The sequence below is a fragment of the Negadavirga shengliensis genome (assembly GCF_042652345.1).
Classification (GTDB): Bacteria; Bacteroidota; Bacteroidia; order Cytophagales; family Cyclobacteriaceae; genus Negadavirga; species Negadavirga shengliensis.
The window spans coordinates 1-115,343 of record NZ_JBHSJJ010000005.1 but is presented as its reverse complement, the minus strand read 5'-3'; the positions used below and the strand labels follow the sequence as shown (position 1 = coordinate 115,343).

Genomic DNA, 115,343 nt, shown 5'->3' with positions numbered 1-115,343 from the left:
TTACTCCTATTCCATATAGCTATCGTCTTGTAGGAGAGGAAATCCTTGTGCGTCATGAACCGGGAAAGCTTATACAGCAGAAGAACAACAACCAAGTTCCAAACCCTTTACCAGAGGTTGATTTAACCGTAAGTGGTACCGTAACCGATACAACCGGGCTGCCCCTTCCCGGAGTGACGGTTCAGGTTAAGGGGACAAATAAAGGGACGGTTACTGATGATGAAGGGATGTTTACCCTGAATGGACTTGAAAATGATGCGACCTTGCAGTTCCGGATGCTTGGATTTTACTCCCAAGAAATTCATGTGGGAAATCGGGAAGTTATAAATGTGATGATGAAGGAGAGATTATCTGAGCTTGATGAGGCGGTAGTGATTGGGTATGGTACAACGACAAAAAGATTCAACACAGGAGCAGTATCAACTGTCACTTCAGAGGAACTTTCAAAACAACCAACTAACAATATATTAGGGGCATTATCCGGCAGGATACCTGGGTTATTAGTAACACAAAGTAGCGGAGCACCGGGTTCTTCCTTTGATATTCAAATTCGGGGGCAAAATTCAATAGCACAAGGCTCTGAACCACTAATTTTAATTGATGGTATTCCTTTCTCTCCGGGAAATGAAAACATCAACACAATGGTATCTTCAATAGGAGCAAGTATTTCAGGTGGCGGACTTAGTCCTTTCAATAGCATCAACCCAAATGACATAGAACGTATTGAAGTGCTTAAAGATGCTGATGCCACAGCGATCTATGGGTCAAGAGGTGCAAACGGGGTCATATTAATTACTACCAAAAAAGGGCATATAGGAAAAACACAAATTACGGTTAACGTAAATCAAGGGATAACACAAGCCCAGAAAGGGGTGCCTCTTTTGAACACAGCCCAATATCTGGAAATGCGCCAAGAGGCATTTCTTAATAGCAATATAGAACCTAATATCAATAATGCACCTGATCTTGTGGCATGGGATCAGAACCGCTATACTGACCTGCAGAATGAGCTTGTTGGCAATATGGGCCATGTGACCAATGCTCAATTGTCTGTTTCCGGAGGTAATGAAGGCACTCAGTTTTTATTAGGTGGAGGATATTACAGAGAGACCAACGTATTTCCTGACAAATTGGACAATAATCGTGGATCAGTAAATGCAAATATCAATCATAATTCTTCGGATAAACGCTTTCAACTAACTTTCTCAGGAAGTTACACAGCAACTACTAATAATTCCCCAGGTCAAGACTTGACCTTCTATACTTTTCTTCCACCTAATGTCCCATCATTTTTTGATGAGTGGGGGAGTCTTAAATGGGAAGAGCATGGTACGAATTACGATAATCCATACCGTTACTTATTTAACAAATACAAGGCCAACACAGGGAATTTAATGAGTAGCCTTAATCTAAATTATAGCATTCTATCTTCATTGAATTTCAAAGTATTGATGGGATACAATGAGTTAAATGCCAATGACATGAAACTTTTTCCAAAATCTTTCAGACCTCCTACAGATGAGCAACCCAGTACTGCACAATTTGGGAATACACAATACAAGGGTTGGAATATTGAGCCACAATTGGAATATATAGCAGGTATTTGGAAAGGAGAGTTAAATGTATTGGCGGGAGGGACCTTTCAAGAGAAATTGCAAACGGGAAGCTTCCTTAATTTGAGTGGGTTTCCCAGTGATGCCCTGTTGGAATCAGCTCAAGCTGCCAGTAATGTAGTATCTCAGTCTAGTACAAACATATTGTATCGTTACCAAGCGGTTTTCGGAAGGATCAACTATAATGTTCAGAATAAATATCTCGTAAATATCACAGGTAGACGGGATGGTTCCAGTCGCTTTGGACCAGGACAGCAATATGCCAACTTTGGAGCGATTGGTGCAGCTTGGATTTTTACGGGGGAGAACTGGCTAAAAAATTCGCCATCCTTACTGAGTTACGGTAAGCTAAGGGGGAGCTATGGTATCACGGGCAACGATCAAATCGGTGACTACCAATATCTTGATGCTTGGGGTTCTTTTTCTTCTAATAGTTATCAAAACACATCTACCTTACAGCCCCTTAATTTATTCAACCCCACTTATGGCTGGGAAGAGAATAGAAAACTTGAATTTGCCATTGAATTGGGATTTTGGAACGACAGGTTATTGCTCTCTGCCGATTTCTTCCGCAACACCAGTAGTAACCAGTTGGTAATGTACAGATTGCCTTATATGACCGGCTTTGGTTCAATTACCAATAATTTTCCTGCATCAGTGGAAAACAAAGGCTGGGAAATCCAGTTGAATGGAGAAATATTTAAAAACCAGAATTTTCAATGGAACGGCAGTTTCAATATAACTGTACCAAGAAATACCTTATTGGATTTTCCCGATATAGAGTCAAGCACCTATGCTTCATTGTATGAAGTAGGTAATTCTTTGAACAGCATCTACAACTACAGATCTTTAGGTGTTAATCCAGAAACAGGTTTGTTCTCTCTGCTTGATGTCAACGAAGACGGTTTTTTATTTCCCCTTCACGACAATATCATCAATGGTAATTTGGACCCAAAATACTTTGGCGGCTTCCGCAATACACTTCGGTACAAAGGACTTGAATTGGATATGTTCTTTGACTACAGAAAACAAATGGGAAGGAATGCTCTTTATTGGATGTATGAAAATAACCGGACACCAGGGACTTTTATCAATCAACCTCTTTTTGTATTGGGGCGTTGGATAAGTGAAGGAGACCACGCAGAGATAGAAAAATTCCTTGCATCAACAAACTTTAACAATGCTAATATTGCAAGATCCAGTGCTGTTTTCTCAGACCAGTCGTTTATCCGGTTACGGAGCATTCATTTTTCATATAGTTTGCCACAGTTGCTTTTATCGGCTATAAAAGCAAAAAATGTCAACATATATTTTCAGGGACAGAACCTATATACCTGGAACAATGACAAAGGATATGACCCCGAGAATCAAAGCCTATATAATCTAGGCCCTTTAAAAAGCTATATCATAGGTGTTCAATTTACATATTAGAAGAAATCATGAAATCACTATATAACAAGAAAATAAAATTTGTGGGGTTGCTCTTTATGATTTACAGTCTACATGCTTGTAATTTCATAGATATAAAGACTCCCACAGACAGAATTGTTACGGCTACGCTATTTGAAGACGATGCCACCGCAACAGCAGCCGTTTTAGGACTTTATGGCAGGCTGGTTGATACTACTCCCCCCTTTTCTAATGGCGCCGTTACTATTTTTACAGGATTGGCTTCAGATGAGCTGGAGTATACAGGTACTTCTGCTGCCCAAGTTCAATTCTTTGAAAACAACATTGCCGTAAACAATAGCATTGTATATACAAATTTTTGGCGAAATGCCTACGAAATCATCTATCAGGCTAATGCATGTTTGGATGGGTTGGAAAATTCAACTTCAATTACTGAAAATACTAAAAATCAGTTATTGGGAGAAGCTTATTTTATCCGTGCATTTTGCTATTGGTACCTTGTAAATCTATTTGCAGATGTGCCGTTGATTTCCGGTACAGATTATGAAACCAATGCGCAACTGCCACGTACCAATGTCGCTTTGGTAAAAGAAAATATCCTTTCCGATTTATTTTTAGCAAGTGACCTACTAACTCCCGATTACCCCTCAGCCGGAAAATTCAGGGTAAATTACTATACCGTTCTTGCCCTACTTTCAAGATACTACCTGTATGAGGAAAACTGGATAGAGGCAGAAAGGCTTACGACCGAAATCTTGCAATCGCCCCTTTATCAATATGAATCCGATATTATTAGCATATTCCTCACTGAAAGCACAGAAAGTATATGGCAATTGGTAACTGCAGACCAATCATTATTCAATACGGTGGAAGGGAACAGATTTATTCCTACTACCTCAGCAACAACAAGGCCCAATTATACGGTTTCTCAACATCTATTGGAATCTTTTGAAGAAGGAGATGTGCGTAAAGTTAATTGGATAGAAACTAAAACCGTTCAAGGGGTTGACTACTATTACCCATTCAAATATAAGATAAGATTGAATGCAATAAAGACTGAAACTTATGTCATCTTTAGATTGGGAGAAATTTATCTTAACCGTGCAGAATCTCGTGTCCATTTGGGGGATATTTCAGGGGCATTGGATGACTTGAATATTATACGTGGCAGAGCAAATTTACCGGAACATACAGTCGGGAACACTGCAGACATCCTTTCAGCTATCTATCGGGAAAGACGAATTGAACTTTTTGCTGAATGGGGCAATCGCTGGTTTGATTTAAAACGCACAAGCAGAATAGGTGAAATACTGACTGCGGTAAAACCCAATTGGCAACCTACTGCCGAATGGTTACCCATTCCGGCCAATGAAATATTGGTCAATTCTAATCTGACTCAAAATCCAGGATATAACTAATAAGAAGTATGAAATCGTCAAAAAGATTATATATCACCATACTCATCCTCGTGTGCTCTTGCACAATTGGGCAGAAGTTAAAGGGGCAGGAACTGACTACAGTACGAATTGGTGACAGAATACCTAATGTGTTATTGCCCGAGTTGCTGAACCACCCAAAAGGCTCTGCCCAACTCCATGATTTTTTGGGCAAACCCCTCATCATTGATTTTTGGTTTCTGGGTTGTTCCAGTTGTGTAAAGCTCATGCCTCATTTGGATTCACTCCAAAAAGAGTATCACGGGAAATTGCAAATCCTTTTATCAACTCATGATGAAAGGGAAAAAGTAGAGAATTTTTTTAACCGGAGTAGATACGTTCAAGGTATTAAATTCACACAGGTAATAAATGATGCTGTTCTGAAAAAACTATTTCCTGCAATGATAATGCCCCACCAAGTATGGATCGACAAGAATGGTATTGTCAAAGCCATAACTGACGGAAATAGTGCTACCCGCGAAAACATTGAAAAATTTATCGAAGGAAAGGATTTTGACTTTGTGCCAAAAATAGATGAAGAACTGGATCCTTTTGTTGCAAATGCAGTACAACCAGCAATGTTGTATAACTATATTGGTAATAAAGAAAAAATACTAAAATATTCTTATCTCAGTGAATTCCGCCCTGAATTTTCAGGGACATCGACTCGGTCCATTGAGGACCCAGTCAATCATATTCTTAGGTTCAAATCCATGAATAGTCATTTTCTAATGCTGTATAATTTTGCCTATGGAGGAGGGTTAGGAATCTTGGAGGACACCCATTTAAAAACGAGATTTATAATAGAGACTAATTCTACCCTGCCACGTGTACCAGAACTTAACAATTACAATCAATACTACTGCTATGATCTGATATGCAGATATGATGGGGCTGAAGATGGTATATCCAAGGCCATTTCCAAATATATGATTGATGACCTTGATAAAGCATTCAATGTAAAAAGTCATGAGGAAAAAAAACTGGTAAAATGCTGGGTATTGAAAGAGTACGGGGATTCAAAAGTTTATCAAGAACCCGTAGGTGAAGGAATGGGTTTTAAAGCGAATGCAGAGGAACTCGAACCGGGCAAACAGCTTATTATAGAAAATTTTTTTGTGAGGAATTTAACCCAGTTGTTAAACTACAATTCTGAGATACCATTTGTGAATAAGGTGGGAAATAAAGGGAAAATCAGCTTTATAGTAACATGGAAACCCAATAATGTAAAAGCCATGTCAGCAGAACTCCGAAAATATGGTTTGGAAATAGCGCTTGAAGACATGGAAAGGGATGTTATTGTTTTAAGAGACAGGTAGAAACTAAAATCCAAAATGAAGAAATTGCTTTAGAAGTTAAAGCGCTTCCGAAGTTTTACGAGAATAGGCTAAATAGGAAAAGGCTGCCCAAAAAATTTGGGCAGCCTTCATTTCCTCAGAAACTTAAATTGTTCCTTTTGAATCGCATATTGCTACTGTTTGGTGGTAGTAGCTACCACAGACCCAACTGGCTCTTGATTGGAATCAATTGATTCATATCCTCTTGCACATAACTCAATGGCAGGTGTGCCACATTGAGACTGTTGTTGAGCCTGTGTTTTTTCGCCCAGATAATTTTCATCAAGATCAAACCAATGGAGCATTTCGCTCGCATCTGTTTTAGATTCGGATGAGTTTGAAGATTGAGTTGCAAAAGCTAATCCAACTCCAAATACAAGTGCCATTACTGGCAACAGTTTTCTAAACTTTTTCATAGCTAAAAAATTTAAAGTTTAACATAGTTACACCAGAACCCACTTTGGGTCTAGTAAGAAATTGCCCTGTTTCATTTCTGTCAAAAGCCGGGCTTACTTCTGGCAGATGTTCTTGGAGCCTGATCTTTTTCTGAAAGGTACTTTTGACCAATCCGGTCGTAGTTAAAAAGCAAAGGCTTTAGAGCATACTTTCATAGTGAAGTAAATGTACCTCGTCTTTACCTGCCCATTGATTGACCTGAAACAAAAAATGAAATTGCCTTGGGACAATAAAAAATTGTTCCATAGCGAGAAAATAGTGTTCTAGAGGAACTTTAAAATTGCAGGGGTTTTCCTATTCCCTAAAAAAGTCAGTTAATTGTTGCCCTTTCTTAATTTTCTTCTCGCCCGGCTATATGTCGATGGGGTAATCTGAAGAAAACTGGCGATGTACTTAGCGGGTATTTTTTGGAGTAAATCGGGATATTTGTTTTCAAAATAGAAAACTCTTTCTTCTGCATCTGCTTTCCTTTGTAAATACTCCTTTTCCTTTGAGTTTTCTGCGTAGTAAGCTTCGGTGGCCAGCACCATTAGCTGGTTGGTTTCTGGAAACTCATTTAACATTTCCATCAGCTGCTCATAAGTGCTCGTCAGGGCAGTGGTTTCTTCAAGGATCCTGATGGCAGTATGAGCAGGTTCTCTTCTCATAAAGCCACTTGGCATTACAGTATCACCTGCTCTGAAAAATCTCATCGGAACAAGGTTATCGAAATCATCATAAGTGTACTCCATTGCTGTTCCTTGCAATAAAAACCAGCAATGGCCGGGCACTTCATCCAGACATACAATCGTCCTTGAAGTGCCATACCTTCGAATATCAATGGTGTTCAAGATATATGTTTTGAGCTCATTGTTTACTGTGATAAACCGGGACAGATAGTCAAAAAGCAGTGTGAGGTCTGTTTCCATAGCAGTATGAGTTTTAGTAGTGAGGATAAAAATACGATAAATTGTACATCTGTAAATCACTGAATTTCAGATGTAATTAAGAATAAAGTACGCTCAAAAGTCGAGAATTTAAGAGAGTGAAATATATTTCCTTGGGGAAATATTAGGATGGGATGTCACTTTCGGGAATAATAACCTTCAAAAAGTTTGGTGGAATCCTATTTCTAAACATTGGTAAATTCTTGTGGGCTACGAAAAGCAGCAAGCCGGACTGAATTTCAGTCCGGCTTGTGCGGTTAGGAAAGGTGTTTAATCTTACTACTCATGAAGTTCCTTTCCCTATACGCTCCGCTTTATTGTATAGCTGAAAAAGGAATCAGATTAAGGCGTATCAAAATCAATTGACAATCACCTTTTTCTGATACGTCTTCCCGCCTCCGGTTACTTCCAGTATATACGATCCAGAAGGCAGGTTACGTACATCCACCCTTTGCATGTAGGAGGCTTCGATTTCTTCACTGTACACTTTTACACCGAGCAGATTGAACATCTCCTTGCGGATGATCTCTTCGGGTTCGGCGAGGTGCTCGGTACGGAAATAGAGAAAATCACCTGTGGGATTGGGGTAAATATTCAGAATGAAAGCCTTTTTTCGTTCCTGAGATTCATAATCCGTTTCGGGAATATCTGGTGATATACTTGGTGCAAATTGAGTGTTGCAATACGACATGGTCTGATCAAACTGCTCCTGCTCTATGGCCTCTGTGAGATAATCGTTTTCTACACTACATATACAATCCCAATACGACCACTTCTCATATACCCTGGCAGAAACATTTGTTGGAAATTCAGTTAAAATGGCCATTGCTTCGGGATAAAACCCACCCTGACGGTAAGCATGAGCTCGTTCAAGGTTGAACAATGCTCTCCTCTCAAATCCTGCAGTATCAGTTGGGGTTCCATAAGCGTTGATCAGGCTTTGGATATATCCGTTGAGTTGTTCAACCTCATCGTGAGGGTCGTTCCCTGCTGCATGATCGAATGCTAATATTTCCTGTGCATACATTTGAGCAAGTGCTTTCTGTTTCATCTTTATATAAATATGTAATAGTCCCTTTTCTTCATTTGTCAATTGACTGAACATAGGAAGCAACTCTCCTGTAACATTATTGGCCTGCTCAAATGCGAGTTCATCATCCGTACCTTCCAAATTGTTCGGAGTGGTAATTTTTTCAGCAATATCCAGTGAGGCGTCAATAAGGTTGATCAGGTTTTCTCCAAGATCGGGGTCAACGTTGATTTCACTCGATAGCATTCCGATCATGGTGTGTTCTGCAATAAAATGCGGATTTGACATGCCCTGTGAACACCCGACAAACGACTGAGCATGATCGGGGTTATAGGTGTATGCACCACCTCCATTGGTAAAGTTTATCTCATTTTTAAATCCACCGTTATGCCAAGGTAGTGTAAACGTATAACAAGGGGAGCAATACTCCATGGTATTACCTTGCATATCAACCCTGGTTTGATCGTACATATCAACATAGGTGCTAAGCCCTAAGTAGTGGATGTCTTTGTCATTGTAAAAATTGTTCTGTCCGTTTACAACACTAAATCCTGCAACGTACATAAGTATTACGCCCACCGTATTTCCCGTAAAATCATTGTGTGCATCATCCTTCATGTCTACAAATACAGTAGGGTTTTGATAATCGTCGGTGGCATAAACACCATAATGTAAGCCGTTGAAAGTATTGCACCTTAGCGTTAAGTTATGATCTTCCAGCCAGATGCCGTACGTGGGGAGTCCAATATGGGTTGTGATGAGAAAATCTGAACCTTCCACGGTAACTTCCGTTCCAGATTGGCCATATAGGAATAAACCGTGCTGATTGTTTTTAAATGTTGAGTTTTTAACAAAACTGGCACTATGAATACCTGATGTATACACTCCTTCAATATTATTCTCAAAATCACATCCCATAATCTCGTATGATTTTCCACTGATCTTAATCCCTGTACCACAATTTTCAAATGTAGAGTTATCAATTTTCAAAGGATGTGTAGCGGAAACCTGAGAGGCATTAATACCATATATTCCATGATAGAACCTGTTGTTGTAAATCATGGTATTATCGTTGTGGTTACCCCACAAACGGAGACCTCCATGTCTGTTTAAATCACTGCTTTCCATTCCGGGCGGGACTGTTACTTCCATATTCCTGAATGTAAGGGGAGAAGTAATGCTCATGTGCACACCCGGATGCAAAAGAGCCTTCCCTGTTTTGATGGTGATCTCTGCAAAAGTGTGGTGGTTTTGCATTTTGGGGCTGAAGTTCCCCTTGCATTCCAAAAGTACCTGATCAAAGGGGGTGGAACCTTCCAAATGCATCTTCGCATTTTGCCCTATGTCCCAAAAATTATCGGCCACACTGCCCCATATAAACTGATCGATAATCATACGGCCGCCACCAGAAAATGTAAATGTAGCATCATCTCCTACAGTAACTTTACCTTTAATCTCGAGGATGGAATTGGAGCCTTCGAGTATAATCTCAGCTCCGTCAAGAAAGGCAAAATTTCCGCCGTCTTCTATAATTACTTTTGACCCGTTTTTAACAATCATTTTACCGCCGCTTTCCAGTATTAGCGCACTGCTTTCTTGTATATACAGTTCTGCCTTATTCCCCACGCTGCTTTCTCCTACCACCAGTTCGCCGTTGTTGCCAATGTTGAGGTCTTTTCCAAAACAAGATCCATGTCCCAAAAAGTAGTTGTGGGTATTGCCGGTAGGGGGTGTAGGGCCACCGCCATCACCATCTGCCTGGTTTCCGTAGAGCAGCATTTTCCCACCGTTTTCTACCCGCTCATGGGTGATGTGGGTTTTTGTACTGCTTCCGTAGTTATATGTTGAAGTAATCACGTTACCTACATTAGGGAGGGAGCCGCCTTCTTTAATATGCCGTAATGCAAATTCTATATTATCACCTTTTCCGGTTTGGTTGCCATCTGTGATCTCAACGTGCTCAGTATTGTCAGATGGAGCATAAATGGCATCAAATGGTGTGAGATTGGGATCAGGATAATCATCTTCCATTCCCGACGCATCGTAATACCAATTGGAGGTATTGAGATCGAGTGCGGAAACAAGCGGAACAAAGCAATGCCTGTCATGGTCAACATGGGTTTGTATCCATTCTTTTGCACCAATTTGCTCACCCAATTGCTCGGCTGTTGTTCTATATCCCCCCGCTAATCTGTCAAAACTGGTTTGGTCAGGCTTATTAAAAACGACGGTTCTGGGGTCTTTTGGGCCTGCAAAAATGGGAAAAAGCACTCCTATACGCACCCCCGCAGCAATAACACCCTCATATACTACATTTCCCGATTTGCCGGGAAGGGCATAATATTCCATTTCCATCATTTGCCTCCACAGGAAAGGGATGTTCCATGACCCTGCTGCAAAAAACAGGCGGTCGCCACTATTAAATCCAAACGTATTTCCCTGCTTACTTCCCGATGCGATGGCTACATTTTTGGTTTTTTGAGGATAGCCAAGCGCTTGTAGTTCACCGTAAAAAGAATCAAACTCCTGGTCTGACTGAAAAATTATATTATGCCGCAACATTTGCATTACCGCCTTGTCTTTTAGCTTATTCAAGAAATCACGAGCATCAGCATCGCCCTTCACAGTATTCACAGCTAAATGACTGATCATATGCAATGCGCCTACAGAAATATACGCCCCTCTATGGGGTGCGTCTATAGAAAGGTACAATCTTGTACAGTGATCCATATTATTGTTTTCCATCCATCGCAATGCATAACGGGAAATAAGCCCCCCCATACTGGCACCTATAACCACATTGGGTTCGGCATCAGTCGTTTTATACTCATTTATTTTTTCGATAAGTTTAACTAATACATATGCATTTTCACGAATATCTCGCCTATTGTATTTAAAGTCGAGCATTATAATATCATATCCGTTATCGTGCAAATCATATAGCAAGTCAGGCATGTTTTCCAAAGGATAGTCCCCATTGCCCCAAAGACCACACCAGCCAAATGTACCCATTTGATAATTTCCGGCATCTTGTTCATCATAAATACCTAATTCAAGTCCTTCAACTATTATCACAGGTTTCTTATACAGGTTTTCTTCCCCCTGAGCAGGATTAGGTCTGAACCACGTATAGGCATTACCTATGGCAGCCCCTCCAGGGTTTTGGGTATAGTCTGCAATAACGTTTCCATGAAAAAATTGACTTGGAAGAGGATTCCAAGGAGCTAAGGCAGGTTCTGGAATATATGCCCCATATCCGCAATGCAACGTATTTGAAGCACTCATCATAGATTTTCTCACTACATTTCCGGGGAAAAGTGCTTTTATGTAAAAAATTGAGTTCAAACTTTGTGCATTGGTAAGCGTATCCCCCCAATCAAATGGTTCCCATGTATTCCCTTCGTTAAAGCTTATCTCAAAGGAGGTGGGTTTTTCGGAAGTGTTGGTGTAATAGTGGCTGGAATCAATCACATAACGAAGTCCATTGCCGTAAAAAGAATCGGGGATTGAAACAATAAAAAGTTCGTTGGTAGCAAAAGGGCTTTCTCCTTGGGGGTCGAGTATAAAAAGCTGTTTTAACTCTTCATCGTACTCCATAAGGAGTGAATCTTCGCGCAATTCATCATATTCGAGATGGAGAAATACAAAGGGTACCTCTCGCTGCTCCTGTATCTTTTTTTGAAATGCAGGCATAATTGAGTCAATCATTTGATATTGACCACCCAGATTCGACATTTCCAAATCGACTAAAATCTGTCTGAACTCGTGCGTTTCCAGCGGGTACATTTCTGAGCTTTCACCATCAAAAACGCCAATTGGTGTTTCTGACTGATGTAAATAGGGTAAAATTCCTGTATGACTGTATTGGATTACAGGTGCAAAAAGTGAATCATATCCCGAAATTTCAACGGTGTCTACCTGTCCAAGCAAATTGACATGACAGGTAACAAAAACGAAAAAAGAAAGTAAACATTTTTTCATGATTAGGAGGTATTAGGGTTAAAAAATTAGTATTCAACGGTGTATTCTGTTACATCATGGGCTTTGCAAAAAACAGGTATGGTTACATGATCTCCTTCACCGGGCCCATCTCCGGGTCGATATCTGAAAGTACTAAGAATGTTTTCAACATCTCCATACACTGTAAACTCGTGCGTTTCATCAACATTCATTCCTGATAGTTGAAGTCCTGAAGCCAATGGACTTCCCGGAGGGGTGTTTAAATTAAACCGGTCATAAATCTTATCAACATTAATGATACGAATTCGAAGGGTTCCCTGAGGTGGTAGGCGTATTACTTCGTGAATTTGGGCTTTTTTCTGTAAAGTCAAATTGGTTCTTTTTGAGGGACTTTCACCGTTATAGGTTATTGACCAAGTTCCAATGGAACGATTCCCGTAATGGTGAGGAGCATCGGCATACAAAACATACATTAGACCTTCCTCTATTGTATATTCAAAATGGAATTTCCCATTAGCATCCGTTTGCATGTCCATAAATTTTGTGTGTGCAGAACCCGTACCGGCAAGACCTGCAGTTCCTGTGTTAATCTCTACCGTACCGCCTTCAATGGGTTTCAGGCTGGAGGCATCCAACAACACACCTTCCACTACCACATCTGTAATTTTATCGGGCTTACATGAAATGATGGCGAAAAGAAAAATACATGAATAAAAAAGAAAATTTTTCATGACAGTATATATCAATATTCAATAGTATATTCCGTAACGTCATGGGCTTTGCAAATTACAGGAACCTGCACGTGGTCTCCATCTTCAGGGCCATCTCCAGGGCGATATCGAAATGTATTGAGAATTATTTCAGCACCTCCATATACTGTGAAAGTGTGCGTCTCATCCACGGCCATACCCGTTAAATGATGTAGTCCTGTTCCGTAGGGACTACCCGGAGGAGCATTTAAGCCAAATCGGTCATAAATCTTATCAACATTAATAATGCGGAGCTGCAAGGTGGCCTGAGGCGGTAGGCGAATTATTTCATGAATTTGGGCTTTTCTCTGTAAAGTCAAATTCGTGCTATTTGAGGGCGTTTCTCCGTTATAAGTTATTGACGACCAATCAATGGAACGATTTCCGTAATGGTTAGGAGCATCGGCATATAAAACATACTTTAGACCTTCCTCTATTGTATATTCAAAATGGAATTTACCGTCAGATCCTGTTGTCATTTCCAGAAATTTTGTGTGTGCAGAACCCGTACCGGCAAGACCTGCAGTTCCTGTGTTAATCTCTACCGTACCCCCTTCAATGGGTTTCAGGCTGGAGGCATCCAACAACACACCTTCCACCACCACCTCTGTAATTTTATCGGGCTTACAGGAAGCAAAAGCAGTGAAAATAACGACCAAAAAAACAAGCAGATTTTTCATGATGTATTCGTGTTTAAAAAATTTTTCTTAGCGAAGATAATTAAAAAATCACAACTAATTGTATTTTTTTATACCAAAAATGTCAAAAAATAACTATTTAATGATTAATTTGTAGTCCATGATTCGTGAATTTTTCACAATTCCGATAAGGAAACATGAATTTTACTTAAACGACAAAAATACATCTTCAACAACAAGAATATCTCCACCTTCTATTACTGAATAATCTACATAAGAGGATTGTAATGCTGTAAAAGCCATACGAACACATAAAACTCTTTTTTCAAAATCGATTTCTTCAACTTCAAATTTGAAGTCCTGACTACAGTCGACAAAGTGTAGCTTGTGGTTTGTATTGATCTGTTTTCTAGTAATTTCAACAGATATACTTTTAAAGAAATCGCATGAAAATGAACCAAGAAACAAGGTGTCATAAAGGGCCGTTATTTTGTAATCATGATTTTCTTTTCTGCCACTTAAACTAAAACTATGTTCAAACGCTCCAATTTTAATAGGCTCGAATGAATTAAAAACGATATCACCATTAAACTTTGCACTGAAAATATTGGCTTCATGGCTGCAATCCATAAAATCTCCCGGACTGTGCACCTCTTTCTCTATTGTACAAGTAAATAGTGAAAAGAGAAGTATTCCGTTGAGAAAAAATACACGTGTCTTTTTCATAAGGCAAACCTGTATTGAAAATTAATGCCGCTAACATTGTAAAACCGTTCCGGGTTGAACTCGCCCATAGTGAAAACAGAAATAACAATGCCGTAAAAATCAGTAAGCTCATAGTTAAGTCCGTATGCCAGCCCAATGGAAATGTATCGAATTTCTTCATAGTACTTTATCTCATTGCCAAAAAATGAAATGGTATATTCTTGTAGCTTCTCACCTCTCGCGCTTCCGCTTGTATAAGCTACCCCTAACGAAGCGGAAACTCTTTCCTTATACATATATCCATACATCAAGGAATGTGATCGGATAAATCGGGGCGGAAGTCTATCTGTGCTGACTTTCAAAATTTTTTTGAAAGTCCATTCCTGACCATGCACATACCGATATGAAAGTTCTTGTTTCCCCCAATGATAGCCAACAGCAATATTTTGCCCCAGGCCATAATTCATCTCCATCCCTGCCCCATAATTCAAAAAGAGATATTTGTTTGAATCATTGACTTCCTGAGCGTACGAATGCAAACCCAAAATAAAAGAAACAATAAATACATATATTTTACGCATCATTCACTTAAGTTTAACCAGATTGTATTGGCGAAAATATATCACAATTTGATACGAAGTCGATATTACATGCTCATTAACATGACATTTAACATTATGTTAGCAGTCCATATACATGAAATTTTTTACGATACTTTCAGGGTATATTAAAAGTTTTAATATTGTTGCGGAGTATATATAAACAAGGTTTCATAGCAGGGTTTTTCAGGGTTTCCGTGCCAAAACCTAAGTCTCCAAAAGGTAAAAAACAGATGAATAATAGATGGATTATGATAGATCAATTAGCTTTTACCATCCCCAAACCATTTCTTAAATTCCGTTGCCCTGCGCTGGCTGATAATAATTGGTTCGTCTGGTATTATCGAATCAAGAAACAATTCGAGCTTTCCAAACCGTGCTTTCTTAAAATACTTACAGGCTTTGTGATTGACAATTATTTGGCGATTGGCTCTGAAAAACGTTCTTGTGGGTAATTGTTCTTCCAGCGCCTCTAAGGTTTCTGGTATCAGGTGTTTTTTTCCTGTAAAGAGATAGAGATAATTGAATTCGCCCTCATGTAGGACATAGGCTATCTCACCTACTTCAACTTTCACATGTCGGCTTCCTGAGTTGATAATGAACTGTTGCTTTTCATTATCTGTGGGATGGTCATCAGGCTTTGATTTGAGCTCTCTGAAACGTATAAAAAAGTAGTGTGCCAGATAGTAAAGGTTAAAAAGGAGTATCATCAATATGATATAGGGGAATGCATAGACGAGGTAGAAAGTGTCTTCCCAGATATGTACTCCGAAAAACCCAAAATACAGTGCTGCAAGAAAAAAGTCGGTGATTGCAGGTAAAAGCACACAAAGCACAAGTTGCAATCCAATACGTGTAACTGTATGCTGTATCCAGTCATAGCGCTTGTCGAGCCATCTGGTAAAAAAGGCAATGGTTTCCACTACTATCAGTGCAATGACCAAGCTGCTGCCAAATTCAATATAAAACCACTTCGACAAGAGCCTTTCAAACAAAGGGTCAATCCCTCCGAACTCGGTGGCCAAGTAAGCCCCCAAAACAGCAGCTATGATGCGAAAGTATTGGTCGTTATATGAAGGTAACTCCTGATTTTTTTTCATTGGTGTTTATCGTTGGCTTCGGTTTTCGTTAGTGCTTATAACCCAGAATAACGATGACTCGTATAAATCACCTATATCTTTCTGACAACTAAAAACATACCAAGTTTGAAAAATCTTATTATTTATTCAACATAAAACTCCAATAAGCATGTACCCGTTAACCGAACAAGGCGTAATTCAAAAACAAAACGATCTCAATAATCTGTCTGATGAACAGCTACTCACAGAAGCCAAATCTATGTGCAGTGACTTTAAAAACTGGCTGAGCAATAATTTTGACCTGCTGCCTAATGAGGTGGACTATTTAAATACAGTTCCCGAAAATGTGCTGTTTGGATGGGGTGCTCAACTGGGTGTTATTGTTATATGCCGGGGTGATCTGGAGGTGGAATTCCCTCCCCACGATCCACAAAGGACAAAACAGGTGGATGTGAGCAATAAGGATTCGTTGGTGAGTTATAAGCCAGGTGGAGATACCGTGATGGAGGCTCAAGGGCTTGTGAAGTGGGAATATCAAGATTAACATTTACGGTTTATAACCATATTTCGAACCCGGATTTTACCGGGTTTTTTTGATTGGAGGTGAAATATTTCACTTGTTGATTTTTTGTATTTCACCCCATTTTGTAGGTGTACTTCACGTATTCTCCATTATTCAAATTCATACAATATTTTTACTTTGGCTTACTTTTGTAGGTATCTGATTCTCCAAAAAAGAGCTTTTCCGGGCTTAAAGCTTTTTTCTGGGGCTGATATTGAATAACCTCAAAACATACAGCTATGAACTCTTTTTGCGATAAATACTACGAAAGGATGAGTGAAGACCTTCTCCATATAAGCCTGTCCACCGACAATCCTATTGAGCTTGCCGAAAAATCATTTAAGGCCATAAAAAAAGCCTATTATGAATTGAAAGCAAACATTTCCGGATACACTTTTAAAGATGATCAAGAAGAAATTGAATTCTTTAAAATAACACAGCCTAAATTCCTCTGCGAAATGATCTATTTTGCTGAGGTATTCAGAATAGAATCCAATTGTCCGGTCAGGCCTTTTAAGATGAAGAAAAACCACTATAAGCTTGAGATGGAAGGAATTTCCAAATTCTACGAAAGAAATCAAGAGCTTTATTGGTATTTTATTTCCGGCAAAACAGACTTGGACGACAAGCTTTTTCTCAACAGCAATAAAGTGGATCTATCTTTTCCCGATATCTTCTTTTTTAATGCAGACCCGGATTTTTGCTGCCCATGCAGTTACAAAGTAGCCCAATTTTTAGGGTTCAAGAAGCTTTTGGAATATATCCAGAGTACCATTGAAAACATAGGAAAGAAATCCATGATAAAAACCGGCCCGGTATGGACGGGGCCAAAGGTTTGGTTGATAGAATTGATTTATGCGCTAAAGGCCGCTGGTGTATTCAACAAAGGAAAGGTTGATATCAAAGATATCGCCAATGCAACCGGGCCAATTTTCCAGAAAGATCTCGGAGAATACTACCGCACTTTTCAGGAAATCCGATTAAGAAAGAAGAACAGGACGATTTTTATTGATCATCTAAAGGAATCATTGATGGAATACATGGATGCTGCTGATGGCATATAGTGTGATCAGTCCTCTTTTTCAATGATCAGATGTGCGAGATCAGGGGTATTGTAAATTCTTTCAATTTCTGTTTCTATAAGGTATTTCACCTGGTTTTTGACCATCCGGTAGTTGCTTTCAATTTCTGAGGTAGAAACATCTACCACAGGAGGAATAGGTTGATAGGCCTGCTCCTCTATTTTCAGGGCTTCGTGGTCATTGATGATCTCGTTGTGGAATGTCTTATGGGGAATCTTCTGGTCGGGGTTATCGGCTACCATCCCCACAAATTCCCCTGAGCTCAATCCGGCAATTTTGGAAGGAGGGATGGCCGAATCCAGTTGGGTTGAACGGCTGATGGAGGTATCGTTTGCATTGATGGACATGCTTTCCCGCTGTTGCATGATTTTTCCGCAGCGCTCGGAAAGCTGTTTGGCTGTATCCCCGGTGACCTGCCCGCTGATAATGTTTCCTACGATATTGGTTACGACGTCTGCCTGCTCCCTGCCATAATCTTTCCTGAGCTGGCTAAAGTCTTGTATTCCCAAACAGGTTGCCACTTTGTTGCTTCGGGCAGTTGCTATAAGATTGTCTATGCCGTTAAAATAGATGGTAGGATACTCATCGAAAATGAGGCTGGATTTGAGTTTTCCCTTTTGATTGACCAGTTTGATCATTCGGGAGATATAGAGGGAAAGCACCGCTCCATAGGTCTGCTGCTTTTGAGGATTGTTGCCCACGCAAATGATTTTCGGGTCATCGGGATTGTTTAGATCAAGTGTAAAATCATTTCCTGAAAGCACGTAGTATATCTGTGGGGAGGCAAGCCTTGCCATCGCTATCTTGGCACTTGCAATCTGCCCTTCCAGTTGGTCGGTAGCCCCATTTAAGTAAGCAATTACAAACGGGTTGATCAGCACTTCTATTTCAGGCTCCGTTCGCAAAACAGGAAACAATAAATCATATTCAATCTGCATCAGTTCGATCACATGAGGCAAGGTGCAGTATTGCCCGCCCTTAAATTTTTTCAAAAACCAGATCACTGCGGTGAGGAAGTTAATGGGAGATTCTATAAAGAAGTCACCCTGTTTTTTGATCCATGTCCGATTGAGTCCAAGCATAATCGTCCTTGCAGATTCACTGGCATCTGTAATATCCAACATGCTATCCGGGTCAAGCGGATTGCATCGGTGGGTATGGGAGAGTTTGTCAAAGTTGATGACGTAAAAGGCAGGTTCTTTGGAATAACATTTCTTATACTTTTGGAGGGTATTGTAGGCTATTATGGAAAGGTCATCATATTTGAAGTCATAGATAAACATCGAGAAACCCTTTTGGATATGTTGGGTGATGACGTGCCGGATAACGAAATAGGACTTACCTGCTCCCGGTGTGCCTATAACAAGTAATGACCGAAAAGGATTGATGATATTTATCCACGAGCTGCGTATTTTTCCTTTTAGGTTGTATCGGGAAGGGAGGTTTACAGAATACTCGTTTTCAAGCAACCGTTCTTCCTGCGGGAAGGTTTCGTTCAATTCGTTAAAGACATCATCTTTGAATTTCAGCTTGGCAAGGCGGGACATCAATCCACCACCGGTAAGGACAAGGATATATCCTATGATAGTGACGGCCATATAGACTACGCAAACCACTTCCTGTCCATAATCTAGTCGTAGCAAAAAGTGGCTGAGAGAGAACAAAAGCAACCCTGAAAAGAATGGAAATGCCGCATGTGCAAAACGTATCTTCTCATCTTTCTTTCCGGCAGCCCCAAGCAGGGAAACCAGCAATAAGACCAAAGCCATGATTTTCGTCAACAAAATACGGTTGAAAATCCCGGTGCTTTGGAGATTCAGCAATACCCTGTCTGAAATATGATGGCTGAAACCCCATGCCTCAAACGCACCATAGCAGTACACATAAAAGTGCAGTGCCAGTATGCCGAAGCTGATCTTTCTGGTGAGGTCTATGATTTTCCGTAATGCCTCTTCGTTTTCTCCAGTTCCCATGATTATTGCTTTGGATTAATTGCGACGCTTTCTCTTCTTTTTCTTTTTCCGGTGTGGCCTGTTTTCGGAAAGATGTTCTCCGGGAATCTCTTCAAACAAACCCTGGATCATCTCTTCGGCCAATGAGTGACCCGGTGCCAGTTCTTCTGTTGTTGCTCCGTCCGGTTTCTGTTTTTCTTCAGTGGCATTTGTTCCGCCGTCTTCCTGTATATTGAACCGTTGGTGAAGGGCATTTGCGCTGAACTGTTTGCTTAGGTCGCTGCCATTAAAGACACTCCGGGTAACATTGTCCACGAAAGTCACCCCGTATAGCCGCCCCTGGTCATTGGTTCTGAAAACGGCATAAATTCCCTTCATTGAAAGATTGGTTTTTAACCTTTCTAAATCTTTTATCTCCGGTTTCTCTAGAATGCGCTCAATGGTTTTTATCGCCCTTGGCTTGTGCTGTTTCCTTTGTTCCTTGTTCCTTTCAAACCTCTGTTCAAGTCTTACCAAAGTGGGTTTTGAGTGGATAGAACTTGCTTTGATCGGCACTCCAAGCCTGTTTCCGTTCCCATCCGAAATGCTGTATACCAATCCCTTTTTCTGATACATCCTCGACTCCGGCTCACCCCTGAATGCGGTTACGTTGAACTGCCGAAGAACCGCATTAAACTCTGCAACTGAGGTAAACTTATAAGTCTTCATCACCTCTGTCAGGACATTGGATATGGCCGCTTTGGTCTCGGATTTACCATAACTGGCTTTCTCCAGGGAAACAGCCCTGAGCATATATGCTTGTTTTTGTTTCTGATCTTCGGCTTTCACCAACCGAAATTGTTCTTCAATGGATCTGCGGGTCAGTTCAGATTGGTTCCTCCCTAAGTTGTGGGTTTCGATGCGCTTGCCATCCTCCCGGATATTGGTTGTGAGGATATGTATATGGGGGTGGGAAGCATCGAAGTGTTGGTAGACCAGAAAAGGCTGGTCACCAAAGCCAATACCTTCCATGTAAGTCATGGCTATTTTTTTCAACTTCTCTTCGTCCAGTTTGTCATCAGGTGAAAAATTAAGAGAGATATGTACCGTATTGGTTTTAGTGCGTTTGTTTTTGTCGGTGAACTCGCGGAATTGAACAAGTTTGTCATGGAGGCTTAGTGTATCACTATTATCCATAAATCCATTGGTCAGCAAGAGATCAGCATGACCTTTGGCAAGTTTGTTTTCATTGTAATGCAGCGCACCACGTATATTCTTTCCTGTTGTTATTTTTGCGACCACCGTCTTGACAATTGAGAGAGAATGGTGAACAATTCCTGTATCTTGTCCTCAACTTTTCGGTAATGGGGGACAATCTTTTCTGCATAAGCCAGCCTGGATTCCGAATCCATTGCGGTATGGAAATGCCTAGTGATCTGGTTGATGTTGACACCTATGGCTTGGAGCTCGTTTCTGATTTTCGCAAGTTGTAATTTGACCTCATGCAGGCTTGCATCATAGGTATTGATGGTAATCTTTTTGCGGAAGATCATATCCCGTATCAGTTCACTTAAGTTCTGACAATAGGTGTTTTTTTGGAGTAGTTTTTCTAGGTATTTGTATTCCTTGTCAGTGAGTCTTAGAGTAAATCTACGGGTGTACTCTTGTGTGGAACGGTTTGACATATCAATAGGAAATTAAAATTCGACTTCGGAGAATTTTACCCCGGCGCGACTTCGGAGCAGACCGGGCAAGATGGGATTGGCGTCAGACAATCCTACATCTTGCTGATTGCTCCAAAATGCAATCCCTGACCTTGAAAAGATCTGATAAAGATTGCTGTAATCCGGGGCTATGAATGATCAGTTCAAAAGGTTCCATATCCAATCATCTGCAAGGGTTTTCCAGTTGCTGAAAGGTGTTCCATTTTCACTTTCCCAATCCATAGATTCATAGTGATAATAGAAAATTTCTGCTTCGTCTATGGACATTCCTTTGAGGGAAAAATAGGCTTTGACATGGTCAAAAAGAGGGGGGACTTTTCCGCCCGATCCGGTGTTTGCATTTGTTCCATTCATGGCATTTCAATTTTGGTTTACGGGTCAAAATTGAAGGGCTTTCACAGGATTTTTCCCCACTGCGATTTGGAAGTGGGACATTTTTTTGTGAGTCGCATCTGCAAGGAATGGAAAATCAAATACTTATAACAACAAAAAGAGTTAGGTGATTTTTACCTCTGGTATAGTCGTTATGAGGGGAAAGTTTTTTATTTTGGGGTGGCTAAAAGGGTGGTAATATAAAGGTGGATTGATGGAATTAAATGATAGAAGCTATCTGGATTATCAAGCCTTATTATATGTACGTATTTAAAAGTTAGCAGTAATCATAAAAACACTATGGGGAAAAGACTACCGACAGAATTTGCAATAAATATGAATTTGGAGAAAATGATGATTCTTCAACAATCCGAATTACAATTTGTAAACCAATTCAACTATTTTGATGAGTATAACCCTTGTCATTTATATTTTATATGTAAAAGACCTCGTTTAACAATTAACCCTAATAAATTTCAAGTAACAAATGAGTATTTAAGCCTAACTTTTGTTGTTCAAAAAAAGAATGAATTTGAAGAGTTTGAGCTTAAATTTGAAAATAATTTTTCAACTGAAGACATTCAATTAGTTTCAGATTACCCTCACAACATTTTTAAACTTACGACTAATGGCGAAACATTAGTTGATGCAAAGGTCTCTCCTTTTTTGCAATCGTTTCCTAGATACTATATAAATGGAGATTTTTTAGATTTAGAAGTTTTATACATTGGTCAATCATTTGGTGTGGAAGGTGCAAGAACTGCACCTGACAGACTTAAAAATCATTCAACACTTCAAGGAATCTATTCTGAAGCTATAATAAACAACCCCGATAGTGAAATATGGCTAGCGTTAGCTTCATTTAATCAAATAACTATTACTATGATGGACGGAAAAACCAAGTTCACAAAAAAAGAACTGGATGAAGATGATGAAAGAAGACCAAAAGTATTCGACAAATTAAATTGGGAAGGAATTAACGAACAGCAAAAAATTAATTTTACAGAAGCAGCATTGATAAAGTATTTTCAACCAAAATATAATATTATTTATAAAGACTCATTTCCAAATCCAGCACACAAAACATATTCGGAATGCTATGACTTAGATATTAATGCTGTTTGTATAGAGTTACAGACCTCTGAAATGATAAATTGTTATATGTACTCAGATGTTGTTGAGAAAGCACCTTGGCATATGCATGAGTTTTTACTTAACTCAACAGAAGAACGGAAAAGTATGTTTGAAATAATATAAAAATCACTGGCTTTGAAATACCCTACATTTTGTTTCCGTGGACTGCATTGGTTACATGCCAAAACCAGACACACGATCAAACACATTTGGTTTTTGCCAACACTCGGACAAACACCCAAATATTCATTCAAACACTTTTTATACTGAAAAATGATATAAAAATAGAAATAGAGCTTAATTTAGCCAGCTGACTCTTTGACGACATGAACAGAATAAAAGAAGTACTTGAAGAAAAGGGAATTAAACAGACTTGGTTGGCTGAGAAACTTGGGAAAAGTTACAACATGGTGAACGGCTATGTACAAAACCGACAGCAACCAAGATTGGAAGTACTTTATGAGATTGCAAAAATTTTGGATGTCGAAGTAAAAGAATTGTTGGTGGAACTAAAAAATGACAAAACAGGAAAATGAGTTTTCAGAAAATATTAAACAAATACCGAAAAATCGCTTTTTCAGAGCGTGACAAAGGCGACCGCTTTGAGCGATTAATACAGGCCTACCTGAGAACCGACCCAAAATATGCTTTCCTGTTTAAAAATGTTTGGCTATGGAATGAATTCCCGGGCAAATTAGACTTGGGAGGTGGTGACACCGGGATCGACTTGGTGGCATTGACTGTTGAAGGAGACTATTGGGCAATCCAATGTAAATGTTTTCAGGAAGGCTCTACCATTGACAAACCAGCCGTTGACAGCTTTCTTTCCACATCAAGCAGAGAGTTTAAGAATGAGCAAATGCAAACGACCCGCTTTGCTCACCGACTTTGGATTTCCACAACCAATAAATGGGGAGCAAATGCAACGGAAGCTATCCGAAACCAAAATCCGCCAGTTACACGAATCAATCTCTTTGACTTGTTGGAAGCCCCAGTTGATTGGGAGAAATTGGAAGAAGGCATACATGGAGAAGCAGCACGCACACCAAAGAAAACGCTTCGTCCTCATCAAAAAGAAGCATTAGACAAAACCCACGAACATTTTAAGACGACTGACCGGGGAAAGATCATTATGGCTTGCGGAACGGGAAAAACCTTCAACTCTCTTCGTATTGCCGAAAACGAAACAGATGGAAAGGGTTTGATTTTATTCCTTGTTCCTTCTATCGCCCTCCTTGGACAAACTCTACGTGAATGGAGTGCTGACGCCAATGAGCCAATCAATGCAATTTGCATATGCTCCGACCCGGATATTTCAAAAAAAAGAAGCAAAAATGAGGATACTGATTCTTTCAGTGTAGTGGATTTGGCTTTACCAGCTTCCACTGATACTGACAATATCCTCCATCAATTTCAAAAGATAAAAGAAAAAGGTTTATCTGGAATGACGGTGGTTTTTTCCACCTATCAATCCATTGATGTAATTGCCCGGGCACAAAAAGTATTGCTCAAAAACGGCTTCGCAGCATTTGACCTGATTATTTGTGATGAAGCACACCGCACAACAGGCGTTTCATTGGCCGGAGAGGATGAATCGGCTTTTACCAAAGTACATGATGCAGATTTCATTAAGGCCAAGAAGAGGCTTTATATGACAGCCACTCCAAGACTTTATAGCGACGACACGAAAAGCAAAGCAGCACAGGCGGAAGCTGTTTTATGTTCAATGGACGATAAGGCTTTGTACGGTGAAGAGATGTATCGTATTGGATTTGGTGAAGCGGTTGAACGTGATTTACTCACGGACTACAAAGTGCTTATTCTTACCCTAAACGATAAAGACGTTCCCCCGGCTGTACAACGCATGATTGCCGACAAGGAAACGGAAATTACCACTGATGATGCCTCTAAACTAATCGGTTGTATCAATGCGCTGTCCAAACAGTTTTTGGGGGACGACGGCAAAACCAAAGAATCTGACCCCGAACCCATGCGAAGGGCGGTTGCCTTTTGTTCCAACATAGCTACTTCCAAAAAAATAACAGCCACTTACAACACCGCAACGGATGCGTATCTAGGCTCGCTACCTGCAGAGAAAAAAGAACAAATGGTTTCCGTAGCTTCCAAACATATGGACGGTACAATGGCCGCACCGGAACGTGACCAAATGTTGGCTTGGCTCAAAGAAGAAACCGAAGACAATGAATGCCGCATCATTACCAACGTGCGGGTACTCAGCGAAGGAGTAGACGTACCTTCTTTGGATTCGGTACTTTTTCTTTCTGCCCGAAACTCACAAGTTGATGTAGTTCAATCTGTTGGACGTGTGATGCGCAGGTCTCCGGGTAAAAAATATGGCTATATCATTATTCCAGTCGTAGTACCATCGGACGTAGAGGCTGACAAAGCCCTTGATGATAACGAACGTTACAAAGTAGTTTGGACAGTATTAAATGCTTTACGTGCCCATGACGACCGCTTCAATGCGACAGTCAATAAGTTAGAACTGAACAAGAAAAAGCCCAACAACATTTTGGTTGGGCGACCTGAATATTCCTTTGACGGAGATGGCAATCCTTCTTTGGTAAACGAAGATGCCGCTGCTTATGAAACCAATAAGGACATCAACCGACAAATGGCTTTGCAGTTTGAGCAATTGCAATCGGTGGTGTTTGCCCGCATGGTACAAAAAGTAGGCGACCGCAGGTATTGGGAACAATGGGCAAAGGATGTGGCACAAATTGCCGACCGCCAAATCGAACGCATCAAACACTTAATTGAAACAAAAACAGACCAACGCAAAGCTTTTGAAAACTTTTTAGCAGGATTACAAAAAAATATCAATCCAAGTATTTCTGAATCACAGGCCATTGATATGCTTGCCCAGCACATCATTACCAAACCGATTTTTGAAGCCCTGTTTGAAGGTTATTCCTTTGTGAAAAGTAATGCCGTTTCCACGGCTATGCAAGGCATGTTAAATGCCTTGGAAGGTAAATCGGTGGCCGAAGAATCTGAAACCCTGCAAAAGTTTTACGAATCAGTACGCAAACGAGCTGAAGGCATTGACAATGCCGAAGGCAAACAGCGCATCATCATTGAATTGTACGACAAATTCTTTAAAACTGCTTTCCCGAAAATGGTGGAGCAATTGGGCATTGTTTATACCCCTGTGGAAGTGGTAGATTTCATCATTCATTCGGTGAATGAAGTATTGAAAAAGGAGTTTGACCGTAGCATATCAGATGAAAACATTCACATACTCGACCCATTTACCGGAACGGGAACTTTTATTACACGATTGCTGCAAAGTGGGTTGATAGAAGGGAAAGACCTTGCCCGAAAATACCAACAGGAATTGCATGCCAATGAAATTGTGTTGTTGGCATATTACATAGCAGCGGTAAACATTGAAAACGCTTATCACGACCAATTAGGTAAAAAAAGTGATTACGAACCCTTCGAAGGGATTGTACTCACTGACACTTTCCAATTGGGTGAAACGGATGAAAGCCAAAAGCTTTTCTCCGAAATGTTTCCTCAAAATTCCGCAAGGGTGGCAAGGCAAAAGAAAGCTCCCTTACGTGTGATTATGGGCAATCCACCCTATTCTGTTGGTCAGCAAAATGCTAATGACAATGCTGCAAATCAGAAATATGAAAAGCTTGATGCTCGCATATCAATTACTTACGCAAAGGCATCTACGGCAACAAACAAAAATTCGCTTTATAATTCATACATGAAAGCCTTTAGATGGAGCACGGATAGGCTTGATCCAAAATTTGGTGGTATCGTTTCTTTTGTAACAGACGGTGGTTGGATTGACAATAATTCTCATGATGGCTTCAGAAAGCATATTGAAAATGAATTCTCAAGCATTTGGATATTCAATCTTAGAGGGGATCAGCGAACAAGTGGGGAACTCAGTAGAAAGGAAGGAGGAAAAATTTTCGGTTCTGGCTCAAGATCACCAATATCCATTACATTATTAGTTAAAAATCCCAACTCTAAATCTGTTAAAGCTAGAATTCATTATCATGACATTGGAGATTATTTAAGTCAAAATGAAAAACTGGATATTATACAGAAATTTGTTTCAATTAGTAATCCAAGAATGTCTTGGAAGACGCTTCAACCAAATGAGCAAGGAGATTGGATAAGTCAAAGAAATGAAATATTTGATACATTTATTCCAATTGGAGACAAAAATGATAAGGCTAATAAATCCACTTATTTTAAGCCATTTTATGGTCGTGGTTTAGCCACTACCAGAGATGCTTGGTGCTATAACTCCAGTGTAGGAGTGTTGAAAAAAAACATTGGTCAATCTATCAACTTTTTCAATGAACAAAGCAAGCAATTCAACAAAAACTTTAACTCTAGAAATCTAAAACAAAAAGACCTTATTGCTCTTGTCAAAAAAACAGTGACCTATGACGAAAAGGCATTTAGCTGGTCTGACAATCCAATAATGGATGTCGCAAGAAATAAGGAATATACTTTTGACGATGGGTCTGTCAGGTTAAGTATATATCGCCCTTTTTTTAAACAACATGCATACTTTCACAGAGAATTGAACGAGAGGGTTTACCAACTTCCTAAACTATTCCCATCTCCTTCTTTTAAAAATTTAGTGATATGTATTTCTGGGCTGGGAGGCACCAAAGAAAATACAGCATTAATTACAGACATTATTCCGGATCTCAATTGTCTAGATTCAGGAACCCAATGCTTTCCCCTTTACTATTACGAAGAACGACAAAAGAACAGCCCAAGTCTGTTTGATGCACAGGGAGATCCCGCAAATAGCGGGGTAGGCACCGAATACATTCGCAGAGATGGCGTTTCAGATTTCATTTTGGAACGGGCTAAAAAGGTCTATGGGAAGAACGTAGGCAAAGAAGATATTTTTTACTATGTGTACGGCATTTTGCACAGTCCCGATTATCGCTCCTCCTTTGCCAATGATTTAAAGAAAATGCTTCCCCGAATTCCCTTGGTAGAAGATGTCCGGGATTTTTGGAAGTTCAGCAAAGCTGGTCGGGCTTTGGCAGAGTTGCATATCAATTATGAAAGTGTTCCACCTTCTGAAGGTGTGCAGGTAGTAGGATCAGACAGCGGTTTTTATACGGTAGAAAAAATGCGTTTCCCAAAGAAAAACCAGAAAGACACGATTATTTACAACAGCAAGATTATCATATCAAACATTCCGGCCAAGGCCTATGAATATGTAGTCAACGGCAAATCCGCGATTGAGTGGATTATGGAACGCTATGCCGTAGCCACCCACAAAGCCAGTGGTATCAAAAACGATCCTAACGATTGGGCTATGGAGGTTGGCAATCCAAGGTACATTTTGGATTTGCTGTTGAGCATTATTAATGTGAGTGTGCAGACGGTGGAGATTGTGGAGGGGTTGCCTGATTTAGAGTTTGAAAATATAAAATCCGTGAGCTATGAATGATCCAAGAGGTTCAATATGGAGAAAATGGGATTTACATGTCCACACACCCTATTCATACTTGAACAATGGTTTTGGGAATAACTATGACACCTATGTTCAGAAACTATTTAAAAAAGCAATCGCCGAGGACATTCATGCTATTGGCATAACTGATTATTTTACAATTGAGGGTTATAAGAAAATCAAAACAGAGTATATACAAAAAGAAGAGAAGTTAGCAGAGCTTTTTTCTCCTGAAGAAATTGAGAAGATCAAAACGATACTGATCCTTCCTAATATAGAGTTTCGATTGGACAAACTCGTAAATGGCAATCGGATAAATTATCATGTCCTATTCTCGGAAGAATTATCAATCGACACGATTGAGGAAGATTTTCTTTTTGATTTGGATTTTGTTTACGAAGGAAATCCTCAGGCTGATGATGAAAAATGGAAATTGAAACCAAGAAACATAGAAGCTCTTGGTAAGAAACTTAAAGAAGAACATGCTGGATTTGCAACGGAGGGTGATATGTGTGTTGGAATGAAATGTGCAGTTGTAGATGATAAGCAAATCACAAAACTGCTAAGTAACAAGAAAAGTAAATTTTCTGGAAAGTATTTACTTTTTGCCCCTTCAGATGAAGATTTAAGTGAAATAAGTTGGAATGGTCAAGGGCATAACATTCGAAAGGTACTAATACAAAAATCGGATGGGCTTCTTGCCTCCAATCCGAATACAGTTAAATGGGGACTGGGTTATTTTAATAAAAGCGTTGATGATTATATAAAAGAATTTGGTTCCTTGAAGCCTGCAATTTGGGGATCAGATGCACATAATTTTGATGAATTATTCAAGCCATCTAATGATAGGTATTGCTGGATTAAGACCGATAAAACTTTTGAAGGCTTAAAGCAAATTACAATTGAACCTGAATCAAGAGTTTTTATTGGTGAAAGACCTGATTCTTTGATTCGAGTTGAGCAAAATCCAACCAAATACATTAATCAACTTGAAATAAACAAAGTAGAAGATTCCACTTTAGATGAAATATGGTTTGAGGATTTATCCCCCATTCCATTAAATAGTGATTTGGTTGCTATAATTGGTAATAAAGGAAATGGAAAAAGCGCCCTTGCTGACATCATAGGATTAGTTGGAAACACGAGAAACTATGTAGGTTTCTCATTTCTACATAAAGAAAAATTTCGAAAAAAGCGCCCAAATAGATCTGAGAGTTTTGAAGCAAGACTTAAATGGGAAAATGAAACTATTGACGGCCCTATACATCTAAGTAACAACCCTGATGAAGCGCTTTCTGAAAAAGTGAAATACATCCCTCAAAGTTATTTGGAAACACTATGTACCGAGACAGACGAGAAGAAGTTCTCTGAAGAGCTTAAGAAGGTAATATTTTCTCACGTTGATGAATCTGAAAAACTTGGAAAGTATTCACTGGATGAGTTAATAAGCTACAAGAGTGAAGAAATTAATAAGGGAATCCAGGGGCTAAGGAATAAACTCTCAGAAGTAAATGTGACAATCGAATCTTTAGAAGCTAAAAGCACACCAGATTTTCGCAGCAAGATTGAAGACTCTTTGAAACTAAAGAAGGAAGAACTTGGTGCTCATAAAAATAACAGGCCAGTAGAAATTAAGGAACCAAAGAAAGATCTGTCTGTTAAGGAAGAACAAGAGGCTATTGGTAAACAGATCGAAGAAATCAAGGAAGCACAGAAGAAATTTGAAGATGATATTCAAAATAAGAAAGAGGTTCGTAAGAATCTTGCCTTAAAGTTGGCCATATTGCAAAAATTTGATCAGTCATTAGGTAATTTCAAGGAACAGTACGACAATCTAAAAGAACAATACGAGTCCGAGTTAGCTGAATATGATATTAAACTTGATGACGTTGTAAAATTTGCGATTAGTAAACAGATTATCGATAATGGCATTTCTGAAGCCAAGATGGAGATTCAGACCATTGATAATGAATTGAATGAAAAGAAGGAAGGCTCACTGGCTAACGAGCATGCTGATAATGAAAGGAAAATTAAGGATCTTCAGGGCAAGTTAGATGAGCCAACAAGGAAGTTTCAGGAATATCAGGATAAATTAAAAGCTTGGGAAGTACGGGAAAAGGAGATAATAGGTGCTGATGACAAGCAGGGGACTATCAAGTTTTATGAAAAGATCGTCAAATATCTTGATGAATCTCTGAATGTGGAGATTGAGAATAGGAAGCAGGAGCGGATTAAAATTGTAAAATCAATATGTTCTGAAAAATTCAAAATCGTCCAGTTATACAAGGATTTATATAAGCCTGTTACAGAGTTTATATCAGAGTATGGCGAATTGATGAAAGATTATAAAATTAATCTCGACGTTTCAATACAACTGGATGATTTTCATGATAAGTTCTTTGCTCGTGTGAGCAGAGGAGCAAAAGGAAGCTTTATCGGAACAGATGAAGGACATAATATACTTGATCAAATAACAGATGGTGTCAATTTTAATTCAGAGGATGCAATACTAAGTTTTCTCGATGAAGTACTTGACCATTTAGATTATGATAAACGAAATGGGGAAGAGAGGAGAATTGCTGATCAACTAAAACAAGAATATGAAGTAAAAGACTTTTATGACTTTCTGTTTGGCTTAGATTATTTAGTGCCTAACTACAAACTCAGGCTTGGGGAAAAGAACATTTCTGAATTATCTCCAGGTGAAAGAGGAGCTTTATTGTTGATTTTTTACCTCTTATTGGACAAGCAGAACATTCCGTTAATTATCGACCAACCAGAAGAGAATCTTGATAATCAAAGCGTTTATCGGATACTTGTCAAGTTTATAAAAGAGGCGAAAAAGAAAAGACAGATTATCATAGTAACCCACAACCCCAATCTTGCTGTGGTTTGCGATGCAGAGCAAATTATTTGTGTTAAGATTGAGAAAGACAATAAAAACCGATTTACATTGATCAGCGGTGGCATTGAAAATCCCCAGATTAATGCAAAAACTGTAGAAATTTTGGAAGGAACATTTCCGGCATTCGATAACAGGACCGAAAAGTATAAGGTATTTAAGTATCTCAATTAACTATATGTGATGTTCATATGCAAATAGATATAAAGGGAAAAATCAATGAAAAGAAATTGGCGTACAACAGTACGCTACTTCCGCTATTTGAAGCCATCGTTAATTCCATTCAAGCCATTGAAGAAGAAAGTGCAATGGAAGGAATCTCGATTAGAAGGCTGTAAATTCTTTGGATACATAGCATATGAGAAAATCAGTATTTGACAGTAAAGCGGAGGAAAATCTATATAAAAGGCTCAAATCCTTTTGGAGTAGATATGTTGATGTTTTTCCCCAGTTACCACCCAAGAATGTTTTCGGGTACGACGCAATTAAGCAATTGAAGTTTGATGAAGGCGCTAAAGATTTCTTACTACAGACAAATTTCGATTTTGTCGTATGTGATACAGTTACTCATGCTCCATTACTGGTAATAGAATTTGACGGACTGTCGGGAGGATTTTCAAGAGAAGCTGAATATTTCATCAAGAGGCCTTTTGATAACGATCCATACCGTGAGTTGAAAATGAACACTAAACTCAAAGCCTGCCAATACTTTAACATCCCGATTATTGTAGTTTCCTATCAAGAATTTACGTTGTTAAACGAAAGCGAGCAGATGATCAATATCTTGGATGTAATTATTGCAGGTGCTATAGAAAAAGGTGAGCATGCTAAAAATTATCAAAAGTATGTTGACATGTTGACAAAGGCATACGAGTATGGAGGACAGGAAGGGGTTGATTGTGTAATGGTTGAAATCGAAATGATATCGGAACAGGCAAATCCCATAAAAAAGAAAATAAGGGAAATAACCAAAAAATTTCCACGATGGGGTACACAATTTTATTTTACAAGACCTGATGAGGAAGGTAATCTAAATGAAACGTTCAATCTCGATCTTGACATAAAGACCATAGACGGAGTTATGTACACCAAAAGACTTCTTTCTGTAAATATTAGCATAAGGCAAGTTGGAACATTTGCACATGACCCTGTATTCATTCTTAACACCATCGGCGAATATTGCCTCGTCATGAAGACTAAGAAAACTCTAGGATATAATTGGCAAAACTGGGCACTAGCCAGGAATAAGGCAGAATGGGTCAAATATTAGCTGTTGCTGATATATTAATTTGGCCTCTTGAAAATTTTCTTTAACCTATATGACCATCTGAGATCAGTTAAAAAGAGCCTATATCCATTCTTTGCCATAGGCTTTCACAGTTCCTGAAGGGAATTTCATTTTGCATTTAAGGTTTTCGAATTTGTCAAAGAAAATTTCTGCTTCATTCACTTAACTACTTCTCAGGTTCATCTCTCATTTTAGAGTGACTCTTTGTAATAAATCTTCCAAACCTATAAAATGGGGCGACAAGGTAGGGTGCAGCATCATCCAACAACTTGTATCTCAGAAAGACATAGTATCCAAAGAAAACAGCCACAATCCAAACCACATAATGGTCCGGATTTTCGATTTCCTTGATTTCACTTGCAAGAGCAAGAATGGCCCAACCTGATGGGATGCTCACCAAAGCAGTGAGAAGGATGAAAATGATCAACCACAACGTACTTCCCCTCTCTTTGAGCCCAATCATCATTCCTTTCACAATGTATATAAGAAGATACGTCACTACAGGAATCACACAAAAGATGATTTGAAATGCCTCATAGCTTTTAATGGCTCTTTCATCCAGGAGCCACAGCATTGTCCAATACGTTACAACAAGCAAAGGTGTAAACACCAACAACCAAGTTATCCATTTGATTGCTGTCCATAGTCCCCTCAATGACCGGTCAAAAATCATCTGACTATCGCTCATGGTTTTTTATCCTTTTAGATCGACCCCAAGCTTTGCTGGTGGTTTATTCTACTTAAAACATCCGTTAAAGATATGATTTTTCTATCGTACTCTAAAAAGCCGTCTGTGAGTACCCATTGCAAAGTTTCTTAGGAGCATTAATTCGATTTTAGTCGTTCAACTCGTGTAAGCTTATACAATGTTATGCGTTCAGTATTGTTAGTTTTCAAGTAAAATCATCAAAAGTATCTCCACCTGTCCACTCCAATCCTTGTGCAAGGGTAAACTGTTTCTCTACACCGTCTTTCTTGAAAAAACTTCCAAGACTTGAATGAACGAACAAATCGTTTTCATAAGTTACCTGTGCCAAAGACCAAGGTTTTATTGCATTATCATCGCTACTCTTACACATAATCCACAAAGTATTTTTGTCTTTAGATGTCACAAAATCCTCAATAATTGATTTTGAATATTTATTGGTGGAAAATATTTCTCCAATCTTAAGATTTGCTGCATAGGCCTCAATATGGTTATCCATACTTTCATGTGGGCAAAGAGGGAATCCGGATGGAGTTTTCCAATTCTTTTGAACGGCATTGGGCGTTTCGGAAGTTACAAATTCTGAAATTTCTTGAAATGAGGAAGGGTTTTGGTTACTCTTAAATATCCATTCGCCCAATGAACCACCTTTAGAAGAAGTATCATCATTTTCCTTGTTTGCCCAATTACTCAAACGTTTCCAAGATATTTGAGCTTCTTCCGGAGTAACAGCTCTCATCCATCCAAAATTACGGTCTTCGTTTACATAGTTTTTTAATATTGATGGGTCTTTGAGAAAAGCTTCGATACTTCCACAGAGGAATACTATTTTTTTTACCGTTATCGGGTTATTCAGGATGTTCTCCAACTTTGTTAACCAACGAAGGTTTTCAGGACGATTGTTTTTACGATTTGTGTCTATGTGGTCAACAATATGTTGAGTAGTTGGTGGTTCTCCTAAAAAAGCGTATGCCACGATGCGATGAACAACCTCTGAAACTATAAGCAGATAACCATTATTGTTTGGTTTTCCAAAAGTCCAATGATTATCATATTTACGCAATGGCTTGTTTTTACGAGGGTGTCGTAATACCGCTCCGTTATCCCGAACTGAGTAACGTTCATTTTTGTAAAAGCACTCGGCTTCTCGCTCAAAATCATTCAGATTTACGGTCATCTGTTTTTTGTTTGGTGTATTTGTTTGAATGTTGCCAAAACATCAGTTTCAGCATTTCATCCAATAGAATTACAAATATTCAATTACATCAGCTCAATGGTATTGCGCCAACACCCGCTTTTAGTAATTCTCATTTAGATGTTTTATTTGAAGGTCAGTTTAAATTCAGTGTTACTAACTTTTACTTCCAAGTCTAGCCAGTTCTTAAAGTACTTTGTTTTGTCTACTAGTTTTCTAAAGTCAACTTTAGAATTTCTGTTTTCCTGAACTCGTAAAAAATTCTTTCCAAATTCAAAATCTAAACTTTTAAAAATATCAATATCAGAAACACCATCATCATAATATGTCTTTAATGGTTCTATAGTATCAACGATACCTAGAATATAAAATAAGGGAAATTCACTGAACTGAATTGGCTTAAGACCTATTAATTCTTCCATGTCAAATTGTTTACAGGTATCTTCTGGCTGTATCCAAATATTGTGGATACTGATAGCATTTGCAGCAGTTTTATATTGATTTTCCAGTCTTTTCCCCCAGAATAAATTGTCTTCATTTAATTGTTTTTTTCTACGTCGTATTTTAATAAGTCTGTCAAAAAGTAACATCCCACCAAGTATTCCGTGGTCAACAACATTCCATTTTTTCTTACGAAACAGGAAATAATTATTCCGGACATGAAGAAGCTCTTTACATTTTGAGAATTTCCTATCAAATAAGGAATGTTCAATTTCAAACTTTTCAATGAGTTCAGAAATATTAGAAATGTTTTTCAATTCATTTTTGTCTTCCATTTGATAAGCATTGTCATGGAAAAGAGCAATCAAGAACCAGATGAATGGAAAGGAGCGATATCCCGGATCGCTGTTTACTAGCTTATATTTTTTATGAAATGAAGTATTATAATACATTAATACTCCCAAGAAAAATACTGAGCATATATGATTGGGAAGTCTTAGGTCTGCTACATTGATTTTGCACGATTTAAAAATTTCGACTTTCCCTCCTTTTTTGAAGTAGTTTAAAATGAAATTTGAATAGTCAGAATTATCAATAAAGGGTTTATCAGCCTCTAAATTCTCATTCAGTCCATAGTAGTAGTGCCATTGTTTAACTGTTAATTCTTCTATATGCTGATATATATTTTTCATAAGATATTGCCTTTACAGAATTCAAATGCCTGTGTAAGCTGTCGGTATTTTTCTTTTCATTGATTCGCATCAATAGTTAATTTGATCAACTTAAATCACTTGAACTGAAAAAATCCTAAACCAGATTTAGTTTTTATTGCGCTTAATTTATGCTCAAATATAAACGAGAAATATCATTTGAACTTGCTGTAGATTAAAGGATAGATTTATTTAAAACTGCTCATCCTTTTTTTTCTCAAACCGTCAAATGGATATAGAATCTTTTCAAGGCTTCTCCCTATTACATTCGTGTAGATGGGATAGGAGTTTTTATAAACAGTCTCTTCCGTGATTTATGAGGTGTTGAAACTTCTCCTTGAAACTAAAGTAAAAGAGTAATGGTCTATTTATGGGGAGACAAATAAGCCCAACGCCCCTGACCTGATCCGACAAGCGGGGATACCAAATGCCATTCACTTTTGTATTCATCAAATTCTACCAAATCCTCAGACCCGTCTGGATTCGCCCGTATGAACTGATCCTCACTTTTGACTCTATCATCTTGGTAAACCATAAACACCCCTTTTGAAAAAGCTTCCCTGTAAAGACCTTCAACGTTCTCTTGACTTTCTTTCCTTGATTGATCCAAGGTTCTTCCAATTCCCGGAATGATTTCCTCATCGTTTTTTCTTCGATATCCTTCAATGGTTTCTTGGTACTCATAACTGATTCGAATTGATGATATTTCAAAAGTAAACAATTTGGCCACAATTCATGACTATAGTAACTGCTATCTTCCCTCAGTGGGAATAGAAAATTTCTACGTAGTCTGACGACATCCCTTTGAAGGAAAAGTAGGCTTTGACGTTGTAAAAAAGAGGTGCTTCGGCACCGTACTTTGCCAGCCACCGGATCTGATATTATGTTTGTTCCATTCATGGCAATTCAATTTTGGCTTACAGGTCAAAATTGAAGGGCTTTCACAGGATTTTTCCCCACTGTAATTTGGAAATGGGTTGTTTTTTTGATGGTGAGCTACTCCAATAACTGTTTAATCAGAGGGTTACAAAGGTAAAACTCTTTAGGTGATTTTGACGCTAAAATGACCGTATTAAAGAGGAGAATGTTTATTTTTGAAGTGGCTCGATTAAAACGATACCTGCTGAAAATCTGAATAAGATAAAATGAGAAGTTCCAAAAGATGAATTGCAGAAATCAAAATAAAGAATGAATGATATAAAGTTAGACATAAATTAACTAATGCCAGATATTAACCTGAAAATTTACCCTGCTCAAAATGGGGATAGCTTTTTATTGAGTTTTGGAAAAACCCATCTTCTAATTGATGGGGGATATGTAAACACCTACGAAAGCTTTATTCGCCAAGATTTGGAAACCATAGCCAATAAGGGAGAAGCTTTATCCTATGTAATTGTAACTCATATTGATCAGGACCATATTTCCGGCATAATTAAACTTTTTGAACAGAATCAGCCAGAGAAATTTATAGAGATCGCTAACGTATGGCACAATTCCTACCGGCATATACATCCTGAAAAGGAAGGGCAAGAGGTAGTTAAGAATAAAGTGCTGGAGGTGATAAAGGGAGGTGCATATCTAAAAAAGGTTACTAATGGTGAAGAGACTACCATTAGTGCCTCTCAAGGTTCTTCCCTCGCATCTTTATTATTGGAGGGTAAATATACCTGGAATGCCGAGCTTGATGGCAAAGCTGTGGCCACAGATAATGGGCAGCATTTTGACCTGACGGGTGATCTTCATTTAACTTTACTCTCTCCGAATATCGGAAAATTAAAGGGTTTAGAAAGAGCATGGCGAAAAGAACTTATTAAAAAAGGGTATTTAAACGGATTACCAGAAACCGGGTATTATGATGATGCATTTGAATTTATGGTAGCCAAATACCGAGAAAGACCAAGGTACAAAGAGAGAAAAATTGCCAAAGCAAAACCTGACATGAAGGACTTACTCAATCAACCTTTTTTGGAAGACACTACTCCTGCCAATGGTAGTTCTATGGCTTTTATCCTTGAGTACAAGACCACAAAGTTATTATTCATGGGTGATGCACACCCGGGGATTGTAGCCGAAAACCTCAAATCTCTTTACGCTCCCGAGGATTTTCCTGTTAATTTCGATCTGATAAAGACTTCTCATCACGGTAGTTGGGCTAATAACAGTCCGGAACTGTATAGGCTTATTGATTCACCGTCATATGTTTTTTCTACAAATGGTGTGGGTCACAACCACCCCGACCTTGAAACTATTGCCCATATTGTTTCAAGAAAAAGTGAGTACACCCGTAAGCTCTTCTTTAATTATCCTCTTGAAAAAGCCAAAGCCTTTGATGAACCTTTCTTAAAGGAGAAGTATGATTATAAAATTATTCAAGCCGATGGGGAACGCCCTTTGGAAATAAGTTTCTGATGGAAAAAATAATAAGCGCCAAACAATTAGAAAATTCCTCTTTTCAAATTAAGTGTGGGACAGATCAGGGCACTGGTTTTCTGGTAGCCGAAAATCTTCTGATGACTGCCAGGCATGTAATATTGGATTGTCTTGAAGGAGGTGAAAGCATCCTCGTAGGAGATGAACAATACAGTCTGGATGATATTAAGAAAGAAAATAAGCACCTAGATTTATGCCTTATTCAGCTAAAGAAGAAGGTTGATAAGTATCTGCCACTTACTAAAGCTAAACTAAGTTTCAACCAACCTTGTGTTCTCTATGGCTTTCCTTATGTAGAAGATAAGCATGGCGTTCATATAAAGGCAAGAATAAACAAAATCACAGTAGAGGCTCACTGGGATTTTTCAGTTACAGATAGCACCATTGATGAAAACATTAATTACGAAGGTCTCTCCGGAGGAGCGGTAGTTTCGAATAGCAGAGTTATAGGCATAAGCCTGATGCAACAAGGCAAATCAATTTTAGCCATAAGTGTGAGCAAGGCTTTTGAATGGTTACTGGAAGCAGGAGTTCAGGTTAGTGACGAAGAGAGTTTAAATAAAATACCCCCGTCCTTAAAGGAACAAGTAGACACTTCCACACCTAACTATACGGTGATGGAAGGTCTGTCGAACAAACTGATTAATCACAAAGGATGGTTCTTATGTTACGGGTCACCAGGAAGCGGAAAAACTACGTTGATGGCTGCATTTAACGCAGACAATGATGGCATCAAAGTATGCGGACGGTATTTTACCAGAGTACCGCAGGATAAGCAGGGTTCAGTAAGCAGGACCTCAGGAAAAAGCCTGATCTTATGGATAGAGGATTCCGTGACGGAAGTTCTGGGTATGCCGGTAGATGTTCTGGACAAAATTGAAGATCGGATCGAGAGAATCCCGATCTTGTTAGAACAAATGTGTCGTCAAAATCCTGATGTCAACCATACATTTTTTATAGATGGATTAGATGAGGTAGACGATTTAGATTCGTTTCTGGGAATTTTCCCCAACGAGCTCCCATCTAATCTGTCCCTGGTCTTATCTTGTACGGCACAAGACATTCTTCCGAAATTTGTCAAGGAGAAATTATTGGAAGAAACCACCATTGAGGTAACTCCTTTGGATATAGGACAATGTGAAGTCTACATCAGGGAAGAGCTACAAGGGAAGGAGCTAACTACGGAAGCGATACAGCAAATAGCTCATAAATCAGAGGGGCACCCTCTCTACTTACAATACCTTATCAATTTCCTTAAAACTAATGAGATTGATAAGGATGAAATTGAGCATTGGGTACAAGAGACCCCGATTATTGGCGGAGAAATTAATAAGTACTATGAAGCTATCTGGCAGAAGTTTTTCAGGGAAGAGGGCAAACTTTGGATTATCCTGATCCTGTCTCAGTTAAGAGGGACTATTAATCAGGAAACTCTAATCAATATGCTGCCCGATGATTATCGCCTAGGGTTTTATTCACATTTCGGGCCTATTAGTTATTTAGTGAAGGGAGATACTCATTTAGAACTCTATCATACGTCATTCAAACAATTCATCACTTCCCAGGTACCCGGGTTTATTCCCTTGGCCAATGACTCTATTTCCGGGTTTTGTGAGCAGCAAAGTCATCACCCATACACGGTAGATAATAAATTGTATCATCTGACTTTGAGTAGTGACAAACAGCAGGCGGTAGCACTTTGCAACCAGGAGTGGATTGATTTCAGCGCTACACAACATGTTCATCCAGACCTGATTGTTCAGGATGTAAAAAGGGTGATAAAGGTAGTTTTGGATCAGAAGAACGCTAATGAGCTTATCCGTTTACTCCTGTTGTTGCAGCGTATAGAGTTTAGGTACGATAATGTTTTAGCCGAGAATGCCAAGCCAATGGCTGCCGCCCTGATTGCCCTCGAAGAGTGTGGGGCTGCTATGAAATACTTAATTCGTGGTAATAATCTATTAATTGATGATGATGCGGTAATTGACTTCCTTCTGTTACTTTATGAAAATGAGTCCTATGAAGAAGGAAATATATTATTAAATGCATTTAACACTCGGTACAGGCACTTCATCCAGGAAGAATTTAGAAGTCCAAATGGCTTTTCCCTGATCCCTTTTTTTAAAAAAATATGTGCATCCACGCTTTCCATACTTTCTATGGGAGAAAAAGGAATGCAAGAGGTTGAACACACCTTTCGCTCACTCAAGGATTTTCAGAATTTGGCCGAGAAACATAAAGAAATGGAAGTCTATCGGGCACTGTATAGCACAAGAGAAATGGGGACTTCCTGGCACAACGGTTTTGCTATGCGTTTTTTTGATGGGTATGTAAATGTGAAAGAGCGATCAGAGATTTCAGGAGCTGCCATAGATGATAAATGGGCAAGAATTATTGCCCTATCTATCATACATTTTCAAGAGTTCAATCGGTATAATTTAACCTATGTTGACAAAACCAACTCCTACCTTAAAAGTATTGAAGATTTAGAGTGGCTCATTGACAATTATGGTTATGACAGCGAGAACAGAACTCCTTTTGTTTTGATCAAAGCGCTTATCGGTGACAGCAAACGACTTGATATTATTGAGCCATTGATTGAAAAGCATCTTCTTTCAGAGGGTTCCCAAATACTTGAAATACGAGAGTATAACGGAGTTGATTTGAATTACAAATCAATGCACTCTTCCTATTTCAATGCTGTTTGTAAGGGCTATAATACGGCAATTGATCAATTACCAACATTGCCTAAACGCTATTTAAGGCTTACCAATTGGGAGCAATACTATAAAGAACTATTGGAGCATCTGGGTTTGCTCGAAGGGATGCTGAGCAGGAAAAAAGTATTCGGAGAAGACTATGGTGAATTATTGAAGCACCTCAGCAGTTTGTTAAAACTCAATGAACTTAAACTGGAGGAACGGTCTCATTGGGAAAGGAGTTATCTGATTCCAGAGGATTTGGTTCCTTTCATTTTTACGAAAATAGCAGGCCTCTTTGTCTCCTTTTTTCGCGAATCCATTGATACATTAAGCAGTTTTATTGAACAGGGTAGTAAAGACCAGTTGGGTGTATTTACCGAAGGATATCGGGAAATACTTGTTTCGGTCATTGAAGTGGTGATTAAACATGAGGCAGCCGATTCACACACACTTTTACTGATCGAATTACTTGAAGACCACATCGTAAAACATGTTCAAAACAGATGGGAAAGAACTCCAGGATTGATCCGGGTCGTAGAGTTCTATGGTTTAATGAATAAAAAAGAACGGGCGAGGTCAGCTTTTCAGGAGATGCTCAAGACTTCAATGGGGCCATCCTGGTATAAAGAGTCGCAATTGCAACTACTCAATGCCACTTTGAGATTGAAGTCTGATCAAAGCAGTTCTTCTAATTATTCTTGGAAGTTTGCTTCCTTATTAGATTATGCCTCCGGTGAGATGACCTTTCAGCGATCCATTCGCTATGAGAAAGAAAGTTTTATTGGTGATTTAATTGCCAAAGGCAACCTTGACAAGGCCATTGAATATCTGAAATTTGAAACCGTTCCTCCTGCCGATGTTGTTATTCAGAATGCTGAATATTTTACTGTGGATGCCAAATCTTTGGGGAATGGCTATGCTCTGGGAGCAAGAAATATAACTATTCAGAATTCAGTTTTAAAAATACTTGAAGAATGTAATGACTTGTCACCCTATATCAAGGCTAGCCTATGTAGCATCTTCACAGTAAACGATGATGTCTTTAGGTATGTGGATGATTTCGCCAAACACATGGCAGAAGCTTTAAACGATATTGATGATAGCCATCACCGATTACAGATTTTCGATTTGATTTTTGATATCATTGAAGCAGACGAGATGAAGGATGAAAGGGCGCAGTATGTTAATCTGTTGATCTTAAATTTGAAAAGCAACATATATAATGAGTTAAAGAAGGCTGTAATAGCCAAAAAAAGCTGGGAGCTCCCAGATAAAAATGAAGAGACCGAGCCTGATATTGAAAAAGCAGGAGATCAAAGAACCAACAGCTTTGATGAATTCAATGAACTGTGTGAAAGTAGTCCCAAAAGAGCATCAAGGGATAAATTAATCCAACAAGGTACTGAGGCATTTGCCAAAGAACGTATTAGCATTTGGTATGGAAATTGGTCCGGGTCACACAAAAAAGCCAAGGAAAACCTGAAAGCTTTGTTAGAAAACACGGAAGAGGTAGTAGAAAAACTGGCCTCCTCCGTTCAAAATATGAGTGTAGAAGCCTGGACAGTTGTGGATGAACTTCTATGGTTCCTAGATGGCAAGATGACCCAGGATCAGATTGACAAGGTATATGAAGACATTGCAGATCATTTTGAGTTGCTTATTCGACCGGAGGATTTTGTTTTTCAAAAATACGATTGGGTCAAGTCATATGAGGATGTGGCTTCCACCAACCATCAAGTAATCAGGTTTATCATTTGGTTACTTAATCACCCATTGGATTGGATTAACAACGGTGCTTCTAAAGCCTTGATGTTTTTAAGTAGCTGTATATCAGATGATATAATCAACCTGTTGGTGGAGGAGAGTATTTCAAAAAAACCATCGGCTTTACCCGAAAAAAGTGCTGTGCTTCTATTCAATATTGTCCAAAGTTCACCGGACAAACTTCGAATGAGATTGGAAGAGAACCCTGACCAGATAAGCGCCATAGCTGAAGTAAAACACCTTACAATATTTAAGCACTACCTTGAAATGGGAAAATTACTGAGTGTATCAGGCTATAATTATCTAATGGAAAAACTAAACAAAGCCTTGCCTGAGTCCATTGTTGGAAACAGTGAGGTAGCATTCGATGAGGAAATGTTGACACCTATTCAGGAAGAAATTGATGAATTAAATGACCTGAAAATCCTGGATAGGGAATTTTGTGAAAGCATTTTGACCAAAGTAGAGAAAGCTTGTGAGTCAATGCCCTGGCAGGATATATTAAAAGCGGATAAGTACATAAGGAGGAGCTTTCAAGAAGCTCAATTTACTTACGAAGGAAACTATTATGAATTAGTAAGATGTGCTTTGAATCAGTCAATAATGCCTCGTGTGGCAAAAAACAACATAGATCAGATTTATGAAGCGATTAACCCTATTTAAAAATGTTTGAACCCAGAGGATATTATATAAAAAGCAGAAAGGAATTTGAACGAAATTTGAATACTACAGCTGAACTTGCTAGAAATGGAAGATTGGTCTTTTCTGAGCAATCCAGAAAGGGTATTGAAAGTTTAATGAAAGTCAGAGTTCTGCCAAATGCTAGGATTAATTTATCCACCATTAATGAACTTGTGAGGGCCACAACCATGATGACAGGAATGAAAAACTTCAATAATGTAAAAAATGAAGAAACCTAAATATGGCATGCCAACCCCTTCTACCCGCAAAGAATTTGAGCAGAATATCTCGCTTTTATATGAAGATATGCTAAGAGTCTTCGATTCAAAAGATGATGATTTAATTCAAAATAAGGTATGGTCAACTGGTCAGCATTTGAAGAAAGTGAAATTATTGCCAAACGGAAGATTGCACCTTAATACAATAGATGAAAGAATCCGACTACAATCCAATATGATGGATTGGTTTAAGCGTATACCTCCATTATCACAAAAGGATGAATAGGGGTATCTTTTGAACACAAGTGGAGAGATTACTGTGGAAATTAATGATGATTTCAGATGGCCGGCTGAAGTTATGGTGAATTTGTCTTTTAGCGCTTGAATGGCCTGCCATTCCGGCAGATATTGACCCGCGTTTTATAAGGTGCTAAAACTCTTTTTTTAAACTTTGGTAAAAGAGCTATGGACTATTTACCGGGTGAAAGATAAGCCCAGCGCCCCTGACCTGATCCAAAAATAGGAGAGGCCTGACTATGCTATTGTAAGGGTTGAAAACAGGCTGGGGATTACACGCCAAGATTTGAGGTGCTATAAACCCGGAAACTTATTGATCATGGTAGATAAAGTACTCCTGAAAACATATAAGTGATTCGACATCCTTCTTAAAAAAAATTGAATATGGCGTACAATAATAGATGGGACATTAGACCGGAAGAAGTCAAAAAAGTTTGCAGAAAGAATGGACTGGATGTTGATGACGAACAGGCAAAATTTGTTTTGGATTTTATCAATATTTTGGCGCAAGCTGCATTTGAGCAAATGGATATCGAAGAAAATGCAAATGCTCAATCAGAATAAGAAAAGACAGGCCTTTACCTCTTCTGAGAAATTAGCATCATTGCGAAAGATTCCATATCCACTCATTAGCATAAGCTTTCCAGTTCTTAATAGGAGTCCCTTTTTTCGTGTTCCATTTGATGTTCTCATGGTGGTGAAAGAAAATCTCCGCTTCTTCCAGGGATAGTTCCTTTTGTAAAAAATAGATTTTGACATGTTCAAGAAGTGGTGGAATCTCCATGCCAAATCCCTCATTAACACCTTTTGGTCTATTCATCCTATTGCATTTTCTATAGAAGGGGAATTGCTAAAGGAAATCAAGAATCTTGAAAAACCCGGTTCTGAAATTTATTGGCCTGTAGCATCTTTTGAATATCCTCCTGGTCATAATAGAGTACTCCCCCTACTTTTGTGTAAGGCAAGGTTCCGTTTACCCGCAGGTTTTGTAAAGTACCGGGAGATATCCCCAACAGCTTCCTGACCTCAAATGATTTGAGCCATTTCTTGGTAGGTTGCCCGGAATTGCTCTTTAGCAGCCTTTTGATGTCCTCCAATAGGTCTTTCCTGAATCTGTCTAAGTCTTCCCGGGTGATAATCTCTACAGCCATGATTTTACTGTTTGGTTGAGCCTCCAAAAGTATTTTCAAAGCAAGGAAATTTTTCACACCCTGATTTGGAAGTGGGAAAAAAGCCTGTAACCTCAAATATTGATCACAGGCTTTTGAATACTATATGAGCAATGCTCAACCATTGGCCGAATTGAGGCCGGTCGGCAAATTTTTCTTTTGACCAAGTGTTTCTTTTAAGGACTTCATGTCCTCACTGACCTTTTGCTCAACAACCCTTGCATAAATCTGGGTAGTAGCAATTTTGGTATGGCCAAGCATTTTGCTTACCGTTTCTATGGGAACACCATTCAACAAAGTAACCGTAGTAGCAAAGGTATGTCTGGCCAAGTGGAAAGTCAGGTTCTTGTTGATCCCACACAAATCAGCAATCTCCTTCAGGTAACTGTTCAGCTTTTGGTTGCTTATCACGGGAAACAGTGTACCCTTTTCAATCGACCTTGGATGGCTGCGGTATTTTTCAATAATCTCCCATGCTTTGGGGAGGATGGGAACCCTTACCGGTTTGTCGGTTTTTTGCCTGCATGTGGAAATCCAGTATTCTCCATCAATTCCTATTGAAACATTATCAGGAGTCAGGTTCATCGTGTCAACATAGGCCAGTCCAGTATAGCAACTGAACACAAATAAATCCCTGACCCATTGCAAACGGACGATGGAAAACTCTTTTCTTTCTATTGCATCAAGTTCATTCGCTTCCAAATATCCCCTGTCTACCTTGTGAAATTTGAGTTTGTACCTGCTAAAAGGGTCTTTATCCAGCCACTCCATTTTGACAGCCAAGGCGATCATTTTTTTCAGACGTTCCAAATGTTTCATGATCCCGTTGTTGGTTAAGGGTCTTTGGTGGTCTTTGGGTACATAGTTCAGAAGGTAAAACTCAAGGTCTGTTATAAACTTGTACCGGAGTTCGGAAAGGTACATATCAGATGTCCCGTGGCGTTCTTTCATGAATTTAACCACATACTTCTGTGTGGTATGGTAATTCTTCATGGTTCCCCAAGCCAACGTATCCTTAAATCTAGTATTATGGTATTCCATCAGTTTGGTAAGGGTATGCTCTTTGTCACCTGTTCCCAGAAACATACATTTAATACCTTCTGCCGTAATCAACCGTTTCTGGATTTGCATTTCTTGATAACATTCCACCAGTCTGGCGTTTACCTCTTCAAGATAGTGATTGAGGGATTTGATTTCTTCCCGGCTCCCTCTGGCCGTTCCCTTTTTACTGTTCCAGTCGGCAGGTTTAATATATCTCTTTAAGGATATTTCCTTCCTTTCCCCGTCCACAGTGATCCGGGCATAAATTGGAGCTTTACCATTTTTTGCTTTGTTCACACGGATGATGAACTGGATTCCAAAAGTGTTTGTCGTTCTCATGGCAATTTCATTTTTGAGTTTTTAAAACCATTTGTTATTGTTCGTCGTGACCTGCTCCAAAAAGGTCACTCAAACAAAACCAAAACAGGTCAAAATTAATTAACCAACCATCTGACTAACAGTTAATTAACCCCTTTCTGGTGACCCAAATATAATTACTAATTTGGTTCACCGTTCAGTTCTCATTTTTCTTGAAATTGCTTGTATTACATTGATATCGAAAAAACAGAAAAGCCTGTAAATCATACGATTTACAGGCTTTTAAAGGGAGTTGAACTCCCTTGTTGTCGGGGTGGCGGGATTTGAACCCACGACCCCTTGCACCCCATGCAAGTACGCTACCGGACTGCGCTACACCCCGAGACTATTTGGATATGGATTGCAAAAATAAAAGAAATTCTTTGATATAAAAACCTGGAGAGGTAAAATGTCTGTTGATCACCTGCTCATGAAAGACCTTAAATTTAATGATTTGAATTTGAGCACCATACGCATCTCCATTCTAAAGAGTGGTAAAATTATTTGATGTTATTTGGAAAAAAAAGAGTAAGCTGTTAAGTTTGCATCACCATTTCGGGCAACGGCCTGAAACCTTTATTCCTCCTTAGCTCAGTCGGTTAGAGCATCTGACTGTTAATCAGAGGGTCCTTGGTTCGAGCCCAAGAGGAGGAGCAGGAAGCCTTGCAGAGATGCGGGGCTTTTTTGCGTTAAAAAGGGCCTCAGAACGCCCTCTAGTGAAAGTTTCCGCCTCTTGCAGGGTGGAGGCTCCTTCCAGACGTTCGGTCCGGCGCCGGGTGAAAAGTGGTGGAATTTGGCCCTTTTTCTCCAAGTGCGTGCGAAATGCGTGCACCTTTTTCAGCACTCCAAAAGCCACAACTTCACACGTTATGGCATCTTTAAAAATCCATCTTGACACACGTAAAACCTCGAAAACAGGTCTTTTCCCTGTAGTGGTCCGGCTGTCTCACAACCGCGCACATCGGAACATCCCGACGGGAATGCGTGCAAAAAAATCAGACTTCATCGAAAAGGGCGGGTTATACCGCAACAATCCGGAGGCAAACGCCCAACTCCTGGAGCTCCTGCAGACCTACAGTCAGCGCCTGAGGGAAATACCCGAACGCACTGTAAGGGACGCTTCTGTGCAGGAATTGAAATCCATGCTACTCAATTCTGAAGCAAGGGAGGAGGTGACCATGTACAAGTTCTGGGAGAGGGAGGTCGAGCACCTGTACCAAACCGGAAGGACAGGGAATGCGACTGTCTACAAGTTCAGTCTTGCAGTGCTACAGAAGCTGCATGATTTCAACAAGCCCTTTGAGGACTTCGGTTACAAGGACATCCTGGAAATCGAGCGGAAGTTGTATGCGCGGAAGGTCAAGGTCAACACGGTGGGCGTGTACATGCGGGCTCTAAAGGCTGTCTGCAACAAAGCCATCAAACAGGACTTGGTGGATCAGTCATGGTACCCGTTCTACAAGTACACCATCAAAAGGGCAAGGACAACGCCCCGTGTACTCTCCCTGGATGAGGTCCGGCGATTTATGCGGCTGGAGGTTCCCAGGGACAACCCTTACCTGTACAGTTCCTGGCGCATTGGGCAGTTGATTTTTCTGCTGCGTGGCATCAACCTGAAGGACTTGCTCCTGCTGAAACCTGGCGACGTAAAGGGAGACAGGCTCATCTACAAGCGTTCCAAGACTGGCAAGATGTACAGCATCCAACTCCTTCCTGAGGCCTCAACCATTCTGCAGGAGTTTGAATCTGATCACACGCTGCTGGGTGTCTTTTCCGAGGAGCAGATGGCGGACCCAAAACGGTTCGTCTACATCTTTGGGCAGAAAAGGAAGCTCATCAACAAGCACCTGAAAAAGCTCGGGGAAATGGCTGACACAAATGAGCCCATCACCACTTACGTGTTTAGGTACACCTATTCGAATATTGCCAAGCAGCTTGGCTTCAGCAAGGACATCATCGCCGAGGCCCTGGGGCATGATATGGCAATTCTGTCACAGGGATATATCTGGAACTCTTCGACAACAGTGTCCTTGACAACATGCACGGGCAGGTCTGCGAAAAGGTGTTTGGTAAGACTTGAATTGATATTCAGGCTGCCTCACTGCTGAAACCTCAGCATGATCCGGCCACCTGATAGCAGAGGCTCTGTGATATGCCGACATCCTAACCAAGCAGGTGGATGAAGTTTTGCAAAACCTGGGTCAATTTATCGGTCTACTGGGGTAAGATCAAAAAATATCCCTCAAACGGAAAAATAATTTAGTTGAGTATGAGCTTAATGCGATTTGTGCAAAGTTCTAACTCAATAGGATTATTGTTTTTGACATACTTTCAGGTATATCTTAACTCTGTGAAGGAATACACTCCTTATATCAACTTTTAACAAAAGAAAACCTCTTACACACACATGAAAAAAAACATTTCTATCATCATGGCAGTTTTGCTCCTGCTCTTCTCAGGCTGCTCCATCCTTGAATCGGACAAAAATGAAGAATGGCCAGAAACAGGAAAAGTATCCGTCAAGATCAAAACGATTCCTACACTCATTGATGATTCATTTGAATTCACTTGGTTCTATGGTGAGAATGGGGATGGAGACGTTTTTGCCTCTCTAGCCGACGGTTCAACCTTCTCTTTTGAAAGCCCTGTAGTTAGGCGCGGCCTAGGCGGGCATTCGATGTTTATTAAAATTGAGCCTGAAAAAATATATTCAGAAACGGAAATGTAGGATTACACATCTCAGTGTTTCAATTTCCAGGTAGAGTTCGAATATGATGGAAGAAAATTCAGGACAGAAGAGGCAAACGTAGGAAAAAGTGAATCCGGAACCTTTGTTTGTGAAGATGGTGCACGTTATTTTCTATTCAATATCTCTCTTCCGTGATACAAAACTCATTTTGTTTAAACGTGCCACATTTAACTCTCCAAGCCTCACCCACGTGGTGGGGCTTTTCTCTTACCAAAAAAGTGGCAATTTCCGCCTAACCCCTTATCTTAGCTGTCAAAAGTTTTTCCCATCAGGGGCAAAACTTGGGGCTACAAAACAGAACGGATCCGAAAAGCTTGAATTTGTGGGGTTGGTTACCGGGTAAAACCATGACTGGAAAACATTTTTCAAGAATGCCAGTCGTTTTAGACCTCTAGAATTTTACGGTATGCCGCCCGGAAACGCCACTGTAAGGAAGCCCCTGCCATAAACTGTTTTTAACCTGGTTCGAACGGCTGTCAGTACAGCTCTGATAACCTGCAACGAATATTCACATGTCTGAAGAACAAAAACGCCTGCTGGAAAGCAAACTCTGGGGGATCGCCAACCTTTTACGCGGCAAAATCAGCGCGGACGACTACCGGGACTATATCCTGGGCTTTATTTTCTACAAGTACCTCAGCGAGCGGCAATACCTCTATGCCAACGGCCTTTTGGAAACCGAGGAAGTCAAGGACTACCTGGACCTGAAAGACCCTGATCTGCTGGAAGCCATCAAAGACGAATCCTTGCAGTCACTGGGTTACTTTCTCAAGCCCGAAGAACTCTTCGCCTCCATCACCGCCAAAGGCAATGCCTCCACGGAGACGGACAGCAACTACATCCTCGAAGACCTCAAGGCCGTGCTCAACCACATCGAGCAGAGCACCATGGGCACCGATTCCGAAGAAGATTTCAACGACCTTTTCTCGGACATCGACCTCAATTCCAACAAAATCGGCCGTACCGTCAAAGCCCGAAACGAAGTGGTGGTACAGATCCTTAACCACCTGAACAAAATCGACTTTCGGCTACAGGAAGTGGAATCTGATGTAATGGGAGACGCCTACGAGTACCTGATCGGCAAGTTTGCCGCGGGGGCGGGCAAGACCGCGGGGGAATTTTATACCCCCCAGCAGGTATCCAAAGTGCTGGCCAAGATCGTCACCACCGGCAAGGACAAGCTCAAGTCGGCCTATGATCCTACCTGTGGTTCGGGTTCGCTGCTGCTCCGTGTAGCCAAGGAAGCACAGGTCAGCGAGTTTTATGGGCAGGAACTTACCCGTACCACCTACAACCTGGCGAGGATGAACATGATCCTCCACGGCGTGCACTACAGACAGTTTAATATCCGGCATGAAGATACCTTGGAGAACCCCCAGCACCTGGAAGAACGCTTCGAGGCGATTGTGGCCAACCCTCCCTTCTCCGCCCACTGGAAAGGGGATGATAACCCACTATATAACAGCGACGAGCGCTTCAGTCAGTACGGTAGACTGGCACCCAAGACCAAGGCGGATTTCGCTTTTATGCAGCACATGCTCTACCAACTGGCGGAAAACGGCATCATGGCCAGCGTCTTCCCCCACGGGGTACTTTTCCGTGGAGGCGCTGAGGGAACGATCCGTAAATACATGATCAAGGAAATGAACGTGTTGGATGCCGTGATCGGACTCCCTGCCAACATCTTTTATGGTACCAGTATTCCTACCTGTGTTGTGGTGCTAAAGAAGTGCCGGGAGCAGGATGATAACGTGGTCTTTATCGATGCCAGCGGCGAAGGCAACTATACCAAGGTAGGCAACCAAAATGAACTTCGGGACCAGGATGTGGAGAAAATTGTGGAGACCTACCGCAACCGGACGACTATCGACAAGTACAGCTATGTGGCCTCTTTAGGGGAAATCGCCGAAAACGACTACAACCTCAACATCCCCCGCTATGTGGACACCTTTGAGGAAGAGGAGCCTGTGGACCTGGATACCACGGCAGATGAAATACAGCAACTAGATGCTGCGCTGAAAAGCAACGAAGCCGTGCTGAAAAGCTTTTGTGAGGAATTGGGGATAAAAGCACCGTTTTAGTGAGACCTGCCAGGTTTTTAAAACCTGGCAGGTCTTCCGTTCCTTCCTGCAAATATAATAACCCATAGTTGCAGGAATTTAATTAAGTGCAAATATAATTATATATATTTGCAGAAAATGGATTAAGTGCAAATATGTAAACCCATATTTGCAGCAAAAATGACAGTAAGTGCATGAGAGATATTAAAGATTTCAAAGCAGGAACCTGGCTGAAACAACGTGAATACCGAAGTTTCAGCCCGGATCCCATCCATCAGGCCTGGGTGTTGAGTGACCCTGCTGTCTTGACGCTCTTGAGTAAAGCGGACAGGTATTTGGGCAGGCTGGATGCTTTTTCTGATTTGGTGCCTGACATTGATTTCTTTATCAAAATGCACGTCACCAAGGAGGCCACGGTATCCAGCAAGATCGAAGGGACGCAGACTTCCTTTCAGGAAGCATTGGCCAAGGAAGAGGACCTGGATCCGGAGCGCAGGGATGACTGGTTGGAAGTGCATGCTTATATAGATGCCATGAACCAGGCCATACAGGACATGCAAAAGCTGCCCATTTCTACCCGCCTGATCCGGAAAACCCATGCCATCCTGCTCGATGGCGTACGGGGACAGGAGAAGCTGCCCGGTGAATTCCGCAACAGCCAAAACTGGATAGGTCCCAGCCTGCGCCATGCCATTTTTGTTCCGCCCGTACATACCGAAGTGCATGGACTGATGAGTGACCTGGAAAAGTTTATCCATGACGATGGCCTACCGATGCCTCATCTGGTCAAGATCGCCATGGTACACTATCAGTTTGAGACCATACATCCCTTTCTGGATGGCAATGGACGGATCGGGAGACTGTTGATTACCCTGTACCTCTTGGACAAAGGGCTGCTGAAGTATCCTACGCTTTACCTCTCCGATTTCTTTGAACGCAACAGGCGGGACTACTATGACAACCTGATGCGTGTACGGGAAAAAAATGCCTTGGGAGAGTGGATTGCCTTCTTTTTACAAGGAGTGATCGAGACCACGGAATCAGGCATCCGAACTTTTCAGGAAATCATCCGGTTGCGTGAAAAGTACGAATTTCAGGAGCTGATGAAGTTGGGCAAAAAGCAGGGAGACGCGAGGCGGTTGATTACAGAACTCTATCGCCAGCCCATTGTGGATATAGGTCAAGTGGAACAGATGCTCGGTGTCCACAATTCCACTGCCAACCGCATGATCCGGGATTTTCAGGGACTGGGCATTCTGGAAGAACTCACCGGCTTCAAGCGAAACCGGATCTTTGCCTTTAGGGAATATATCAACTTATTCGGATAATATGATGAAAACATATATAGCGGCAAGGAGCCACCCAAGACCTGGCAGGCTTCAAAAACCTGACAGGTCTGACCTATGGAAAAATCTTTGTGAAGAGTTGGGGATTAAAGCACTGTTAGTATGAAAGACAATTTAAAGAGTGAGCCAGAAATTCGCTTCCCAGAGTTCTCCACAGCGTGGTTTGAAACTAGTCTTGGGGACCTGCTGACTTTCAAAAACGGGCTCAATGCGACGAAGGAGGATTACGGTGGAGGGGATAAGTTTATCAATGTATTGGACATTATTCAAAACAACTTTATCACCTACGACAAAATCATAGGCTCAGTTCGAACATCCGAGAAGAACAAGGAACTCTACAAGGTGGAATACGGAGATGTTCTGTTTCAACGAAGTTCCGAAACCCGGGAAGAAGTGGGGCAGGCAAATGTTTATCTTGACCGAGAAAAGCCTGCTCTCTTTGGTGGGTTTGTTATTCGGGGTAAGAAGGTTGGTGAGTACCACCCTGTCTTTCTTAACTACCTTCTGAAAACCCCTGCCACTAGAAATGATATCACCTCAAGAAGTGGAGGAAGCACAAGGTATAACGTGGGACAAGAAACACTTTCTTCGGTTAAAATTAGCACAACGGGACTGTCTGAACAACAAAAAATCGCCTCCTTCCTGTCTTCGGTTGACGAGCGCATAGAACTGCTGGAGCGGAAGAAGGAAAAGCTGGAAGCCTACAAAAAGGGCGTGATGCAGCAGATTTTCCCTTCGACAGGCTCAGGGCAGACTCCACGGATCCGGTTCAAACAGGATGACGGCAGTGAGTTCCCGGAGTGGAACTACTTGAAAGCAAAGGAAGTGTTTGGGAATGTTTCAAACAAAAAGCATCAAGGTGACTTGCCCATCCTTTCCGCTTCCCAAGAACACGGAATGGTTCTTCGAGAAGAAAACGGTATCCGAATTCAAGCAACCGAAAAAAGCATTTTGTCATACAAAATTGTGGAGCCTGATGATTTTGTAATCAGTCTCAGGTCGTTCCAAGGAGGTGTTGACCATTCGAGGCATCTTGGTATCTGTAGCCCAGCCTATACCGTTCTGCGAAGTAAAATCCCGATTGTACCCCAATTTTTCACGTTCTTCTTCAAAAAGGAAAGTTTCATAACAAGGCTTAGCCTAACGGTCGTTGGGATTCGGGATGGAAAGCAGATCACTTACGACAATTTTGGACAACTCAAGCTTCCGTACCCGAGTTTGCAAGAGCAACAAAAAATCGCTGCCGTTCTTAACTGCTTGGATGTAAACCTTGAAACACTTGACAGCCAGATCCAAGGGTTGAAAACCTGGAAAAAAGGGCTGTTGCAGCAGATGTTTGTGTAAAATACAGAAAACGCAAGCGATCAAAGCACTTACGTTTTCCGATTTCCTTCCTCCGAATGGTAGGGTGAACTTCAAGACAAAAACACCCCCTCTCCACCTAAATCAAACTCCTGCATAGCACGCAGGCCTTCGGTGGAGAGAAAGCGTTTTTGCAAATATGTAAATATATATTTACTTTTCGTAAGTATTTACGTACCCTTGTGTCAACAGAACCTGAGCTGCATACCGTAAGATCTGCTCTCGGGTCATTTTTTTATTTATGTCAAAGTCTGCATACACAATCGAAGAGCAAATCGAGCTACTCAAATCGAGAGGAATGCTTTTTAGGAGACGAATCAAGTGCCCCCATTTTTTACAAAACATCAGCTACTACCGCCTTAAAGGGTATTTGCATTCTGAGTTATCGAGTTGGCTGGAAGCCATCGGTTATGTCAGAAATATTATCGCGCACCATTCAAGATTATGGAATAGAGATATGGTGAAGCGTCCAGTTTTAAATTTGAAAAACCCAACATCACGTGGGCTTGACTTGCCTCTTGTTGAAGTCCAACAGAAAAAACCATTTCTGATCATTTCCTGCATGCTTTTTCTATGTAACAAAGTCACACCCAATCACCAGATCAAAATAAAAATATTGAGCCTGTTCGAAGAAAATTCATCCATCCCGATTTATAAACTTGGCTTCCTCCATAATTGGGAAAATCAAGGGCTCTGGAAAAAATAAATCAAAAAAGCTTTCCAGTCAAACATTTGTTTCGTTTATTTCGTTTAGTATATTCACGGCAATAACAAAACTTCCCTTACCATGGCCACATCCATCAAAAAACCAACAGCAAAAGATCAAAAAGCAGCCAGACAGTCGGTTGCGGTACTGAAAAGTATTACCGGGAGTACAAAGCCTCATGACGCGGTAATTTTTCAGGTGGAAGGGACGTCCATCTCAGTCCCCAGAAATGCTGTCTTGCTTCTGGAAAAAGTACTGGATGAAATGGCGGATGGGAGAACCGTTGAAATCGCTTCTTTTTCAAAGGAATTGAGCACCCAGGAAGCGGCTGACTTGCTGAAGGTATCCCGCCCACATTTGGTCAAACTTTTGGAAACTGGTAAAATCCCCCATAAAAAAGTCGGTGCACACCGAAGGGTCCTGCTGGAAGATGTCAAAAAATATGAATCCTCGCTCCGGGAATCCAGAAGAAAAGCCCTGGATAAACTTGCCAGGGAGGCGCAGGAAATGGGCTTGGGCTATTGATCAGAGACCATGTTATCAGCACTGCTCGATGCCAATGTACTCTACCCGGCACCCATCCGGGATTTGTTGTTGAGTTTGGCAGAAGATGATCTGTTCAAGCCGTTTTGGAGCAAAGCGATCCATCAAGAATGGAGGAGAAACCTCCTGGAAAACCGGCCTGATTTGGACCCCCAGCGCATTGACCGGACCATAGATTTGATGAATCAGGCTTTCCCGGATGCTGAAATTGAAGGATATGAAAACCGGATAGCAGCACTGTCCCTCAAAGACCCTGATGACAGACACGTACTTGCGGCGGCAGTAGAGGCCAATGCCGACTATCTCGTAACTGCCAACCTCAAGGATTTTCAAACACCTAGCCTGCAACCAAAAGGTATTCAAATCATCCATCCGGATGCATTCGTGTGCCAACTGAGTTCTCAACACAGGGATGCCGTCTTCAAAAGTTTTGTCAAATTGGTTTCGAGACTGGAAAATCCGCCGCAGTCCAAAGCAACTGTCTTGAGTACTTTGGAAAAATGTGGTTTGACTGAAACCGTTCGGGTCTTACGTGAATGTAAAGAATAACAGGTCTCGCCACACTTTACGGCCAAATCTTGTTTTGTTGCCGTGTTTTCCCCATCTTGCTTCTGGACTTTATTTTGAATCATGTGATTGCACATCTTTTTACTTCATGACCATCCAACCCGAACAGACGCTTGAAAACAACCTGGTAGCACAGCTGCAAAAGCTTGGCTACAAAAAGGTGTTGATCCCCGACGAGACCGCCCTACTTGCCAACCTGAAAACCCAGCTGGAAAAACACAACAGGACCGGGCTTTCTGATAGGGAGTTTATCCAGGTCCTCAACGCCATCAACAAGGGGAATGTCTTCGAGCGGGCCAAAATCCTCCGGGACAGGGTGGAGTACATGCATGATTCGGGGGAGCACCGCACCCTGGAACTGATCAACCAGATCCACTGGTGCCAGAACGAATTTCAGGTAGCCCAGCAGATCAGTATGCAGGGCAAATACAAAAACCGCTACGATGTCACCATCCTGATCAACGGCCTTCCCCTGGTGCAGGTGGAACTCAAGCGGCGGGGTCTGGAACTCAAGGAAGCCTTCAAGCAGACCTCCCGGTACGGCATCCACTCCTATGATGCAGGCCTCGGCCTTTTCCAGTTTATACAGATCTTCGTCATCAGCAACGGTGTCAACACCAAATACTACGCCAACGGACCGCTCAAACACAGGCGCTTCAAACAGACCTTTTACTGGACAGACATCAAAAACAAACTGGTCACCCAGCTCTCACAGTTCGCGGATATTTTCCTGGAACCCTGCCACATTTCCAAGATGGTGACCAAATACGTGGTGCTGAACGAAACGGAGAAAACCCTGATGGTGCTGCGCCCTTATCAGTACTATGCCACAGAAGCCATCGTGGAGCGGGTGAAGACCACCTCTAAATACGGCTATATCTGGCACACCACCGGCTCAGGGAAAACCCTCACCTCCTTCAAGACGGCACAGATCCTCACCAACCTGCCACAGGTCCACAAGGTGGTGTTTGTGGTGGACAGAAAAGACCTGGACACCCAGACCACCCAGGAATTCAACAGCTTCAGCAAGGGCAGCATAGACGGCACCAACAACACCCAAAAGCTGGTCAGCCAGCTCACCGGGGATGATAAACTGATCGTCACCACCATCCAGAAACTTTCCACGGCTGTCAACAAATCACGTTTTGGGGAAAAAATGGATTCCCTCCGGGACAAGCGCATCGTCTTTATCTTTGACGAGTGTCACCGGAGCCAGTTTGGGAAAACCCATTCCGACATCAAGGGCTTTTTCGAAAAATGCCAGATGTTCGGGTTTACAGGCACACCGATCTTTGAGGAAAACGCGGGCACCAACGAATGGGGCAAGCGTACCACACAGATGCTTTTCGGAGACTGCCTCCACAAGTATGTGATCACCGATGCCATCCGGGATGAAAACGTCCTTAAATTCTCCGTGGAGTACATCAGCACCTTCAAGAAGAAAGACCACATCTTTGACATCAATGTGGAGGCCATCGACGAGGAAGAGGTGATGCATGCCCCCAAGAGGCTGGACAACATCGTCAACTATATCATCACCAACCACGGGAGGAAAACCCACAACAGGGCTTTCACAGCCATTTTCTGTGTGCCCAGTGTACCCATCCTTATTGAATACTACAAGCTCTTTCAGGCCAAGTTCGAGGCAGGGGAACACCATCTCAGGGTGGGCACCATATTTTCCTATGGGGCAAATGTGGACCTGATCGATGATGATATGGACGAGATGGGCACCGTCATAGGGGATGAAGACGGCGCATACCTGGTGGCCGCCTCTCCCGGAAACACCTATGAGCGGCAAATTAAAAAACACCCCCGGGAGTACCTGGATGATTTCATCGGGGACTATAACAGGCACTTCGGTACGAATTTCAGCACACAGGATTCCAAATCCTTCTACAACTACTACAACGACATAGCCAAGCGGGTAAAAAACCAGCAGGTGGACGTGCTGCTGGTGGTGAACATGTTCCTGACAGGTTTTGACAGCAAGAAGCTGAACACCCTCTATGTGGACAAAAACCTCAAATACCACGGGCTGATACAGGCCTATTCCAGGACCAACAGGATTCTGGACGAGCTCAAATCACAAGGGAACATCGTCTGCTTCCGGAACCTCAAAGATGCCACGGACAAGGCCATTGCCCTATTCTCCAATCTGGAAGCCAAAGGGGAAATCATCATGGAGCCCTATGAGGAGTACGTGGAGAAATTCAACCGGGCATTTATCGACCTGCTCCGGATCGCCCCGACCGTCAACAGCATCAATGAGCTGCCGGACGAAGATGCCCAGCTGGAATTCATCAAGGCCTTCCGGGAGTTGATGCGTCTGAAAAACGTGTTGGGGACTTTTACGGAATTCGACTTCGGGGACCTGTCCATGCCGGAGCAGACCTTTGAGGACTACAAAAGCAAGTACCTTGACCTGTACGACAGCACCAAAAACAGCAGCCAAAAGGAAAAAGTCTCCATTCTGAATGATGTGGACTTTGAACTGGAACTGATCCACCGGGACGAGATCAATGTTGCCTACATTCTGAAGCTCCTGGGCAAACTGAAAGATGCCAGCCCAGAGGAGCAGGAGAAGCAGCGGAAAGCCATCGTAGAGCTCATCGTAGGGGAAGCCCAGCTCAGGAGCAAGAGAGAACTCATCGAGAAATTTATCCGGGAAAACCTTCCAAAAATCGCCGATGCCGAGGACATTCCCGAAGAGTTTGCCCACTTCTGGACCGCGGAGCGTCTGAAAGCGCTCCACCGGCTCAGCCAGGAAGAAAATCTGGATGATGAAGCGTTGGAGAAAGTCATCGGGGACTATATCTACACCGAGAAAGAACCGCTCCGTGACGACATCATCGGTCTGCTCAAAGAAAAACCTTCCCTGAGGGAGCGGAAAACCATCGCCGAAAGGATCAAATCCAAGATTCTGGGCTTCGTCGAAACCTTTATCAACGGCATTTCGGAGGCGGCTTAGGGGTGGATGGGTCTCAGAAAACATCCTCAAAGACAACAAACCCACCGTTTCCCAAATTAAGCAAAGCCTACACTACCTCTGCCATCAACCAAGTACATTCAACTGATGAAGATTTTTATCTGATTAAGCCGTAAACATCTGGTATTGCGCAGGAGAATCCGTCACTGAGCATCATTATTTTTTACCGGAACAATTTCCTTCTTAACTTTCATATATGAAAATCAAAAAGCCCATATCCCCTCGACATCTATAAAACCCCGCTCCCCATGGCAACGATATCCACTGAAACCAATGGCAAAAATCAGCCAGTCGTCCAAATGTCCCGCTTGCGGGGCATCACCCCTTTTATCATTAAAAGGACGGCTGCCATTTTCGTTTTGGGAGTTCTTTTTTCAATTTGCATGGAAAGCTTTGCCCAGTCCGGCGAAAGGGTTTACCAAACTTACTGCGGGGGCTGTCATGGTACTGATTTAGACGGTACTGCTGCCGGATCCTCTCTCTTAGAACCGACGCTGAAACATGGCCATGACAGGAATTCAATCCTTCACAACATCCGCAACGGTATCCTTGGAACCACCATGGTCAGCTGGGAAAGTGCCCTTACAGAAGCTGATATTGAGGCCGTCACGGATTATATCCTGAATGCCAGAAAGGCACCTGATGAAGTCAAACCCGTTGAAAAAGCGCTGACTTTCAATACCCAGGACTACAAGTTGAAAATTGAAAAGGTGGTCACGGAGGGCTTGGAGGCCCCTTGGGGGATAGAATTCGTCGATGCCGACCGGGCTTTGGTCACAGGAAATAAGGGAGAAGTGTACTGGGTAATCAATGGAAAAGCCGGTCCCGAAAAAATCACGGGCCTTCCACAAGTGTATGCCTACGATATGTATGGCGGAATGATGGATCTTGCCCTGGGTCCCGACTACTCCAAAAACGGCTGGGTATATTTCGCCTTTAGTCATACCCCAACCGGTACCTCTGACAAAAATGCACCGGGAATGACCAACGTGGTCAGAGGGAAAATCAAAGATAACCAATGGGTGAAGCAGGAAACCCTTTTTGAAGCACCGGATTCCATTTTGGTGGAAGGCGGGATGCGTTGGGGGAGCCGCTTGCTTTTTGACAAGGAAGGCTATTTGTATTTCAGCATTGGCGATATGCAACAGGCCATTCAAAGCGGAAATAATCCCCAACTTCCCCACCGGGCAGAAGGTAAAATCTTCCGCATCCATCCAGACGGCTCCATTCCCAAAGACAACCCCCACTTCGGAAAGGACGGCACGCTTCAGGGAATCTATGCCTGGGGAACCCGAAACGTACAGGGGATTGCGCAGCACCCGGTCACCGGAGAAATTTACTTTACCGACCACGGCCCAAAAGGCGGTGATGAGGTCAACCGTCTCAAGAAAGGAGGGAACTATGGATGGCCCGTGATCACCTATGGGGTCAACTATGACGGAAGCACCATTACCCATCTCACCCACGAAGAGGGCATGGAACAGCCCCTAACCTATTGGGATCCCTCCATTGCGGTATGCGCAGCCCAATTTGTTACAGGAAACAAATATCCAAAATGGCAAAATAACCTGCTCGTTACCGCTCTCAAGGACGAAGAAATCCGCAGGCTCGTAGTTGACGGGGACCAAATCCTGAGTCAGGAGGTGATTTTGAAAGGCCATGGCCGGGTGAGGGATGTAAAAATAGGCCCGGACGGCTACCTATACGTGTTGACCAACTCCCCTGACGCCCTGCTCCGTATTACTCCAATGGATTAATAGGCTTTTCCCATAAGCTGTAAACACATATAGCATTATGTCGTTTTTTTTCAATTTCCCCATTGTTTTCACTATCAACTTTGTGAAGTAAACAAACCATACTTCACAATGATTAAAAGACCAATGAATGAAGCAATCACACACCTTTTCGATGAAGAGGTGCAGATGACGGGACTGGTTGAATATGGGGTAAGCTGGAAAGACATTACCTCTGGAAAAATCAGTCCCCCGGCCGAAGGAGCCAGATTTGACTTGTCCTTTGAAGGCGATCTAATAGGGGAACGGGTCAAAGGCAAAATCAAAGGCGTGGATTACCTCGAATTCCGCGCAGACGGATGCATGCGGCTGAATATCCAGGCGACCGTTATCACCCATGACGGTGAATGTATAGCGTTGCATGAAGAGGGGCTGATGACCCTGAACAAACAAGACGGGCCTGCCGACCTGTACCTGAACATGACCTTTAAAACCCATTCCAAAAAATACAACTGGCTTAACAAAGCCAATGTTTGGGCCATCGGGCAGGTGGATATGGACAAGGCGACAGCGACCGTTAGCGCCTACGGCAATTCAAAATTGCCCATAATGGAGTTAAATTAATAAAACATATCATATAAACTGAGAAAATCATGATAACCACAGATTTGAATACCCTCGAACTGGCCGAATTCACCGCTAAATCAAAGCCCGGCCAACGGTGTAAAGCCACCTTTCCCTTACTAGGCGCTCATGGCACCACCGATTCAGCTACTGTTTATTTTGAGCTTGCTCCCGGAGAGGAGCTTGGCACACATACTGACAGTGCAGAGGAACTGCTCTTTATTTTAGAAGGGCAGGTAGAAGCAACCATTGGCACCGAAAAGGCATCTATATCTAAAGGACAGCTGGCGGTAGTTCCAAAAATGGAACGCCATAACCTGAAAAATACCGGGAATTCCACTGCCAAAGTCCTGGGATTCTTTGGAGGAGCCAACAATATCATTGCCACATTCGATGAAGTTTGGCTGCCTACTGAATCCAATAGGGTAGATACCTCTTTACTAGGCTAAGTTACATCAGGGGCCTAAAAAGCCCCTGTTTTCTCCTTTATACCATGAATGTTGAGATCACAGAATATCCCTGCATAGAAGATTTAAAGCCATATGTACAGACCTATTGGTACGGTGAATTCAATATCAACGGCGATAGGCTATTGGAACAGCAGGTTATACCCAATGGTTTTGTGGAGCTTATTTTTCATTTGAATTCCAATCACTGTAGCCTCTTGCAGGGCAATACTTGGTTAAAGTCTCCGGATTATACGTTGATCGGCTTATTTACCAAGCCTTATGAAGTAAGGTTTGATAAAACAGTACCCACATTCGGTATCCGTTTCAAGCCGGAGGGCATATACAATTTATTTGGCATACCTGCAGCTGAATTTTCAGCAGACTACATCGATATGAACTGCGTGCTGGATGCCGGCTTCCGTTCATTTTCGGAAAAGTTAAGGGAAAAAACAGCCGTTTCGGAAATGACCGAATTGGCCGGTGCCTACCTGCTAACCAATCTCCACAGCAATAATATCAACTATTATTACCTAAACAGAGCAGCGGAATTCATCAGGAAAACGGATGGCATGATCAGAATGGATGAGTTGATCAACAATGTGTACATCAGTCACCGGCAGCTGGAAAGGGAATTCAAGGAAAAGATAGGTGTCAGCCCCAAACAATACATAAGGATAGCGCGGCTGAATGCAGTCAACCGTCTTCTGTCTTCTCCCTCAAGGCATGACCTGACTTCAGTGTCATACGACACAGGATTTTCAGACCAGGCACATCTTATAAGGGACTTCAAACAATTTGTAGGGTTACCTCCCTCTCATTTTATCCGGAAGAGAGGGGATTTTTTGGTAAACATATAAGGAAATGCACTGAGGTGACGGTACTGTCAGATGGCAATATCAGCTGATCCCAGCCCTCCAACGCCGCCATTTTTTGGCAAAAAACATCAGAAATTCACGTTTTGTGAAAAATATCATTCCTGTCATAAAAAAAATCCATAAACCCACTAAGGGTACAACCTATCAAACTTGTCGTGGATTTAAAACGCATACTAAATCTTAAAATCCATGAAAAAAATTTCCCTGTTTTCGAAAATAGCAATGCTTCTGATATGCCTGTCCACGGTGATTTTGTCAGAAATTGCCGCCCAAGTCCACAGTCCGGCGCATATTGGCTTTGTTTATCCTTTGAGCACCAATGGCCATAAAGCCGCGGAATACACCAACAACCTAAGTTTACATGCCATCCAGGGACTATCCGGCGGGGAAAAGGGCTTGGCCCTCTATGGTGTGGCAGGCATGGTCAAAGGCGATGCCAGCGGTCTACAGGCAGCAGGCGTCTTTAACCAGGTTAGTGGCGAGCTGAAGGGAGTACAAATGGCAGGTGTCATGAACCAAACCAATCTGGCTCCGCATGGCTTGCAATTCGCAGGCGTCGTGAACCTCAACAGCGGGGCCAGTCCATTACAAATGGCCGGTGTGGTCAACATGGCCTCACAGATCAGCAGCTTCCAAAGTGCCGGCGTGGTGAACCTGGCCCAAAATCTCGAGGGCATCCAAATGGCAGGAGTAGCCAATGTGGCAAAATGCGTTAAAGGCATCCAAGTGGCCGGAGCCATCAACGCGGCGGATGAGGTAAAAGGCTCCCAGTTTGCGGGCCTTATCAACGTCGCCAAAAAAGTAAACGGAGTACAGGTGGCCGGACTGCTGAATATCGCGGACAGCAGTGACTACCCCATTGGCATCATCAACCTGATAAAAAACGGAGAAAAAAGGATAGGGCTAGCGACAGATGAAAATCTTTCCACCATCGTCAGCTTTCGCTCGGGAGGCAGAAAACTCTATGGCATCATCGGAATGGGTTCCAATCTGCAATATGCCGACCTTCCCTATGGTGTGGAAGCCGGCCTGGGTATCAAGCTCATTGAAAAAAACAGCTTCAGGATGGATATGGAAGCCGTCAACCTTTTTATCACGGACTTCAAGCACAGCGAATACTCCAAATCCGGTCTGCGCATATTGCCCGCGTTCCTCCTTTCCAAAAACTTACAGCTTTATGCTGGGCCTAGCATCAATTACATGGACACCAAAAACCAGGAAGGTTCCGATCTGGCAGGCCTGCGGATATGGGAACGTCAACGCACCAACACCTATAGATCGGTTCATGTCGGTTACACGGTCGGCCTCCAAGTCCTTTTGTGACCTACAACAATGCACAAGAACGATGAAGTATTTTCCCGAACCACTAAGGGTAAACTGAAAAATACTTGTCGTATATTAAAAGCAATTTACCATCTCAATTGTAAAAGTAAGTGACCGGCACAGTGGAAAACCAAGACGGCCTTCCTGTAGAAAGGGTGGACGAACACACCTTTGAAGCGGTCTTCAAAGACCATTTCAAATCCCTGCATACCTATGCCAATGTCATCCTCAAAGACAGTGACGAAGCTGAGGAAATCGTACAAACGGTCTTCCTCAAACTATGGGAAAAAAGAGGTATGATCAAAATCAACACCTCCCTCAAGGCATACTTGTATAAATCTGTTTATTACGACAGTTTGAACCACATCAAACACCAGAAGGTGAAAATGAAACACCGGGAACAAAAGCAATACGAGACAACCCAAAACGGCTCCGTAGAAGCTGTTGACGTGATGGAGGGCCAGGATGAGGAACTGAACAGCCGCTTCCAGCAGGCTTTGCGGCTGCTTCCTGAAAAATGCAGGACGGTGTTTCATTTAAGCAGATTTGAAGAACTGAAATACCAGGAAATCGCCCAAAAAATGGGCATTTCCATCAAAACCGTGGAAGCACACATGGGTAAAGCCCTCAAAACGCTGCGCCTGGAATTGGCGGAATTCCTGCCCCTCATATTGATGCTGATTATAGAACATTAACCGCCTTGAAGCCATGGAAGACAAAACACTCATAAAATACCTGCTCAACGAAACCAGCAAGGAAGAAGATGCGGCTGTAAAGGAATGGTTGGCAGACAATCCCGGAAACCAACAAAAATACGATCATATCCAATGGGTGTGGGAGACAAGCCGGCGATTAATCCCCCAAAGCAACATTGATGAAAACCTGGCTTGGAAGCGGTTTTTGGACAGGAAAGCTCAAAAAGAAAAGGCTGCGCCTACCCCTATCATCCGGTTGGCGAGCAGCACCTGGTTCAGGACGGCGGCGGTCTTCGCCCTGATGGTTGCGCTGGGCTGGTCGCTGGTATCCACCCTGCCCCATGCCGGAAAAGCTTATTTTTCCGCTGTGTCCCTGGAATCCGGAAACACGTCCACACAACAGCCCCTTTTGGATGGCTCGTTGGTCACTTTGAATAAAAACACCCAACTTACTTACTCTCAAAAGTTGTTTGACAAGCAACGGCTCGTCAATATGTCCGCCGGTGAGGCTTACTTTGAGGTCCAAAAAGACCAAAAAAAACCGTTTGTTGTCAAGCTCCAAAACCTGACCGTTACCGTTCTTGGTACTTCCTTTAATGTGAAAATGAAAGGGCAAACGGCAGAAATAATACTGGATGAGGGCGTCGTAAAAGTCGAGGTGGGTGGCCAGCAAGTAGTGTTGGATCCGGGAGAAAAAGTCACTGTCGACCTCCACACCGGCGCGCTGGATAAATCCCTGCAGGAAGACCAACTGTTCCGCTATTATGTGAACAACAGGTTCCAAGCCGAAAATATCCTCTTACAACAGGTGGTGGAAGCTTTGGCGGATGCCTACGAGGCGGAAATCATCCTTGGATCCGAAGACTTAAAATCCCTGCCCATCACCACCGTTTTGGAATATGGCTCGTTGGACAAAAACCTGGAAGTGATCGCTGAAACGCTGGGGCTTCAAATTTCCAGGGACGGGGGCCGGTACGTCTTGCAATAAATCATTAACTTGCGAAATAATTTATCCAAATAAATGATTTTCAGGGGGCATACTATTTTTCACGGTTTTGTATGGCTCTTTTTCCTGTCGGTGGCCCAAACTGCGATGTCCCAGCAAAAATTGCAAACGGAGTTTCAGTTTGCCAACCCCGGAGAAATGAGTATCCGCGAGGCCCTGGAACAGGCATCGGATGCACATGATTTTTATTTTTCCTACCAAAGTTCCCTGGTAGAAGTGGACAAGCCTTTGCCTTTGGACCATTACAACGGAACCATAGCGGGTTTTTTGGCAGAGGCACTTGGAGAGCAGTACGAGTTCAGGGAAATTCCCGGCTATATCATCATCCGTTATGCCCCCGGCGTACTGGATCTGGAAGCGGAGATGGAGACGGGCTCCAGGCAAGTGACGGTAAAGGGTCATGTCAAGGATCTGCGTACCCAGAAAAACCTCGGCTATGCCACGGTCTATGAAAGAAACACCCTTACCTCCACACTGACGGACCAAAACGGCTACTTTGAACTCAAATTGAGGCAGTCCAACCCTTCTATATGGTTGACCTTAGGCAAGGAAAACTACCGGGACACCACTTTCATGCTGTTGCCGCAAGTGGATATCCAGGCCAAAAGAGGCAATGGCCGCTTCCGTTACTATCCGGATGACGGTTCAGCGGAGGAGATGGAACAAAGCTTTTTCGGCCGAATGTTCATAGGCGTCAGGCAGCGATTCCAAAGGCTGAACCTCGGAGGCTTTTTTGCCGAAAATCCCTACCAGATGTCCTTTATCCCCGGGCTGAGTTCCCAGGGGATGTTCAGCAGCCAAATGATCAATAAATTCTCATTGAACCTATTGGGAGGCTACACGGCCGGTGTGGACGGTTTTGAGGCGGCCGGTATTTTTAATATCAACCAGAGAGATGTCAGGTATTTCCAGATGGCGGGCATTTTCAATATGGTCGGCGGCGAGGTGAACGGCTTCCAGGTAGCCGGTATTTTTAATTCTGTGTATAAAAATGTCAGCGGTTTTCAGGTAGCAGGGCTTCACAACCATACACGAGGCCGGGCCAGGGGGCTGCAAGTTGCGGGATTATACAATCGCACTGACAGTACTGCCAACCACCAGATAGCCGGACTCATCAATAAGGCCAAAGGTACCACCGGATTCCAGATCGCCGGATTGGCCAACCTGGCCCGAAACCATGCAAATGGCCTGCAGCTGGCTGGGCTGTTTAACCATACCAAGGGCACCGCCCACCACCAAATGGCCGGGTTGTTCAACAAAGCCGGCCATGTGAAAGGCAGCCAGTTCGGTTTGGTCAACATCGCAGAAAGCAGCGACAATCCCATCGGCTTGGTCAATTTTGTCAAAAACGGCAAGAAAAGCCTGGCGCTTGGTACGGACGAATCCCGCTTTGCCCATCTCACGCTCCGCTCCGGAGGGAGGAAATTTTACGGCCTCCTCGGCACGGCCTATTTCCCCGGGCAGACCGAGGCTCCCCTTGCCCTGGAAGCGGGCTTTGGCCTGCACCTGCTGGAAACCCGCGCCTACACCATGGATCTTGAGTTGGTCATCAGGGTGGCCACGGATTTCAGAAATGTCAGCAACCATACCAACTCTTTCAAATACCTCCATGGGTTTAACATGGGAAAGAACACCCGGCTGTTTGCCGGGCCCACCTTTAACTTCACCGTCCTGGACCCCGGCCAGGATATCAGCGTGCCAGGCATGGTATTTTATGAACGGACCAACCGGCACGGCACCTATGGCCTTTATGGCGGCTTTATTGCCGGTATTCAATATGTTTTTTAATTACGTCCGAGGCTTTTGCAGTGCCAGACGAGCACGCGTCGGGCTTTCGTAGAGCCACGCTCTGGTATAAAAACTAATTTTTTAGCCTTCTGATTGGATATATAAAAATAAACCCCTATATTTTTAGTAAAAATAAACCTTGCGATATGAGACCTTTATTCTTTTTTATCAGCTTATTTGCAGCATTTTCCTGCAGCCAGTCCGGCAAGAAGCAGGGGGACTATTCCCAAATGGCGTTTTCCCTGGATACCGTCATGGTGGATCCGGGCGAGGAAATTCTTTTTCTAAAAGGGGAACTTCGCCAATCCATCCTTTTCAAGGACAAAAAATACCTATTCAATTTTAATCAAGATGACCACTCAGTGGAGAGGATAAACCTTGATGATCTGATTCTCAGTGAAAAAATACCGTTTGAAGCGGAAGGGCCAAATGGAACCGGCAATTACTTTCACACCTTTCTGGCTATCGGCGAAGACAGCATATTGTTCAGCGGCTATCAGGGAAGCGGCATTTTCGACACAGAAGGGAAGAAAATAAAAGATTTGGATTTCAAAAAAGTAGGTTCAGGTGAACACCGGCTAAATGACGATGAATTCTTTGTCCCCCAAGCCGTCTTTCCCGGCAACCCCGAACTTTTTCTGGGCTTTATCAGAAACTGGGAAGATAAATCCCTTAAATTGGTATTGGTCAACTTTGCAGAAGACTGGGTCGATAAGATGGAGTTACCGGAATTTGACAAGTTAAAGGGACTTTACGCGGAATTTTCGGACGGAAATTTTTTGACGATGACGGGGCCTGATATCTATTTGATTTCTGTGGGGGATAAAATTTTGATCGGCAATAATGCTTATAACGAACTCTTCTGGCTCCCTCCCGGCGAAACGGAATTGACCCATTATTCATATCAAAGCCACATCACGGAAGATTCAAAAAAAGGAAAATATCCCTCCCAGGTTGACCGCCCGGAGGAAGTACAACAAATATCCCGGAAAATCCGTGAAGAAATCAGTTTTGGAAGGCCGGTATGGGATGAAGAAAACCGGATTTATTACCGGTTTTCTTATAAAGAGGCTTTTACCGAGGAAGTCCCATCCAATACATTTTCCTCCTCTTCTAAAGCCGATGTTTACCTTACAATTTTTGATGAAAACCTGCAGATGATAGGCGAAGCGCCTGTACCCATGCTGGAGAAAACTCCCGCTCGCCACTTCGCCAAAAACGGCAAGATCTGGATATTTGAAAATATAGAAGATGAGCTCGGGTTTGTGAGGTTAAGCATTGAGGGGATCTGACTTGTGGTTAAATATCCTTACTTCATCATCTTACTAAAGTTTCAAAGGAATAACTTCGGGTTAATTTAAGTACACCCTTGCTCCAAGGCCGGCAAAATTCAATAGCATGTGTGCGATGGAAACCAAAAGAATCGATTTTGTATTATAAACCACCGTACTGAATAAAGTGCCCAAAAAGAATGCAAAAACAACAAATGAAATTTGCCCTCCAGGCTCCTTATTCGGAAAAATTTGCTGTGGAGCCAAATGCCAGATGGCAAACCCTAAAGAAGAAATGAGAATATAAAGCCATTTATCGTCGCTGAATAATTTAAGGTATAATCCTCTCCATAACAGTTCTTCCGTTACCGCATTAACCGATCCCAATGCAAGGGAAAATAGAAAAATCTGAAAATTGGCAGATTCCAGCGCTTTTGGAAAAGCGTAGATATAGACAAATAGCAAAGGAACAGTCAGGAATAACAAGTTGTGAAACAATTTCTCCTTGAACAGGGAGAAATTGGGTCTGAAAAGGCCGGAGATTTCCTGTTTGGATAGAAAACAAAGGGGAACGAGCATACACCAAAATATCCAATAAAATGCAAAACCTAAAAAATAACCCCCTTTGGTTCCAAATTGCTTTGAAAAAATCTGAAATGCAAAGCTTGTCGTAGCAAATAAAGTTATTGGAATAACTAATCCAATAAATTTCCTTTTATCCTCACGTTCCATCCTGAATCCTAGTTTCATAAACCCGTGATAATTTGTAGATGTTCTGGCCAGTGTTCTAAAAGAAAAAGCATAAAAGCGAAAATCTCCGTGATTCTGTTCAATTGTATTATCCCAATATTATAAGGATTCATAATTATCGGTATGATTTTAATACTGATCTCCCCGTGATTTAAATCATTTATGTCTGAAATTTTATTGAATATTTTTACGTTGAAATAAAATTTTTTAGAAAAATCACGCAAAACGGGAAATAAAATTTTGAAAAATATTTATCCGGCGGCTTTAAACTGGTAACAAAATGATTAGAGTTAGTTTAATTTTTGTTTTGGTAATGCTGGTCTCCTGTCAGGGAGATGATGTGATTGTCCAAAGTTTGTTCGATTTATCCGGGGCTCCCCTGCATTATGATGACAGTAAGGCGACCAAATTTCTTAACGTGGCCACCGTCAGTATTCATGCTTCAAGAGAAAAAGATACTAACCTTGCCAAAATAAAAGCAATCAGTCGGGAAATTCTCTCCCAACATCCGGAAACCGAATTGTTGCTTTTTGGTGAAACTGTTTTAGGTTGGTATATAGACGAAAATGATCCGGAATCCTATCAACGTACTATTGCCGAATCCATACCTGGCCCTTCTACCGACGCCATTGCGTTCTTAGCTGATTCTCTGAATGTTCATATCGTTTTTGGTATGACCGAGCTTCAAGGAGACAAGCTATACAATGCCCAGGTATATGTCAATAAGGAGGGAAATATTGAAGCAATACACAGGAAAGTTAATCTTACTCCCGAGGATAAAAAAAAATGGCATTACACCGGCATTAAAGATCCCTGAAAATGTGACGGTGGTCAATATTAACGGCATCCTAACAGGGATGATCATTTGTGCAGATGTGAGCAGTTTTTGGCTTACCGAACAGATGGTTCACCAAAAGGTTGAACTTATCCTTCACAGCATGGCCGCAGTAGTACCGGAATTTGCCATAGACCCAGTAAGCCGACAATTTAAATCCTGGGAGGTTTTTTCAAACCGGTATGGTGATGAACTTAAATGGCGCTATTCGGGCACCATCTTTATCGCTGATCCATCGGGAACGATCCGAACTTCCGGTAGTGGCAGTGAAATGTACAGAGTCTATAAAATAGGGGTAAGGTAAATCAGTATGAAAAAGATTTATACCGTTGTTTTGCTCTTTTTTTCCACTACGTTGCTTTTTGCGCAAAGCAGTATCCATTCAGGATGGTATCTTGGCTTAAATCCTTTATCCTATGCAATGGCATTTCCTTTAAAATGAGGAGGTAAAACGGTTTGGCCCGCTGGCTGCAGGGAATGAATATGGCTTCAATGTAGTTGGAGGTTATTATTTCAAACCCAACTTGAGTGCGGAATCGAGAATTTCCCTGGGCAATATCCATCAAGTCGCCACTGTAACACAATTTCATGCAGGAATAAATTACTTTTTTTTATACAACGGAAGCGAATCAAAGCATAGGGGCATGTATGCCGGGTATTTTTTAAAATTCTGGGATTATGGCAACCGGCTTACAGGCATTCATTTTTATAATATTTCCCCTTATATCAACTTAGGATACCAATGGAACGGAAACCGTTTGAACTACGATCTCAGACTCAGTCAAACTTTTGCCATACACTCCTGGACCAATCTTGAGGCAACCCAATCTGGCACTGCATGGTTTTTTTCACCCTGGCCCCGGTTTATTCCAGTACTGCCTTTGCTTTCTTTCACCATAGCGCATCATTTCAAATAAGGTTAAATCGGTACGTTTAATTTTTAAGCGTTTATCCCTATGAAGGAACTTGCTTTTACTTGGTGCATGGCAGCACCCATCCCGACCTACTTGTGGGCAAAAAAATATCCAAAAAAATCCTAACCAGATGGTAAGACCCCGAACTGCATCATAAAGGGAAAGCGGGATTCCCCATGGTAATCTGCAACTCACTCCATCACCCATTGCTCCACTGCGCTTTTTTCTACCTTTTTCCGGTCAAAGTGTACACGAAAAAAACCATCTTCCGCCCAAGTATCAAAGAAATGCCTGTAAAACGGACTTTCCGGATCGCCGGAATGACCCGGGGTATTGATGCCCAAGGTTTCTTCCCAGTCCCCGGTATCCACCAGGATCCTGAAGGAAGCGCCTGTGGTATTGTTGTCCCCATAGGCATTGGCCGCAGGCGTATAGCTGTACCCTCCCCTTGGCACAGGGCCCGCATCCAGTTTATCCCGCCATTTTGAAGAAACCGCGGCACTCAGGGGATGACGGATATGGGCGTGCTTATAACGTTCCTGTCCGTATTGCCAATGTTCCATATCCGGCCCGAGTTTCCCTTCCAGGGTCTTCAAGGCCTCATCAAACGCCTCTGCCAAAAAGTGGTCTCTGTGACTGTCATCTTCAAATACGGTACCTGCTTCAATCCACTCCAAGGCCTTAAAAAGCGAAATGCTTCCTATCCAGCGCCTGACTTCCTCCGGTACCACCAGTCCGCGGATATTCTCCCTCAGCTTCCGTTCCCACATTACATAAATCCCCGCAGCCACTGAATTTTTATCCAACACATAATCCCATTTTTCCAGTCTTTTTTGCGCTTTTACCGCTTTCTCTCCTTCCAGCCGCAAACCCAACAGAAAAGGCACCAACCTTCTCGCAGGGAGGGCCAGGTAATCATTTTGCAGCTTTCCCATATCCTCTAAAGTGAAATTTTGCCCGCTCTCCAGCACCTCCCTTACCCGGTCACCCCGAAAAGGGTCAGACCATTCATAACCTAAGGCCTCCGGGTAGGGATAAAGGGTATCGGTCAGGTTTTCATTGGACGTGTTGATAAAACCCGAGGGCGGGTTGAATGCATGCGGCCGCTCCAACATGGGCAGATATCCCTCCCATTCCTTACTGCCATCCCCTACGGTGGCCACCAAACCGGAAAAGCCCTTGCGGATTGGGGCAATGCCCGTGGCCTGCCAACCGATATTCCCCTCCTTATCGGCCCACACCATGTTTTCCGCGGGAATATGATTATACACACAGGCTTCCCTGAAGGATTCCCAGGAATCGGCCTGCCCCATCCTTAAACTGGCCAAATAGGGGGCACTTCCCGGCTCCAGCCACGCGCATTCCACTGCCACGGCTTTCCCAAGTTCTTCATCAATAAAAGTCACAGGACCGTGTATGGTATAATAATGCTGCACCATCTCAGGCTCACGCCCTTTCACGGGGATGGTATCCTGGATCATTTTCATTTTTCGCCACTCCCCTTTATAACGATACAGCTGGGAATCATCCGGATGCAGATCATAAATACGGATATCTTCCCCATCCGTGCTAAAAATGGTAAGTCCCCAGGCCCCAAACTCATTGTGGCCTATGGATACCCCGGGAATGACGGGCTCTCCACCGCCCACCACATTCCAACCAGGCGCGTGAAGCCGCACCCAGTACCTCAGGGAGGGAATGGCCTGTACCCGATGGGGGTCATTGGCCATGTATGGATAACCACTGGCCGTCAGCCGGCCACTCAGGACCCAGTTGTTACTTCCCAGAGAAAACCTGTCCCAAAGCGCTATTTCATCTTGTTCCTGTTCATGGTGAACCCTTTGTTCCTGATAGGCACTTTCCTGGTTTCGGTATACACCTTGTACATCTTCAGGAGAAAAAGCCACCGTGTTTCGAAATGCGTTATAAGGCGCCAGAATGTCCTTGAACAACAATTCCTTCGGGATCGATGGGTCCAGTTCCAAATCAGGCTCAAATGGATGGAAATAATTGATCATTTTGGCTTTTTCCGGCCCTATCAAGCTCACCACCCTGCTGTGGTTCAACTCGTCCCTGACATTGCCCAGCAACCCCTGATGCCGGGAAACCACGGTTTCCCAGGTCCAATAGCCGGGTAAAATACCCAGCATTTCAAATTCTATGGGAAGCTGTTCAGGGTTTTCCCTGCATTCTTTCACATAGGCGTTTATGCCTTCGACAAAACGGTCGACAATGGCCTCCCCCCGGGGATGGTAGTGGTTCAGTTCTGTGGTTTTGTCTCCTCTAAAACGGAACAGCCTGGCCCCTATATCCCTGGCCAGTTCTTTTTCACCCAGAATTTCCGCCAATGTGCCTGTGGCCTGCCTTCTCCAGATTTCAAACTGAAAGATCCTGTCCCTGGCGGCAAGGTATCCCTGTGCAAAAAACAGGTCCTCTTCATTTTGGGCAAAAATATGGTTGATGCCGTTCTGGTCTCTGACCACCTCCACCCGATCCAGAAGCTGTGCTGACAGTTGCTGCGCTGATAAAGGAAAACAGACCAAACTCATCAAAACCAGCAAAAAAATCTTTAAATATAGGTCCTCGTATTGGCTTGGGAGACGGTTACTCAAAACAATATTCATATGTTTATAATTATTTTTCATTGGCCATATAGCCTGCCCCGAACTTGTTTCGGGGGAATCTCGCAATCTATAATCATCCCTCTGTGTGTCGCTTGCGTCATGCTCGATTTCATCAGATGATTTTTTGTTGCTCCTTCCAAAATAAGAAAATCTCCTCTAAAGCAGAAGTACAAACCGAATTTAATACCACTAAGCCGTGAGGTTGGACTAAGCCGTCGCCTTGATAGCCTATCTTAATTCCTGCGGGGTATTTAGAGCAAACATCCCGAGAAAATCATGTCAAAGAACATTTTCCTTTTCTTGATCTGTCTTCTAACCGCCGACCCTTCTTTCAGTCAGACCTCCCTATCACAAAAACTGGATTTTTCCGAGGCTGCCATTTTCCTTCACAAAGACGCCGGTGAACGAAACAGGATTCTGGCAAGGGTGCTTTCAGAAGAAATCCACAAAAGGACAGGAAAAACCTTCAACATCCGTCATCAGTTTCCAAAAGACAATGAGCCAGCCATCGTGCTGGGTACATTCGATCAGATTAACGTTTTTCCGGAGAGGCTCCGGCAAGCCCTAAGCACGCTCGAAACCATGCCCCGGGAAGGCTTTGTGGTTTGGACAGACCCCAAAGGACCCGCTGTTTATATCATAGGGCAGGATGACAGGGGCTTGGTATATGGAGCAGGCAGGTGGCTCAGAAAAATGGAGTGGGGTGCCGGACAGCTTTTGGTCCCCGCCGACCTCAGCATTCAGAGTGCCCCGGCCTATCCGATCCGAGGACACCAACTGGGATACAGACCAAAAACCAATTCCTACGATGCTTTCAGCGTGGGAATGTTCGAACAATATATCCGGGAATTGGCCCTCTTTGGTGCCAACAGCATTGAAATAGTACCGCCACGGACAGATGACGATTTTACCAGCCGACATATGCAATTACCCGCCATTGAAATGATCGCCGAGCAGTCGCGCATAGCGGACCAATTTGATATGGATGTTTGGATCTGGTATCCCAATATGGGTTCCGATTACAGCCACCCGGACGCCGTAAAGGCCGAACTGGAGGAAAGACATGAGGTGTTTGCCGCCCTGCCGAGACTGGACCACCTGTTTGTACCGGGGGGAGACCCCGGTGAGCTGGAACCCGATGAATTGTTTGACTGGCTTGATAAATCCGCAGAAGTGCTGCATCAGTATCATCCAAACGCAAAAATATGGATCTCACCCCAGGTATTCAGGCCGACCCAGGCATGGTTTGACCGTTTTTTTTACCATATCAACCAGCAGTATGACTGGCTGGGGGGTGTGGTGTTTGGCCCCTGGGTAAAAATCCCTTTACCCGAACTGCGGGAAAAGGTGGATGCAGCCATCCCCATCAGAAGGTATCCCGATATCACCCATAGTCTCAGTTCCCAATACCCCATCCCCGAATGGGACCTGGCACTGGCCATGACTTTGGGACGGGAATGCATCAATCCGCGGGCAAAGGATCAAAAAGCCATCCACAACGCCCTGGCCCCTTATGCGAGCGGCAGCCTGAGCTACTCGGAAGGCACCAATGACGATGTCAACAAATTTATCTGGACCGATCAGGATTGGGATCCAAATACACCGGTTATAGAAACCCTTAGGGACTACGCCAGGTTTTTCTTTGGACCGGAATGGGTAGAAGGCGTGGCCCAAGGTCTATTGACACAGGAAGAAAATGTGAGAGGTCCTTTGCTTACCAATGCACAAGTACCTGTCACGTTACTTCAATGGCAGGAAATGGAAAGAAAAGCCAGTCCGGGGCTGATGAAAAACTTCCGGTTCCAGATGGGGTTGATCCGGGCCTATTTTGATGCTTATGTACAGAAAAAACTGATCTACGAGACCCAGCAGGAACAAGAGGCGAGGAGCATACTTGCTGTCGCGGAGGACAAGGGCAGTTTGGAAGCTATAGAAACGGCTAAGCAGATCCTGAATAAAAACTGGGATGATCCTTTGGCGGCCCAACTGAAAAACCGCTGCCATGAACTGGCGGAAAACCTGTACCAAAGCATCGGCGCCCAGCTCACCGTTGAACCCCACGGTGCGGCCCCAGGCAGGGGCAATTTTGTGGACAACATGGAGGCCGTCCTGAATGACGCGCCGTGGCTGTTGGACAACCTGGAGGCCATTGCAAAAATAAATGCTGAAGCGGACAGGCTGAAACAATTGGATGCGCTCCTGAACCGCAACAACCCAGGTCCTGGAGGCTTTTATGATAACCTTGGCCATCCGAAAAGTTGGAAAAGGGTAGTGAGTGATAAAAGCTGGAAAGAAGACCCGGGCAGCCTTTATTCCCCGCGGATCAGTTTTGGTGTGGGCTTGATAGGTGTGGAATGGGTACATGAAGTGCGGGCCATAGGATTTGAGGGGACATCCTCGCCCCAATCCTGGATGATGCAGGTCAATACGCTTTATGACGCGCCGCTTAAGATACGTTATAAGGATTTAGACCCTAAATTGACATACACCCTAAAGGTGGCCTATACCGGTAGATTCCGGTCCAGGATGAAACTGAAGGTGGATGGTGACATCACCATCCATGATTTCATTCAGACGGGCCATCAACCCATCTATTCCTTCCGGGTACCCAAAGAAGCTTATCAGGATGGTGAAATCACCTTTACCTGGACCTGTGGGGAAGGGGAAAGGGGATCACAGGTAGCCGAGCTTTGGTTGATTCCGGAGGTGGAAAAATAATGATCTTAAGAGAAAAATCCCCCATAGCGGGGTAGAAATTGATCAATCGGTATTTTTTAATTTAAATCCAAGCCACAAAAAGTAAAAATGCATATGTACTTGTGCATTTATCTGTTATATTTGCACATGTATTTATGCATTTATGGAGGAGCTACTTGAATTATCCGAGGAAAAAATCCTCAATACCGCTTTAAGTTTTAAGCGTCACCTTTTTTCCCGAATCAACTGGACAAACCGGCTGATCGGCATAAAGGGTGCGAGGGGGACCGGTAAAACCACTTTGGTCCTACAATGGTTAAAGGAATTGAACTTAAAAAAAAATGAAACTGTATATGTTTCGCTGGATGATTTGTATTTTACAGCAAATACCCTTTTAACCACTGTCCGTAAATTCCGCCAGCATGGGGCAAAAATTGTGGTATTGGATGAGGTCCATAAATATCCAAACTGGGCCAAGGAAATTAAGAACCTGTACGACAGGTACACCGATCTCAAAATAATATTCACAGGATCTTCCGTCATTGACATTTCCAGGCAAGAAGGGGATCTCAGCCGCCGGGCGCTCATATATGAACTAAAAGGGATGTCCTATCGTGAATTCCTTGACTTTCAATATGAAAAAAGACTCCCTGTCTTTACACTGGAACAACTGCTTGATCCGGGACTAAATCTTAGAACTCAATTCGACGAAGACTTCAAGCCGTTGGAATTCTTTCAAGAATACCTGGAATATGGATATTATCCTTTTTTCAAAGAGGATAAAGGAGGATATCTCCAAAGATTGAGGCAACTGGTTAGGTTTATTGTGGAATATGACATGGCAGAACTCAAGGGCTTTGATATCCGGCACGCCAAAAAGATGCTCCAGCTTTTATATGTTGTCGCCCAGTCTGTCCCGTTCAAACCGAACATCAATAAATTGGCTGAAAAAACCGGAATCCACCGGAACTCCATCAACAATTACCTTTATTTTTTGCATGAGGCAAAACTGGTGGAATTGCTCCATCAAGCGGGAAGCAGCATGGCAACCCTGCAAAAACCGGAAAAAATCTATATGGAAAATACCAATTTGCTGTTCGCTTTATCAGAGTCCCCACCCTCTAAAGGCACCGTCAGGGAGGTTTTTTTTAATAATCAATTAAGCGGCCAATATAAAGTCACCCATTCACCCGTTACAGACTTTGAAGTGGACAACAAGTATTCTTTTGAAATTGGAGGCCAAAGTAAAGGCAGAAAACAAATAGCCAGCTTGTCCAAAGCTTGGGTGGTGAAAGATGATCTGGAATATCCGGTGGGCAATGCCCTTCCCCTATGGATTTTTGGATTTTTGTATTAATAAAAAGAGATGTGACATCTGAACGTCTCAGGAACTATCGTGTCCTTTGCCAATCTTAATACAAATCAATAATTCTCAGCGTCAGTCCTTGTCAAGCAGCGTAATCTGTGGTTCCTTCACCCACCAAATCAACAATCCACCCAATTCACCGTCAGGGCCAGACCGCCTTCGGAAGTCTCCTTGTACTTTCCGTTCATGTCTCTGGCCGTTTCCCACATGGTACGGACCACCTTGTCTAAGGGCACCTTAGTGTGCCCGGCATCCGTTTCCAAAGCCAGCTCCGCCGCATTGATGGCCTTAATGGCCCCCATCGTATTGCGCTCTATGCAGGGTACCTGTACCAAGCCCGCTATGGGGTCACAGGTCATCCCGAGATGGTGTTCCATGGCGATCTCCGCCGCGATAAGAACCTGCCCCGGACTCCCTCCCAGCAGCTCGCACAAAGCCCCGGCCGCCATGGCACTTGATACGCCTATCTCTGCCTGGCAGCCGCCCATGGCAGCCGAAATCGTGGCCCCTTTCTTAAAAATCGCCCCTATTTCACTCGCTACCAATAAAAACCGATGTGTCTGGTCATCCCCTGCCTTGTGATTTTCTATTGTCAAATAATACATCAATACCGCTGGAATGACTCCCGCGCTGCCATTGGTAGGCGCTGTTACTATCCTCCCAAAGGAAGCATTGACCTCGTTCACAGCCAAAGCAAAGCAACTTACCCATTTCAATACCTGCCGGAAACTGACCGTTGTCTTTTTGATGGCAGCCATCCATTCTTTGGGATTTGTATAGGCAACATCGCCGATCAACCCCTTGTGCAAGTCAAAAGCCCTTCTTTTCACCTTTAATCCTCCAGGTAAAACCCCCTCAGAATGACAGCCAGTGTACATGGATTCCAGCATGGTTTCCCAGATCCTCCCCAATCCCCGGCGCACTTCCTCCGTGGACCGGAGGCTCAGCTCATTCATCCATACAATATCGGAGATGTGCTTATCCTCCCTGTTACAGTATTCCAGTAATTGGTTGGCCCTTTCAATGGGGTATGGAAAAGTTTTCAAGGTATCTTCCCGGTCGCTTTCCTCTCCTTCCTTGATCACAAAGCCGCCCCCAATGGAATAATAAGTGGCGCTATGGTTTCCTTTATGGTGACGAATGGTAATACGAAGGCCATTGGCATGGTAGGGTAAAAATTTCTTGTGAAAAATGATGTCCCTGTCAGGGTCAAAGCCAATTTCCGTTTCCTGGTGAAAATAGAGCTTTTTTTCCGATTTGATCTTATTCACAGTAGTTTCAATGGCGTCCATAGGAATGGTCTCCGGATCCAATCCGCTTAACCCAAGCATCACCGCCCAGTCGGTGGCATGGCCTTTTCCGGTAAGTGAAAGAGAACCGTATAACTCCACTGTCAATGACCGTATCTCAGCAATGTGCTCAGCTTTTATCTCCCTGATAAAGCGCTGGGCAGCGCGCCAGGGGCCGAGGGTGTGGGAACTTGATGGCCCTACACCGATTTTGAGCATGTCAAATACGGAAATACAATTCATAGAAAATCCGAAGTAGATGTATTCCAAATATAGGCTACTTTCTCTTACTTCATACCATTTATACCATAATGCCCTACAGAATTGTTGAAATTTTCAATCGTCCATTAATAGTACATTTATAGGGCTTTTGGTGTAATAATGACGAACCATTTCCACATTTGTAATGAACCGCTACAGTCCCCAATTTCTAACCGCAGCTTTTTTGTTTTCTATATTTCTGGTGCAGACGGCTGAAGTTTTCTCTCAAGAAACAGCTACAGGGTATGTCTATCATGATTTGAACAAGAACGGGAAAAGGGACTCCTCCGAGCCGGGGTTGCAAAATGTGCTGGTGTCAAACGGAGAATGGGTGGCTTCCACGGATCAAAACGGTTATTGGGAACTTCCGGTAGAGGAAGGCACCGGTATATTCATCATCAAACCTTCAGGCTATGCGGTACCCTTGAATGACCAACTCCTCCCACAGCATTATTACTGGCACCTTCCCACTGGATCGCCGCATACCGAGGTTCCAGGAATTGAGCCGACTGGGGCATTACCCGAATCCATTGACTTCGCCCTGTACGGGCAGCATGAAGAAAATCAGTTTGAAGTACTGTTATTTGGGGACCCTCAGGCAAGGGGGCTCAAAGAGGTGAATTATATCAGTCATGATGTAGTGGAAGAATGCATCGGGAGTACGGCCAAGTTGGGGATTACCCTTGGGGACATTGTTGCGGATGATCCGGCACTTTTCGCGGAGGTGAGCGAGAGCCTGGCCCAAATAGGTATTCCATGGTATTATGTCTTTGGAAACCATGACCATAACAGGGATGTGCAGGAAGATAGTCACAGGGACAGCACGTTCAAGCGCTTCTTTGGTCCCAGCACCTATGCTTTTGAATATGGAGAGGTGGCTTTCATTATACTACGTGATATCCATTATGCAGCAGATGGAAAATACATTTCCAGCTATACCGATGAACAGTTGTCATTCGTCTCCAATTACCTGGAGCATTTGCCCGAAGAGAAACTGGTGGTATTGGTCCAACATGCACCGATCATCCGTACCGAGGGCAGGGACCGAATGTACCGTTTACTTGAGAAAAGAGTTCACTCCATTTCCATTTCGGGCCATACCCATACCATGAACCATGTTTTCATTGATGAGGAAATGGGATGGAAAGGCCCTCAACCCCACCACCACTTCATCAATGCTACCGTAAGTGGCAGCTGGTGGTGTGGTCTAAAAGACGAAACAGGCATCCCCCATGCCACCATGAACGACGGTGCCCCAAACGGTTATTCCATCCTAAGCTTTGATGGTACTGATTATCGCATCCGCTTCAAAGCCGCCCGACGACCGGATAATTACCAGATGAATATCCATTTGGCGGATGATATCAACCTGCAAGAATTAGACAAGGAACAAGTCATCGTCAATGTGTTTTCCGGATCGGAAAAGTCCAAAGTGAAAATGAAAATTGGCGGAAAAGACGAGTGGATACCCTTGGCTTTTACGCCGATGCCGGATCCTCACAATGCCTGGATGCATTCCTTAAGTCCATTTTTGGATGTCAAACTGGAAGATGGCAGCAGGACAGATGAAGCTCTGGGATGGAAAATGGACCCCCCGGGGGTCTCCCAGCATATCTGGTCAGGCCCCTTGCCCCATGACTTGGCCCCGGGCACCTACCACCTCCAGATCAGGACAAAGGACATGTTTGGACAGGAATGGGAGGCATCCAGAATATTTAGAGTAAGATAGGAAAAGAGAGGTAGAAAATCGGCAACAGGCTCTATAAAAATACCAGCCGCTATGCATCTTGCAGCACCTGTAAAATGAAATTTTAAGGGTTACTTCCCCATATCTTTGGTGCATTACGCCTATTATTTTGTAAGAATTCCAAAAATAACCGCTACAAACTGTAGCATTTTGCCTTATTCTTCCGTATAAATAAGAAAACAGTTCCATTAAATTTTTAAGGCTATGAAAAATGCAGGTTTATTATTTTTCACTTTTGTATTCACCTTGTTGTCATTATTAATAGGGTGCCAGGAAATGGAATGGAAAGCCGGGGATACGGTAGCTTTGGTCCAACTTCCCGATATTGACCAGCATCAGGAAATGCAACTTATCGGTACCAGATGGAAATTCATAGGGATCGCTGATGGCACCAATCATACGGTCGAAATCGCCCGACCGAGTTGTGAGAGTTGCTATTGGGTACTTTTTGGTGAAGACGGCAGCTTTCGGGGAAAATCCTCCACCAACCAGGTAATGGGAAATTTTCAGGTAGGACAAACGGCATCTTCTATCAAAATTCTCCAATACATGGGCACCAAGATCAATGAAATCTATGATGGCCCCGAGTACGTGCAGCGCTTCCGGCAGGCAGCCAGGTATACCATCACGACCAGGGGTTTGGAGCTCCACAATGGTAAAGATGAAAAATACCTGCTTTTTGTGCCTATGTAAGGGAAAACCCCGAAGACGATGACAACAAGCCAAAAGTCATATTAAAAATAGTGTTCCCGAATTTTTCAAGAACAAGGAAATTGATTTGAATATTTTTAAATTGGACCTTCTCCCGGGATTAAAGACAGAAGGGGGAATAAACCTATCAACAATAAGCCCATTACATAAACCATGACATTCCTATCTGTAGATCTCGGAGGTACTTCGCTGAGGCTGGCCACTTTCACGAAAGAGGGTGACCTGATAAGCAGGGAATCTTTCCACCTGGAAAAAAGGCAAGGGAGTGAGGTAGGCAAGCTCATCCGGCAAAGGGTGGAAAAACAATTGCAGGACAATCCGGATATACAAGCGATAGGGGCATCTGTTCCAGGAATAAGCCGGAAAACCACCCAAACCGTCTGGGCTCCCAACATCCCCGGCTGGGAGGATTATCCTTTGTGGGAGGAAATCTCCGGCGTTTCTGAAGGCATTCCCGTCACCATAGACTGTGACAGGGCTTGCTATATCCTTGGAGAATATTGGAAAGGCCACGCAAAAGGTTGTAATGATGCCATCTATCTGTCGGTAGGAACGGGCATCGGCGCAGGCATTCTGGTAGACGGCAGAGTGCTACAAGGTGCCCATGGCATTGCCGGATCTGTGGGCTGGATGGCTTTGGACCGGCCTTTTCAGGAAAAATACATCCCTTGTGGCTGTTTTGAATACCATGCGTCCGGTGCAGGCTTGGCCAAGGTCGCACAGGAAAAGCTGGCAACAACCGCCGGCTCACCGGGTAAACCCTCCATGACCGCTCAAAAAATAGAAGCCGGTGATGTCTTTGCTGCTTATGACAAAGGAGAAAAATGGGCCATAAGCACGCTGGAAAATGCCATCGGCTACTGGGGTATGGGCGTGGCCAACCTGATCAGCATCTTCAATCCGGAAAAGATCATTTTTGGGGGCGGCGTATTTGGGCCTGGGAAACGGTTCCTGGAAGACATTGCCACAGAAGCCAAACAATGGGCCCAGCCCGTAAGCATGAAGTTGGTTAGTTTTGATGTTTCGGCATTGGGAGGAGATGCGGGGCTTTATGGAGCAGGTTACCTGGCTTCGCAAACGCTTGAAAACCAAAATGCCTTATGAATTATAACCGGAGATACGTTTTCTTTTCCGCCTGCTTGGGCATGTTGCTGTTTGGGATTACCCTGATCACTTTGGGTGCGGTAGCGCCAGCGCTAAAAGCCAAATTTTCTCTGGATGAAATCGAGGCGGGCACCCTCTTTTCCATTTTGCCCATTGGCATATTAATGGGATCCCTGTTATTCGGCCCCCTCGCAGATAAGTACGGGTTTAAGTTCCTGTTGGCATTCTCCTCACTCTGCCTCTTTATTGGCTTTCAGGGGATTGCCTATGCACCTTCCTATCACTGGATAAAGGTTTTTGTCTTCCTTTTTGGTCTCGGAGGAGGCGCCGTCAATGGGGCCACCAATGCGGTAGTGGCGGACATCAGCACCTCCAATAAAGCTGCGGATCTAAGTTTATTGGGTGTTTTTTTTGCCATAGGCGCATTGGGTATGCCCTTTATCCTGGGGATATTGAATGAAATATACGCTTTTGAGACCATCGTCTCTATGGTGGGAGGACTGGCCCTGCTGGCCGCGGTCATCTATTTTATTATCGGGTTTCCTCCCCCAAAACTAAAAGAGAAACCAACCGGGGCAAAAAACTGGAGCATGATAAAAGACACGGTCCTGTGGCTAATTGCTGCCTTTCTTTTCTTTCAGAGCAGCATGGAAGGCATAATTAACAACTGGACCACGCTTTTCCTGATCGAGGAATTGGCGGCCAATCAGAGCAACGCCCTCTATGCCCTCTCCCTTTATGTAGTGGGTATGGCCGTGATGCGGATCCTGATAGGAAGTGTTCTACGCCCCCTTTCCTCACAAAAAATATTGTTCCTATCTTTCGCCCTGCTGCTTCTGGGTTGTGGGTTTATGGGATTTGGAACCGGTTTCCCCACGGTTGTCATCGGTTTGATTTTGATTGGTGCGGGACTGGCAGCCGGATACCCCGTCATGCTTGGTTTCGTCAGCGACCGTTATACCGAACTGAGCGGGACGGCTTTCAGCTTTGTGTTGGCGGTGGCCCTCATAGGAAACATGAGCGTCAATTACCTGATGGGGTTTGTAGCAGACAGATTTGGCGTTGCCAATTTACCTACGGTAGCATTTTGTATCGTAGTTTTGATGATGGTATTATCCAACCCAATTTTAAACAATACAAATAAAGTAAACACAAACAAAGACGATTATGCTAGCAAAACAATGGCTCAATAATGCCCGGGATGTAATGTCCCGGATAGAGGACACCCAAATGGAAAACATCCGAAAAACCGCTGAAGTGATGGCGGACTCGATAGAAGCGGGCCGTTGGGTGCATACTTTTGGTTGCGGCCATGCCACCATACCCATAGAAGAAATGTATCCGCGCATCGGCGGTTTTGTAGGCTTTCATCCCATGATAGAACTCCCCCTTACTTTTTTTACCAGAATAACCGGGGAAATGGGTGTACACCAATTTTTATTTCTGGAAAGGATGGAAGGTTATGGTGTGGAGATCATGAAGGGGTACAATTTTGACCCGAAAGACACCATGTGGGTGTTTTCCCATTCGGGGATAAACAATGTCAATATAGACGTGGCATTGGAAGCCAAAAAGAAAGGCATGAAGGTCATTGCTTTTGGCTCAGCGGCTGAAGCCAAAGGGAAACAAACCCGTCATTCCAGCGGCAAAACCATTTTCGATGTGGCGGATTTGGTGGTGGATACCTGTGCGCCCGCAGGGGATGCCTCAGTACCCCTGAAAAACCATCAGGATAAAATCGGCCCTGTTTCTACCATGGCCTTCATTACCTGTGTATGGATGACGGTGACCACGGTGGCAGAGATATTGGCTGACCGGGGCGTGAAACTGCATATCCATCCTTCCCACAATGTCCCGGGAGACACCACGGCCAAAGAGAGGCTGGAAGGTTGTTTAACGGAATACAAGCGCCGGGTGGCAGGCGTATAACCCACTATAGAGAGCAGTACATGAATATTTGTACTGCTTTCATGATTTTTCCAGCGTGTGGGGCACTTTTACATACACCCACCAAATTACTACCGCAAACAAGGACATGGAAGTAATCATTTCCGCAAAATGCGCCCATCTGACGGTATCAGGGAACAAAAAATTGGGAATGGCCAACCCCAACCCGGGACTCACAAATACCAAAATCAGGCTTATCAACAGCTGCCCTGGTCTACCCTTAAACATCTGTACAACCGGCAAAACAAACACCCCAAACAAAACTCCCCGCACAAATTGAAAAGGAAATAGGACGGGATTGTCATGAAAATTGTTGGCCATTGAAGCCAGAAAACCATGGCCGGTGGGATCACCGGAGTAAAACACCCTTAAGTCTTCCACCTGCCATGCCACAAAGTACCCGAATAGGAAATAGATGCACACATATGATATCCCAATTAAGGCCAATTGGTAAGGTAGCGAGGGTAGTGGTCGCCGCTCATATCCAAAAGCTCCATAAACCGCTTCATTTTGTTTTTGTCCGAACAGCATCACCCCCAAGGGAACCCCCGCCAATACCACCATGCCATTGGCGACGGCTATAAAAAAAATGTCGCTGGGCGTAAGGAGAGGGAAGGCGCTTCGAAAAAAGAAGGTTTCGATTTGGCCCATAAAAGAATACACAAAAAAATAAGCCAGCATTAGCCAAACGATAAGTTTTGCTCCTCTCCATCTGGAATGCCTAATGATGTAAAACAGGGTAATACACACCCAGGTATGAACCAATAAAATAAACAGCAGGCCGGAGGGATCCGCTTTTTCACTCCCCGCCTGAAACCCTTCCGAAAAAGGAAGAAGCATGGAAATCACTATAAAGACGATTGTAGTGATGATCACCAGCAGTAACAATTTGAATAAATCTTTTACTACTTTCATTGAGGCTTGTCCAAATTAAATCATAGCGGTGTCTTTTCCCTTTGATACCTTTCAAGATTTACTTCATCTTAAACAGGATTTCCCTGAATAACGGTTGATAAAGTGACCTGATATGATCCCTGCTCTCCGCCGGCAAACGGATAATCCCTCTTGTATTGCTCTCTGCCTGTTCAGGTGTACGGATTCCGGGGATTACAGTGGATACCCCTTCAAAACTCAATATAAAGCTCATGGCCAGCTCAGTTTTGGAAAGCCCGTGCTTGTCTGCCAATGGCCAAACATTTTCAAGCGCATCCAGGGATCCGGACAGTATCTCAGGAGGAAGTCTGAAAAAGCGGTGGTCGTCTTCGGAAAAGCGGGTTGCTTTGGTAAATTTTCCGGTCAGCAGGCCGAATTGCAGGGGCATTCTGGCGATGATGCCGTAACCTTTTTCATGCGCCTTTGTGACAATATCCAGGCTCTCTTGGTTGATGATGTTAAGCACCAATTGAAACCCATCCCCTATGCCCTGTTCCAACATGTATTCAGCTTCCGGAAAAGGCTGGAAAGTATTCAGGGAAACACCCCAATACCGGATTTTACCTTGTCGTTTCAGCTGTTCCATCGCTTCAACACATTCCCCAGACTGCAGGTCTGATTTTTTTGCGGTATGCAGCTGATAATAGTCAATGGTGTCTCTTTTTAATCGCCACAGACTCTTCTCGCAGGATTCCACAATATGTTTCTTTGAGTAATCCACCACAATTTCATCATTTGAAGACAACCTGTGCCCTACCTTGCTGGCGACAAATACGTCGGTCCGGTTGCCGAGAACCTTTCCGATCAGTTCTTCCGAATGCCCCAGCCCATAAAAGTCAGCCGTATCATAAAAATTAATGCCCAGATCAAGACTCCGTTTTAAGGCTTTTATTGATGTCCGATCATCCATTTGTCCCCATCCTATGGGCACATCACCGGCCATGGCAGGACCACCAATGGCCCAAGCACCAAATCCCACTGCACTTACCTTTAATGCTGTCTTACCGAAATTCCTGTATTCCATTACTTTTATATTTGGGAAATTGATTCAACGATCTGGACCATTTCATAAAACTCGTGTCAATTAGTGGAATTCCGGCCTGCCGGGCACCTACACTAAAGCTATGGCGACAGCGTGCAGGCAGGCGTGGACAATAAATCCCTTGGCTAACCCGAAAATCCATCCCCGACTTAACCAGCTCCTCACAAATATTCCTAGGAAATAAGGTTACCTTTTTACCAGTACACATAAATTTTCCCCATGCTTTTCCCGGATTCCAACAGTTGATGCGCTTCTCCGATTTGACTGGCCTGAAACGTGGCACCGACCACCGGCTTGATTTCCCCTTGGAGCCATAATTGGTGCAACTCCCCCAGGCATTTCCCAATGACAGCGGTATGATTATCCGCAATGCGCAACATATTTACGCCTATTACTCCGTGCGACTTCATCATCATGAAAAGAGGGCTCACAAAACCGGTTTTCAGCAGAAAAGCCAGATCGTTCAGAATATGGTCTTTTTTCCCGCTGCGGGCGGCTCCACCAAAACAATAGATTTTTCCACCATAGTTCAAAAGCTTCATATCCTCTTTAAAACTGTTTCCTGCTACGGTATTGAAAATGTAATCAATTTTGCGTTTGCCTAAGCGGTTTTCGATGAGCTTTTTATAATTGTTTTTTTTATAATTGATGATAAAATCAACGCCCATTGCTTCCAAAAAAGCTACCTTTTCTTCAGATCCGCACAGCCCGATCACCGTAACCCCTTTTCGCCGGCAAAGCTGGCTGAGCGCGGTGCCTACCCCTCCGGCGCAGGCATGGATCAAGGCTGTTTCCCCTTCATGTAAGTTGGAAATGTAATCGGTCATATAATATGCCGTGCAATACTGCGTGGCGAGCGCACAGGCTTCCCCTCCGGATATACGGTCCCCGATGATCCTGGCCGCCCTAAAGTCACCCACCGCCTGTTCTGCGTAGCCTCCGAAACGGGTAAATGCCACCACCCTTTCCCCGATAAAGTCCGGCGGAGTACCTTTGCCGCATTGTATGACTTTTCCTACCACTTCATACCCGGGCACAAAAGGGATTTTGGGAGCGTCTTTGTAGAGCCCGTTCCTGGCCATCACATCGGCATAGTTTAAGCCGAAGCCCTCTACCTGGATCAAGAGTTGGGAATCGATGGGAACAGGTTTTTCCTGCTCTTCGAAGGCAAAGGCTTCCTGAGCATTACCATATTGTTTGATTTTAATCTGCTGCATAAAATCCGCTTTTTTATCTGGCAATATTTATTAAATTTAAGATAACAATTTTATTTCCAATACCATGGCCCATTCTTTAAACCGTCGAAAGTTTCTACAAACCTCCGCATTGGCAGGCACTGCCCTTCTCTGGTCTCCCCCCATCAAAGCCAATAATCATGATATTGCCAATGAGATCGGCAAATCCAAATGGGACCTGGACACACCTGCTCTCTGCGTGGACCTGGACAAACTGGAACAAAATCTTAAAAAGGTACACACCCGGCTGGCTGGGACGGGTGTCGGGGTACGCCCCCACATAAAAACCCACAAATGCCCTGCTTTGGCCAGCATGCAGATGGAGGCAGGTGCCCTAGGCGTATGTGCGGCAAAACTATCCGAATCGGAAATAATGCTTGGCAACGGCATCAGCGAGGTGCTGATGACCGGCGTAAATGTGACCATACCCAAGATCCAGAGGGCCATGGCCCTAAGAAGAAAACACCCGGGTTTTATCCAAGCGGTGGATAACCCCCAAAATGCCCAGGATCTCCAGGAGGCCGCCAGAGCAACCGGGATCATGGCCGATGTGGTGGTCGACATCGATGTCATCAGAAGGTCGGGGGTAATGCCCGGCAAGCCGGCACTGGCCCTGGCCCAGATGGTGGACAAGATGCCCAATCTCAATTTCAGGGGTATTTTGGCCTATGATGGAGGCGTGCAGCATGTAAAAGGCTTTCAAAAACGGAGAGAACGCGCCCTAAATACTTTTGAACCGGTAGTGGACACCTATGAGCAAATGAAGAAGTCAGGGTTGAACCTAGAGATATTCAGCGGCGGCGGCACCGGTACTTATGACATTATGAGTGAGGTACCCGGATTCACGGATGTACAGGTGGGCAGTTACCTTTTTATGGACTGCCAGTACATCGAAATCGGCGGTGCCAATAATGAAACCGAATTTGATGATTTTGCCCCTTCCCTTACCGTGATGACCACCGTAGTCAACACCAACCACCCGGGGCGGCTGGTTACCGACTCCGGGGCCAAGGCCCTCACCTTGAACAGACCCACTGCTTGGGTCCTAGGAGAACCTGATTTTGTATACAATGCGGGATCCGATGAATATGGCACCATTACCTTCGAAAAGGCTTCAAAAACCTATAAAGTGGGAGATCCTTTGGAAGTCATTGTACCCCATTGTGACCCCGTGGTCAACTTGTATGACAAAATCTACGGCATCCGCAATGAAAGAGTGGAAAGCATCCTCCCCATCCTGGCCAGAGGAATGTCGCAATAATACCTTGCTTACCGGAAGTACGATTAATCCGCCACTTTCCGAAAATAGACGTTTTATGTTTAAGCCACAGATAACCCGAATTCCCACAGATTCGTTTGCTGTGAGGTGGAGGACCGCCACCTGGAAAGGAAGCAAAAACCCTGCTCCTCTTTCTACATTTATCGTGTTAAATCTGTGGTTCCTTTTTTATTTACCAAAATCCACCGCCACTTTGCCTTTTGATTTAGGCAGTTCAACCTCTCTGGACTGCCCATTTACAGTGACCTTGTATTTACCATAAAAAGCCGGTACCGTATACTCCCCATCACTGTCTGCCTTTCCGGAGGCCTTTGTCCACCATTCTTTAAAGATCAGGTTTTGATAAGCCTCGGCCGCCGGTGTGGGCGACCAATCTTTTTTGTACAGGGAGGATACCGGAATCCAGTTGGCCCCCTCCCAAAATCCCCACATAAGAATACCTTCTACAGCCGGATGGGCAAAACACAGCCTGTAAAATTCCACCAGCTCGCTGGCATTCAAGGCTGCCTCTTCGGCTGTCATTTCCAGTATTTTCTCCCGGTAAAACCTTGAGTTTTGGCCCGGCATGTTGAACTCCGTCACGCGGATGGGCAAACCGAACAGGGCCAGGGAATCCAGTGCTTTTCGGAGTTGTTCCCTATCAAAGGTCTCACCGTGGGAATGCCCCTGCACCCCTATTCCCGCAATGGGGACGCCCTGGTTCAACAGGCTCCGGATCTGGGTCATGTATCCCGGGAGGCTTTTGCCTGTGAGGATGTTGTAATCATTTAAAAAAAGCTTGGCATCTGGATCTCCGTTATGGGCCCACTCCGCCATTTTTTTGGTGATTTCCGGTCCCAGGCGATCTTCATAATAATTCCCGTGGACCATTTCATTGTTCAAATCATATTCCGCAAACCGGCCTCGATAGCGGGCGGTAACGGTTTCTGCCCTATCTTGAAGGGTTTTGGCCAGTGCATCGTCGTCCAGTGCCTTTACCCAAGGCTGGACAAATCTTTCTATTCCCCAGAAAAGGTTATGTCCACGGAGTGGAATCCCGTTTTTTTCCGTCCACTCCAGAATCCCATCTACAATAGCATAATTGACATTTCCTTTTTCCGGCTCCATTCCGGCCCATTTGACCGCATTTTCAGTCACTGCGGAATTGAAATTTTCCAAAAATTTCTCCTTATACTGCTTCACGTCATTTTCGGCCATGGAACCACTGACCATACTGTTGCTGATGGCCGCCCCAAACCAAAATTCATGGCTCAGTTGTTCCACTTCTATTTGAGCCCCCGGGCTGGCTTTGATGATCAATTCGCCTTTCCTGTGTTTTTCAATATCAGCATCAATATCTGCTCCTTGCGCCCGGGAAGTTGATATATGGGCAACAAAAAAAACAGCTATCATCATATAAATGAACATGTTTTTCAGAGAAGCGGTGCTGCGTGATCCCATTGGAATATCGTTTGGTTTTGGATGGAAAAGCTTTATTCGGTTCTGAAATATACAGAATTCATCAGAACGTACCAATGTCCTGGATTTGATTATTGACAGGTAGTTTCGTTTTTTGGAGACCGGTCATCCTCCTTTTGGCCGGGAGGACGTTCTTCCCATAGTTCATTACCCTCTTTTGTATAGCATCAGCCTTGAGGCCGGAGAGGGAACTCTCCAAATGCTGCAATGCTTCTTCCGCGGAAATATGATGCCAAGGTCGTATCATTACTTATCATAAAACATAGGGCAGCAGGATGCCGTCAGATTTTATTTGAATCCATGGATATAGAGGTCCCTCATCACTTCCACCTTCTCCGGGTCTTCAACAAGGGACACGTCCGAAAACATCATGATGCCGGAAGAGGGATATTTGCTCCCTTCAAGCATCACTTCCCTGAATTCCCCGGGTGAGACTATGCCGGGACTGTTATGTGCCTGTACTATGGGCCAAACCAATGGCGTTCCCTTCTTACCGGCCTGGGTTTGGCTTTCCAGCCAGTCCAAATATTGCCCCACCCAGACCGGCGGCCTGTCTTTCATTTTATGAAACAACATGGGAGAAAGCACATCTGCGATGCGGGCCAGTCCTTTCACATCAATGCCCAACGTGCGGTAAAGGGCTTCATGATGATTTTCAGGATACCATGCGCAATAATAAACCCCCAGCAGCGCCTCCGGTTGGTGGCTTTTCACAACATCCTTCATATCCTGCACCCAGCCATTTAAAATACTGTTTCTCCAGTCCCGCCACTCCTTATCAGCATGGGTCAGTATCCAGTCGGCTTTTTGGGAAATGTCTTCGCCCTTGACTTCCCTATCCGCGTACATTTCAAATTGACGGACACAACGGTTACAAAAACAGGTTTCAGGCAGTATGGGATAAGGCGTTTCAAACTGGGCATGCCAGTGCAAATAATTCAGAAAAACCCCATCCACGTCAAATTCATCCATAATATTTCTCAGTTGATTAGCCCGGTGTTCCTTGAAACCCGGATGCGTAGGACATATTCCCATAAACCAGTCCGCTGCTGGCTCCTGCTCTCCTTTTTCATTGATGGGCCAGGCCTCCGGGTGATCCTCAAGGTAATCTTTACCATTTAATGTTGGAAATTCCACAAAAACCTGGCATCCCTGCTGGCGGGCAGTTTCATAGAATTGAGGGGTTAAAGAGATGCTCCGCACAAAGACCGCATTCATACCCAAGGAATCGAAAAAGTAACCGGCTCTTAAAAGAGAACCGGGATTACCGTATACCCCTTTTACAAAAACCCTGTCCGCTTTTTTGTTTGACGAAGCGCACGAACTAAAAATAACCAGAAGCAAAAGTAGGTTGACAATTCCCATTGGAGATGTTTAGTTTATCTAACAGTATTTACAAAGCCAGAAAAGGCTGCTTACTGGCGACGCTGTATGGATGAACAACCCGTTCGCCAACAGTATGGTTTTCTGCATGAATGAACACCGTAATCTTTTTTAAATATAAATAAAAATCCAACGCCTCATCAGGGGTTTTGTCTTTTAAAAACGGTGACGGCAATCATTTTTTCATAAAAAAATTACCGGTAAATTTTCTTAAGTGACAAACAAGTCACTCATAAAATAATATGATATATGTTATCAAATGGTAAATCACCTGTTTTCACTTTTCTGATAACAATGATATTGTTAATGATGGTGAAAAGTGGCTGTCAACCACTGGAACCTCTCCATATCGATGAACCGGAAAATGTTATTGTAAGGGATATTGATGGGAATGTTTACCATCCGATCAGGATAGGCACTCAAATATGGATGATCGAAAATTTAAAAGCCACAAAATTCAATGATGGGACAAGGATCTCCCATGTTAAAAACAATCAGGAATGGCTGAGACACAACAGACTCAGGGCTCCTGCCTACGCTGAGTATGACAATACCCCTTCGAACGCGCACAGCTATGGTAGATTATATAATTGGCATGTACTGGGCAATGTCAAGAACATTTGCCCATCCGGCTGGCATGTGCCCTCAGATGTGGAATGGGAAATATTAATCAACTACCTCGGCGGGGTTTCTGAAGCAGGAAGAAAGCTTAAAGAAGCCGGAATCACCCATTGGAAGTCCCCCAATACCGGTGGAAACAACATCAGTGGCTTTACCGCCCTCCCCTCCGGTAAGCGCCAAGCCTCAGACGGTAAGTTCAGTGGATTTGGGGAGGAAGGCCTCTGGTGGTCAAAAACGGAAATTACCAATGAGCTCGCCTCCGCTTTTCAACTGTATTATGATTACAGCGGGATGGGTGTGCTGGGTTGGAACAAAGGTGCCGGGTTTTGTATACGCTGTATCAAGGATTGATCCTTTGATAAAGCCGGGTCCCATGAAGACAGCAGAAATCCAATAAACAGGGTTATTTTCATGTATGGCTTTTTCATTTAAAAATCAAATCCGCAATCGTGCAGTGAAATGTGAAATTTTTAACAACAATTTGATAAATTGGAAAATACTCTATATCTACTATTTGTTTTCAATACATATGAAAAATAAGATTTCACGCAAAAAATTCTTGGAGAATATATCCCTCATGGGAACAGTTGCGGCCCTGACCCCCTTTTCTTTGCAAGCGGCGACGGTCTATCGACAAGAAAAAAAAATTAAAGTAGGCGTAATAGGCTGCGGGAGCGTCTCCACCCAATACCTCCCTCACCTCTCCAGGTCTCCCCATGTGGAACTGGTCAGTGCTTGCGACATAAAACCCGACAGGGCAAAATCCCAGGCGGAAAAGTATGGCATCCCTTTTCACTACGACCACATAGACAAAATGCTTGCCGGGGAACCCTTCGACTTATTTGTCAACCTCACCAACATGCAAGAACATTATCATCTGAACAAACAGGCTATTCAGAGCGGGAAACATGTTTGGAGTGAAAAGCCCTTGGCCAATACCTATAAGCAGGGGGCAGAGTTGCTCCGGCTTTCGAAAGCACAGGGGGTCCGGTTATGGGGTGCTCCCGCGGTGGTGAACAGTCCACAGTTCGCTTTTATGTCCAAGGCGGTTCAGGAGGGGAAACTGGGCAAAATCGCCGCTGCCCATGGACACTATGGCCATGAAGGACCCAATTGGTCCGCCTTCTTTTTTGAGGAATTGGGCGGCAGTATGCCCGACCTTGCCGTGTACAATTTGGCTACCCTCTCAGGCCTTTTGGGTCCGGTAAAATCCGTCACTGCCATGCTGAACATCATCACCCCTTCCCGGACCACGGACGACAAAGGTCCGATAAAGGTGGAAGCCGAAGACAACGCCATGATCCTGATGGAACATGAAAACGGGGCTTTATCGCATGTACAAAGTGGATTCAATTATTTTGATCCTTACGGGCATGAGGGAAAGGGTCAAGAAAGACCTACTATCAGCCTCTGGGGCACCGAAGGCAACATGCACCTGATAGGATACGACTGGGCGCCCTCAGGAGTGGATATGGCCACCAAAAATGATCCGAAAACCCAACGTCATGTGGAAGATCCCGGCACCTATGTCTGGCAAGAGGGGGCTTCGGTCATTGCCGAATGCCTGGCTACGGGAAAGGAACCTTTGATCAACGTAGAACACTCCCTTCATGTGTTGGAAATTATAGAAGCCGCTAGAAAATCGCAGAAATCGGGCAAACGTATCGCTTTGGAGTCCAGGTTCACCTGGCCTATTATAAAATAGGCAAAACACAGGTGGAATTTAATATTTGGCATAAAAGGACGTCACACCGTTTTGCTGATTAAAACTTGCCTGGACCTCAAATACCTCTGAAGCAATATATCTTCCTTTACCACCTCGACATAAAAAAGCAGGGTTTTGTCCTATTTAACAGCCATTATCCGGCTGGTCCTGTAAATCTCCCTTTCCGTTAAGCCAGAGAATCAAGCGCCTTCCGTACCGATCCTTGTTCCATCAGTAATTTCTTTGCCGCTTCGTAATCGCTGATACCTGCCCTTTCCATCAGCATTTTTACGCTACGGTCAATTATTTTATCGTTGATCAGGATCACATTCACCATCTTGTTATCCTCTACCCTTCCCAACTGTATCATGGTGGCCGTGCTGATCATGTCAAATACCATCTTTTGCACAGAACCGCATTTCATCCTCGTGCTACCTGTGACAAATTCAGGTCCGGTGATTACTTCGACGGGAAAATCCGCCACCTGTGCAATAGGAGAATCCGGATTACTTACCAGACAACCTGTGGCAATGCCATTATCTTTGCAGGCTTTTAGAGCAGCCAAAACAAAGGGGGTGGTCCCGCTGGCAGAGATCCCCAATACAAAATCCTTACCGGACACCTGATGGTCCTGCAACGTTTTCCATCCGGCTTCCCGGTCATCTTCTTCTTCCTCCCTGGCCTCCACAAGATGCTCAACCCCTCCCGCGAGAATAACATTGACCACGCCTTTTGGAATCCCATAGGTTGTAGGCAACTCGATCGCATCCAGAACGGAAAGCCGCCCGCCGCTTCCGGCTCCCAGATAAAAAAGCCGCCCGCCCGATCGAAGCCTTCCGACAATTTCTGTAATAAGCTTGTTGATTTGAGGCAAAGCCTTTTCTATGGCCAGGGGTACTTTTTTGTCTTCATTATTGATATGCCTGGTCAGTTCCTCTATGGACATCTTTTCAAGGTGCCTGTACAACGAGGGCTGTTCTGTAATTTTCGTCATGAGTATATAGGGCGTTATATTTTAAGTGAAATTAAACCTTCTGTCTCCGATATAAAAAACGTGGTGTTAGACAATATGCGGATCATCATTGGAATTCAGATAGTCCCCTTGTCCTGTTTCTCTTTTGATCTTATACAGGTCATGCCTTAACCTCTGATTAAACAAGGCATAGTCAGAACTGTGTATGATGATATTTACCCCTTTTTTTATCCAATGCACCTGTCTTTCAGCAGATCCCGAAAAATGAATTCCTACTCCAAGGTTTTTTCCATGACACTTGGAAATTATCTCTTCGACAACCGACGCGAAATCGGGATGATCATAATTCTCAGGCAGTCCCATGCTTACGGAAAGGTCATGAGGGCCTATAAAAACGGCATCCAGACCCTTTACTGATAATAGGCGATCCAGATTTTGGACCGCGGGCATACTCTCAATATTGGCAATACAAATATTCCCCCTGTTGAGCTCGGAAATATAATCTCTTAAATTGGGTGTCATTGGCTCTCCTCTGCCACTCAAAAACTGCTTTAGCTGCTCACCTTTTAGAGGTCTGTATTTAGTGGCGCCTACCAATCCGACAATCTCTTCCTCTTTTTCAAGGTAGGGGGCCACTACTCCCTTTGCCCCGGCATCAATCATCTGGCAAGCCAAAAAAGGGTCAGGCCGGGAAATCCTCACTATGGGGGTAATGCCTCTCCCACCGTATGTCTGACATAAATGCCCCACTTGACTCCTATCTAAAGAAATGTGTTCCGTGTCGATGAAAACAAAATCAAGTCCTGCTTTTTGTATGGCATCAGGCCAGAGCGGATTAAAGGAAGTGACACAGGTCCCGTAGACATGTATTCCCTTTTTTATCTTCTCAAATGTTTCCATGGTCAAACCTACTCTTGCACCGGTTCACTGATGACCTCCAAATATCTCCCCATCCAATAAGGAAGCAGCCAAATATCCCCGGCGCTGCTTTCTGCCCTGCCGTCATTCCCACCATCCAGGTCAAACCGGTTGGCATTGTGCCGGCGTATGGCCAATTCATCAGGCGGCAGTACTTCTTTTGTACTTTGCCTTCTAAAATTAGGCGCTATGATTTCAATATCTTTCCTATGGCTGTTTCTGACCGTCCAATTGATCAGGTCCAAAGGATATTCCTGAAGATACCAAATGGCCTCTTCAAGGTCAAAGTTGTCCGGAGCCACCAAGGCTGTAAAGATGTTCCACAGCCCATCTTTTTCCGGCCTCTCGGCTTCCCAGTGGTCGATGATGGCTTCTTTGTATTTGGCTTTTAGGGTATCGTTAAAGGCATAGCGGTAAAGTCCCCAATACCCCAAAAAGTACATTTCATCATCGGAATGGTTCCAAGCCTCTGAAAGCATCTCAGCCCATTGATCCGTGCCCTCTTCCGCTTTGCCTATCTCCTCCATGGGCCTCATCAGGTTTTCCAGATACCCATGCTCCTCCATGAGCATAAATGCCTTTTTCTTATATATTTCCTTTTGGGTAAAATGATAAGCTGTTTGCAGCATGGCCACAATGTTGGAAGAGTTCAGCTTACGATCACCCACCATTGTGGGGAAGCCGTTTACATAATCAGGATGCCATTTCCCCCAAAGCGTGGGCTTTCCATCGTAATCGATGAGGTACCAATCATTGTCCACAATGTGCTGCATCAACTCATCCAACAACCGGATTGCCTTTTCTTTTATTTCCTGATCATCCACCAACTCCGCGATGACGCCGAAGACAAACACGTGACCGATCGCCTCATCACTGCTTGTCGTGGCCTTCCAGTCCCATTCCGGATGACTGGCATGCTGCCAGCGCTCGGGATCTGACAGTTTTTCTATATAACCCCTCCTGGCAAATGACCTGGAGGGAAATCCATGGATGGGGTTAACCGTGTATAGCCTTTCCATCGCATCCAGCGATTCCCGGACGTTTTGGAGGGCCTCATCAGATCCCGTCACCGCATAGCGGAATGCCTCTCCTCCAAGATACATGGAGGTCCAGAGCCCATCGTTATCAGAGTCTCCCAATCTTCCGGTATTGAAATTACCTTTTTCCATTCCCACCAGCGAGGCATTAAAACCATAGCGTATGTGCCGCTCACGAACCTGTTTATCGTAGTACCGGGCTTTGTCAAAAAGCGTCTGCGCGGTAAAAACCAGCCTGCTTAACCCCTTATCGGTCAGCACAAGTATTTCCTTGTTTTTTCCTTTGCTAATGTGCACCACTTCCTCACCCGGCAACCAGCGCTCTCCATGATAATAGTTGAACCCGCCATCATCCTTAAGCATAAAAGCACCTTTTTCAGAACCAAACCAGAGATGGTCATCAATTTCTTTGACGGCGGTCAGCACCGGCCAGGGCAGTCTGTTGTCTTTTTGACCCGATATTTTCCCGGAGGCTATGTCCAATCTCATGTAGCCGTCTTTGGTACCTATCACGATTTGTCTTCCTCCTCTTGCAAGGTCAAAACAGGTAAAGTCCTTTCCGGAGTAAATTTCTGTCATGCTCCTTTCCGAAGGAAAAAAAGCATAAATTTTTTCCTGGGTCAGTATGTAGAAAATATTTTTTGTGTCGTCAAAAACGAGGTCCAAAGCTTCTGAGCCGGTAACCGCACCTTCCCAAACCAAACTGGAATCGGCATAATAGTGGAACCGGCTGCCATCTGAAACCAGAAATGAAAATCCCTTCCCGCCTTTAAGCAAATGCGCCCCGGAAAGAGCATGGTCTATAAATAAAGATCCCGCCCAGGCGTTGCTCAGGACCGCGTGGTCATCAAGATAAACGAACTGGTCTTCATAAACATCCATGTCCGACAGGCTTTTGTCTTTCATGGGCAGATAGGTCCTATCGGCTACCATGGTGCCCGGATATAAAAAAGCCCCATTATGAGGTCTGTACAATCCTTCCTTCGTGATCACCTGGAGTGTACCGTTCCGGTCCATAAATGCCTTTTTCATGGTTAGCCCCTCATCCGGTGTGAAATATTTGATACTGTATTCCTGTACAAAAGGACGGTCTTTATGCACGGCGGTCTGTGCTGCTAGATGAGATGAAATAATCATCAATGTATAGAAAAATACGGATAATTTAAACTGTTTTTTCATTATGGATTTCGTTTACCTTTGGGATTGAAAACGGTCATAATAAAGTTGTCCGCCCGGGACAAAGTCCCAAAGCGGACAAAACTTACCTAACCTAACTACTAAAGTCAAATCATTATTCCCAAATTTTGAACAAATGATCTACTCACCTGTATTACCCACAACCGTGATGATCGTACTATCCGGTTAAAAAATTTTCTTGGGATTAATTACCAGATATTTTATGGATTTTTGATTACCCTGTAAATGATAAGAATAGGTGATATGCAAGCGGTTATCGCGGGTTTGGATCAGACTGGGATAAGAATGTCCTCCCTCGCCTTTCTCCCCGTCTTCCAGGTAAACCTTCCACTTCCAGGATTCTCCCTCATCATCTGAAAGATACAATGCCACCCGGTACCTACCATCGTCTATATCATTGCCAAGGAAAGCCCAATGCCCGCTATTGAGTACCTGCAACTCCACACTGGCGGTATTGGGTATCTCTATTTTTTCGGCTGCCGACCAGGTCTCCCCGTTATCTGTGGATATACTTTTTTGCACCCGGGTAGGGGCATCACCGCTATCCCTCATGTATGCGACAATATCGCCGTTAGCTTTTCTGGCCAATGCGGGCTGAATGGGGCCCCTCCCCACAATCGGCAAACTGGGCCGCCAAGTCTCCCCATCATCATCGGAGATGGCCGCCAGGGAAAAGTTATACCCGTCTGAGTAAAGCGGAAGCAGTATCCTGCCTGACGGGAGAAACAGGGGCTTGATTCGGGTCATCCAGCCTATACTCCTTTTTTTTACGTCCCTGCTGGCGTCTATGATCATTTCATCGTATAAAGGCGCATACTCAGACCATCCGGCCCGGTTTGGCGGAAGCTCCTTAAACTTTTTTGCTACTTCTTCAGCGAACCCTTCCCCCGGTTTCAGCAAAATATTGTCCTGCCATTCCCAAATGGGCGCCCCGTTATTGTTGTAATTATTGGAGGTTCTGACCCTCAGGATAGACTGCTCCCAGCGATTGGCTTGAACCGCTATCCAGACCAAAAACAATTTGCCTTCTTCATTCAGGAATAAAACCGGATTGCAGTCAGGAAGGTCCGGCGTATCCGCCAGCAAAAACGGTGCTCCCCATTCCTTGTCTCTCTTTCTTAGCCTGGCCCCCATGATTTTTACATCATCCGCCGTACGCTCTCCCGAACCCTGAAACCAGGCTGCCAAAAAATCGCCATTTGGCAAAGCCACTATACTGCTCCCATGAACATGATCCCCTTGTAAGGGGAAAATAAGGGTTTCGGCTTCCACCACTTCTTCTTTTGGAATCACTTGGGAAAAGGCGGTAAAAGCTAAAAACAACATCCCATTAAACAAACCGATTTTTTTCATACACATTTTTATCATTTTACCGCCCCCCTTCTCTGCATCACTTCCCTCCAGGTAGTTAAAAGTATTCCCTCCCTTTCAATATATTGCTGGAGATCCGGGTCTATCATGGCCAACATATCGGCGTACCTTGATCCTCCGGAAGCGCTGATCCTGTCAAAAGTCCGGTTATCTCCATTACTGTGAACAATGATCATGGCAAGCCCCGGCTCCATGGCATCCAGTATTTCCTTGAACTGTTCCACTTTATATTTTCCCCATTCTTCATCAGAAGGATTACCATCAGGTTTCCAGCTTCCGCTTATGGTATGCAGGTCATCCAATACCGGCAGTCCCGCATCCCATATTTTCTTTCCCACCTGTGGGGCTTTGACCAACAGTTCATTTTTGGGCAGCTCCACGCCATCATTATATTTGCCCTCTTTTTTCAAGCGTTTCACAAGATTTTCATTCATGGAAAGGGAAAGCAACTTATTGTTTCCGCCCGGAAACATCACAGGAATCCCGTATTCAACACCTACCTTAATGTACCTTTCCAAAAAAGGCTCATAATAAAAGAGCGTTCCCATGTGGCTATCCAAATGAGTGGGATGCATGCCCATGCTTTTCGCCCTTTCTATTTGGGCACGTATTTCCAATTCCACCTCCTCGGGCCTTGCGTTTTTCACCACCTCTTCTACGGACGGCCAAAGCGCCCCCTCTTCATCCACAAGCGTGGGAACCTGACTTTTCCCCGCCACCGGATGCCAGCGGTAATCCTTCCACTCAGAGGTCAATGTCAGGTGGATACCGGCGTCCATCGGCTCTTTCGCCGCATACCTTGCAAAACTAGCCGACCAGGGGCAGGGCATCATGACGCTACAGGAGGTAGCCACACCTTCCTCTATGGACCGAATGGTGCCTTCGTTGGATTCATAAGACATGCCCGCATCATCCACATGGAAAATGACAACTTTGGTATCCGGTGGAAATCCCAGCTTCTCCGCATAGGTTTCTCCGGTTTGGGCTTTTATACTGACACCAATCAGAAAAGCCGCCATACATAACAACTGCCTTTTTAACATTTTTACGGATGTTAAGCTGTTTAAAAACCTTTTATCGCACCTTTCCAGAAAGCCACCCGCTGCCGGTTCCATGTATAACAGGCAACGAGATGCCCGTCTTCATGAAAAATAGCGGGGTAAGACAATTCATCTTTCTCCCCTTCCCCTTTTTCTATATCATATTTTAAGGGCCAGGTTTTCCCATTATCTGTGGATATGGCCACTGTAATGGGATACCTCTTGCCCCAATTTCCCGAAACGGGGTTGTAGATCAGTGCAACCTTTTCACCGCCTAGATGGGCTACATCAATCCCGCTGTTGTTGTTAGGCAAATCGGTCCCGGTGATTTTTGACCATGTTTTTCCATAGTCCTCGGAATCGCTTCTGCATATTTTCCCTGAGCTGCTGCGCATGAGCATATGCACATGGCCGGGTCTGGATTCCCATAGGGCCGGCTGAATCACTCCCTCACCGGTAACCTCATTCCTGTCCAGGTCCAGTTTATCGGTTGCCACCCAAGTATTTCCTCCGTCTTCGCTCCGGTCGATGAACACGTCCCATACTTTATCCCTTTCAATGGAAGCGGGAGCCAGCCAAGTACCGTTTGATAACACCAGCATGTGGTTTCTCACGGGACCTCTTCCCCCTTTGTCCCCAGGTACCAGTTCCCGGGCTTCGGACCAGGTTTCACCCCCGTCTTCAGAATATTGCACCCAGGTTTCCCAGAAATCGATCTCCTTGCCTACCTTGAAATACAGGTATACTTTTCCGTCAGGCGCATTAAAAAGGACAGGGTTCCAATGGGGATCATTTCTTACTTTGACCAGCAATTTTGGCGCAGACCAATTTCCAGGTTTGCCTTTTGCCGTCCAAATCCCCACGTCGTCGTGTTTTTCATAGGATCCGGCAAACCAAGCCAACAGGTAATTCCCATCCCCCAATCCGGTAATAGTGGAGGCATGGCACTGGGCAAATGGCCGGTCATCACCAAATACATGTTCGTAGGTTACCGTATTGAGTTCCATATCGCTATGTTGAAGGTCATCGGAAATATCAACCGCTGATGAATGGCTCTGGGACTGCTGGCACGACTGCCAGAATAAACCTCCACAAAATGAGGCGATTAATGCAAACTTTCTAATTTCCATGGTGCTTGTTTATTGTCCAAAGGGTTAGCGGGATAAGTGTCAATTACGTTTCCGTCCTCATCCACAGATATAATATTAAATGCTGATCCTTGTAAAGTCACCAGCGTAAATGCCCTGATTGATTGGGATTTTTCCAGGTACCAGGTGGTAGCCGCATCATGGACTTCTCTGGGATTGGTGCCCCAGGAACCATCTCCTATGTACACCACGCCATCCTGATGTATTTCGTTGTTTTTGAGGGGGTAAGTGCGCTTGTAAGCATGGTCATGGTTTTCAAAAACCAGCTTGACACCGGCCTTTTCGATCATGGGCAGCCAATGTTCCCTTACCCTGCTTTGGGAGGTGCCATTGAAGTCCCTTACCGAAGGATACGCCGGCACATGGTACAGAGGGATGATGTGTGTCTGTTCATTTCTTATGGCCAGTTCTCTCCTGAACCATTCTTTTTGCACACCATCGATCGGATTGGTGTGATCGGAATCCAGGAGAAAAAAGCTGAGGTATTCCCCAAAATCCAACACCCCATAACCAGGCTGGCCCGGAAATGCGAAGAGGTTATAATAATAAGGGGCTATCTTGGCCCTGCTTTCATCATCAAATTTGAAATCCTCATGCCTGGAAAAGGAACCGCTCAGTACTTCATGGTTGCCTATGCCTAACACCAAAGGAATGATACGGCCGTCTTCCATGATGAGCGTGTTTTTCACTGCGTCGAACCACTGATACCACCTATCCAGGTTCTTTTCCAAGGCATTGGCATACGCCAGATCGCCGCCGATCACCGCAAAATGAGGATCATAGCTTGCCACCTGTCTGTTGGTCTTTTCCATAAACGCCTGATCATGCATAGAATCCCCGCCAATGGCTATACGAAGAGGCTCTTCGGAAATATCTTCGGGCATCGTCCGAAAATAATATACCTGGGCGTCTTCGCCGAACTTGATTTCATAATTATGCCGGGGAGTCAGACCCTTCAGCGCCACCCGGTGAATTTTTCTGTCCGAATAAGGGAAATCATGAACCCTGCTTTCGGACTTTTTCCAATCATCGGTTCCTTTCAGCCTGTAGTACAACACCTGTTTATCAGATGAAGTAAGGTGCCAGTCAATGCTGATGGTCCGCAAGGGGTCATCAGTCCAAGTAAGGAAAATGGCAAGAGGCTCCTCTTGCGGGCGGACATCTTTGGCATCAACAGCCTGGCCCCATGAGGAAAACATGAACAAAAGAAGAAAGACTTGAATGGGTTTTGAATTGAAATTCATGATTTTGTATATGTTTTAGTACTGTTTTACAATTGACCCGGAGGCAAGAAAAATTCAGACGTGTAAACGAAGTGATCCTCTCCCCCTGAGTATACCTTGTTTTGTAGCTGTAGGACTATTTTGACAAGATATAAAAAAATGCGCCATATGGAAACAAAGCCATGAGAGCGGCTCCCATGGCTTGTGAATCAGCTGTTTCGATGGAAATCTCAATATGCAAATGCTAGATTACCCACTTCTGCCGCGTCCAACATGAACTGGTGCAATTGATAATTTTCGATAAATGCAGGCAATTTTTGGCTGCCTGGTCCATACATCGCCAATTCCACGTGATCGCCTGAATGGTTGGTGCCACCCCATTGGATACTGGTATGGGGTGCCTGCAACTGGGCCAGGAGATGCATGGGTCTTTTGCCGGAATCATACATCCCCTCTTCATTCACCACCTGATAATCTTTAAGAATGGCCACCGCATCCTCATTGGTCAGTTGTATGCCTTGGTAGGCTTCGATCAGGTCCCTGACCTGCGCGGGAGTATTTTCATGAGAAAGCTGCATAAGCAACCATTCATTGGATTTTGTAGTCGTGTACAGGTTAGCGAATTTCTCATTGACTTTGCTGTTGGAAAACAAGCCGGGGTTGGAATTTCCGTGATCGGTGGTGATCACCACCAGGGTCTCTCCATCCTGGGCCGCAAAATCCAAAGCCACGCCCACGGCCTCATCAAAATCCAACTGGTCATATATCAACGCCGGCGCATCATTGGCATGGGCTGCCCAGTCCACTTTACCCCCTTCTATCTGCATGGCGAACCCCTTGGGATTGTTTTTCATCAAATCGATGGCTTTGCGGATCATCTCAGCCAGAGAAGGGACATTCTTTTTGAGTTCAACATCATTTTCTCTATCTATGGCATAAGGCAGGCCTCCCTCGCTAAAGACTCCCAAAACAGGTGTACCTCCCTTCATTTTTTCCATATCGGCTTTTGACCTTGCCACCGCTATCCCGGCCTTTTTAAAATCCCCGTATAGGTCCCTGCCATCCTTTCTTTTGGAGGCATCGAAAAATTCGTCTCCGCCACCCATCATGACATCAAATTTAAGGTCCAGGTATTTTTCGGCTATTTCCGGCTGAGCGCTCCGGCTTTTAAAATTGACACAAAAAGAGGCCGGTGTGGCATGGGTGATCTGTACGGAAGTGACACAGCCTACTGCCTTGCCGGCGGCTTTGAATTTCTGAAGGATGGGCATATGTTCTTCTCCATTGGACCCAATGTTCAATGAGCCATTGGGTACTCTCCGGCCTCCTCCCCACGAACTTCCTGCTGCTGCCGAGTCGGTTACCAGTGCATTGGCTGAAGCGGTTTCCATTAAAGACCTGGTCACCCCTTCCCGGCTATATAGATCCATCCACCGGCTTCTTTTGCCCGTTTTCTGATAAAACAGGAGGTCCGCCATATTCAAGGTGCCGGTGCTCATCCCGTCACTCACCATAAAAATGATGTTTTTGGCCTTTTTGTTTTTATAGTTTGAAGCATGGTTGGCAGCCTGCAAGCCCGGAGCAAAAGAGGCCACGCCCAGGGAAGCAAGTACACCATTCCTGAAGAAATCCCTTCTTTTCATTTTAATCTATGTTTAGTTTTTCCAAATTTAATTTATGCCCATCAAGAAATAATCTCCTTAAAGTTATCAATTTATGATAAAAAGGACGTGCCGCTTATGGAATCACCCCCAAGTACCTTCCCATCCAATAGGGCAAAAGGTATTCATCCCCGGTAAGTTCTGTTCTCCCTCCCCTTCCTCCATCCAGTTCGAAAGGGTTGGTATTGTGCCGGATAATCCTTCTTTCATCCTGGTGGATCAGGTTTGGGGTTGTTTGGCCTCTGAAATTCGGCTCCAAAAACTCCAAATCTTTCCTATGGGAGTTTTTCACATCATACCTTACCAAATCCCACGGAAAACCCTCGAGATGCCACCGTACCGACTGCTGGTCTATTGATCCTTCGGTACCATAAGTGATGATGCTCCACAGTGCGTTTCTCTCCGGTTTCTCTATCTCCCAGTGATTGCGGATAACCCAAGCGTAATCTTTTTTCAACTGTTCGTCAAATGCATAACGGTACAAAACCCAATAACTGAGAAATGCCATTTCATCATCGGAGTGGTTCCATCCTCCATCTCCCATGTTGTGCCCCTGAAATATTACATCAGGGGTAGCGCCAATTTTACGGAGATCGATTTTGATATTGTCAAGATACCCATGCTTTTCCATTAATCTATAGGCCTCCTCTTTATAAAGAGCCTTTCCGGTAAGTGCATAACCCAACTGTAAACCCGCTATCAGGGTGGTACTGCCCAATTTTCTGTCCACCACGGTTTCCGGATACCAATTGATATACTCCGGATTCCACCTGCCCCATAGTGTAGGCTCACCATCTATATCCACAAAATAATAATCATTATTTATCATATGCATGAGGATTTCGTCTATGAAATCCGCAACGCGTTTTTTCTCTGATTCGGTTTCCACTACAAATTCATCCATCACGGCCGCCACAAAGATATAGCCTACAAATTCATCGCTGCTGGTATGCCCTTTCCATTCCCAACCCTTGTCCGGTGAGGTCCTCCATTTGGTGGGGCCAGAGACTTTGTATCCCGTCCGCTCAAAGGTCCTTGAAGGAAATCCTTCCAGTTGATTGACCGAAAGCAACCTTTCAAAGGCTTCAAAAGATTCCCATGCATACCTTTTGGCTTTCCCGTCCCCGGTGGTAGCATACTTAAAGGCCATACTGCCCAAATAGAAAGAAGTCCACAATCCATCGTTATCATCATCCACCAAGACATTCATTCCAAGATTGTCCGGATCCGTGAGTTTCGTCTCTGTAGAAAATCCAAAGCGGATATGCCTCTTTCTGATTTTGGCTTCGTAATGAGCCGCTTTATCTGCAAGGGTAACTTTCCTGAATTCTATTTCATTTAATCCGGTGGGGGACAAAATGTAAGGATTTCCTTTTGAATCAAATCCCATATCCACCACTTTATTGTCATCCAGCCACCTTTTGGATGCATAATACCGAAAACCGCCATCAGGTTGTCTTTTAAAAACACCTTCCGGGGTGCCGGCCCACAGTTCCCCTCCATGCACCGCCAAATGATAAATATCCGGAACAGGAACCTTCCGCTGCCAGTCAAATCTCTGGCTCTGATCCGTCAAAGAAATTCCCTTGTAACCACCATGACTACCTATAAGAATCTCATCTTTCCTAAAAGCCACACTTTGCAGCCCCTTCATTTCAAAAATACGTTCGGGCTTTGATGAAGCCGTTATTTTTAATAGACTATCTTTGGTCTGAAGATAAAAAACACCTTCATGTACATGGACTTTTATGATATCAGATGGGATTCCTGACAATTCCCTCAACTGCCCCCGAAAATATATACCTGCATTTTTTCCCCCAGCCAAAAGTACTTCCCCTGTATGATTAACCGCCATGAGCTGGTATTTACCTGACGGGAATTCCCCGTAAGGCTTTCCCGCCAAAGCATTGGTCAAAAAATGATCTTCATAAAGGTAGTATAAATAACCTGTTCCCTCCTGCGCATAAATATCAACAGGGATTTTTCCCGCAAGGGAACTGTACCGGATGTCAGGTATCAATTTATCTTCAAAAAGCCAAAACAGCCCCTTATCGCTCAAAACATAGACTATATCATCATAATCTATTACAGTCTTTTTAAGTCTTAATTGTCCATCATGGCCGGCTACTTTATATTGATGGGAAACAGCCTGAATAAAGGGCCTATCCTCAACCTGTGCACTAACTGTTGCTGACCAAAAACAAAACCAAGCCAATAAGCCTGGCAAACAACCCTTCATCATAATATTGTTAATTTATTTTAAACATTCTAATTTTTAGAATAGGGGTAAAAAAGTCTACATTCCACTTCACCCACAAGTATAGACTATACCTTGTTAAAAGAATATGGGCTATTGGATCAAAGCTGGGGAGACATATGGTATTATGGTTTGAACAGCGGCCACCCAGTTTTATGAAATGCCTTTAAAAAATTTAGTGTCGAAATAGCCCATTATCCTGGTTTTCGTGTATAAAAATGGAAGCTGCAAGGATACAAACCAACTATAAACTCTGATTTTCAGAGCGTAAACCCCAAGTATTCCCAGTTTCGATTGGTATTGATAGTGGAGGTAAATATATTTGTAATTTGATTTTTTAAAAAAATCCATCTACGGAAGTCATATGAATATAGGAATAGATTTAGGAGGCACAAAAATCCAGGTTGGAATAGAAAAAGATGGCAAAATCATCCATCAGACCAAAGCGCTGCTGAAAGAAAAAGACAATCTTACTTCCACTTTGGATCAGGTCAAGCAATTTATCCGGCCACTTACGAAATATAAGGTGGATGGGATAGGAATAGGTGTGCCTTCCGTGGTGGATGTGGAAAAAGGGGTTGTCTATAACGTAACCAATATTCCTTCGTGGAAAAAGGTAGCGTTAAAGGATATTTTGGAAAAGGAATTCGACCTTCCTGTTTTTGTGAACAATGATGTCAACTGTTTTGTATTGGGCGAACACAAGTTCGGTGTGGCCAAGGATTACAGTTGTCTTATAGGTATGTCCATTGGAACCGGCTTGGGTTCAGGAGTGATCATCCGGAACAAACTTTATACGGGCATAAACTGCGGGGCAGGGGAAATAGGACTGATACCTTATAAAGACAAAAACATCGAATATTATGCCAGCGGCAATTTCTTCAGCAGTTTTTACGATACCACTGCATTGGAGGCCTACAAAGCCGCCAAAAAAGGTGATGAAGCAGCATTAAAACAATGGAGGGAGTTTGGTTACCATTTCGGTTCTGCTGTACAGGTGGTCATGTATACCTATGATCCCCAAGCCATCGTGATCGGGGGATCGGTGGCGAATGCTTTCCCGTTTTTTAAGGAAACCATGGAAGAAAGTTTCAGTGATTTTATTTATCCGGAGTCTATCAAGAAACTTAAAATCCATGTCAGCCAAAACGAAAATATCGCCCTTCTCGGTGCCGCTGCACTGGTTGATCTTTCCTTGGAACATATCAACGGTGTGGTTTGATATCCCGCACAGAAAGTCCCAGACACGGCCTTTGCGTATTATGAGGTGAACTATACGTATTTTATGCAAAAAAGAGGGGCTTGTTCCCTCCCAAAGACGTCCTTTACCATGCATAACTTGTCCTTAAGGAGCAAGAACAAGCATCAATAAAATAAACTTAATGACATGAAGCGAAATAACCTGATAGTAGCCCTGATATTGTTGATATTTTTTGTCATTTCCTTTTTAACCAACATTCTGGGGCCCATCATCCCGGACATCATTGACAGTTTCACACTGAGTATCGGATTGGCCGGATTTCTTCCCTTTTCTTTCTTCGTAGCCTATGGGGTCATGTCCATCCCTTCGGGGATCCTCGTCGAAAAATACAAAGAGAAAAAGATGCTGGTGGTTGCATTTTTCATGGCCTTCATGGGAGCCCTGTTTTTCGCCGTAATCCCAAGTTTTCCCATTGCACTTTCTTCCTTGTTTGTCATTGGGATAGGCATGGCCATGCTTCAGGTAGTCATCAACCCCTTGTTGAGAACGGCTGGAGGAGAGGAGCATTTCGCGTTCAATTCGGTCATGGCCCAGTTGGCATTCGGAGCAGCTTCCTTTCTGAGCCCTTTGTTGTACAGCTATCTGGTGACCAACATGCACACAGACGACAGCTCACTGCTCATCACGACACTGAACAATCTGGTTCCTGAAAGTCTAAAATGGGTTTCCCTGTACTGGGTCTTTGCGGTAATATCTTTTATCATGATCATCATCGTCTACTTGGCGAAGTTTCCAAAAGTAGAGTTAAAGGAAGATGAAAAAATCGATGTAGGGGTGTCATTCAAGGAATTGTTGGCGGACAAAGTAGTCATGCTGTACTTTTTGGGAATTTTCAGTTATGTAGGCACAGAACAGGGTATTGCCAACTGGATTTCAAAGTTCTTGCAGACTTATCATGGCGTAGATCCCGCGACCACAGGGGCCTCTGTTATCTCCTACTTTTGGGGCCTGCTTACCATTGGTTGCCTCTTGGGGCTGATACTGCTTAAATTCATAGACAGCAGGAAAGTATTGGTAGGGTTTACCTCGGGAGCGATCATAGCACTCTTGGTAGCACTGTTCGGAACGGAGCAAATGGCCATCATCGCATTCCCTTTAACCGGCTTCTTTGCATCCGTGATGTGGTCCATTATCTTCTCGCTGGCGCTCAATTCCGTTTCCAAACATCACGGTACTTTTTCGGGCATCCTCTGTACAGGCATTGCGGGTGGGGCCGTAGTGCCATTGATTGTCGGGGGGATTGCGGAATTGGTAGGGTTAAGGTTTGCCATGCTTTTCCTTTTGATCTCTTTGGGTTATATTTTAAGCATCGGAATATGGGCTAAACCTTTGGTAAACAACGCGACGATAAGTAGTTTCAAGGATATTTTCAAATAAATCCACATGGTATGTATAAGATCATCCTTTTATTGGATTTTGCGGAAGAGTACAGCAAGAGTCTGCTAAAAGGTATTTCAAAATACTCTGCTGAACATGGCCCCTGGACCTACTGCAGGATGCCCTTGTATTACCGTGAAACCATTGGTATCGAGGGTATTCTGGACTGGGCGAGAGAATGGGGGGCCCATGGCATCATTGGCCAGTTATACAATGAAATGGACCTTAAGCTCATTGTTGATTCCAAAATACCTGTCATCGCGCAGGATTTCAAGGAGAGGTTCAAAGAACTGCCCAATATCACCGGGGCCTACCGGGAAGCAGGTCAGCTCGGAGCTGAATACTTCCTTAAAAAGGGATTCAAGAACTTTGCTTTTTATGGCTTTAATGATATTGTGTGGTCCAGGGAGAGGGCTGAGGGTTTTGAGAAAAAAATCAATTCCGTAGGTTATAAAGTCAACTATTTTGAACACAGAAAATCCCGTTCGACTGACCTTTGGTACTATAAGAGCAACTCCCTGAGCAAGTGGCTCCTGTCACTGCCGAAACCCATCGCCTTGATGACCTGTGACGACAACCAGGGGCTGCACATCACTGAGGCATGTAAACAAAACAGGATCCGCATACCGGAAGAAGTGGCCGTTTTGGGGGTAGATAATGATGAAATGCTCTGTGAGCTGTCTGATCCGCCTTTGTCCAGCATCGGGTTGGACATAGAAAAAGGGGGTTATGATACCGCCAAACTCATGGAGCACATGATCCAAAACGGACCGGATGATTACTATGATATCGTGGTCAAGCCCACCCAGATCATCACGCGGCAGTCCACCGATATCTATGCTACTAACGACGATTACATCGCCTCCACGCTGAAGTACATCCACAAAAACATCGAAAAAAACCTTCAGGTGGATGAGGTGGTCCGACAGGTTCCCCTGTCCCGAAGGAGCCTTGAAAAGCGTTTTTTGCAGATAACGGGCTATCCGGTTTACAAGTACATTTTTAACCTGAGAATAGAAAAGTTCACCCAGAAACTCCTGGAGACCGACCAGACCATTTTCGAAATCGCCTTGGACATGGGCCTGAATGACAGCAAAAACATCGCCCGGCAGTTCAAACAAGTCAAAGGCTGCAATCCCATTGAATACAGGAAAAGGTATCTGGCGGGAAAGTGAGGGGGATGGGGGATAGCAGCTTGAAGGTCTTTGAATACGTCCAAGCATTTATAAAATAGATGTCAGGTGCTTCGCTGTTCCGGTGGTAATGTATCGGTATTTGAATTTCAAAAAAAATCACTTGGCGTTTTTAAATAGATCAATTTCCCCCTGTGTCGTGTGACATCTACTTTGACGCATGCCCAGCACACCCCTACTCCACCGCGGCGGAGCAATCTTGCGCACGGTCTTCCCCGCCACGGCGGGGGACCGAGGGGCGAGCGAAGGGAAGCGTCATTCTGCGTATGACATCACACTCGTTCCCATTTTAAAAGAGCACAGCTTAGCTACACCTAAATCCATCAAGCATTTTGGATTTAGCACCTGAAAAATACAGGACAAACAAATCTGCCCCTCGAAATAGAATTTATCTTGTTAATATGCGTGAAAACCGCTAGTTTATGATCATCTTTATTTATACGGGAAAATAACATCGAACCATTTTAAAAATCTTCCGGAAATTGATGGATACCATAAATACTTATGCAATGAAATACAGGTTCTTCCTTTTCTTCTTGTTTGCAGGCGTTTTCAATGCGGCACAGGGGCAGACCAACAGCTCGCAAGAAAATACGGTGGTCACCTCCACCAACAAAAAAACCCAGGTACGCGAAGGTGAAAATGGGAAATTACACATAAATGTGTCCAAAAAAGATGCTCAAAAATTCAAACACAACGGCCTGGTCCGCTACAGTGACTTCGGTGCCAGTGGCGATGGACAAACCGATGACATAGATGCCATCGCTGCCGCCCATGTGTATGCCAACCAGCATGGCCTTCCTGTGAAAGCCGACGGGGGTGCCACTTACTACATCGGCGGGAAGAGCCGCACCGCGGTCATTCAAACCGACACCGATTTTGGCACGGCCGCATTTATCATCGATGATACCGAGGTCCAGGACCGTACAACCCCCGTTTTCCGGGTCAGTTCCAGCCTGACCCCGTTCAAGCCCGAGGGGATATCTTCCCTTAAGAGGAATCAGGAGAAAATCGACATTTCCTTGCCCGGAACCTGCCTTATCACTGTCACCGATGCCAACGTAAAGCGGTACATCCGGTTCGGGCCGAACCAAAACAGCGGGGCCCCGCAGACGGATATTTTTATCGTTGACAAGGACGGCCATGTGGATATGGATGCCCCGATCATCTGGGACTTCGACCAAATCACGGACATTACCGCCCTTCCACTTGACGAAACTACGCTGACCCTTAAGGGAGGCTTTTTTACCACCATTGCCAACAGGGCCGAGTCAAAATACACCTACTACAGCCGGGGCATTGCCATCAGGCGTTCCAATGTGGTTGTGGACGGTTTGGAACACCGCGTCACTGGCGAAGGCGAGCATGGCGCGCCTTATGGCGGCTTCCTCAATATCGCCGAATGCGCCTACGTGACCGTCCAGAACACGGTCCTGACCGGGCGCAAAACATACCAGACCATTGGCTCAGCAGGGGTTCCGGTCTCCATGGGCAGCTATGACATCTCCCTTAGCCGGGCCCTTAATGTTTCATTTGTGAACTCCAGCCAGACGAATGACATCAACGACAACCAGTACTGGGGCATCATGGGTTCCAACTACTGCAAGAACCTGGTTTTGGACCATTGCACTTTTTCCCGGTTTGATGCCCACATGGGTGTGGCAAACGCTACCATCCGCAACTCTACATTGGGCCATCAGGGGATTAATGCCATCGGCAGCGGGACTTTTACCGTGGAAAATTCCACCCTGCATGGAAGAACCCTCATCAACCTGCGCTCCGACTACGGCAGTACCTGGCAAGGAGAGGTCCTGATCCGCAATTGCGACTTTGTGCCTGCAGGGGGCAGACCGGTCAGCGCCAGTCTGATCGGCGGATCGAATTCCGGACAGCATGATTTCGGCTACACCTGTTATATGCCTGAGCGGATCACCATCGAATCCCTCCGTATTGATGACTCCAACCATCCTGAAGATTATCAGGGTCCCGCTATTTTTGCAAGTTTCAATCCGGATATGACTGATGATTCTTACCAAGAGCAATTTCCCTATGTCAGAACAAGGGAAGTCATTCTTAGGAACGTAACCACCAACAGTGGCCAGGCCTTGAGACTCAGCGATAACCCGTTTATGTTCAAGAATGTAAAGGTAAATACTGATTGATGGACGCTGAATGGATACCTGTTTTGAGGGAAGTCGTCCCCCTGGCCGGAAAGGGGGAAATTCTTCCTAATTAACCAAATGATCAGCAAAATTCTGCCTTCTCGAGGTAGAAAAATTTGGTGTTTTCAAAAGAGAAAGGACGGTATTGATTGCCTATACCATGGAAAGCGTGGCCGTCATGTGTAGCGTGCAATTAGAGGCCGTGGGTAAATATATCCCTGGATCTGCCTATTGAAGGCTTGCCTGAAATACATCATTATCGGGAGGTAATCCCGGCCAACCGGGAAAACAGTCTTCCTGTAGATGATCGTCAAGGCATAGATCAGAAATGTCTTTGGCATAAAGACAGGTAATTGTTTTCTATTATCCTTTTACTCTTCTGTTCTTTTTGTCCCCGATACGCTGCGCTGGTCGGGGCAGGCTTTGACACAAAAAGTCAAGACGCAAAAATCCTTCTCCCCGCAAGGCCCGCACACCCTCGCTCCCGACAGCTGTACCGCCCGCTGGGATCGCGTTGTCACGGTTTGCAGCTTTGTCAATTAAACAGAAAAATTGCCGCTTCTCGCTATGACGAAAAAGTTCGTCATAGCGGGTTAGAAAAAAGGTAACCGGGATAGGTTCCCTTTGATATTGGATCGGCTAGGAACCGGACTGGGATAGGGGATGGGTAGACATCAGCATTGCTATGGATAGGATATGGAGTATCCTTGCTTGTTACTTGCTTTAATCCTGCTTTAGACTTGGCTTTAACTTGCTTTTAATTGGTTCACCGACAGCGTTTTTATGAAATAGTATTATTGATTCAAAGGGCGATCACGAAACAGGATATTTGCCAACCATGTAAAATCCGTGGCCGAAATTTACTTTTAAAATGGTCTTTAGCGCCTTTCCTACAGTATATAAGGGTAAATCAGCTTTTTATAAAATCATTCATTTACCTTAAGGCTATTTACTTAATCAAAATATGACATGGCAATTAACAGACAGACTTTTATTTCTTTGATCATTGCGGGCATGGCACTGGGAACGGCTTGGGCCATCAGGGGACAGTTTGGACACGAGCAGGGAGCAGCCTGGGCAGGAGGGATCGGCTGCCTTGCCATTATCCTTTTGGCCAAAAGACAGGATTGGTACAACAAAGCCATCAAAGCAGCCTTTGCAGGTGCTGTGGGCTGGGGACTGGGCGGAATGATGAGTTATGGTGCAGTGGTGGGATACGGTAGGGGCATCGAATTCGTCAATGTATATTATGGTTTGGCCATGCTTTTTGTAATCGGGGGCTTGTACGGTTTTATTGGCGGAGGGTTGTTTGGACTGGTCCTGGCGGATAATCCGGATAAAAAAATAAAGTGGCACCGGGTAATTACAGAAATGACAGTGGGCGGTGTGATTTTTTATTATTTTATCATCGAGCAGCTGGGCATCCAAATGACCCCTCCCCGGTCAGAGGCTTGGGGAGTTTGCGCAGGCATAGGGCTTGCCCTGATGTATTATCTGGCGAGAACCGGGCAGCATGGCGCCATGCGCGTCGCGGTCTATGCAGGCCTTGGCGGAGGCTTCGGATTCGCTTTTGGCAATTTCCTCCAGGTCATGGGCAATGTGGCCCAGGTCAGGTTCAACATGTGGAACGTGATGGAATATTCCCTGGGCTTTTTCGGGGGGATAGGGATGGCCTATGGCACCTTTACTTCCAGTTGGCCGGAAGAAAAGGCAGTGACCCGATACAATACTTCCAATTTATCATTACCATTGATAGGCCTGGTACTCTTGATCCCGTTCTTTGTATGGCAGCAGTCTTTCATCATGAAAGACCTGCAACCCACATTGGACAGATTGACCGGAGGCGACAGCACCGGTTTGGTGAGGACAGTACAATGGGCAGCTTTTTTCTTTATGATCATCCCTGCGACCTATTGGCTGGCCACTTTTTCAGGAAAGAAAAACCAATTGGAAGCCAGGTTTTCCCAAAAAGAAATCAGCGGTTTGTTCATCGGGTATTTTCTGATATACATCGTTTTTACCATACTGATCACCGGGTCCTTCCTCAGTTTTTACAGAATAGAGCAGTTTCTGTACCTCATCAATTTTGCGGTCATCCTTTTGGTCATACCCAAATTCACCCCAACAGAAACATTCAAACCTATCTCTCCAAAGAAATGGACCTTGATCCTGTTCCTGCTCCTGGTATTTGTGGCGCTTTTAAGCCTGATCGCCATCAACAGCCATGGGGAAATGCCGGGGATGAACCGAAGGTTTGAGTTTTGAAACGTATCTCTGGGTGTAGATTGAATCTACACCCCCTCGACTTTGGCTATTTACTAGACATAAAATAAAAAGAGGCTGCAATTTGGAATTGTGGTCTTTTTTATTGATTTTTATATCTAGTTATATGACTAGATATGGGATATCCGACTAAAATCCAGCTCA

General features: G+C 43.8%; 89 protein-coding genes and 2 tRNA genes (1 of these 91 running past the window's edge). 53 read left to right on the top strand and 38 right to left on the bottom strand.

What is annotated here, in order from left to right; genetic code table 11:
• The 3 genes in view from ACFPFU_RS10455 to ACFPFU_RS10445 are tightly spaced (at most 8 nt apart) and all read left to right on the top strand, a layout consistent with a single transcriptional unit that may run on beyond the window.
• Positions 1–3,044: the 3' portion of a SusC/RagA family TonB-linked outer membrane protein gene (locus ACFPFU_RS10455; protein WP_377064223.1), read on the top strand. It extends 403 nt beyond the left edge of the window; only the last 3,044 of its 3,447 coding nucleotides appear in the window; the start codon falls outside the window, past its left edge; the stop codon is at positions 3,042–3,044.
• Positions 3,045–3,052: 8 nt separating this feature from the next.
• Positions 3,053–4,441, top strand: coding sequence for a RagB/SusD family nutrient uptake outer membrane protein (locus ACFPFU_RS10450; protein ID WP_377064222.1), 1,389 nt, complete (start codon positions 3,053–3,055; stop codon positions 4,439–4,441).
• 8 nt (positions 4,442–4,449) lie between these two features.
• The gene (locus ACFPFU_RS10445) at positions 4,450–5,778 is read left to right on the top strand and encodes a TlpA family protein disulfide reductase (protein ID WP_377064220.1); all 1,329 of its coding nucleotides are present in this window, start codon (positions 4,450–4,452) and stop codon (positions 5,776–5,778) included.
• Positions 5,779–5,930: 152 nt separating this feature from the next.
• Here ACFPFU_RS10445 and ACFPFU_RS10440 read toward each other — a convergent pair whose 3' ends face one another.
• The 8 genes from ACFPFU_RS10440 to ACFPFU_RS10405 form a co-directional block, all read right to left on the bottom strand.
• Positions 5,931–6,212, bottom strand: coding sequence for a DUF6520 family protein (locus ACFPFU_RS10440; protein WP_377064218.1), 282 nt, complete (start codon positions 6,210–6,212; stop codon positions 5,931–5,933).
• 354 nt (positions 6,213–6,566) lie between these two features.
• Positions 6,567–7,160, bottom strand: a complete 594-nt coding sequence (locus tag ACFPFU_RS10435; protein WP_377064216.1) for a Crp/Fnr family transcriptional regulator — start codon at positions 7,158–7,160, stop codon at positions 6,567–6,569.
• Positions 7,161–7,536: 376 nt separating this feature from the next.
• The gene (locus ACFPFU_RS10430) at positions 7,537–12,189 is read right to left on the bottom strand and encodes a right-handed parallel beta-helix repeat-containing protein (protein WP_377064214.1); all 4,653 of its coding nucleotides are present in this window, start codon (positions 12,187–12,189) and stop codon (positions 7,537–7,539) included.
• A 26-nt stretch (positions 12,190–12,215) separates the two neighbouring features.
• Positions 12,216–12,899, bottom strand: a complete 684-nt coding sequence (locus ACFPFU_RS10425) for a hypothetical protein (protein WP_377064212.1) — start codon at positions 12,897–12,899, stop codon at positions 12,216–12,218.
• Between the two features lie 11 nt (positions 12,900–12,910).
• Complete coding sequence (locus ACFPFU_RS10420) at positions 12,911–13,597, bottom strand: hypothetical protein (protein ID WP_377064210.1); 687 nt, start codon at positions 13,595–13,597, stop codon at positions 12,911–12,913.
• Positions 13,598–13,759: 162 nt separating this feature from the next.
• The gene (locus ACFPFU_RS10415) at positions 13,760–14,281 is read right to left on the bottom strand and encodes a hypothetical protein (RefSeq protein WP_377064208.1); all 522 of its coding nucleotides are present in this window, start codon (positions 14,279–14,281) and stop codon (positions 13,760–13,762) included.
• Positions 14,278–14,844 (bottom strand): hypothetical protein, encoded by a 567-nt coding sequence (locus ACFPFU_RS10410; protein ID WP_377064207.1) that lies wholly within the window; start codon positions 14,842–14,844, stop codon positions 14,278–14,280. The genes ACFPFU_RS10415 and ACFPFU_RS10410 overlap by 4 nt, the downstream gene beginning before the upstream one ends.
• Positions 14,845–15,122: 278 nt before the next feature.
• Entirely contained in the window at positions 15,123–15,959 is an 837-nt protein-coding gene (locus tag ACFPFU_RS10405) for a LytR/AlgR family response regulator transcription factor (protein ID WP_377064205.1), read from the bottom strand.
• Between the two features lie 148 nt (positions 15,960–16,107).
• On the opposite strand from ACFPFU_RS10405, the gene ACFPFU_RS10400 reads away from it, so the two are divergent.
• Both ACFPFU_RS10400 and ACFPFU_RS10395 read left to right on the top strand, forming a co-directional pair.
• Positions 16,108–16,482 carry a hypothetical protein gene (locus ACFPFU_RS10400; protein WP_377064203.1) on the top strand — a complete coding sequence of 125 codons (375 nt, stop codon included), beginning with the start codon at positions 16,108–16,110 and terminating at the stop codon, positions 16,480–16,482.
• Positions 16,483–16,739: 257 nt separating this feature from the next.
• Positions 16,740–17,564: an RteC domain-containing protein gene (locus ACFPFU_RS10395; protein WP_377064201.1), complete on the top strand. Its 825-nt coding sequence runs from the start codon at positions 16,740–16,742 to the stop codon at positions 17,562–17,564.
• Positions 17,565–17,569: 5 nt separating this feature from the next.
• Here ACFPFU_RS10395 and mobC read toward each other — a convergent pair whose 3' ends face one another.
• From mobC to ACFPFU_RS10375, 4 genes are all read right to left on the bottom strand, one after another.
• A complete protein-coding gene (gene mobC, locus ACFPFU_RS10390; RefSeq protein WP_377064199.1) occupies positions 17,570–19,555 on the bottom strand; it encodes a conjugal transfer protein MobC in 1,986 nt (661 codons plus the stop codon).
• Positions 19,556–19,570: 15 nt separating this feature from the next.
• Positions 19,571–20,815, bottom strand: a complete 1,245-nt coding sequence (locus ACFPFU_RS10385) for a relaxase/mobilization nuclease domain-containing protein (protein ID WP_377064197.1) — start codon at positions 20,813–20,815, stop codon at positions 19,571–19,573.
• On the bottom strand, positions 20,800–21,198 hold the full coding sequence (locus ACFPFU_RS10380; protein ID WP_377064195.1) for a plasmid mobilization protein: 399 nt from the start codon (positions 21,196–21,198) through the stop codon (positions 20,800–20,802). Before ACFPFU_RS10380 ends, ACFPFU_RS10385 begins: the two co-directional genes overlap by 16 nt.
• A 177-nt stretch (positions 21,199–21,375) precedes the next feature.
• The gene (locus ACFPFU_RS10375) at positions 21,376–21,591 is read right to left on the bottom strand and encodes a hypothetical protein (protein WP_377064193.1); all 216 of its coding nucleotides are present in this window, start codon (positions 21,589–21,591) and stop codon (positions 21,376–21,378) included.
• Positions 21,592–21,909: 318 nt separating this feature from the next.
• On the opposite strand from ACFPFU_RS10375, the gene ACFPFU_RS10370 reads away from it, so the two are divergent.
• The 6 genes from ACFPFU_RS10370 (at position 21,910) to ACFPFU_RS10345 (ending at position 32,382) form a co-directional block, all read left to right on the top strand.
• Positions 21,910–22,866: a hypothetical protein gene (locus tag ACFPFU_RS10370; protein ID WP_377064191.1), complete on the top strand. Its 957-nt coding sequence runs from the start codon at positions 21,910–21,912 to the stop codon at positions 22,864–22,866.
• Between the two features lie 203 nt (positions 22,867–23,069).
• Entirely contained in the window at positions 23,070–23,279 is a 210-nt protein-coding gene (locus ACFPFU_RS10365; RefSeq protein WP_377064190.1) for a helix-turn-helix domain-containing protein, read from the top strand.
• On the top strand, positions 23,276–28,207 hold the full coding sequence (locus ACFPFU_RS10360; protein WP_377064188.1) for a DEAD/DEAH box helicase: 4,932 nt from the start codon (positions 23,276–23,278) through the stop codon (positions 28,205–28,207). Before ACFPFU_RS10365 ends, ACFPFU_RS10360 begins: the two co-directional genes overlap by 4 nt.
• Complete coding sequence (locus tag ACFPFU_RS10355; protein WP_377064186.1) at positions 28,200–31,286, top strand: TrlF family AAA-like ATPase; 3,087 nt, start codon at positions 28,200–28,202, stop codon at positions 31,284–31,286. The genes ACFPFU_RS10360 and ACFPFU_RS10355 overlap by 8 nt, the downstream gene beginning before the upstream one ends.
• A gap of 17 nt (positions 31,287–31,303) precedes the next feature.
• Positions 31,304–31,450, top strand: a complete 147-nt coding sequence (locus tag ACFPFU_RS10350) for a hypothetical protein (RefSeq protein WP_377064184.1) — start codon at positions 31,304–31,306, stop codon at positions 31,448–31,450.
• A 20-nt stretch (positions 31,451–31,470) separates the two neighbouring features.
• On the top strand, positions 31,471–32,382 hold the full coding sequence (locus ACFPFU_RS10345) for a DUF2726 domain-containing protein (protein ID WP_377064182.1): 912 nt from the start codon (positions 31,471–31,473) through the stop codon (positions 32,380–32,382).
• Positions 32,383–32,566: 184 nt separating this feature from the next.
• On the opposite strand, the gene ACFPFU_RS10340 is transcribed toward ACFPFU_RS10345, so the two are convergent.
• The 4 genes from ACFPFU_RS10340 to ACFPFU_RS10325 form a co-directional block, all read right to left on the bottom strand.
• Complete coding sequence (locus tag ACFPFU_RS10340; RefSeq protein ID WP_377064180.1) at positions 32,567–33,088, bottom strand: hypothetical protein; 522 nt, start codon at positions 33,086–33,088, stop codon at positions 32,567–32,569.
• Between the two features lie 205 nt (positions 33,089–33,293).
• The gene (locus ACFPFU_RS10335) at positions 33,294–34,283 is read right to left on the bottom strand and encodes an HNH endonuclease signature motif containing protein (RefSeq protein WP_377064178.1); all 990 of its coding nucleotides are present in this window, start codon (positions 34,281–34,283) and stop codon (positions 33,294–33,296) included.
• Positions 34,284–34,426: 143 nt separating this feature from the next.
• The gene (locus tag ACFPFU_RS10330) at positions 34,427–35,434 is read right to left on the bottom strand and encodes a hypothetical protein (protein ID WP_377064176.1); all 1,008 of its coding nucleotides are present in this window, start codon (positions 35,432–35,434) and stop codon (positions 34,427–34,429) included.
• A 382-nt stretch (positions 35,435–35,816) separates the two neighbouring features.
• A complete protein-coding gene (locus tag ACFPFU_RS10325) occupies positions 35,817–36,182 on the bottom strand; it encodes a hypothetical protein (protein WP_377064174.1) in 366 nt (121 codons plus the stop codon).
• A 491-nt stretch (positions 36,183–36,673) separates the two neighbouring features.
• On the opposite strand from ACFPFU_RS10325, the gene avs1a reads away from it, so the two are divergent.
• The 5 genes from avs1a to ACFPFU_RS10300 all read left to right on the top strand — a co-directional run bounded on the left by avs1a (position 36,674) and on the right by ACFPFU_RS10300 (position 44,108).
• A complete protein-coding gene (gene avs1a / locus ACFPFU_RS10320; protein ID WP_377064172.1) occupies positions 36,674–37,861 on the top strand; it encodes an AVAST type 1 anti-phage system MBL fold metallo-hydrolase Avs1a in 1,188 nt (395 codons plus the stop codon).
• Positions 37,861–43,011 carry a trypsin-like peptidase domain-containing protein gene (locus tag ACFPFU_RS10315; protein WP_377064170.1) on the top strand — a complete coding sequence of 1,717 codons (5,151 nt, stop codon included), beginning with the start codon at positions 37,861–37,863 and terminating at the stop codon, positions 43,009–43,011. Before avs1a ends, ACFPFU_RS10315 begins: the two co-directional genes overlap by 1 nt.
• Before the next feature lie 2 nt (positions 43,012–43,013).
• A complete protein-coding gene (gene avs1c, locus ACFPFU_RS10310; RefSeq protein WP_377064168.1) occupies positions 43,014–43,268 on the top strand; it encodes an AVAST type 1 anti-phage system protein Avs1c in 255 nt (84 codons plus the stop codon).
• Complete coding sequence (locus tag ACFPFU_RS10305) at positions 43,255–43,533, top strand: hypothetical protein (RefSeq protein ID WP_377064166.1); 279 nt, start codon at positions 43,255–43,257, stop codon at positions 43,531–43,533. Before avs1c ends, ACFPFU_RS10305 begins: the two co-directional genes overlap by 14 nt.
• Positions 43,534–43,928: 395 nt before the next feature.
• Positions 43,929–44,108, top strand: a complete 180-nt coding sequence (locus ACFPFU_RS10300) for a hypothetical protein (protein ID WP_377064164.1) — start codon at positions 43,929–43,931, stop codon at positions 44,106–44,108.
• Positions 44,109–44,145: 37 nt separating this feature from the next.
• Here the strand turns inward: ACFPFU_RS10300 and ACFPFU_RS10295 are convergent, their stop codons facing one another.
• The 4 genes from ACFPFU_RS10295 to ACFPFU_RS10280 all read right to left on the bottom strand — a co-directional run bounded on the left by ACFPFU_RS10295 (position 44,146) and on the right by ACFPFU_RS10280 (position 46,454).
• Entirely contained in the window at positions 44,146–44,364 is a 219-nt protein-coding gene (locus tag ACFPFU_RS10295; RefSeq protein WP_377064163.1) for a hypothetical protein, read from the bottom strand.
• Positions 44,365–44,404: 40 nt separating this feature from the next.
• The gene (locus tag ACFPFU_RS10290; protein WP_377064161.1) at positions 44,405–44,695 is read right to left on the bottom strand and encodes a helix-turn-helix domain-containing protein; all 291 of its coding nucleotides are present in this window, start codon (positions 44,693–44,695) and stop codon (positions 44,405–44,407) included.
• Positions 44,696–44,830: 135 nt separating this feature from the next.
• The gene (locus ACFPFU_RS10285) at positions 44,831–46,093 is read right to left on the bottom strand and encodes a site-specific integrase (protein ID WP_377064159.1); all 1,263 of its coding nucleotides are present in this window, start codon (positions 46,091–46,093) and stop codon (positions 44,831–44,833) included.
• 287 nt (positions 46,094–46,380) lie between these two features.
• Positions 46,381–46,454: transfer RNA gene (locus tag ACFPFU_RS10280), tRNA-Pro, on the bottom strand.
• Positions 46,455–46,691: 237 nt separating this feature from the next.
• Between ACFPFU_RS10280 and ACFPFU_RS10275 the strand changes: the two genes are divergently transcribed.
• The 19 genes from ACFPFU_RS10275 (at position 46,692) to ACFPFU_RS10185 (ending at position 68,218) form a co-directional block, all read left to right on the top strand.
• Positions 46,692–46,765 (top strand) — tRNA-Asn (locus tag ACFPFU_RS10275).
• Between the two features lie 215 nt (positions 46,766–46,980).
• On the top strand, positions 46,981–48,219 hold the full coding sequence (locus ACFPFU_RS10270) for a tyrosine-type recombinase/integrase (RefSeq protein ID WP_377064157.1): 1,239 nt from the start codon (positions 46,981–46,983) through the stop codon (positions 48,217–48,219).
• A 299-nt stretch (positions 48,220–48,518) separates the two neighbouring features.
• Positions 48,519–48,839, top strand: a complete 321-nt coding sequence (locus ACFPFU_RS10265) for a hypothetical protein (RefSeq protein ID WP_377064155.1) — start codon at positions 48,519–48,521, stop codon at positions 48,837–48,839.
• A 533-nt stretch (positions 48,840–49,372) separates the two neighbouring features.
• A complete protein-coding gene (locus tag ACFPFU_RS10260; protein WP_377064153.1) occupies positions 49,373–50,941 on the top strand; it encodes a type I restriction-modification system subunit M in 1,569 nt (522 codons plus the stop codon).
• A 173-nt stretch (positions 50,942–51,114) separates the two neighbouring features.
• On the top strand, positions 51,115–52,248 hold the full coding sequence (locus ACFPFU_RS10255) for a Fic family protein (protein ID WP_377064151.1): 1,134 nt from the start codon (positions 51,115–51,117) through the stop codon (positions 52,246–52,248).
• A gap of 120 nt (positions 52,249–52,368) precedes the next feature.
• Complete coding sequence (locus ACFPFU_RS10250; RefSeq protein ID WP_377064149.1) at positions 52,369–53,610, top strand: restriction endonuclease subunit S; 1,242 nt, start codon at positions 52,369–52,371, stop codon at positions 53,608–53,610.
• Between the two features lie 259 nt (positions 53,611–53,869).
• A complete protein-coding gene (locus tag ACFPFU_RS10245; protein WP_377064147.1) occupies positions 53,870–54,334 on the top strand; it encodes an Abi family protein in 465 nt (154 codons plus the stop codon).
• Positions 54,335–54,415: 81 nt separating this feature from the next.
• Positions 54,416–54,859: an excisionase family DNA-binding protein gene (locus ACFPFU_RS10240; RefSeq protein ID WP_377064145.1), complete on the top strand. Its 444-nt coding sequence runs from the start codon at positions 54,416–54,418 to the stop codon at positions 54,857–54,859.
• Positions 54,860–54,868: 9 nt separating this feature from the next.
• The gene (locus ACFPFU_RS10235) at positions 54,869–55,426 is read left to right on the top strand and encodes a PIN domain-containing protein (RefSeq protein WP_377064143.1); all 558 of its coding nucleotides are present in this window, start codon (positions 54,869–54,871) and stop codon (positions 55,424–55,426) included.
• Between the two features lie 106 nt (positions 55,427–55,532).
• Positions 55,533–58,415, top strand: coding sequence for a type I restriction endonuclease subunit R (locus ACFPFU_RS10230; RefSeq protein WP_377064141.1), 2,883 nt, complete (start codon positions 55,533–55,535; stop codon positions 58,413–58,415).
• A gap of 266 nt (positions 58,416–58,681) precedes the next feature.
• On the top strand, positions 58,682–60,190 hold the full coding sequence (locus ACFPFU_RS10225; RefSeq protein WP_377064139.1) for a PQQ-dependent sugar dehydrogenase: 1,509 nt from the start codon (positions 58,682–58,684) through the stop codon (positions 60,188–60,190).
• 108 nt (positions 60,191–60,298) lie between these two features.
• Positions 60,299–60,790 (top strand): DUF3237 family protein, encoded by a 492-nt coding sequence (locus ACFPFU_RS10220; RefSeq protein WP_377064137.1) that lies wholly within the window; start codon positions 60,299–60,301, stop codon positions 60,788–60,790.
• 29 nt (positions 60,791–60,819) lie between these two features.
• On the top strand, positions 60,820–61,239 hold the full coding sequence (locus tag ACFPFU_RS10215) for a cupin domain-containing protein (RefSeq protein ID WP_377064135.1): 420 nt from the start codon (positions 60,820–60,822) through the stop codon (positions 61,237–61,239).
• Between the two features lie 44 nt (positions 61,240–61,283).
• Entirely contained in the window at positions 61,284–62,096 is an 813-nt protein-coding gene (locus tag ACFPFU_RS10210) for an AraC family transcriptional regulator (protein WP_377064133.1), read from the top strand.
• A gap of 207 nt (positions 62,097–62,303) precedes the next feature.
• On the top strand, positions 62,304–63,437 hold the full coding sequence (locus ACFPFU_RS10205; protein ID WP_377064131.1) for a hypothetical protein: 1,134 nt from the start codon (positions 62,304–62,306) through the stop codon (positions 63,435–63,437).
• 122 nt (positions 63,438–63,559) lie between these two features.
• The gene (locus ACFPFU_RS10200; protein ID WP_377064129.1) at positions 63,560–64,132 is read left to right on the top strand and encodes an RNA polymerase sigma-70 factor; all 573 of its coding nucleotides are present in this window, start codon (positions 63,560–63,562) and stop codon (positions 64,130–64,132) included.
• A gap of 13 nt (positions 64,133–64,145) precedes the next feature.
• Entirely contained in the window at positions 64,146–65,120 is a 975-nt protein-coding gene (locus ACFPFU_RS10195; protein ID WP_377064127.1) for a FecR family protein, read from the top strand.
• A gap of 105 nt (positions 65,121–65,225) precedes the next feature.
• The gene (locus tag ACFPFU_RS10190) at positions 65,226–66,926 is read left to right on the top strand and encodes a peptidase associated/transthyretin-like domain-containing protein (protein WP_377064125.1); all 1,701 of its coding nucleotides are present in this window, start codon (positions 65,226–65,228) and stop codon (positions 66,924–66,926) included.
• A 146-nt stretch (positions 66,927–67,072) separates the two neighbouring features.
• Positions 67,073–68,218 carry a DUF4221 family protein gene (locus ACFPFU_RS10185; protein WP_377064123.1) on the top strand — a complete coding sequence of 382 codons (1,146 nt, stop codon included), beginning with the start codon at positions 67,073–67,075 and terminating at the stop codon, positions 68,216–68,218.
• A 60-nt stretch (positions 68,219–68,278) separates the two neighbouring features.
• Here ACFPFU_RS10185 and ACFPFU_RS10180 read toward each other — a convergent pair whose 3' ends face one another.
• Positions 68,279–68,776, bottom strand: a complete 498-nt coding sequence (locus ACFPFU_RS10180) for a CPBP family intramembrane glutamic endopeptidase (protein ID WP_377064121.1) — start codon at positions 68,774–68,776, stop codon at positions 68,279–68,281.
• A gap of 451 nt (positions 68,777–69,227) precedes the next feature.
• On the opposite strand from ACFPFU_RS10180, the gene ACFPFU_RS10175 reads away from it, so the two are divergent.
• The 3 genes from ACFPFU_RS10175 to ACFPFU_RS10165 all read left to right on the top strand — a co-directional run bounded on the left by ACFPFU_RS10175 (position 69,228) and on the right by ACFPFU_RS10165 (position 70,699).
• Positions 69,228–69,764 carry a carbon-nitrogen hydrolase family protein gene (locus ACFPFU_RS10175; protein ID WP_377064119.1) on the top strand — a complete coding sequence of 179 codons (537 nt, stop codon included), beginning with the start codon at positions 69,228–69,230 and terminating at the stop codon, positions 69,762–69,764.
• A 40-nt stretch (positions 69,765–69,804) separates the two neighbouring features.
• Positions 69,805–70,086, top strand: a complete 282-nt coding sequence (locus ACFPFU_RS10170; protein WP_377064117.1) for a carbon-nitrogen hydrolase family protein — start codon at positions 69,805–69,807, stop codon at positions 70,084–70,086.
• A gap of 220 nt (positions 70,087–70,306) precedes the next feature.
• Entirely contained in the window at positions 70,307–70,699 is a 393-nt protein-coding gene (locus ACFPFU_RS10165) for a hypothetical protein (RefSeq protein WP_377064115.1), read from the top strand.
• Positions 70,700–70,887: 188 nt separating this feature from the next.
• Here ACFPFU_RS10165 and ACFPFU_RS10160 read toward each other — a convergent pair whose 3' ends face one another.
• Complete coding sequence (locus ACFPFU_RS10160) at positions 70,888–73,320, bottom strand: penicillin acylase family protein (RefSeq protein ID WP_377064113.1); 2,433 nt, start codon at positions 73,318–73,320, stop codon at positions 70,888–70,890.
• A gap of 276 nt (positions 73,321–73,596) precedes the next feature.
• On the opposite strand from ACFPFU_RS10160, the gene ACFPFU_RS10155 reads away from it, so the two are divergent.
• Both ACFPFU_RS10155 and ACFPFU_RS10150 read left to right on the top strand, forming a co-directional pair.
• Positions 73,597–76,038 (top strand): alpha-glucuronidase family glycosyl hydrolase, encoded by a 2,442-nt coding sequence (locus ACFPFU_RS10155; protein WP_377064111.1) that lies wholly within the window; start codon positions 73,597–73,599, stop codon positions 76,036–76,038.
• Between the two features lie 142 nt (positions 76,039–76,180).
• Positions 76,181–77,374, top strand: coding sequence for an ATP-binding protein (locus tag ACFPFU_RS10150; RefSeq protein ID WP_377064109.1), 1,194 nt, complete (start codon positions 76,181–76,183; stop codon positions 77,372–77,374).
• 128 nt (positions 77,375–77,502) lie between these two features.
• Here the strand turns inward: ACFPFU_RS10150 and ACFPFU_RS10145 are convergent, their stop codons facing one another.
• Positions 77,503–78,915, bottom strand: coding sequence for an L-serine ammonia-lyase (locus tag ACFPFU_RS10145; protein WP_377064107.1), 1,413 nt, complete (start codon positions 78,913–78,915; stop codon positions 77,503–77,505).
• A 202-nt stretch (positions 78,916–79,117) separates the two neighbouring features.
• Here ACFPFU_RS10145 and ACFPFU_RS10140 point away from each other — a divergent pair, with 202 nt between their 5' ends.
• The 5 genes from ACFPFU_RS10140 (at position 79,118) to ACFPFU_RS10120 (ending at position 84,424) form a co-directional block, all read left to right on the top strand.
• On the top strand, positions 79,118–80,662 hold the full coding sequence (locus tag ACFPFU_RS10140) for a calcineurin-like phosphoesterase C-terminal domain-containing protein (RefSeq protein WP_377064105.1): 1,545 nt from the start codon (positions 79,118–79,120) through the stop codon (positions 80,660–80,662).
• 222 nt (positions 80,663–80,884) lie between these two features.
• Positions 80,885–81,373, top strand: coding sequence for an META domain-containing protein (locus ACFPFU_RS10135; RefSeq protein WP_377064103.1), 489 nt, complete (start codon positions 80,885–80,887; stop codon positions 81,371–81,373).
• 171 nt (positions 81,374–81,544) lie between these two features.
• Positions 81,545–82,495: an ROK family protein gene (locus ACFPFU_RS10130; protein ID WP_377064102.1), complete on the top strand. Its 951-nt coding sequence runs from the start codon at positions 81,545–81,547 to the stop codon at positions 82,493–82,495.
• Positions 82,492–83,688: an MFS transporter gene (locus ACFPFU_RS10125; RefSeq protein ID WP_377064100.1), complete on the top strand. Its 1,197-nt coding sequence runs from the start codon at positions 82,492–82,494 to the stop codon at positions 83,686–83,688. The genes ACFPFU_RS10130 and ACFPFU_RS10125 overlap by 4 nt, the downstream gene beginning before the upstream one ends.
• On the top strand, positions 83,663–84,424 hold the full coding sequence (locus tag ACFPFU_RS10120) for a sugar isomerase domain-containing protein (RefSeq protein WP_377064098.1): 762 nt from the start codon (positions 83,663–83,665) through the stop codon (positions 84,422–84,424). The genes ACFPFU_RS10125 and ACFPFU_RS10120 overlap by 26 nt, the downstream gene beginning before the upstream one ends.
• A gap of 39 nt (positions 84,425–84,463) precedes the next feature.
• Here the strand turns inward: ACFPFU_RS10120 and ACFPFU_RS10115 are convergent, their stop codons facing one another.
• From ACFPFU_RS10115 to ACFPFU_RS10105, 3 genes are all read right to left on the bottom strand, one after another.
• Positions 84,464–85,357: a hypothetical protein gene (locus tag ACFPFU_RS10115; RefSeq protein ID WP_377064096.1), complete on the bottom strand. Its 894-nt coding sequence runs from the start codon at positions 85,355–85,357 to the stop codon at positions 84,464–84,466.
• A 58-nt stretch (positions 85,358–85,415) separates the two neighbouring features.
• Positions 85,416–86,399, bottom strand: coding sequence for an aldo/keto reductase (locus ACFPFU_RS10110; RefSeq protein ID WP_377064094.1), 984 nt, complete (start codon positions 86,397–86,399; stop codon positions 85,416–85,418).
• Between the two features lie 212 nt (positions 86,400–86,611).
• A complete protein-coding gene (locus tag ACFPFU_RS10105; RefSeq protein ID WP_377064093.1) occupies positions 86,612–87,634 on the bottom strand; it encodes a quinone oxidoreductase family protein in 1,023 nt (340 codons plus the stop codon).
• A gap of 64 nt (positions 87,635–87,698) precedes the next feature.
• Here ACFPFU_RS10105 and ACFPFU_RS10100 point away from each other — a divergent pair, with 64 nt between their 5' ends.
• Positions 87,699–88,913: a DSD1 family PLP-dependent enzyme gene (locus tag ACFPFU_RS10100; protein ID WP_377064091.1), complete on the top strand. Its 1,215-nt coding sequence runs from the start codon at positions 87,699–87,701 to the stop codon at positions 88,911–88,913.
• Between the two features lie 186 nt (positions 88,914–89,099).
• Here ACFPFU_RS10100 and ACFPFU_RS10095 read toward each other — a convergent pair whose 3' ends face one another.
• The 3 genes from ACFPFU_RS10095 to ACFPFU_RS10085 form a co-directional block, all read right to left on the bottom strand.
• Positions 89,100–90,371, bottom strand: coding sequence for an endo-1,4-beta-xylanase (locus tag ACFPFU_RS10095; protein ID WP_377064089.1), 1,272 nt, complete (start codon positions 90,369–90,371; stop codon positions 89,100–89,102).
• A gap of 61 nt (positions 90,372–90,432) precedes the next feature.
• On the bottom strand, positions 90,433–90,636 hold the full coding sequence (locus tag ACFPFU_RS10090; protein ID WP_377064087.1) for a cation-transporting P-type ATPase: 204 nt from the start codon (positions 90,634–90,636) through the stop codon (positions 90,433–90,435).
• A gap of 41 nt (positions 90,637–90,677) precedes the next feature.
• Positions 90,678–91,754, bottom strand: coding sequence for a hypothetical protein (locus ACFPFU_RS10085; RefSeq protein WP_377064085.1), 1,077 nt, complete (start codon positions 91,752–91,754; stop codon positions 90,678–90,680).
• A 312-nt stretch (positions 91,755–92,066) separates the two neighbouring features.
• Here ACFPFU_RS10085 and ACFPFU_RS10080 point away from each other — a divergent pair, with 312 nt between their 5' ends.
• Both ACFPFU_RS10080 and ACFPFU_RS10075 read left to right on the top strand, forming a co-directional pair.
• Positions 92,067–92,744 (top strand): fibrobacter succinogenes major paralogous domain-containing protein, encoded by a 678-nt coding sequence (locus ACFPFU_RS10080; protein ID WP_377064083.1) that lies wholly within the window; start codon positions 92,067–92,069, stop codon positions 92,742–92,744.
• A gap of 178 nt (positions 92,745–92,922) precedes the next feature.
• Positions 92,923–94,098 carry a Gfo/Idh/MocA family protein gene (locus tag ACFPFU_RS10075; RefSeq protein ID WP_377064081.1) on the top strand — a complete coding sequence of 392 codons (1,176 nt, stop codon included), beginning with the start codon at positions 92,923–92,925 and terminating at the stop codon, positions 94,096–94,098.
• Positions 94,099–94,285: 187 nt separating this feature from the next.
• Here ACFPFU_RS10075 and ACFPFU_RS10070 read toward each other — a convergent pair whose 3' ends face one another.
• From ACFPFU_RS10070 to ACFPFU_RS10030, 9 genes are all read right to left on the bottom strand, one after another.
• Positions 94,286–95,092, bottom strand: a complete 807-nt coding sequence (locus ACFPFU_RS10070; protein ID WP_377064079.1) for an N-acetylmuramic acid 6-phosphate etherase — start codon at positions 95,090–95,092, stop codon at positions 94,286–94,288.
• A gap of 66 nt (positions 95,093–95,158) precedes the next feature.
• On the bottom strand, positions 95,159–95,971 hold the full coding sequence (locus ACFPFU_RS10065) for an HpcH/HpaI aldolase family protein (protein ID WP_377064077.1): 813 nt from the start codon (positions 95,969–95,971) through the stop codon (positions 95,159–95,161).
• Between the two features lie 8 nt (positions 95,972–95,979).
• Positions 95,980–98,205 carry a ligand-binding sensor domain-containing protein gene (locus ACFPFU_RS10060; RefSeq protein WP_377064075.1) on the bottom strand — a complete coding sequence of 742 codons (2,226 nt, stop codon included), beginning with the start codon at positions 98,203–98,205 and terminating at the stop codon, positions 95,980–95,982.
• Between the two features lie 183 nt (positions 98,206–98,388).
• Positions 98,389–99,576: a sialidase family protein gene (locus ACFPFU_RS10055; RefSeq protein WP_377064073.1), complete on the bottom strand. Its 1,188-nt coding sequence runs from the start codon at positions 99,574–99,576 to the stop codon at positions 98,389–98,391.
• An 11-nt stretch (positions 99,577–99,587) separates the two neighbouring features.
• Positions 99,588–100,637 (bottom strand): polysaccharide deacetylase family protein, encoded by a 1,050-nt coding sequence (locus ACFPFU_RS10050; RefSeq protein WP_377064071.1) that lies wholly within the window; start codon positions 100,635–100,637, stop codon positions 99,588–99,590.
• Positions 100,638–100,657: 20 nt separating this feature from the next.
• Positions 100,658–101,764, bottom strand: a complete 1,107-nt coding sequence (locus ACFPFU_RS10045; RefSeq protein WP_377064069.1) for a sialidase family protein — start codon at positions 101,762–101,764, stop codon at positions 100,658–100,660.
• A complete protein-coding gene (locus ACFPFU_RS10040) occupies positions 101,740–103,026 on the bottom strand; it encodes a purple acid phosphatase family protein (RefSeq protein ID WP_377064067.1) in 1,287 nt (428 codons plus the stop codon). Before ACFPFU_RS10040 ends, ACFPFU_RS10045 begins: the two co-directional genes overlap by 25 nt.
• 209 nt (positions 103,027–103,235) lie before the next feature.
• Positions 103,236–104,648 (bottom strand): alkaline phosphatase, encoded by a 1,413-nt coding sequence (locus ACFPFU_RS10035; protein ID WP_377064065.1) that lies wholly within the window; start codon positions 104,646–104,648, stop codon positions 103,236–103,238.
• A gap of 94 nt (positions 104,649–104,742) precedes the next feature.
• Positions 104,743–106,908 (bottom strand): hypothetical protein, encoded by a 2,166-nt coding sequence (locus ACFPFU_RS10030; protein WP_377064063.1) that lies wholly within the window; start codon positions 106,906–106,908, stop codon positions 104,743–104,745.
• Between the two features lie 379 nt (positions 106,909–107,287).
• On the opposite strand from ACFPFU_RS10030, the gene ACFPFU_RS10025 reads away from it, so the two are divergent.
• From ACFPFU_RS10025 to ACFPFU_RS10005, 5 genes are all read left to right on the top strand, one after another.
• Entirely contained in the window at positions 107,288–108,145 is an 858-nt protein-coding gene (locus ACFPFU_RS10025) for an ROK family protein (RefSeq protein WP_377064061.1), read from the top strand.
• A 165-nt stretch (positions 108,146–108,310) separates the two neighbouring features.
• On the top strand, positions 108,311–109,561 hold the full coding sequence (locus ACFPFU_RS10020) for an MFS transporter (protein WP_377064059.1): 1,251 nt from the start codon (positions 108,311–108,313) through the stop codon (positions 109,559–109,561).
• 11 nt (positions 109,562–109,572) lie between these two features.
• Positions 109,573–110,736, top strand: coding sequence for a DNA-binding transcriptional regulator (locus tag ACFPFU_RS10015; protein ID WP_377064057.1), 1,164 nt, complete (start codon positions 109,573–109,575; stop codon positions 110,734–110,736).
• Between the two features lie 503 nt (positions 110,737–111,239).
• Positions 111,240–112,916 carry a hypothetical protein gene (locus ACFPFU_RS10010; protein WP_377064055.1) on the top strand — a complete coding sequence of 559 codons (1,677 nt, stop codon included), beginning with the start codon at positions 111,240–111,242 and terminating at the stop codon, positions 112,914–112,916.
• Positions 112,917–113,885: 969 nt separating this feature from the next.
• Positions 113,886–115,181, top strand: a complete 1,296-nt coding sequence (locus ACFPFU_RS10005; RefSeq protein WP_377064053.1) for a hypothetical protein — start codon at positions 113,886–113,888, stop codon at positions 115,179–115,181.
• Positions 115,182–115,343 lie beyond the last annotated feature (162 nt).

Excerpts from the sequence above, each read along its gene's own strand:
- ACFPFU_RS10450 (WP_377064222.1), top strand. The coding sequence starts at position 3,053 with ATGAAATCACTATATAACAAGAAAATAAAATTTGTGGGGTTGCTCTTT.
- ACFPFU_RS10445 (WP_377064220.1), top strand. The coding sequence starts at position 4,450 with ATGAAATCGTCAAAAAGATTATATATCACCATACTCATCCTCGTGTGC.
- ACFPFU_RS10440 (WP_377064218.1), bottom strand. The coding sequence starts at position 6,212 with ATGAAAAAGTTTAGAAAACTGTTGCCAGTAATGGCACTTGTATTTGGA.
- ACFPFU_RS10435 (WP_377064216.1), bottom strand. The coding sequence starts at position 7,160 with ATGGAAACAGACCTCACACTGCTTTTTGACTATCTGTCCCGGTTTATC.
- ACFPFU_RS10430 (WP_377064214.1), bottom strand. The coding sequence starts at position 12,189 with ATGAAAAAATGTTTACTTTCTTTTTTCGTTTTTGTTACCTGTCATGTC.
- ACFPFU_RS10425 (WP_377064212.1), bottom strand. The coding sequence starts at position 12,899 with ATGAAAAATTTTCTTTTTTATTCATGTATTTTTCTTTTCGCCATCATT.
- ACFPFU_RS10420 (WP_377064210.1), bottom strand. The coding sequence starts at position 13,597 with ATGAAAAATCTGCTTGTTTTTTTGGTCGTTATTTTCACTGCTTTTGCT.
- ACFPFU_RS10415 (WP_377064208.1), bottom strand. The coding sequence starts at position 14,281 with ATGAAAAAGACACGTGTATTTTTTCTCAACGGAATACTTCTCTTTTCA.
- ACFPFU_RS10410 (WP_377064207.1), bottom strand. The coding sequence starts at position 14,844 with ATGATGCGTAAAATATATGTATTTATTGTTTCTTTTATTTTGGGTTTG.
- ACFPFU_RS10405 (WP_377064205.1), bottom strand. The coding sequence starts at position 15,959 with ATGAAAAAAAATCAGGAGTTACCTTCATATAACGACCAATACTTTCGC.
- ACFPFU_RS10400 (WP_377064203.1), top strand. The coding sequence starts at position 16,108 with ATGTACCCGTTAACCGAACAAGGCGTAATTCAAAAACAAAACGATCTC.
- ACFPFU_RS10395 (WP_377064201.1), top strand. The coding sequence starts at position 16,740 with ATGAACTCTTTTTGCGATAAATACTACGAAAGGATGAGTGAAGACCTT.
- mobC (WP_377064199.1), bottom strand. The coding sequence starts at position 19,555 with ATGGGAACTGGAGAAAACGAAGAGGCATTACGGAAAATCATAGACCTC.
- ACFPFU_RS10380 (WP_377064195.1), bottom strand. The coding sequence starts at position 21,198 with ATGTCAAACCGTTCCACACAAGAGTACACCCGTAGATTTACTCTAAGA.
- ACFPFU_RS10375 (WP_377064193.1), bottom strand. The coding sequence starts at position 21,591 with ATGAATGGAACAAATGCAAACACCGGATCGGGCGGAAAAGTCCCCCCT.
- ACFPFU_RS10370 (WP_377064191.1), top strand. The coding sequence starts at position 21,910 with ATGGGGAAAAGACTACCGACAGAATTTGCAATAAATATGAATTTGGAG.
- ACFPFU_RS10365 (WP_377064190.1), top strand. The coding sequence starts at position 23,070 with ATGAACAGAATAAAAGAAGTACTTGAAGAAAAGGGAATTAAACAGACT.
- ACFPFU_RS10360 (WP_377064188.1), top strand. The coding sequence starts at position 23,276 with ATGAGTTTTCAGAAAATATTAAACAAATACCGAAAAATCGCTTTTTCA.
- ACFPFU_RS10355 (WP_377064186.1), top strand. The coding sequence starts at position 28,200 with ATGAATGATCCAAGAGGTTCAATATGGAGAAAATGGGATTTACATGTC.
- ACFPFU_RS10350 (WP_377064184.1), top strand. The coding sequence starts at position 31,304 with ATGCAAATAGATATAAAGGGAAAAATCAATGAAAAGAAATTGGCGTAC.
- ACFPFU_RS10345 (WP_377064182.1), top strand. The coding sequence starts at position 31,471 with ATGAGAAAATCAGTATTTGACAGTAAAGCGGAGGAAAATCTATATAAA.
- ACFPFU_RS10340 (WP_377064180.1), bottom strand. The coding sequence starts at position 33,088 with ATGAGCGATAGTCAGATGATTTTTGACCGGTCATTGAGGGGACTATGG.
- ACFPFU_RS10335 (WP_377064178.1), bottom strand. The coding sequence starts at position 34,283 with ATGACCGTAAATCTGAATGATTTTGAGCGAGAAGCCGAGTGCTTTTAC.
- ACFPFU_RS10330 (WP_377064176.1), bottom strand. The coding sequence starts at position 35,434 with ATGAAAAATATATATCAGCATATAGAAGAATTAACAGTTAAACAATGG.
- avs1a (WP_377064172.1), top strand. The coding sequence starts at position 36,674 with ATGCCAGATATTAACCTGAAAATTTACCCTGCTCAAAATGGGGATAGC.
- ACFPFU_RS10315 (WP_377064170.1), top strand. The coding sequence starts at position 37,861 with ATGGAAAAAATAATAAGCGCCAAACAATTAGAAAATTCCTCTTTTCAA.
- avs1c (WP_377064168.1), top strand. The coding sequence starts at position 43,014 with ATGTTTGAACCCAGAGGATATTATATAAAAAGCAGAAAGGAATTTGAA.
- ACFPFU_RS10305 (WP_377064166.1), top strand. The coding sequence starts at position 43,255 with ATGAAGAAACCTAAATATGGCATGCCAACCCCTTCTACCCGCAAAGAA.
- ACFPFU_RS10300 (WP_377064164.1), top strand. The coding sequence starts at position 43,929 with ATGGCGTACAATAATAGATGGGACATTAGACCGGAAGAAGTCAAAAAA.
- ACFPFU_RS10295 (WP_377064163.1), bottom strand. The coding sequence starts at position 44,364 with ATGAATAGACCAAAAGGTGTTAATGAGGGATTTGGCATGGAGATTCCA.
- ACFPFU_RS10290 (WP_377064161.1), bottom strand. The coding sequence starts at position 44,695 with ATGGCTGTAGAGATTATCACCCGGGAAGACTTAGACAGATTCAGGAAA.
- ACFPFU_RS10285 (WP_377064159.1), bottom strand. The coding sequence starts at position 46,093 with ATGAGAACGACAAACACTTTTGGAATCCAGTTCATCATCCGTGTGAAC.
- ACFPFU_RS10270 (WP_377064157.1), top strand. The coding sequence starts at position 46,981 with ATGGCATCTTTAAAAATCCATCTTGACACACGTAAAACCTCGAAAACA.
- ACFPFU_RS10265 (WP_377064155.1), top strand. The coding sequence starts at position 48,519 with ATGAAAAAAAACATTTCTATCATCATGGCAGTTTTGCTCCTGCTCTTC.
- ACFPFU_RS10260 (WP_377064153.1), top strand. The coding sequence starts at position 49,373 with ATGTCTGAAGAACAAAAACGCCTGCTGGAAAGCAAACTCTGGGGGATC.
- ACFPFU_RS10255 (WP_377064151.1), top strand. The coding sequence starts at position 51,115 with ATGAGAGATATTAAAGATTTCAAAGCAGGAACCTGGCTGAAACAACGT.
- ACFPFU_RS10250 (WP_377064149.1), top strand. The coding sequence starts at position 52,369 with ATGAAAGACAATTTAAAGAGTGAGCCAGAAATTCGCTTCCCAGAGTTC.
- ACFPFU_RS10245 (WP_377064147.1), top strand. The coding sequence starts at position 53,870 with ATGTCAAAGTCTGCATACACAATCGAAGAGCAAATCGAGCTACTCAAA.
- ACFPFU_RS10240 (WP_377064145.1), top strand. The coding sequence starts at position 54,416 with ATGGCCACATCCATCAAAAAACCAACAGCAAAAGATCAAAAAGCAGCC.
- ACFPFU_RS10235 (WP_377064143.1), top strand. The coding sequence starts at position 54,869 with ATGTTATCAGCACTGCTCGATGCCAATGTACTCTACCCGGCACCCATC.
- ACFPFU_RS10230 (WP_377064141.1), top strand. The coding sequence starts at position 55,533 with ATGACCATCCAACCCGAACAGACGCTTGAAAACAACCTGGTAGCACAG.
- ACFPFU_RS10225 (WP_377064139.1), top strand. The coding sequence starts at position 58,682 with ATGGCAACGATATCCACTGAAACCAATGGCAAAAATCAGCCAGTCGTC.
- ACFPFU_RS10220 (WP_377064137.1), top strand. The coding sequence starts at position 60,299 with ATGATTAAAAGACCAATGAATGAAGCAATCACACACCTTTTCGATGAA.
- ACFPFU_RS10215 (WP_377064135.1), top strand. The coding sequence starts at position 60,820 with ATGATAACCACAGATTTGAATACCCTCGAACTGGCCGAATTCACCGCT.
- ACFPFU_RS10210 (WP_377064133.1), top strand. The coding sequence starts at position 61,284 with ATGAATGTTGAGATCACAGAATATCCCTGCATAGAAGATTTAAAGCCA.
- ACFPFU_RS10205 (WP_377064131.1), top strand. The coding sequence starts at position 62,304 with ATGAAAAAAATTTCCCTGTTTTCGAAAATAGCAATGCTTCTGATATGC.
- ACFPFU_RS10195 (WP_377064127.1), top strand. The coding sequence starts at position 64,146 with ATGGAAGACAAAACACTCATAAAATACCTGCTCAACGAAACCAGCAAG.
- ACFPFU_RS10190 (WP_377064125.1), top strand. The coding sequence starts at position 65,226 with ATGTCCCAGCAAAAATTGCAAACGGAGTTTCAGTTTGCCAACCCCGGA.
- ACFPFU_RS10185 (WP_377064123.1), top strand. The coding sequence starts at position 67,073 with ATGAGACCTTTATTCTTTTTTATCAGCTTATTTGCAGCATTTTCCTGC.
- ACFPFU_RS10180 (WP_377064121.1), bottom strand. The coding sequence starts at position 68,776 with ATGCTCGTTCCCCTTTGTTTTCTATCCAAACAGGAAATCTCCGGCCTT.
- ACFPFU_RS10175 (WP_377064119.1), top strand. The coding sequence starts at position 69,228 with ATGATTAGAGTTAGTTTAATTTTTGTTTTGGTAATGCTGGTCTCCTGT.
- ACFPFU_RS10170 (WP_377064117.1), top strand. The coding sequence starts at position 69,805 with ATGATCATTTGTGCAGATGTGAGCAGTTTTTGGCTTACCGAACAGATG.
- ACFPFU_RS10160 (WP_377064113.1), bottom strand. The coding sequence starts at position 73,320 with ATGAATATTGTTTTGAGTAACCGTCTCCCAAGCCAATACGAGGACCTA.
- ACFPFU_RS10155 (WP_377064111.1), top strand. The coding sequence starts at position 73,597 with ATGTCAAAGAACATTTTCCTTTTCTTGATCTGTCTTCTAACCGCCGAC.
- ACFPFU_RS10150 (WP_377064109.1), top strand. The coding sequence starts at position 76,181 with ATGGAGGAGCTACTTGAATTATCCGAGGAAAAAATCCTCAATACCGCT.
- ACFPFU_RS10145 (WP_377064107.1), bottom strand. The coding sequence starts at position 78,915 with ATGAATTGTATTTCCGTATTTGACATGCTCAAAATCGGTGTAGGGCCA.
- ACFPFU_RS10135 (WP_377064103.1), top strand. The coding sequence starts at position 80,885 with ATGAAAAATGCAGGTTTATTATTTTTCACTTTTGTATTCACCTTGTTG.
- ACFPFU_RS10130 (WP_377064102.1), top strand. The coding sequence starts at position 81,545 with ATGACATTCCTATCTGTAGATCTCGGAGGTACTTCGCTGAGGCTGGCC.
- ACFPFU_RS10125 (WP_377064100.1), top strand. The coding sequence starts at position 82,492 with ATGAATTATAACCGGAGATACGTTTTCTTTTCCGCCTGCTTGGGCATG.
- ACFPFU_RS10120 (WP_377064098.1), top strand. The coding sequence starts at position 83,663 with ATGCTAGCAAAACAATGGCTCAATAATGCCCGGGATGTAATGTCCCGG.
- ACFPFU_RS10115 (WP_377064096.1), bottom strand. The coding sequence starts at position 85,357 with ATGAAAGTAGTAAAAGATTTATTCAAATTGTTACTGCTGGTGATCATC.
- ACFPFU_RS10110 (WP_377064094.1), bottom strand. The coding sequence starts at position 86,399 with ATGGAATACAGGAATTTCGGTAAGACAGCATTAAAGGTAAGTGCAGTG.
- ACFPFU_RS10105 (WP_377064093.1), bottom strand. The coding sequence starts at position 87,634 with ATGCAGCAGATTAAAATCAAACAATATGGTAATGCTCAGGAAGCCTTT.
- ACFPFU_RS10100 (WP_377064091.1), top strand. The coding sequence starts at position 87,699 with ATGGCCCATTCTTTAAACCGTCGAAAGTTTCTACAAACCTCCGCATTG.
- ACFPFU_RS10095 (WP_377064089.1), bottom strand. The coding sequence starts at position 90,371 with ATGGGATCACGCAGCACCGCTTCTCTGAAAAACATGTTCATTTATATG.
- ACFPFU_RS10090 (WP_377064087.1), bottom strand. The coding sequence starts at position 90,636 with ATGATACGACCTTGGCATCATATTTCCGCGGAAGAAGCATTGCAGCAT.
- ACFPFU_RS10085 (WP_377064085.1), bottom strand. The coding sequence starts at position 91,754 with ATGGGAATTGTCAACCTACTTTTGCTTCTGGTTATTTTTAGTTCGTGC.
- ACFPFU_RS10080 (WP_377064083.1), top strand. The coding sequence starts at position 92,067 with ATGATATTGTTAATGATGGTGAAAAGTGGCTGTCAACCACTGGAACCT.
- ACFPFU_RS10075 (WP_377064081.1), top strand. The coding sequence starts at position 92,923 with ATGAAAAATAAGATTTCACGCAAAAAATTCTTGGAGAATATATCCCTC.
- ACFPFU_RS10070 (WP_377064079.1), bottom strand. The coding sequence starts at position 95,092 with ATGACGAAAATTACAGAACAGCCCTCGTTGTACAGGCACCTTGAAAAG.
- ACFPFU_RS10065 (WP_377064077.1), bottom strand. The coding sequence starts at position 95,971 with ATGGAAACATTTGAGAAGATAAAAAAGGGAATACATGTCTACGGGACC.
- ACFPFU_RS10060 (WP_377064075.1), bottom strand. The coding sequence starts at position 98,205 with ATGAAAAAACAGTTTAAATTATCCGTATTTTTCTATACATTGATGATT.
- ACFPFU_RS10055 (WP_377064073.1), bottom strand. The coding sequence starts at position 99,576 with ATGAAAAAAATCGGTTTGTTTAATGGGATGTTGTTTTTAGCTTTTACC.
- ACFPFU_RS10050 (WP_377064071.1), bottom strand. The coding sequence starts at position 100,637 with ATGTTAAAAAGGCAGTTGTTATGTATGGCGGCTTTTCTGATTGGTGTC.
- ACFPFU_RS10045 (WP_377064069.1), bottom strand. The coding sequence starts at position 101,764 with ATGGAAATTAGAAAGTTTGCATTAATCGCCTCATTTTGTGGAGGTTTA.
- ACFPFU_RS10040 (WP_377064067.1), bottom strand. The coding sequence starts at position 103,026 with ATGAATTTCAATTCAAAACCCATTCAAGTCTTTCTTCTTTTGTTCATG.
- ACFPFU_RS10035 (WP_377064065.1), bottom strand. The coding sequence starts at position 104,648 with ATGAAAAGAAGGGATTTCTTCAGGAATGGTGTACTTGCTTCCCTGGGC.
- ACFPFU_RS10030 (WP_377064063.1), bottom strand. The coding sequence starts at position 106,908 with ATGATGAAGGGTTGTTTGCCAGGCTTATTGGCTTGGTTTTGTTTTTGG.
- ACFPFU_RS10025 (WP_377064061.1), top strand. The coding sequence starts at position 107,288 with ATGAATATAGGAATAGATTTAGGAGGCACAAAAATCCAGGTTGGAATA.
- ACFPFU_RS10020 (WP_377064059.1), top strand. The coding sequence starts at position 108,311 with ATGAAGCGAAATAACCTGATAGTAGCCCTGATATTGTTGATATTTTTT.
- ACFPFU_RS10015 (WP_377064057.1), top strand. The coding sequence starts at position 109,573 with ATGTATAAGATCATCCTTTTATTGGATTTTGCGGAAGAGTACAGCAAG.
- ACFPFU_RS10010 (WP_377064055.1), top strand. The coding sequence starts at position 111,240 with ATGGATACCATAAATACTTATGCAATGAAATACAGGTTCTTCCTTTTC.
- ACFPFU_RS10005 (WP_377064053.1), top strand. The coding sequence starts at position 113,886 with ATGGCAATTAACAGACAGACTTTTATTTCTTTGATCATTGCGGGCATG.